The 114,586-nt window shown below is 69.6% G+C and carries 101 protein-coding genes, 4 tRNA genes, 1 other RNA gene, 1 pseudogene and 2 riboswitches (1 of these 109 running past the window's edge); of the genes and pseudogenes, 54 read left to right on the top strand and 53 right to left on the bottom strand.

Annotated features, from left to right (window positions below; genetic code table 11):
* A protein-coding gene (locus tag FJV46_RS09830) for an FAD/NAD(P)-binding protein (RefSeq protein WP_087027904.1) crosses the window boundary here: on the bottom strand, positions 1-731 show its start. It extends 1,237 nt beyond the left edge of the window; the window shows 731 of its 1,968 coding nt (coding positions 1-731); its start codon is at positions 729-731; the stop codon falls past the left edge of the window.
* A 129-nt stretch (positions 732-860) separates the two neighbouring features.
* On the opposite strand from FJV46_RS09830, the gene FJV46_RS09825 reads away from it, so the two are divergent.
* Both FJV46_RS09825 and FJV46_RS09820 read left to right on the top strand, forming a co-directional pair.
* A complete protein-coding gene (locus tag FJV46_RS09825; RefSeq protein ID WP_087027902.1) occupies positions 861-2,945 on the top strand; it encodes a prolyl oligopeptidase family serine peptidase in 2,085 nt (694 codons plus the stop codon).
* Between the two features lie 118 nt (positions 2,946-3,063).
* Positions 3,064-3,151, top strand: a tRNA-Ser gene (locus FJV46_RS09820).
* Positions 3,152-3,248: 97 nt separating this feature from the next.
* Here FJV46_RS09820 and FJV46_RS09815 read toward each other — a convergent pair.
* A complete protein-coding gene (locus tag FJV46_RS09815; RefSeq protein WP_087027900.1) occupies positions 3,249-5,363 on the bottom strand; it encodes a RecQ family ATP-dependent DNA helicase in 2,115 nt (704 codons plus the stop codon).
* A 93-nt stretch (positions 5,364-5,456) separates the two neighbouring features.
* Here FJV46_RS09815 and FJV46_RS09810 point away from each other — a divergent pair, with 93 nt between their 5' ends.
* Positions 5,457-6,863, top strand: coding sequence for a phosphomannomutase/phosphoglucomutase (locus FJV46_RS09810; RefSeq protein WP_087027898.1), 1,407 nt, complete (start codon positions 5,457-5,459; stop codon positions 6,861-6,863).
* A gap of 63 nt (positions 6,864-6,926) precedes the next feature.
* Here FJV46_RS09810 and FJV46_RS09805 read toward each other — a convergent pair whose 3' ends face one another.
* Positions 6,927-8,774 (bottom strand): phosphoenolpyruvate carboxykinase (GTP), encoded by a 1,848-nt coding sequence (locus FJV46_RS09805; RefSeq protein WP_087027896.1) that lies wholly within the window; start codon positions 8,772-8,774, stop codon positions 6,927-6,929.
* 292 nt (positions 8,775-9,066) lie between these two features.
* Here FJV46_RS09805 and FJV46_RS09800 point away from each other — a divergent pair.
* Both FJV46_RS09800 and FJV46_RS09795 read left to right on the top strand, forming a co-directional pair.
* A tRNA-Arg gene (locus tag FJV46_RS09800) sits at positions 9,067-9,139 on the top strand.
* 96 nt (positions 9,140-9,235) lie between these two features.
* The gene (locus tag FJV46_RS09795; RefSeq protein ID WP_087027894.1) at positions 9,236-10,654 is read left to right on the top strand and encodes a dihydrolipoyl dehydrogenase family protein; all 1,419 of its coding nucleotides are present in this window, start codon (positions 9,236-9,238) and stop codon (positions 10,652-10,654) included.
* 10 nt (positions 10,655-10,664) lie between these two features.
* Here the strand turns inward: FJV46_RS09795 and FJV46_RS09790 are convergent, their stop codons facing one another.
* The 3 genes from FJV46_RS09790 to upp form a co-directional block, all read right to left on the bottom strand.
* A complete protein-coding gene (locus FJV46_RS09790) occupies positions 10,665-11,201 on the bottom strand; it encodes a SixA phosphatase family protein (RefSeq protein ID WP_087027892.1) in 537 nt (178 codons plus the stop codon).
* 37 nt (positions 11,202-11,238) lie between these two features.
* The gene (locus FJV46_RS09785) at positions 11,239-12,045 is read right to left on the bottom strand and encodes a winged helix-turn-helix domain-containing protein (protein ID WP_087027890.1); all 807 of its coding nucleotides are present in this window, start codon (positions 12,043-12,045) and stop codon (positions 11,239-11,241) included.
* 443 nt (positions 12,046-12,488) lie between these two features.
* Complete coding sequence (gene upp, locus FJV46_RS09780) at positions 12,489-13,124, bottom strand: uracil phosphoribosyltransferase (protein WP_087027888.1); 636 nt, start codon at positions 13,122-13,124, stop codon at positions 12,489-12,491.
* A gap of 23 nt (positions 13,125-13,147) precedes the next feature.
* On the opposite strand from upp, the gene tadA reads away from it, so the two are divergent.
* The 3 genes from tadA to FJV46_RS09765 all read left to right on the top strand — a co-directional run bounded on the left by tadA (position 13,148) and on the right by FJV46_RS09765 (position 14,331).
* Complete coding sequence (gene tadA, locus FJV46_RS09775; protein ID WP_232008568.1) at positions 13,148-13,654, top strand: tRNA adenosine(34) deaminase TadA; 507 nt, start codon at positions 13,148-13,150, stop codon at positions 13,652-13,654.
* 39 nt (positions 13,655-13,693) lie between these two features.
* Positions 13,694-14,182: a pyridoxamine 5'-phosphate oxidase family protein gene (locus FJV46_RS09770; protein ID WP_087027884.1), complete on the top strand. Its 489-nt coding sequence runs from the start codon at positions 13,694-13,696 to the stop codon at positions 14,180-14,182.
* Between the two features lie 59 nt (positions 14,183-14,241).
* A tRNA-Ser gene (locus FJV46_RS09765) sits at positions 14,242-14,331 on the top strand.
* Positions 14,332-14,416: 85 nt separating this feature from the next.
* Here FJV46_RS09765 and FJV46_RS09760 read toward each other — a convergent pair.
* The 3 genes from FJV46_RS09760 to FJV46_RS09750 all read right to left on the bottom strand — a co-directional run bounded on the left by FJV46_RS09760 (position 14,417) and on the right by FJV46_RS09750 (position 16,994).
* Entirely contained in the window at positions 14,417-14,992 is a 576-nt protein-coding gene (locus tag FJV46_RS09760; RefSeq protein ID WP_087027882.1) for a dihydrofolate reductase family protein, read from the bottom strand.
* A gap of 273 nt (positions 14,993-15,265) precedes the next feature.
* Positions 15,266-16,117 carry a class I SAM-dependent methyltransferase gene (locus FJV46_RS09755; protein WP_087027880.1) on the bottom strand — a complete coding sequence of 284 codons (852 nt, stop codon included), beginning with the start codon at positions 16,115-16,117 and terminating at the stop codon, positions 15,266-15,268.
* Between the two features lie 109 nt (positions 16,118-16,226).
* Positions 16,227-16,994, bottom strand: a complete 768-nt coding sequence (locus tag FJV46_RS09750; RefSeq protein WP_087027878.1) for a type 1 glutamine amidotransferase domain-containing protein — start codon at positions 16,992-16,994, stop codon at positions 16,227-16,229.
* 146 nt (positions 16,995-17,140) lie between these two features.
* On the opposite strand from FJV46_RS09750, the gene FJV46_RS09745 reads away from it, so the two are divergent.
* Both FJV46_RS09745 and FJV46_RS15705 read left to right on the top strand, forming a co-directional pair.
* Positions 17,141-17,596 carry a 23S rRNA (pseudouridine(1915)-N(3))-methyltransferase RlmH gene (locus FJV46_RS09745; protein WP_179195204.1) on the top strand — a complete coding sequence of 152 codons (456 nt, stop codon included), beginning with the start codon at positions 17,141-17,143 and terminating at the stop codon, positions 17,594-17,596.
* A 76-nt stretch (positions 17,597-17,672) separates the two neighbouring features.
* Positions 17,673-18,422: a DUF4232 domain-containing protein gene (locus FJV46_RS15705; protein WP_087027875.1), complete on the top strand. Its 750-nt coding sequence runs from the start codon at positions 17,673-17,675 to the stop codon at positions 18,420-18,422.
* Here FJV46_RS15705 and FJV46_RS09735 read toward each other — a convergent pair.
* On the bottom strand, positions 18,419-18,967 hold the full coding sequence (locus FJV46_RS09735; protein WP_170212731.1) for a hypothetical protein: 549 nt from the start codon (positions 18,965-18,967) through the stop codon (positions 18,419-18,421). The two genes, FJV46_RS15705 and FJV46_RS09735, sit on opposite strands and share 4 nt — an antisense overlap.
* Before the next feature lie 153 nt (positions 18,968-19,120).
* Between FJV46_RS09735 and FJV46_RS09730 the strand changes: the two genes are divergently transcribed.
* Genes FJV46_RS09730 through FJV46_RS09710 form a run of 5 tightly spaced genes read left to right on the top strand, consistent with a single transcriptional unit; the run spans position 19,121 to position 27,806 of the window.
* Positions 19,121-24,067 (top strand): Lhr family helicase, encoded by a 4,947-nt coding sequence (locus FJV46_RS09730; protein WP_170212730.1) that lies wholly within the window; start codon positions 19,121-19,123, stop codon positions 24,065-24,067.
* Entirely contained in the window at positions 24,060-24,878 is an 819-nt protein-coding gene (locus FJV46_RS09725; RefSeq protein ID WP_087027870.1) for an Fpg/Nei family DNA glycosylase, read from the top strand. Before FJV46_RS09730 ends, FJV46_RS09725 begins: the two co-directional genes overlap by 8 nt.
* A 39-nt stretch (positions 24,879-24,917) precedes the next feature.
* Complete coding sequence (locus FJV46_RS09720) at positions 24,918-25,826, top strand: RluA family pseudouridine synthase (protein ID WP_087028066.1); 909 nt, start codon at positions 24,918-24,920, stop codon at positions 25,824-25,826.
* A 59-nt stretch (positions 25,827-25,885) separates the two neighbouring features.
* Positions 25,886-26,521: a DedA family protein gene (locus tag FJV46_RS09715; RefSeq protein WP_232008567.1), complete on the top strand. Its 636-nt coding sequence runs from the start codon at positions 25,886-25,888 to the stop codon at positions 26,519-26,521.
* A complete protein-coding gene (locus FJV46_RS09710; protein ID WP_087027868.1) occupies positions 26,484-27,806 on the top strand; it encodes a TspO/MBR family protein in 1,323 nt (440 codons plus the stop codon). The genes FJV46_RS09715 and FJV46_RS09710 overlap by 38 nt, the downstream gene beginning before the upstream one ends.
* Before the next feature lie 59 nt (positions 27,807-27,865).
* Here FJV46_RS09710 and FJV46_RS09705 read toward each other — a convergent pair whose 3' ends face one another.
* The 6 genes from FJV46_RS09705 to FJV46_RS09680 all read right to left on the bottom strand — a co-directional run bounded on the left by FJV46_RS09705 (position 27,866) and on the right by FJV46_RS09680 (position 34,693).
* Entirely contained in the window at positions 27,866-28,798 is a 933-nt protein-coding gene (locus FJV46_RS09705) for an NADP-dependent oxidoreductase (protein ID WP_087027866.1), read from the bottom strand.
* A gap of 89 nt (positions 28,799-28,887) precedes the next feature.
* Positions 28,888-31,713 (bottom strand): phosphoenolpyruvate carboxylase, encoded by a 2,826-nt coding sequence (gene ppc / locus FJV46_RS09700; RefSeq protein ID WP_087027864.1) that lies wholly within the window; start codon positions 31,711-31,713, stop codon positions 28,888-28,890.
* Between the two features lie 152 nt (positions 31,714-31,865).
* Entirely contained in the window at positions 31,866-32,231 is a 366-nt protein-coding gene (locus FJV46_RS09695; protein ID WP_232008566.1) for a DUF202 domain-containing protein, read from the bottom strand.
* A 23-nt stretch (positions 32,232-32,254) separates the two neighbouring features.
* Positions 32,255-32,695, bottom strand: a complete 441-nt coding sequence (locus FJV46_RS09690; RefSeq protein WP_087027862.1) for a YidH family protein — start codon at positions 32,693-32,695, stop codon at positions 32,255-32,257.
* A 1-nt stretch (position 32,696) separates the two neighbouring features.
* Positions 32,697-33,860, bottom strand: coding sequence for an acyl-CoA dehydrogenase family protein (locus FJV46_RS09685; protein WP_087027860.1), 1,164 nt, complete (start codon positions 33,858-33,860; stop codon positions 32,697-32,699).
* Positions 33,861-33,907: 47 nt separating this feature from the next.
* Positions 33,908-34,693 (bottom strand): 3-hydroxyacyl-CoA dehydrogenase, encoded by a 786-nt coding sequence (locus FJV46_RS09680; protein ID WP_087027858.1) that lies wholly within the window; start codon positions 34,691-34,693, stop codon positions 33,908-33,910.
* 144 nt (positions 34,694-34,837) lie between these two features.
* Between FJV46_RS09680 and FJV46_RS09675 the strand changes: the two genes are divergently transcribed.
* Positions 34,838-35,842 carry a glycoside hydrolase family 76 protein gene (locus tag FJV46_RS09675; RefSeq protein WP_087027857.1) on the top strand — a complete coding sequence of 335 codons (1,005 nt, stop codon included), beginning with the start codon at positions 34,838-34,840 and terminating at the stop codon, positions 35,840-35,842.
* Between the two features lie 64 nt (positions 35,843-35,906).
* On the top strand, positions 35,907-37,139 hold the full coding sequence (locus tag FJV46_RS09670; RefSeq protein WP_087027855.1) for a saccharopine dehydrogenase family protein: 1,233 nt from the start codon (positions 35,907-35,909) through the stop codon (positions 37,137-37,139).
* A gap of 95 nt (positions 37,140-37,234) precedes the next feature.
* On the opposite strand, the gene FJV46_RS09665 is transcribed toward FJV46_RS09670, so the two are convergent.
* On the bottom strand, positions 37,235-37,834 hold the full coding sequence (locus FJV46_RS09665) for a YdeI/OmpD-associated family protein (protein WP_087027853.1): 600 nt from the start codon (positions 37,832-37,834) through the stop codon (positions 37,235-37,237).
* A 119-nt stretch (positions 37,835-37,953) separates the two neighbouring features.
* Here FJV46_RS09665 and FJV46_RS09660 point away from each other — a divergent pair, with 119 nt between their 5' ends.
* From FJV46_RS09660 to FJV46_RS09615, 10 genes are all read left to right on the top strand, one after another.
* The gene (locus FJV46_RS09660; RefSeq protein ID WP_087027851.1) at positions 37,954-38,664 is read left to right on the top strand and encodes a VOC family protein; all 711 of its coding nucleotides are present in this window, start codon (positions 37,954-37,956) and stop codon (positions 38,662-38,664) included.
* Between the two features lie 109 nt (positions 38,665-38,773).
* Positions 38,774-39,313 carry an NUDIX hydrolase family protein gene (locus FJV46_RS09655; protein WP_087027849.1) on the top strand — a complete coding sequence of 180 codons (540 nt, stop codon included), beginning with the start codon at positions 38,774-38,776 and terminating at the stop codon, positions 39,311-39,313.
* 121 nt (positions 39,314-39,434) lie between these two features.
* Positions 39,435-40,286, top strand: a complete 852-nt coding sequence (locus FJV46_RS09650; RefSeq protein ID WP_232008564.1) for a DUF6707 family protein — start codon at positions 39,435-39,437, stop codon at positions 40,284-40,286.
* A 47-nt stretch (positions 40,287-40,333) separates the two neighbouring features.
* On the top strand, positions 40,334-41,617 hold the full coding sequence (tgt, locus tag FJV46_RS09645) for a tRNA guanosine(34) transglycosylase Tgt (RefSeq protein WP_087027845.1): 1,284 nt from the start codon (positions 40,334-40,336) through the stop codon (positions 41,615-41,617).
* Positions 41,618-41,784: 167 nt separating this feature from the next.
* Positions 41,785-42,729, top strand: a complete 945-nt coding sequence (locus tag FJV46_RS09640; protein ID WP_087027843.1) for a hypothetical protein — start codon at positions 41,785-41,787, stop codon at positions 42,727-42,729.
* Between the two features lie 290 nt (positions 42,730-43,019).
* The gene (locus tag FJV46_RS09635) at positions 43,020-43,685 is read left to right on the top strand and encodes a TetR/AcrR family transcriptional regulator (protein WP_087027841.1); all 666 of its coding nucleotides are present in this window, start codon (positions 43,020-43,022) and stop codon (positions 43,683-43,685) included.
* A gap of 110 nt (positions 43,686-43,795) precedes the next feature.
* Positions 43,796-44,167: a hypothetical protein gene (locus FJV46_RS09630; RefSeq protein WP_126130549.1), complete on the top strand. Its 372-nt coding sequence runs from the start codon at positions 43,796-43,798 to the stop codon at positions 44,165-44,167.
* Positions 44,164-45,114 carry a TIGR01777 family oxidoreductase gene (locus FJV46_RS09625; RefSeq protein WP_087027837.1) on the top strand — a complete coding sequence of 317 codons (951 nt, stop codon included), beginning with the start codon at positions 44,164-44,166 and terminating at the stop codon, positions 45,112-45,114. Before FJV46_RS09630 ends, FJV46_RS09625 begins: the two co-directional genes overlap by 4 nt.
* 4 nt (positions 45,115-45,118) lie before the next feature.
* Entirely contained in the window at positions 45,119-45,940 is an 822-nt protein-coding gene (thiD, locus tag FJV46_RS09620; protein ID WP_087027835.1) for a bifunctional hydroxymethylpyrimidine kinase/phosphomethylpyrimidine kinase, read from the top strand.
* A gap of 31 nt (positions 45,941-45,971) precedes the next feature.
* A complete protein-coding gene (locus FJV46_RS09615; protein ID WP_087027833.1) occupies positions 45,972-46,463 on the top strand; it encodes a DUF6328 family protein in 492 nt (163 codons plus the stop codon).
* A gap of 4 nt (positions 46,464-46,467) precedes the next feature.
* Here the strand turns inward: FJV46_RS09615 and FJV46_RS09610 are convergent, their stop codons facing one another.
* Complete coding sequence (locus FJV46_RS09610; RefSeq protein WP_087027831.1) at positions 46,468-47,949, bottom strand: helix-turn-helix domain-containing protein; 1,482 nt, start codon at positions 47,947-47,949, stop codon at positions 46,468-46,470.
* A 123-nt stretch (positions 47,950-48,072) separates the two neighbouring features.
* Between FJV46_RS09610 and aceA the strand changes: the two genes are divergently transcribed.
* Positions 48,073-49,410, top strand: a complete 1,338-nt coding sequence (aceA, locus tag FJV46_RS09605; RefSeq protein WP_087027829.1) for an isocitrate lyase — start codon at positions 48,073-48,075, stop codon at positions 49,408-49,410.
* Between the two features lie 94 nt (positions 49,411-49,504).
* On the top strand, positions 49,505-51,133 hold the full coding sequence (aceB, locus tag FJV46_RS09600; RefSeq protein ID WP_087027827.1) for a malate synthase A: 1,629 nt from the start codon (positions 49,505-49,507) through the stop codon (positions 51,131-51,133).
* A gap of 202 nt (positions 51,134-51,335) precedes the next feature.
* On the opposite strand, the gene FJV46_RS09595 is transcribed toward aceB, so the two are convergent.
* From FJV46_RS09595 to FJV46_RS09585, 3 genes are all read right to left on the bottom strand, one after another.
* Positions 51,336-52,040 (bottom strand): LytR C-terminal domain-containing protein, encoded by a 705-nt coding sequence (locus tag FJV46_RS09595; protein WP_087027825.1) that lies wholly within the window; start codon positions 52,038-52,040, stop codon positions 51,336-51,338.
* A complete protein-coding gene (locus FJV46_RS09590; protein ID WP_087027823.1) occupies positions 52,033-52,332 on the bottom strand; it encodes a type II toxin-antitoxin system VapB family antitoxin in 300 nt (99 codons plus the stop codon). Before FJV46_RS09590 ends, FJV46_RS09595 begins: the two co-directional genes overlap by 8 nt.
* A 151-nt stretch (positions 52,333-52,483) precedes the next feature.
* Positions 52,484-53,440 (bottom strand): ribokinase, encoded by a 957-nt coding sequence (locus FJV46_RS09585; protein ID WP_087027819.1) that lies wholly within the window; start codon positions 53,438-53,440, stop codon positions 52,484-52,486.
* A gap of 97 nt (positions 53,441-53,537) precedes the next feature.
* On the opposite strand from FJV46_RS09585, the gene FJV46_RS09580 reads away from it, so the two are divergent.
* Entirely contained in the window at positions 53,538-54,458 is a 921-nt protein-coding gene (locus FJV46_RS09580; protein WP_232008562.1) for a Cof-type HAD-IIB family hydrolase, read from the top strand.
* An 8-nt stretch (positions 54,459-54,466) separates the two neighbouring features.
* On the opposite strand, the gene FJV46_RS09575 is transcribed toward FJV46_RS09580, so the two are convergent.
* Entirely contained in the window at positions 54,467-54,967 is a 501-nt protein-coding gene (locus FJV46_RS09575) for a glutathione peroxidase (protein WP_087027817.1), read from the bottom strand.
* Positions 54,968-55,117: 150 nt separating this feature from the next.
* On the opposite strand from FJV46_RS09575, the gene FJV46_RS09570 reads away from it, so the two are divergent.
* Entirely contained in the window at positions 55,118-56,026 is a 909-nt protein-coding gene (locus tag FJV46_RS09570) for an oxygenase MpaB family protein (protein ID WP_087027815.1), read from the top strand.
* An 89-nt stretch (positions 56,027-56,115) separates the two neighbouring features.
* On the opposite strand, the gene FJV46_RS09565 is transcribed toward FJV46_RS09570, so the two are convergent.
* Positions 56,116-56,200 (bottom strand) — tRNA-Ser (locus FJV46_RS09565).
* A gap of 111 nt (positions 56,201-56,311) precedes the next feature.
* On the opposite strand from FJV46_RS09565, the gene ffs reads away from it, so the two are divergent.
* From ffs to recR, 4 genes are all read left to right on the top strand, one after another.
* An RNA gene (ffs, locus tag FJV46_RS09560) (signal recognition particle sRNA small type) lies at positions 56,312-56,407 on the top strand.
* Between the two features lie 30 nt (positions 56,408-56,437).
* Positions 56,438-57,391 carry a tRNA glutamyl-Q(34) synthetase GluQRS gene (gluQRS, locus tag FJV46_RS09555; protein WP_087027812.1) on the top strand — a complete coding sequence of 318 codons (954 nt, stop codon included), beginning with the start codon at positions 56,438-56,440 and terminating at the stop codon, positions 57,389-57,391.
* A complete protein-coding gene (locus tag FJV46_RS09550) occupies positions 57,388-60,969 on the top strand; it encodes a DNA polymerase III subunit gamma and tau (RefSeq protein ID WP_087027810.1) in 3,582 nt (1,193 codons plus the stop codon). The genes gluQRS and FJV46_RS09550 overlap by 4 nt, the downstream gene beginning before the upstream one ends.
* Positions 60,970-61,193: 224 nt before the next feature.
* A complete protein-coding gene (gene recR / locus FJV46_RS09545) occupies positions 61,194-61,790 on the top strand; it encodes a recombination mediator RecR (RefSeq protein ID WP_087027808.1) in 597 nt (198 codons plus the stop codon).
* 26 nt (positions 61,791-61,816) lie between these two features.
* Here the strand turns inward: recR and FJV46_RS09540 are convergent, their stop codons facing one another.
* Complete coding sequence (locus FJV46_RS09540; protein WP_087027807.1) at positions 61,817-62,953, bottom strand: ABC transporter permease; 1,137 nt, start codon at positions 62,951-62,953, stop codon at positions 61,817-61,819.
* Positions 62,950-63,882 (bottom strand): ABC transporter ATP-binding protein, encoded by a 933-nt coding sequence (locus FJV46_RS09535; protein WP_087027805.1) that lies wholly within the window; start codon positions 63,880-63,882, stop codon positions 62,950-62,952. Before FJV46_RS09535 ends, FJV46_RS09540 begins: the two co-directional genes overlap by 4 nt.
* A 221-nt stretch (positions 63,883-64,103) precedes the next feature.
* Here FJV46_RS09535 and FJV46_RS09530 point away from each other — a divergent pair, with 221 nt between their 5' ends.
* Positions 64,104-65,393, top strand: coding sequence for an aspartate kinase (locus FJV46_RS09530; RefSeq protein ID WP_087027803.1), 1,290 nt, complete (start codon positions 64,104-64,106; stop codon positions 65,391-65,393).
* Between the two features lie 178 nt (positions 65,394-65,571).
* Here the strand turns inward: FJV46_RS09530 and FJV46_RS09525 are convergent, their stop codons facing one another.
* A complete protein-coding gene (locus FJV46_RS09525; RefSeq protein WP_087027802.1) occupies positions 65,572-68,745 on the bottom strand; it encodes a S8 family peptidase in 3,174 nt (1,057 codons plus the stop codon).
* A gap of 220 nt (positions 68,746-68,965) precedes the next feature.
* Here FJV46_RS09525 and FJV46_RS09520 point away from each other — a divergent pair, with 220 nt between their 5' ends.
* The 5 genes from FJV46_RS09520 to purL all read left to right on the top strand — a co-directional run bounded on the left by FJV46_RS09520 (position 68,966) and on the right by purL (position 74,222).
* Positions 68,966-69,847 carry a 3-methyladenine DNA glycosylase gene (locus FJV46_RS09520; protein WP_087027800.1) on the top strand — a complete coding sequence of 294 codons (882 nt, stop codon included), beginning with the start codon at positions 68,966-68,968 and terminating at the stop codon, positions 69,845-69,847.
* A 106-nt stretch (positions 69,848-69,953) separates the two neighbouring features.
* Positions 69,954-70,604 carry an SSI family serine proteinase inhibitor gene (locus FJV46_RS09515; RefSeq protein WP_087027798.1) on the top strand — a complete coding sequence of 217 codons (651 nt, stop codon included), beginning with the start codon at positions 69,954-69,956 and terminating at the stop codon, positions 70,602-70,604.
* Between the two features lie 274 nt (positions 70,605-70,878).
* Positions 70,879-71,139: a phosphoribosylformylglycinamidine synthase subunit PurS gene (gene purS / locus FJV46_RS09510; RefSeq protein WP_087027796.1), complete on the top strand. Its 261-nt coding sequence runs from the start codon at positions 70,879-70,881 to the stop codon at positions 71,137-71,139.
* Between the two features lie 26 nt (positions 71,140-71,165).
* Positions 71,166-71,933, top strand: coding sequence for a phosphoribosylformylglycinamidine synthase subunit PurQ (gene purQ, locus FJV46_RS09505; protein ID WP_087028060.1), 768 nt, complete (start codon positions 71,166-71,168; stop codon positions 71,931-71,933).
* Positions 71,934-74,222 carry a phosphoribosylformylglycinamidine synthase subunit PurL gene (gene purL / locus FJV46_RS09500; protein ID WP_087027794.1) on the top strand — a complete coding sequence of 763 codons (2,289 nt, stop codon included), beginning with the start codon at positions 71,934-71,936 and terminating at the stop codon, positions 74,220-74,222.
* 197 nt (positions 74,223-74,419) lie between these two features.
* Here purL and FJV46_RS09495 read toward each other — a convergent pair whose 3' ends face one another.
* The 5 genes from FJV46_RS09495 to FJV46_RS09475 form a co-directional block, all read right to left on the bottom strand.
* A complete protein-coding gene (locus FJV46_RS09495) occupies positions 74,420-75,136 on the bottom strand; it encodes a class F sortase (RefSeq protein ID WP_232008561.1) in 717 nt (238 codons plus the stop codon).
* Between the two features lie 98 nt (positions 75,137-75,234).
* A complete protein-coding gene (locus FJV46_RS09490) occupies positions 75,235-76,149 on the bottom strand; it encodes a hypothetical protein (protein ID WP_126130548.1) in 915 nt (304 codons plus the stop codon).
* 326 nt (positions 76,150-76,475) lie between these two features.
* Complete coding sequence (locus tag FJV46_RS09485) at positions 76,476-77,054, bottom strand: DUF1990 domain-containing protein (RefSeq protein ID WP_158250120.1); 579 nt, start codon at positions 77,052-77,054, stop codon at positions 76,476-76,478.
* A 111-nt stretch (positions 77,055-77,165) separates the two neighbouring features.
* Positions 77,166-77,537, bottom strand: coding sequence for an ArsR/SmtB family transcription factor (locus FJV46_RS09480; RefSeq protein ID WP_232008560.1), 372 nt, complete (start codon positions 77,535-77,537; stop codon positions 77,166-77,168).
* Between the two features lie 151 nt (positions 77,538-77,688).
* Positions 77,689-78,930: an MFS transporter gene (locus FJV46_RS09475; protein ID WP_087028059.1), complete on the bottom strand. Its 1,242-nt coding sequence runs from the start codon at positions 78,928-78,930 to the stop codon at positions 77,689-77,691.
* A gap of 251 nt (positions 78,931-79,181) precedes the next feature.
* Here FJV46_RS09475 and FJV46_RS09470 point away from each other — a divergent pair, with 251 nt between their 5' ends.
* A complete protein-coding gene (locus tag FJV46_RS09470) occupies positions 79,182-80,000 on the top strand; it encodes a DUF1206 domain-containing protein (RefSeq protein WP_232008559.1) in 819 nt (272 codons plus the stop codon).
* Positions 80,001-80,007: 7 nt separating this feature from the next.
* Here the strand turns inward: FJV46_RS09470 and FJV46_RS09465 are convergent, their stop codons facing one another.
* On the bottom strand, positions 80,008-80,424 hold the full coding sequence (locus tag FJV46_RS09465; RefSeq protein ID WP_087027779.1) for a CoA-binding protein: 417 nt from the start codon (positions 80,422-80,424) through the stop codon (positions 80,008-80,010).
* Between the two features lie 268 nt (positions 80,425-80,692).
* On the opposite strand from FJV46_RS09465, the gene FJV46_RS09460 reads away from it, so the two are divergent.
* From FJV46_RS09460 to acs, 4 genes are all read left to right on the top strand, one after another.
* Positions 80,693-81,505 (top strand): ABC transporter ATP-binding protein, encoded by an 813-nt coding sequence (locus tag FJV46_RS09460; protein ID WP_087027777.1) that lies wholly within the window; start codon positions 80,693-80,695, stop codon positions 81,503-81,505.
* 143 nt (positions 81,506-81,648) lie between these two features.
* Entirely contained in the window at positions 81,649-82,689 is a 1,041-nt protein-coding gene (locus FJV46_RS09455; RefSeq protein ID WP_087027775.1) for an aliphatic sulfonate ABC transporter substrate-binding protein, read from the top strand.
* Positions 82,686-83,579, top strand: a complete 894-nt coding sequence (locus FJV46_RS09450; protein ID WP_232008558.1) for an ABC transporter permease — start codon at positions 82,686-82,688, stop codon at positions 83,577-83,579. Before FJV46_RS09455 ends, FJV46_RS09450 begins: the two co-directional genes overlap by 4 nt.
* Positions 83,570-85,519, top strand: coding sequence for an acetate--CoA ligase (gene acs / locus FJV46_RS09445; RefSeq protein ID WP_087028055.1), 1,950 nt, complete (start codon positions 83,570-83,572; stop codon positions 85,517-85,519). Before FJV46_RS09450 ends, acs begins: the two co-directional genes overlap by 10 nt.
* A gap of 81 nt (positions 85,520-85,600) precedes the next feature.
* On the opposite strand, the gene FJV46_RS09440 is transcribed toward acs, so the two are convergent.
* The gene (locus FJV46_RS09440; protein WP_087027773.1) at positions 85,601-86,515 is read right to left on the bottom strand and encodes a LysM peptidoglycan-binding domain-containing protein; all 915 of its coding nucleotides are present in this window, start codon (positions 86,513-86,515) and stop codon (positions 85,601-85,603) included.
* Between the two features lie 5 nt (positions 86,516-86,520).
* A riboswitch (cyclic di-AMP (ydaO/yuaA leader) is annotated at positions 86,521-86,703 on the bottom strand.
* Positions 86,704-86,946: 243 nt separating this feature from the next.
* Positions 86,947-87,050: riboswitch (SAM riboswitch) on the top strand.
* Between FJV46_RS09440 and sfnG the strand changes: the two genes are divergently transcribed.
* From sfnG to FJV46_RS09425, 3 genes are all read left to right on the top strand, one after another.
* Positions 87,044-88,222 carry a dimethylsulfone monooxygenase SfnG gene (gene sfnG / locus FJV46_RS09435; RefSeq protein WP_087027771.1) on the top strand — a complete coding sequence of 393 codons (1,179 nt, stop codon included), beginning with the start codon at positions 87,044-87,046 and terminating at the stop codon, positions 88,220-88,222. It overlaps the preceding riboswitch by 7 nt.
* Positions 88,222-89,601, top strand: coding sequence for an O-acetylhomoserine aminocarboxypropyltransferase/cysteine synthase family protein (locus FJV46_RS09430; RefSeq protein WP_087027769.1), 1,380 nt, complete (start codon positions 88,222-88,224; stop codon positions 89,599-89,601). The genes sfnG and FJV46_RS09430 overlap by 1 nt, the downstream gene beginning before the upstream one ends.
* Entirely contained in the window at positions 89,598-90,101 is a 504-nt protein-coding gene (locus FJV46_RS09425; protein ID WP_087027768.1) for a CoA-binding protein, read from the top strand. Before FJV46_RS09430 ends, FJV46_RS09425 begins: the two co-directional genes overlap by 4 nt.
* An 18-nt stretch (positions 90,102-90,119) precedes the next feature.
* Here FJV46_RS09425 and FJV46_RS09420 read toward each other — a convergent pair whose 3' ends face one another.
* From FJV46_RS09420 to FJV46_RS09375, 10 genes and pseudogenes are all read right to left on the bottom strand, one after another.
* The gene (locus FJV46_RS09420) at positions 90,120-91,580 is read right to left on the bottom strand and encodes a hypothetical protein (protein WP_087027766.1); all 1,461 of its coding nucleotides are present in this window, start codon (positions 91,578-91,580) and stop codon (positions 90,120-90,122) included.
* Entirely contained in the window at positions 91,577-92,131 is a 555-nt protein-coding gene (locus FJV46_RS09415; RefSeq protein ID WP_087028053.1) for an RNA polymerase sigma factor, read from the bottom strand. Before FJV46_RS09415 ends, FJV46_RS09420 begins: the two co-directional genes overlap by 4 nt.
* Positions 92,132-92,355: 224 nt before the next feature.
* Positions 92,356-93,558 (bottom strand): multiple monosaccharide ABC transporter permease, encoded by a 1,203-nt coding sequence (gene mmsB, locus FJV46_RS09410; RefSeq protein WP_197715719.1) that lies wholly within the window; start codon positions 93,556-93,558, stop codon positions 92,356-92,358.
* Between the two features lie 37 nt (positions 93,559-93,595).
* Positions 93,596-95,125, bottom strand: a complete 1,530-nt coding sequence (gene mmsA, locus FJV46_RS09405) for a multiple monosaccharide ABC transporter ATP-binding protein (RefSeq protein ID WP_087027763.1) — start codon at positions 95,123-95,125, stop codon at positions 93,596-93,598.
* A 117-nt stretch (positions 95,126-95,242) separates the two neighbouring features.
* Positions 95,243-96,361, bottom strand: a complete 1,119-nt coding sequence (gene chvE / locus FJV46_RS09400; RefSeq protein ID WP_087027761.1) for a multiple monosaccharide ABC transporter substrate-binding protein — start codon at positions 96,359-96,361, stop codon at positions 95,243-95,245.
* 58 nt (positions 96,362-96,419) lie between these two features.
* Positions 96,420-97,934: pseudogene (araA, locus tag FJV46_RS09395) on the bottom strand (L-arabinose isomerase).
* Entirely contained in the window at positions 97,931-98,659 is a 729-nt protein-coding gene (locus FJV46_RS09390) for an L-ribulose-5-phosphate 4-epimerase (protein ID WP_087027760.1), read from the bottom strand. The pseudogene araA and the gene FJV46_RS09390 overlap by 4 nt, the downstream one beginning before the upstream one ends.
* Positions 98,656-100,383 (bottom strand): ribulokinase, encoded by a 1,728-nt coding sequence (gene araB, locus FJV46_RS09385; RefSeq protein WP_087027758.1) that lies wholly within the window; start codon positions 100,381-100,383, stop codon positions 98,656-98,658. The genes FJV46_RS09390 and araB overlap by 4 nt, the downstream gene beginning before the upstream one ends.
* Positions 100,384-100,578: 195 nt before the next feature.
* Positions 100,579-101,694 carry a LacI family DNA-binding transcriptional regulator gene (locus tag FJV46_RS09380; RefSeq protein WP_232008557.1) on the bottom strand — a complete coding sequence of 372 codons (1,116 nt, stop codon included), beginning with the start codon at positions 101,692-101,694 and terminating at the stop codon, positions 100,579-100,581.
* A 148-nt stretch (positions 101,695-101,842) separates the two neighbouring features.
* The gene (locus FJV46_RS09375; RefSeq protein WP_087027756.1) at positions 101,843-102,649 is read right to left on the bottom strand and encodes a carbon-nitrogen hydrolase family protein; all 807 of its coding nucleotides are present in this window, start codon (positions 102,647-102,649) and stop codon (positions 101,843-101,845) included.
* A gap of 78 nt (positions 102,650-102,727) precedes the next feature.
* On the opposite strand from FJV46_RS09375, the gene FJV46_RS09370 reads away from it, so the two are divergent.
* Together FJV46_RS09370 and FJV46_RS09365 are read left to right on the top strand one after the other, a co-directional pair.
* Positions 102,728-103,231, top strand: a complete 504-nt coding sequence (locus FJV46_RS09370) for a DUF427 domain-containing protein (RefSeq protein ID WP_087027754.1) — start codon at positions 102,728-102,730, stop codon at positions 103,229-103,231.
* Between the two features lie 96 nt (positions 103,232-103,327).
* Positions 103,328-104,110, top strand: coding sequence for a SurA N-terminal domain-containing protein (locus FJV46_RS09365; protein WP_087027752.1), 783 nt, complete (start codon positions 103,328-103,330; stop codon positions 104,108-104,110).
* Positions 104,111-104,205: 95 nt separating this feature from the next.
* Here the strand turns inward: FJV46_RS09365 and FJV46_RS09360 are convergent, their stop codons facing one another.
* Positions 104,206-105,495, bottom strand: a complete 1,290-nt coding sequence (locus FJV46_RS09360; RefSeq protein WP_087028049.1) for an adenylosuccinate synthase — start codon at positions 105,493-105,495, stop codon at positions 104,206-104,208.
* A 245-nt stretch (positions 105,496-105,740) separates the two neighbouring features.
* Here FJV46_RS09360 and FJV46_RS09355 point away from each other — a divergent pair, with 245 nt between their 5' ends.
* Positions 105,741-106,343: a hypothetical protein gene (locus tag FJV46_RS09355; RefSeq protein ID WP_087027750.1), complete on the top strand. Its 603-nt coding sequence runs from the start codon at positions 105,741-105,743 to the stop codon at positions 106,341-106,343.
* 28 nt (positions 106,344-106,371) lie between these two features.
* Here FJV46_RS09355 and FJV46_RS09350 read toward each other — a convergent pair whose 3' ends face one another.
* From FJV46_RS09350 to FJV46_RS09320, 7 genes are all read right to left on the bottom strand, one after another.
* Entirely contained in the window at positions 106,372-107,235 is an 864-nt protein-coding gene (locus tag FJV46_RS09350; protein WP_158250121.1) for an oxygenase MpaB family protein, read from the bottom strand.
* Positions 107,232-107,546, bottom strand: coding sequence for a helix-turn-helix domain-containing protein (locus FJV46_RS09345; RefSeq protein WP_197715706.1), 315 nt, complete (start codon positions 107,544-107,546; stop codon positions 107,232-107,234). Before FJV46_RS09345 ends, FJV46_RS09350 begins: the two co-directional genes overlap by 4 nt.
* Entirely contained in the window at positions 107,546-108,040 is a 495-nt protein-coding gene (locus FJV46_RS09340) for a DUF2975 domain-containing protein (protein ID WP_087027746.1), read from the bottom strand. The genes FJV46_RS09345 and FJV46_RS09340 overlap by 1 nt, the downstream gene beginning before the upstream one ends.
* A 111-nt stretch (positions 108,041-108,151) precedes the next feature.
* Positions 108,152-108,355, bottom strand: a complete 204-nt coding sequence (locus tag FJV46_RS09335) for a helix-turn-helix domain-containing protein (protein WP_087028047.1) — start codon at positions 108,353-108,355, stop codon at positions 108,152-108,154.
* A 214-nt stretch (positions 108,356-108,569) separates the two neighbouring features.
* Positions 108,570-108,989 carry a DUF3151 domain-containing protein gene (locus FJV46_RS09330; RefSeq protein WP_087027744.1) on the bottom strand — a complete coding sequence of 140 codons (420 nt, stop codon included), beginning with the start codon at positions 108,987-108,989 and terminating at the stop codon, positions 108,570-108,572.
* Positions 108,990-108,992: 3 nt separating this feature from the next.
* A complete protein-coding gene (gene fbaA, locus FJV46_RS09325; RefSeq protein ID WP_087027741.1) occupies positions 108,993-110,012 on the bottom strand; it encodes a class II fructose-bisphosphate aldolase in 1,020 nt (339 codons plus the stop codon).
* A 99-nt stretch (positions 110,013-110,111) separates the two neighbouring features.
* Positions 110,112-110,792, bottom strand: a complete 681-nt coding sequence (locus FJV46_RS09320) for a TrmH family RNA methyltransferase (protein ID WP_087028045.1) — start codon at positions 110,790-110,792, stop codon at positions 110,112-110,114.
* A gap of 87 nt (positions 110,793-110,879) precedes the next feature.
* On the opposite strand from FJV46_RS09320, the gene FJV46_RS09315 reads away from it, so the two are divergent.
* The gene (locus FJV46_RS09315; RefSeq protein WP_087027739.1) at positions 110,880-111,659 is read left to right on the top strand and encodes an HAD-IIA family hydrolase; all 780 of its coding nucleotides are present in this window, start codon (positions 110,880-110,882) and stop codon (positions 111,657-111,659) included.
* Between the two features lie 10 nt (positions 111,660-111,669).
* On the opposite strand, the gene FJV46_RS09310 is transcribed toward FJV46_RS09315, so the two are convergent.
* The gene (locus tag FJV46_RS09310) at positions 111,670-112,671 is read right to left on the bottom strand and encodes a thioesterase domain-containing protein (protein WP_087027737.1); all 1,002 of its coding nucleotides are present in this window, start codon (positions 112,669-112,671) and stop codon (positions 111,670-111,672) included.
* A 38-nt stretch (positions 112,672-112,709) separates the two neighbouring features.
* The gene (gene pyrE, locus FJV46_RS09305) at positions 112,710-113,285 is read right to left on the bottom strand and encodes an orotate phosphoribosyltransferase (protein ID WP_087027735.1); all 576 of its coding nucleotides are present in this window, start codon (positions 113,283-113,285) and stop codon (positions 112,710-112,712) included.
* Positions 113,286-113,541: 256 nt separating this feature from the next.
* Here pyrE and FJV46_RS09300 point away from each other — a divergent pair, with 256 nt between their 5' ends.
* A complete protein-coding gene (locus FJV46_RS09300; protein ID WP_126130546.1) occupies positions 113,542-114,456 on the top strand; it encodes a DUF559 domain-containing protein in 915 nt (304 codons plus the stop codon).
* Positions 114,457-114,586 lie beyond the last annotated feature (130 nt).

Below are 114,586 nucleotides of genomic sequence, written 5' to 3'. Positions count from 1 at the left end.
TCGAAGAAGTTGAGGCCCAGTCCCCGGACGAGGACGGCCTTGCCGGCAGGCAACCGATGCCAGGCGACGTCCACGGGCACGGCGGGTGGCCAGTACTGCAGGCCGTGCCGGGCAGCCGCATCCTGCAGTTTCTCCTGCTCCGGGGTCAGGGTCGCCGCCAGGTGTCCCAGCGCGAGGACCACGTCGTCGGCGTCGAACCGCGAGCCGTCATCGAGAACGACCCCCCACCGTCGACGGCCGCCACTCTCCAGCGACACCGCCTCCCTCCGGTGGTGGAGCACCGATGTGCCGCTCGGCGCACGCCGGACCACCGCCGCGAACATCCAGGCGAGATACCGCCCGTACAGTGCCCTGCTGGGGAAGTCGCGGGACGTGAGTCCCTTGATCTCCGCCAGGTCCTCGGGGCTCATCCCGGGGATCGCTCCGTCGCCCGCCTGCCGCCGCCAGTCGTCGAAGGACAGCGCCACAGGGGCCTCCGCGACACCTTCCCGGTCGGAGTGGACCGGGACCACGGTCGGGTAGAGGCTCGGAGTGTTCATGAGGAACAGGCGGGACTGGTCGGTCCGCCAGATGTGGCCGGGCCCGGGCTCGAAGGGTTCCACGACGTGGATGACGAGGTCCACCGCTGCGCTTCCTGCAGCCAGTTGTCCGGCGACCAGCCGTTCCACCACGGAGGTCCCCCGGGGCCCGCCGCCGATGACGGCCACGTGCCGTGCCTGACTGTTCTCCACCCCTCCAGAGTAGCCAACGCGGGAACCGTGGCCGCCGGGCCGGGACCGGCTGCAGTGTGGGGACCCGCCCTCGCACGGACCGGGGCGCCAGGCTCTGCTCCCGCCCCATGCCCTGCATAGGATGGGCGCATGCACCCTACGGACACTTCCTCCACGACGGACGACCCCTTCCTCTGGCTGGAGGACATCTACGGTGAACGGCAACTCGACTGGGTGCGGGCCGAGAACGCCCTCACGGAGGAAGCCCTCGTCACGCCGTCCTTCGAGGACCAGGAACGCGGCATCCTCGAGGTGCTCGACTCGACGGACCGCATCCCGATGGCGGGCAAGCACGGCGACTTCTACTACAACTTCTGGCGCGACGCCGGACACCGGCAGGGCATCTGGCGCCGCACCAGCTGGGAGAGTTATGCCTCCACGGAGCCGGACTGGGAGATCCTCCTCGACATCGACGCGCTCAGCGCGGCGGATGGCACCGACTGGGTGTGGGCAGGAGCGATGTTCCTCCGGCCCGCCGACGGCCTGCCGTACACGCGCGCCCTCGTGGCCCTCTCGCCGGACGGCGGCGACGCCACGCGGTACCGGGAGTTCGATCTGCAACGGCTCGACTTCGTGGAGGGCGGCTTCGACGTCCCCACGGCGAAGAGCCGGATCAGCTGGGCGGGTCCGGACACCCTCTATGTCGGTTCCGACTTCGGTCCGGGGTCGCTGACCACGAGTTCCTACCCGAGGACGGTCCGCGTGCTGCCGCGCGGCGGGAGCCTCGATGCCGCCGAGGAGTACTTCGCCGTCGACGAGGACCACATGATGGCCCTCGTCATCCACGACTCCACACCGGGCTTCGAGCGTGACATCGCCGTGGACACGATCGACTTCTACACGCGTCGCACGTACCTGCGCGAGGCCGGGGCCTGGCGGCCGATCGAGGTGCCGGAGGATGCGAGCATCTCGCTGCACCGCGAATGGCTCATCGTCCGGCCGCGCACAGATTGGGCGACGGCCGGCCGGGTCTTCGCCTCCGGGTCACTGCTCGTGATCGGGCTGGAGTCCTTCCTCACCGGCGACCGCGCGTTCGCCGAGGTCTTCGTCCCCGACGCCGCAACGTCCCTGCAGTCATGGAGCTGGACGAGGGATTTCCTCCTGCTCAATCTGCTGCAGGATGTCTCCTCCGAGATCCGCATCCTCGATCCGGCCCAGGGATGGAGGTCCCGTCTGCTCGACGCGTGCCCGCCGCTGCACTCCGTCGACGCCTACGCGGTCGACGACGAGGATGACCGGGCCGGGAACGACTACTGGCTCATCGCCACGGGATTCCTGACGCCGTCCACCCTCTACCGCGGCACCATCGGTGGCGAGCACACAAGCATCAAGTCATCCCCCTCGTACTTCGACGAGGGCAGGTTCGACGTGGAGCAGCACTTCGCCGTCTCGGCGGACGGGACGCGGATCCCCTACTTCCAGATCGCGGCGAAGAGCCTCGAGCTCGACGGCGGGAATCCGGCTCTGCTCTCGGGCTACGGCGGCTTCGAGCACTCCATGACGCCCGCGTACAGCGGCGTGATCGGACGAGGGTGGCTCGAACGGACGACAGCCGACGGCCGTGCAGGGGTGTACGTCCTCGCCAACATCCGCGGCGGTGGGGAGTACGGGCCTCAGTGGCACCATGCGGCCCTGCACGCCAACCGGCATTGCGCGTACGAGGACTTCGCGGCGATCGCCGAGGACCTCGTGGCGCGCCGGGTCACGTCCCCCGAACTCCTCGGGTGCACGGGCCGGAGCAATGGGGGTCTGCTGGTCGGCAACATGCTGACGACGTACCCCCACCTGTTCGGTGCCATCTCCTGCGGTGTCCCGCTGCTGGACATGCGCCGGTACACCAAGCTGTCGGCTGGCTACTCGTGGATCGCGGAGTACGGCGACCCCGACAAACCCGAGGAGTGGGAGTACGTGCGGACCTTCTCGCCGTACCACCTCCTGCGCGAGGACGTCGCGTACCCGAAGACGCTGATCTGGACGGCGACGAGCGACGACAGGGTGGGGCCCGTGCAGGCCCGCAAGATGGCCGCCCGCATGAAGGAGATGGGAGTCCGGGACGTGTGGTTCCACGAGGCGCTCGAGGGCGGACACGCGGGCGCGGCCGACAACCGGCAGGCTGCCAGAATGCACGCGATGAGCTTCGAGTTCCTCTGGCGGGCTTTGACCGGGTCCCTGTGAGCCGGGTTCCCGTGCGCGGCGTCCGGTCGTGCCCTGCGGGCGCTACCGCGCCGGGCCGGGTCGGTTTTGCTCTTGCCCGCCCCTTCTGGGTAACCTTGGCAGGCTAGAGATAGCCGATGGAGACGTGCCAGAGCGGCCGAATGGGCTTCACTGCTAATGAAGTGTGGGCCTAAAGCCTACCGGGGGTTCAAATCCCCCCGTCTCCGCTGAAAAGCCCCCGTGCGAACGGGGGCTTTTTCGTTGCGCGGCGAGTGCCTGCCGGCGGTCAGACCAGCGGGTGCCGGCCGACGGTCAGGCCGGCGGTCAGGCCTTCAAAGCGAGCGCGAAGGGCAGCACGCCCGAGGCACCGGCAGCACGCAGGGCGCGCCCTGCCTCGGTGATCGTCCACCGACTGTCGGCGAAGTCGTCCACCAGCAGCACCGGCCCGGGATTCGCGGCGAACCAGGCGGACCCCGCGTCCGGGACCGTGAAGTGGTCCCAGACCTGCGCGAGGCGGAAGGCGCTGTTGCCTCCGGGTTGCCCCTGAGGGAATCCGTGCGGCGTCTCGAGCTGTCCGAGGTACGGGATGCGACCCACCTCCGCGAGCGCAGTCGCCAGGGAGCCGATGAGCTGGGGGCGACGCCGGGACGGGACGCTCACCACGGCTACCGGCCGCTCGTCCCAGCCCCACTGCGCCAGCACCCGGACCACGGCGTCGACGACTGCGGGGTCGAGCGGCGCATCCGGTGTCGCGTCCGCCGTGAGTTCACGCAGCCTGTTGCCCCAGCCGAGATCGGTCAGGCGGGCGAGCGCCCGCCCGGGCAGGCTCACTTCGCCCGGCTTCAGCTTCCCCTTCAGAGGTACACCGAGCTTGTCCATGCCGCTCGGCCACTGACCCCGGGGCTCCAGCTCCACTCCTACCCGGCTGAGGGCCTGGTTCGCGGAATCGGAGGCCTCGTGCGCCACGTCGTCCGAGTACCAGGGCCCGGCACAGTTGTCGCATCGACCACACGGGGTCGCTGCGGGGTCGTCGAGCGAGGTCGACAGGAATTCCATGCGGCACCCGGCTGTGTTCTCGTAGTCGAGCATCGCGCGCTGTTCGACGATGCGCGCCTCGCTGATGCGCCGGTACCGGTCGGCGTCATAGCTCCACGGGGTCCCGGTGCTCTCCCACCCGCCCGTGACCTTCCGGACCGCGCCGTCGACGTCGAGCACCTTGAGGAGGAGTTCGAGGGGCGAACGTTTGAGGTTGACGCGGGTCTCGAGGGCGGGTGTCGAGAGGACCGTGCCCGGAGACAGGGCGTCCAGGACCCTGACCGCGGCGTCCTCGGACGGCATGGACGCCGTGGCGAAGTACTCCCAGATGTCACGGTCCTCCGCCCCCGGCAGCAGCAGGACGTCGGCGTTCGGGGTCCCGCGGCCGGCGCGGCCGACCTGCTGGTAGTAGGCGACAGGCGACGACGGCGCCCCGAGGTGCACCACGAAACCGAGATCGGGCTTGTCGAAGCCCATGCCGAGTGCGCTCGTGGCGACGAGCGCCTTCACCTCGTTGTTCTTCAGGGCCGCCTCCGCCACCTCGCGATCGGCGGGGTCGGTCCGGCCCGTGTAGGCGCGGACCGCATGGCCATTCTCGCGCAGGAGCCGTGCCGTGTCCTCCGCCGCGGACACGGTGAGCGCATAGATGATGCCGCTGCCGGGCAGGTCCGCCAGATGTGTCAGGAGCCAGGCCAGGCGTGCACGGGGGCTCGGCAGCCTGAGCACGCCGAGGCGCAGGGATTTGCGGGCGAGTTCACCGCGGAGGGTGAAGACATCGGTACCGCCCGCGCCGAGCTGCTCCTCGACGTCCTCCACGACGCGGGAGTTGGCCGTGGCCGTGGTGGCGAGGACCGGCACGCCCTGCGGCAGCCCCATGATCAGGTCGCGGAGCCTGCGGTAGTCCGGCCGGAAGTCGTGCCCCCAGTCGGAGATGCAATGTGCCTCGTCGATCACCAGCAGACCGGTGCGCCGCATCAGTTCCGGAAGATACAGCTCACGGAAGGACGGGTTGTTGAGACGTTCGGGCGAGACGAGGAGCACATCCACCTCGTCCGCCTGGAGCTTCGCCGTGATGTCCTGCCATTCGGTCTGATTCGCGGAGTTGATGGCCACGGCACGCACCCCGGCCCGGGCCGCGGCGGCCACCTGGTCCCGCATGAGGGCCAGCAGCGGCGACACGATCAGCGTGGGCCCGGCGCCCCGGGCACGCAGGAGGAGACTTGCCACGAAGTACACGGCCGACTTGCCCCACCCCGTCCGCTGCACGACGAGCGCCCGGCGGCCGTCTTCGACGAGTGCCTCGATGGCCTCGAACTGACCGTCATGGAACCGGGCCTCGGGTGACCCGACGAGGGTATGGAGGATCGTGGTGGCTTGCTCGTTCAGGGTGGTGGTGGGCGACATGCTTCCCAGTATCCCAGCCGCCTCCCCCACTCATCCCGCCGTCCGTCCGCTATGTGGGCAACCTGCGGACACCGCCACCGCTAGACTCCAAGCGTGACTACACTCCTCGATCTTTCTGCTTCCTTCAAGGCCTACGACGTGCGCGGTATCGTCGGCGAGACCATCACCGTGGACTCGGTCCGGGCCGTCGGGGCAGCCTTCGTGGACTCGCTGGACCTCGCGGGCGAGACCATCCTGGTGGGCGGCGACATGCGTCCGTCGTCGCCCGAGTTCTCGACGGCCTTCGCGGAGGGTGCGACCCGCCGCGGCGCGGATGTCCTGCTGCTCGGCCTCATCTCGACGGACGAGCTGTACTACGCGAGCGGCACGCTGGACGCGGCCGGCGTCACCTTCACCGCCAGCCACAACCCGGCCGAGTACAACGGCATGAAGATGACGCGCCCCGGTGCTGTTCCGGTCTCCTCCGAGACCGGCCTCGCCGACGTGCAGGAACGCGCGGAGCGCTACCTCGCCGACGGTGTGATCCCGGCGGTCGACGCGCAGGGGCGGACGAGCTCGCGGGACATCCTCGAGGAGTACTCACGCTTCCTCCGCGCGCAGGTGGACCTCTCGTCGTCGCGCGCGCTGAAGATCGTGGTCGACGCCGGCAACGGCATGGCGGGTCTCACGACCCCTGCCGTCCTCGGCGATCACCTCCTGCCGGCGCTCCCGTTCGACATCGTGCCCCTCTACTTCGAGCTGGACGGTTCCTTCCCGAACCACCCTGCCAACCCGCTCGAGCCGGAGAACCTGCGGGACCTGCAGGCAGCCGTCGTCGAGCACGGCGCCGACATCGGCATCGCCTTCGACGGAGATGCCGATCGCTGCTTCATCATCGACGAGCAGGGCCAGGCCGTCTCACCGAGCGCCATCACCGCGATGGTCGCCCGCCGCGAGATCGCGCGCGCCCAGGCCGCCGGCGAGGCCGAACCGGTCATCATCCACAACCTCATCACCTCGCGCGCGGTCCCCGAACTGATCAGGAACGACGGCGGCCGCCCGGTCCGCACACGGGTGGGCCACTCCTTCATCAAGGCGGTCATGGCGAAGGAAGGGGCGGTGTTCGGCGGCGAGCACTCCGCGCACTACTACTTCCGTGACTTCTGGAACGCCGACACCGGCATGCTGGCGGCGATGCACGTCCTGGCGGCCCTCGGTGAGCAGGACGGCCCGTTGTCGGACCTCGGCCGCGAGTACGAACCCTACGTCTCCTCGGGGGAGGTCAACTCGAAGGTCGAGGACCTGCAGGCGTCCATGGCGCGCGCCCGCTCGGAGTTCGAGCAGGACGGGGTGGTGGTGGACGATCTCGACGGCCTCACCTTCACGCCCGGCCACGGCTCCTGGTGGTTCAATCTCCGCCCGTCGAACACGGAACCGTACCTCCGCCTCAACGCCGAGGCCGTGGACCGGGAGACGCTCGAGGATCTCGTGCAGCGCGTTCTCGCAGTCATCCGCGACTGACCGCATCTCGGCGTCAGCAGGACATTTGGACGGCCGTAGGCCACCCGGACGACGGCGGAGCCGTCAGGCGTTGCTGAAGCGAGCCTTCAGGTCGTGGAGTTGCCCCTTGAGTTCTTCGGGCAGGGAGTCCCCGAACCGGGCGTACCACTGCTCGATGCCCTCGAGCTCCTCGGCCCATTCGACGGCGTCGACGTGCACGGCCGCCTCGACCTCGGCGGGCGTCATGTCCAGGCCGGTCAGATCCAGGGCATCCCCGGTGGGCACGTGGCCGATGGGGGTCTCGACGGCGTCCGCGGTGCCCTCGAGCCGCTCGATGACCCATTTCAGGACGCGCGAGTTGTCCCCGAACCCGGGCCAGGCGAACCCGCCCTCCGCAGTACGGCGGAACCAGTTCACGAGGAAGATCTTCGGGAGCCGTTCCTGGTCCGCGCCCGCGCTGAGGGTGAGCCAGTGCCGGAGGTAGTCCCCGGCGTCGTAGCCGATGAAGGGCAGCATGGCCATCGGATCGCGGCGGACGCGCCCCACCTCGCCGGCGGCGGCGGCCGTCGTCTCCGAGGACAGGGTGGAACCCATGAAGATGCCGTTGGCCCAGTCGCGGGACTGCGTGACCAGCGGGACAGTCGTCTTGCGGCGCCCGCCGAAGAGGATCGCGGAGAGCTCGACGCCGTCGGGCCGGTTGAACTCCTCGGCCAGCATGTCGATCTGATCGATCGGGGTGCAGAACCGTGCGTTGGGGTGCGCGGCCGGGTGATCCATGTCCGGCGTCCAGTCCCGGCCCTGCCAGTCGGTCAGGTGCGCGGGCACCTCCTCGGTCATCCCCTCCCACCACACGCCGCCGTCGTCGGTGAGTGCGACGTTCGTGAACACCGAGTTGCCCTTGGCGATGGCGCGCATGGCGTTCGGGTTGGTGTGCCAGCCCGTCCCGGGGGCGACACCGAAGAGGCCGGCCTCGGGATTGACCGCGCGCAGCTCGCCTTCCTTGCCGAAGCGCATCCAGGTGATGTCGTCGCCCAGGGTCTCGACTTTCCAGCCGTCGATCGTGGGATCGAGCAGCGCCAGGTTCGTCTTGCCGCAGGCGGAGGGGAAGGCCGCGGAGAGGTAGTAGGTCTTGTCCTGCGGTGAGGTGAGCTTGAGGATCAGCATGTGCTCGGCGAGCCAGCCCTCGTCGCGGGCCATCACGGATGCGATCCGCAGCGCGTAGCACTTCTTGCCGAGCAGGGCGTTGCCGCCGTAGCCCGAGCCGTAGGACCAGATGGAGCGCTCCTCCGGGAAGTGCACGATCCACTTCTCCTCGTTGCACGGCCAGGGGACATCCGCCTCACCGTCGGCCAGGGGCGCACCGAGGGAATGCAGCGCGGGGACGAACGGCGCGTCCAGCTCGGTCATGCGCGTGAGGACGGTGGTTCCGATGGTCGCCATGATGCGCATGGACGTCACCACGTAGGCGCTGTCGGTGATCTCGACACCGAACTTGGGCTCCTCGGCGTCGAGGTGGCCCATGACGAAGGGAATGACGTACATGGTGCGCCCGCGCATCGCACCGGAGAACAGACCCGTGAGCTTCGCCTTCATCTCCGCCGGGTCCATCCAGTTGTTCGTGAAGCCGGCCTCGCGCTCGTCCCGCGAGCAGATGTATGTCTGCTCCTCGACCCGGGCTACGTCCAACGGATCCGAGAAGGCTGCGAAGGAGTTCGGGAACGTCTCCGGATTCAGGCGGACGAACGTCCCGGCGTCCACGAGCGCATCGGTCAGGCGGGTGTTCTCCGCCTCCGAACCGTCGACCCACACCACGGTGTCCGGCTGCGTCAGCTCCTGGATCTCCCGCACCCAGGCGAGCAGGGGCCCATGCGTGGTGGGAGCGGACTCGGAGGTCGTGGTGCCAGCCGTAGACTGCCGTACGGGATCGCCCATGGATCTTCCCTTCGTTGGGTGGTCAATGTGTACCGATGCTAGGGGCGGCGTGTTCAGGGAGTCGGCTGCTCCTGGGCCACCGGGCCACGTACCCCTCGATGAACCGCGGATTCGCGGCGATGTCCTGCGCTTACACCCACGGCTCCTGTGACGAAGGTCACCTAGACCGGTCTATACAGTTCGACCTCCGGCCACTGATTAGGCGTCGCGATGGATTCGCGCTAATGTTGTCTACGGCCAAACGGCCAGCTTGTAGGAACGGATTCGCACTGCGAATCGGAAGCCTACGGATGCGTGCGTAGCTCAACGGATAGAGCATCTGACTACGGATCAGAAGGTTGGGGGTTCGAATCCCTTCGCGCGCACATCGGTTCTCCTGAACTCATGCAAAAGGCCTCGACTACGGTCGGGGCCTTTTGCGTGAGGTTGCCCACCCGGCTGCACGGTGGAAGGCTCTGCCTATGAGCGAAACACAGACTACGGACGTCATTGTCATCGGGGCCGGCGCCGTCGGCGAGAACGTCGCCGGGCGCGTCGTGCAGAAGGGACTCTCCGCGGTCCTGGTGGAGTCCGATCTGGTGGGCGGCGAGTGTTCCTACTGGGCGTGCATGCCGTCGAAGGCGCTCCTCCGGCCCGGCACCGTCCTGAATGCCGCCCGTGCCGTCGCGGGCGCCCGCGAAGCCGTCACCGGTGCCATCGATCCGCAACAGGTCCTGGCCCGCCGGACGTCGTTCACCTCGAACTGGGACGATTCGTCGCAGGAGGAATGGGTCGAGTCGGCAGGCATCAGGCTCGAACGCGGCTGGGCCGTTGTCTCCGGAGAACGCGAGGTGACCGTCGACCGCAAGGACGGATCGAAGATCACCTACCGGGCCAACCAGGCCGTGGTCCTCGCAACCGGTTCGACGCCGACCATCCCACCCATCGACGGCCTCGCCGATCTCGATTACTGGACCACGCGCGACGCGACGTCTTCCACCGACGTGCCGGCAAGCCTGGCGGTGCTCGGCGGCGGTGTGGCCGGCGTCGAACTCGCCCAGGCCTACGCGCGCCTCGGCGCCGAGGTCACCGTGATCGCGCGCAGCGGGATCCTCGGGAATTACCCCCGGGAAGCCACCGACCTTGTGCTCGCAGCCCTCCGTGACGAAGGCATCACCGTCCTCACCGACACGGCGACGAACGCGGTGCGGAAGGAGGGCGGCGCGTTCGTGCTCGACGTCGGCGACGCCGCGACCGTGACGGCCGAGCGCCTCCTCGTCTCCACCGGCCGCCACCCCCACACCACCGGTCTCGGCCTCGAGGAGCTCGGGATCGACGCGAAGAAGATCCGCAGTGACGCCACGGGCCTCGTGCCCGACGCCGGGGGCTGGCTCTACGCCGTCGGCGACGCGGGGGGCAGGGTGCAGCTCACGCACCAGGGGAAGTACGAGGCACGCATGACCGCGGACGCCATCGGCGCCCGCGCGAACGGCACCCTTGGTGACACCGCCGAGGACTGGAGCCCCTACACCGCGACGGCGGACGAGGTCGCCGTTCCGCAGGTGGTCTTCACCGACCCGGAGATCGCGATGGTCGGCCGCACGCTGGAGCAGGCCCGCAAGGACGGCGTCAATGTCTCGGAGACCTCCTTGCCGATCGCCGTCGCCGGATCCTCGCTGCACGGCGACGACTACACGGGCTGGGCGCAGATCGTGGTGGACGAGGACCGCAAGGTCCTGGTCGGCGTCACCTTCGCCGGCCCGGAGGTCTCGGAGATGCTGCACTCGGCGACGATCGCCATCGTGGGTGAGGTGCCGCTGGACCGCCTGTGGCACGCCGTCCCCGCCTACCCGACCGTGAGCGAGGTGTGGCTCCGGCTGCTCGAGAAGTACGGGATGTAGCGGCCGGCCGCTAGCGCAGGCTGGAGGCGCGCCGCACGACGAAGTCCGTGACCTCGGCATCGCGCCCGTCCAGCTCGGCCCACTCGCCGTCGAACGTCATGACGGTGAGGCCCGCGGACGGGTAGTCGGTGGCGAGGTCCATCACAGCGCGTTCGTCGGACCGCACGGAGGCCAGGCGCATGGCCAGCTCCTGGACGCCCGGGTTGTGGGCGATCACGAGGAGGCTGGTGACGGTCGGTGACACGTGGTTGATGAGCGCGAGCATCTCGGACGGGCGGGCCGCGTACAGCTCGTCCTCGAGCTTGGGTGTGGGCGCCTTGTCCCCGAGCTCCTTGCACACCCAGGTGCAGGTCTGGCGCGTGCGGAGGGCGGACGAGACGAGGATCGAGTCCGGGACGGAGTCGTGCTCGACCATCCACCGCCCGATCAACGGGGCATCGGCGTGGCCGCGAGAGCTCAGGGATCGCTCGTGGTCCGGCACGCCCTCCTGGAACTCGGCCTTCGCATGGCGCAGGAGCATGAGCTTCTTCTGGTGGTGGGAGGCCATTGACGCAGTCTATGGCCTCCCGGAAAGCGGCGGTGGGCTAGATCGAGTACTCCGGCGCCGCCCACACGACGACCTCGGGGTGGTCGTAGAAACGGTAGCCCTGACCCCGGACCGTGCGGACCGTATTGGCCAGTCGCCCGAGCTTGGAGCGCAGACGCCGGATGTGCACGTCGATGGTCCGCTCGTTGGGCACCTCGTCGGCATTGCGCCACAAACCGCTGAGAAGTTCCTCGCGACCCACCGTGCGCGTGGCGTTCTCCACGAGGTAGTTGAGGAGCTCGAACTCCTTGAACGTCAGATTCAGTGTCTCGCCGTCGAGGTGGACCTCGCGGCGTGATAGATCGATCAGCACGCCGGTGGGACGTGCGGGCTGGGCCTGCGCTGCGGCAGGGACCGCCTCGGGGCGCGGACGGCGGGCGACCGTCGGGTCACCGAGTGCTGCACGCACCACGTCGATGTCCGATCCCGGGGCGTCGGCCGGTGCCAGCGCCACGGCCGCATGGCTCTCGGCCGTCGGCACGAGGGTGCGCACGTAGGCGCGGACATCCTGGGCGAGCTTCGAGAACGTGGTGCCGGCCTCTGCTGCCGTGGCCTCGTCGAGCGCCACGTAGAGCACGAAGCCGCGTGCCGTCGTGTCACCCGTCACGGCCTGCGGGCCCGGGACGCCGTTCGGCGTGACGACCGGAAGAGGTGCGCTCATCGGGTGTGCATCGCTGCCGGGCACCGCCTGCAGCCGGTGCGCGCCGGGCGCCTGGCCGGTGAAGGACGGCGCGAACTGCTGCCGCGCCTGACGACCCTGCGGGGAGCGGAGGGAGATGTGGACATAGCCTGGATTCACTGACATGGAAGCAACCTCGTGAAGTGTGCCGTCATCGCGGCTCGAATGCGGGATGTGCCCGGTCGGGATGAAGAGTGATGCCCGCCGTTGGGCTTGAAGTGCGTGAGAGAGGTCTGGGTCTGACCGTTACGCGTGCATTCGATAACAGCGGAGGTCCGTCCGGGACATGGAGTCCGGGAAGGGAACTGCGGCTGCAGATGCGAGTGAGTGGGTGTTCACGTGACGAATTATTGCATGTAACAATCGCCTACGCGCAAGTAACAATGGGCTGATGTCCAGCATGTGGGCAGCGGTCCTGCCGGGCCGGGTGCCCATAACAGCGCCCCCGGGGCCGCAGATCATGCGGCTGCAGGCGACGCAAGCCGTGAACGCCCACACTTCGGCGGCACGACGTCGGCGGGGCGCCGGTCGGGCCCGACCGCGGCACCGTCCGGCAGCGGAGCCTGCAGCTAGCCGACCACTCCGTACAGGCGGTCTCCGGCATCGCCCAGTCCCGGGACGATGTAGGACTTCTCGTTGAGCTTCTCGTCGATCGACGCGAGGACGATCGTGACGTTCCGGCCATCCAGTTCCTCCTGCAGGGTCGCGAGGCCCTCGGGGGCAGCGAGCAGGCAGATGCAGGTGATGTCCGCGGCGCCGCGGGCGAAGAGGAACTTGATGGCTTCCCGGAGGGTGCCGCCGGTGGCCAGCATCGGATCGAGCACGAAAACCTGGCGGCCCGTGAGGTCGTCCGGCAGCCGCTCCGCATAGGTGATGGCCTCGAGGGTCTCCTCGTTCCGGGCCATGCCTAGGAAACCGACCTCGGCGGTCGGGACGAGGCGCGTCATGCCCTCGAGCATGCCGAGGCCTGCGCGGAGGATAGGGACCACGAGCGGTGTGGGCTTGACGAGGCCGGTCCCCTCCGTCTTCGTGACGGGGGTCTCGATGGAGACCGTCTCGACGCGCACGTCGCGCGTCGCCTCGTAGGCGAGGAGGGTGACGAGCTCCTCGGTGAGGAGGCGGAACACCGGCGACGACGTCTCCTTGTCCCGGAGAACCGTGAGTTTGTGGGCTACCAGGGGGTGGTCGACTACCAGTACGCGCATGGGTCAAAAGTACCATTGGACGCATGCCCTCCTCCCCTCCGCCCGAGCCCGCCGGACCTGCCGAGCATCGGGCCTGGATGGGGCTGGCGCTCGAGGCGGCCCGGCGGGCACAGGCCGCCGCGGACGTGCCGATCGGTGCCGTCGTCGTCGGCCCGGATGGCACCGTACTCGGTGTCGGCTGGAACCAGCGCGAGGAGCTCGGGGACCCGACGGCGCACGCCGAGGTGCAGGCGATCCGCGCCGCCGCCGCGACCACCGGTGCGTGGCGCCTCGAGGGGTGCACGCTCGTGGTCACGCTCGAGCCGTGCGCCATGTGCGCCGGCGCGTCCGTCCTCGCGCGCATCCCCCGCGTGGTGTTCGGCGCGTGGGACGAGAAGGCGGGCGCGTCGGGCTCAGTGTTCGACGTCCTGCGGGAACGGCGACTGAACCACTGGACCGAGGTGTTCTCCGGAGTACGCGAGGAGGACTGCGCGCGGCTACTGAAGGAGTTCTTCGTCACGCAGCGGACCCGGGAGGCGAATACTGCGTAGGCTGATGAAATCCGGAGTAACCCTCTCGAAGGAGTAGACGTGGCAGACCAGCAGGACGGTTTAAAGGAAGTACAGGACATTCTCGGCAAGGCCGATATCGCGATCCTCACCACGGTGAGCCTCGACGGTCAGCTCGTGAGCAGGCCGCTCGCACTGCAGGCGAAGGACTTCGACGGCGATCTCTGGTTCTTCACGGAGGACCCCTCTCCCAAGGCCGACGAGATCCGCGCGAACCCGCAGGTGAACGTCTCGGCGAGCACCGGCAAGGGGTACGTCTCGGTGGCCGGCACGGCGACGCTGACCAAGGACCAGGCGAAGATCGACGAGCTGTGGGGCCCCTCGGTCTCCGCATGGTTCGAGAACGGCCGGGAAGACCCCGCCGTCGCCCTCATCCACGTGGATGCGGACACGGCCGAGTACTGGTCCATGGACGCCCCGCGCGTCGTCTCGGCCGTGAAGATGGTGAAGGGCCTCGTGACCGGCACCAAGCCGAGCTCGGGCAAGAACGACGTCGTCGAGCTGCCATAGCCTTCCCCTGGCCTCCCGTTTTGGGACTCGGGCGCTGCACCCGGTAAAGTAGCGGCGTTGGTGACGTGTCCGAGCGGCCGAAGGTGCAACACTCGAAATGTTGTTTGGTGTAAAAGCCAACGTGGGTTCAAATCCCACCGTCACCGCCAAATGAAAGGCCCCGTCTCCCCTGACAGCAGAGGGAGCCGGGGTCTTTCGTGTCGCCTGCCGCTCAGCAGCGCTCCTGCGCCCACATCATCGGATCACCTCGTAGACGGCCTTCACGACGCCATTCGGATAGGTCTCGGACTCGCGCAGGCGCAGCTGCTGCCGGCTCCTGTCCTCAGTGCTGAAGAGTCGTTTACCGGCGCCCAGCAGGACGGGAAACACGAGGAGGTTGTACCGGTCGATGAGACCGGCGTCGGCGAGAGCCCGCGCGAGCCCGGCACTTCCATGGACGAATATTGCGCCGCCCTCGCCCTGCTTGAGTGCGGCCACCTCGTCGAGGGATCGCAGCACTTCCGTCGGGCCCCACCCGTCGACGAGCGCGTGCTCGTCGAGGCTGGTGGAAACCACGTACTTGGGCAGGTCCTTGTAGGCCGCATGGTCTTCGGAGCCGACCCAGATCGGGGCAAAGGCCTCGTAGCTGCGGCGCCCGAACATGAGCGCTGTGGTCTCCTCCAACTCCTCACCCTTGAGGGCGAAGGCCTCGGGCAGGAACTCGGTGCTGAGGACCCATCCGCCCCCACGGTGCCCCTCTTCCACACCGCCCGGGGAATCGACCACACCATCCAGCGACATGAATCCCGTCCACACCAATTCCCGTGACATCAGGTTCCTCCATTGCTCCGGCCAATTGCCTATACGTACACGGTAGACGTGGCACGCACCAGGAACTCATCGGCCGGCCGGGTGGGTGCACCCACCGGATGATGATCGGCCGAGGCGCGACGCTCCTGCCGGAGTAACTGGAACGTGGTGTTCGCGATGGGGCACTACGTGCCCGCTGCCCTCCTCCGGTACGGCCGGACCGGCACCCCCTCGTCGGGGGTCCGCGGAGCGGACGCCGCGGACCCCCCGACGAGTCCCTCCAGGCTTCGGGACCTACGGCGCGGTATCCCCGGTCCCCTTCGACAGGGTGAAGATCCCGTAGCGCATGGCCCCGGTGCGGTAGGCCAGGATCAGGCGCGGCAGGCTCAGCATGAAGATGCGATCGCGTCCGCGGACGGCGAGGCGGCGGGTCCCGCGGTCGACGAGCAGGACCTTCAGGAACCGACGGAGGCAGATCGTCCAGGTGCGCGCGACGTCGCGGCTGACGTCCTCGTAGCCGACCACCGTGAAACCGGCGGCCACGGCCATCGCCTCGTACTCCTCGCGCGTGCCCATCGAGGGCAGGCGGCCCTCCCTGCAGATCGGCTCGAGCAGATGGCGGACCTTCCACCCGGTGGCGCCGGTCTCGGCGAGCCATGCACAGATGACGAAGCGGCCACCGGGTGTCAGCACGCGATGGGCCTCCTCGAAGAACCCGGGTTTATCCGCCATGTGCTCGCTCGACTCGATGGCCCAGGCGGCATCGGCAGAGGCATCGGTGAGCCCGTTGGCGAGCCAGTCCCCCAGGCGTATGTCGACGCCGTCGACGGGACGGGACGCCGCATACCCGGCCTGTTCGGCCGAGAGAGTGAACCCGGTGACCCGGACACCACGTGATGCCGCCAGCTGCCGGGCGGTGGAGCCATAGCCGCAGCCGATGTCGACGCACACCTCATCGGGCGCGAGCCGCAACCGGTCCGCGACAGTGTCGCTGAGTGCTTCCACGGCCTGCGCGGGCGTTTCGCGCCCCGTGACCCAGAATCCGTGGTGCACGTGCTCACCCCACACCCGGCGGTAGATCGGATCGAGCTCGTCGTAGTGATCCGCGACGGCCGCGGCGGTCTGGGACGTGTCGGGGACTATCACGCCGTCACGCTACAGCCCGGATCCACGCCACCGGAAGAGGCACGTCCGACGGCGCTCGCCGCGCCGCCCGCGGACGCCCGCTGGCACACCCGGGGAGGAGGCGCCGATGTCAGTCCTCGTCGCCCACCGCGGCAGCCTTGACGGCGTCCTTCTCGGCGCGCAGGGCCTCCGTCTCGTGCTGCTCCTCGGCCTTCTCCTGCTGGATGACCACCGCGAACAGCTTCTCCATCTCCTTGGCCACGCCCGCTGCCGACGCCGGGTTCTGACCCGTCACGAGCCGGTCGTCGACCACGACCTTCTCCTCGAAGACGTCCGCGAAGACGTGCGTCGCGCCCTGCTCCCGGAGCCGGTCCGCCAGGAAGAAGGGGATGACCTCGTCCTTTCCGGCCGCGACCTCCTCGTCATTGGTGAATGCGGCCACCGTGCGGCCCTCGACCAGCCTGAACCCGTTGCCCAGTTCCACGTTCACCAGCCCGGCGGGCCCGTGGCAGACGGCGCCGACCAGTCCGCCCGCGTCGTAGACCCCCGCCACGAGCTTCTGCAGGCCCTCGCTGTCCGGGAAGTCCCACATGGTGCCGTGCCCGCCCACGAGGTAGACGGCGTCGTACTGGGCGGGATCGACGACGTCGACGCGGGCCGTGTTGTAGAGCCCGGCGCGCGTGGTCTCGCCCTCCGTGAAGGCGACCTGCACGGGATCCGCGGTGTCCACCTCGTCGCGCGGCGGCTGCCCGCCCTGGATCGACGCGAAGTCGACGAAGTGTCCGGAATCCTTGAAGACCTTCCAGGGGTGGGCGGCCTCGGCCACGTTGTAGCCGGTCTTCTCCCCCGTGTCGCCGATCTCGGAAACGCTGGTCAGAACCATGAGGATCTTCTTCATGGGGTGCTCCTTTCATCGGCTCCCCACCCTACGCCCGGCCCCGGGCGCCGCCGTCCGGTGCGGCCGGGCGCGCTCGGCTCAGCGGCCAGCGTTCACCGCTCGTTCAGATCCCGGAGGTCCGCGGCGGCCCGCGATAGCCTGAGCTCATGGCAATACGGGTGCTCGCAGTGGGCCGCAAGCACGAGAGCTGGGTGTCCGAGGGCATCGACCGGTACGCGAAGCGGCTGAAGAAGCCCTTCGACCTCTCCTGGCAGCTGATCGCCCATTCGGCGCGGGAGAACGACGCCGCCCGCAAGGAGGAGTCCGAGCGGCTGCTCGGCAGGCTGGGCACCGATTTCGTGATCCTGCTCGACGAGCGCGGCAAGGCCATCGATTCCCCCACGGTGTCCCGCACGCTGCTTACCCCGCTGGAATCCTCGCGAGGGGTCACCGTCATCATCGGCGGCGCCTACGGCGTCGACCGGCCGGTGCACCAGCGGGCCGACTTCATCTGGTCGCTGTCCCCGCTCGTCTTCCCGCACCAGCTGGTCCGGCTCATCCTCGCGGAGCAGGTCTACCGGGCACAGGAGATCGCGGGCGGGCGCTCGTACCATCACGAGTGACCCGGCGCCGGTAACAATCGCACCACGCTCCGCCCGCGTGGCTGGACACCGTCCGCGCCGGACGTAAGGTGTGGAAATGACTAGTCTGCTGGGGAGCAAGCGTTGGATCGCGGCCGTCATGGCCGCCGGAACACTGGTCGCGGTGAGCGGCTGCACCACGTCGGGGTCCGAGGACGCCGGAACCGTCTCGCCGTCCACCGGGAGCGCGTCGGCCGTTGCACCGTCCTCCGCTGCGAGCGCGGTCCCGGGCGGGGGCCCCTCGGCATTCCCGAGCGCGGAGCCCACGGCGGGTCCGACGGCGGCCGACACCCCTGAACCTTCTGAATCCGCCGAACCCGCTGAGCCGGTGGCGCCGTCGGGCGAGCCCTCGCCGGCGCCGGCCGTTACCGTCCCCGCCGCCGGTGGGGGCATCTGTACCGCGGCAGAGCTGACCGGTTCCATCGAGGACCAGCTGGGCGGGGGCGCTGCCGGCAGTGTGTACCGGACGCTCGTCCTGACGAACGCCTCCAGCCAGGCGTGCACCATGGCGGGTTACCCCGGGGTGTCCTTCGTCGATGCGGCCGGCAACCAGCTCGGCGCTCCGGCGGACCGGGCGGAGGCCACGGCGGGCAGCGTGACCCTCGCACCGGGTGCCTCGGCGACCACGACCCTGCGTCAGACCAACGCCCAGAACTACGGGGCCGAGTGCGGTCTGACCCCTGCCGCAGGATTGCGCGTCTACCCGCCCGGTGCGACCGATTCGCTGATCCTGCCACAGGACATCCCCGCGTGTTCGGCGGCCTCGATCGTCCTCATGTCCGTCGGGACGCTGCAGCCGGCTTCCTAGGGAGCAGCCTGCTCTGCGCCGTCCCGTCGGTCGGCGAGTCTCTTGAGCCGCCGGGCGGCGAGCAGGATCATCGCGGCGGTGGCCGACGCGAGGAACAGCGTGAGCCAGGGACGGTCCGCGGCGATGGCGGCGATACCCAGGAGGACCGCGACCACGCCGGCCGTCACCACGACGCGTGCGCGTTCGAGGTATCCGTAGACCGCGAGTCCCAGTCCCAGCACGGCCCACGCGCCGAGCCCGCGGAAGGCCTCGACGGCGCCACCGAGCAGGGCCCCCAGTTCGACGGCGACGGCGAGCACCAGATAGGTGCCCGTGGAGGCGTGGAGGGCCGGCGGATGCCGGAGGAGCCACGGGACCGTCACGAGAACGAGGGCGAGCGTGCCCACCACGACGTAGGCAGCAAGGCGGCCCGTGTCGTCGCCGGTGGCTACCGCGGCGACGGCGCCGCCCAGGAGCAGCACTCCGAGGGCCGCGATCGGCAGCCAGTTGTTCGAGGCGTACCCTGCGCGTCCCGGCCGCCGCCCAGTCCCGGTTCCGGCCGTCATGCGTCGCTCCTCGCCGGCCACACGGTGCGGCCCTTCCCGCAACCTACGTCGCGCCGCCCCCGTTCCGCGGCAGGCCGCCGGTGCGGCGGAGCACCCATCCGGTCGCGGTCCGCGACGGAGCCGAGTGTCGGTGCCCTGGGGCATGATGAGACGGTGACGACGCCGGTGCTGACGAGGTTCACCCCCGCGACCCATGAGTGGTTCGCAGGGGCCTTCTCCGAGCCCACTCCTGCACAGGAAGGCGCCTGGTCGGCCATCTCCGCCGGGTCGAACGCGCTGGTCGTCGCACCCACCGGCTCCGGCAAGACCCTCGCCGCGTTCCTCTGGGCCCTGGACCGCCTCATCGCCTCCGGCGAGGGCAGCGGGGACGACGACGCCCCACCACCAGGGGTACCCGAGAAGGGCCGCAAGGCACCGAGGAAGCCGAAGCGCAGCACCCGCGTCCTCTACATCTCGCCGCTGAAGGCCCTCGGCGTCGACGTCGAGCGGAACCTCCGTGCACCGCTGATCGGGATCACGCAGACCGCGAAACGGCTGGGTCTGCCGGCGCCGAGCATCACGGTGGGCGTGCGGTCCGGGGACACCCCGCAGGCAGAGCGGCGCGCCATGCTCACACGCCCGCCGGACATCCTCATCACCACCCCCGAGTCACTGTTCCTGATGCTCACCTCCAAGGCCAGGGAGACGCTCCTGGAGGTGGACACCGTCATCATCGACGAGGTGCACGCCGTCGCCGGGACCAAGCGCGGCGCCCACCTCGCGGTCTCCCTCGCCCGGCTGGACGCCCTGCTCGACTCCCCGGTGCAGCGCATCGGCCTGTCCGCCACGGTGGAGCCGAAGGAGACGGTGGCCCGTTTCCTCTCCGGCAACGCACCCGTCGAGATCGTCGCCCCTCCCTCGAAGAAGCAGTGGGATCTCACCGTCACCGTGCCCGTGGAGGACATGACGGAGCTCGGCGGAGCCGCAGCCAACGCGGACGACGACGGCGACGCCGTCCCGCAGGCGAGTATCTGGCCGCATGTCGAGGAGAAGATCGTCGACCTCATCGGCCAGAACCGGTCGACGATCGTGTTCGCCAATTCCCGGCGGCTCGCCGAACGACTGACCGCGCGCCTCAACGAGATCCACGCCGAACGCCGCGAGCGGGATGCGGTGTGGGCCGCGGGCGGTGACCCGGGCGCCCTGGAACCGACGGCGGCCTCTTCCTCGTCGCAGCCCTACGCCCACACCACCGCGACGCCCGCACAGATGATGGCGCAGGCCGGCCAGAGTACCGGCGCCGAACCCCTGCTGGCCCGCGCCCACCACGGATCGGTGTCCAAGGACCAGCGCGCGCTCATCGAGGACGACCTCAAGTCCGGCCGGTTGCGCTGCGTGGTCGCCACGAGCTCGCTCGAGCTCGGGATCGACATGGGCGCCGTGGACCTCGTGGTGCAGGTCGAGTCGCCCCATTCGGTGGCAAGCGGACTGCAGCGGGTGGGCCGCGCGGGGCACCAGGTGGGCGAGGTCTCGCAGGGCGTCCTGTTCCCCAAGCACCGCGGGGACCTCGTCAACACCACCGTCACGGTGGAGCGGATGCTCGCCGGGCAGATCGAGCCCCTCTACATCCCCACGAACCCGCTCGACATCCTGGCCCAGCAGACCGTCGCGGCAGCGGCGCTCGGCACCATCGACGTCGAGGAGTGGTTCGACGTGGTCCGCACGTCGGCCCCCTTCGCGACCCTGCCGCGTTCGGCCTTCGATGCGACGCTCGACCTCCTGGCCGGCCGGTATCCCTCCGACGAATTCGCCGAGCTCCGGCCGCGCATCATCTGGGACCGCGTCGAGGGCACCATCACCGGCAAGCCCGGAGCACAGCGCCTCGCCGTCACCTCCGGCGGCACCATCCCCGATCGCGGCCTGTTCGGCGTCTTCCTCGTCGGGTCCGAGGGCGAGGGCCCGCGGGCGGGTGGACGCCGCGTCGGGGAACTGGACGAGGAGATGGTCTACGAATCGCGCGTGGGCGATGTCTTCGCGCTCGGCGCCACGAGCTGGCGCATCGAGGAGATCACCCACGACCGCGTACTGGTCTCCCCGGCATTCGGCCAGCCGGGGAAGCTTCCGTTCTGGAAGGGCGATTCCCTCGGCAGACCCGTGGAACTCGGACGCGCGCTGGGTGCCTTCCACCGTGAGATGTCGGGCGCCACGCCGGAGAAGGCCCAGGAGCGGTGCGAGAGGATCGGGCTCGACGCCTGGGCCGCGGGGAACCTCATCACGTATCTGACGGAGCAGCGCGAGGCCACCGAGGTGGTCCCGAACGACCGCACGCTCGTCGTCGAACGCTTCCACGACGAACTCGGCGACTGGCGCGTGGTGCTCCACAGCCCCTTCGGCATGCCGGTCCACGCACCGTGGGCGCTCGCGGTCGGCGCGCGGCTCGAGCAGCGCTACGGCATGGACGGCTCGGCGATGGCGTCCGACGACGGGATCGTGCTGCGGGTGCCGCTCATGGACGACGAACCCCCCGGCGCGGACCTGTTCCTCTTCGACGCCGAGGAGCTCGACGCGATCGTCACGGCGGAGGTGGGCGGTTCGGCGCTCTTCGCCTCGCGCTTCCGCGAGTGTGCGGCGCGTGCCCTGCTGCTGCCGCGACAGAACCCGAGCAAGCGCACGCCGCTGTGGCAGCAGCGTCAGCGCTCCGCCCAACTGCTCGACGTCGCGAAGAAGTACCCGACGTTCCCGATCGTGCTCGAGACGGTGCGCGAGTGCCTCCAGGACGTCTACGACCTCCCGGCGCTGAAGGATCTTGCCGCGTCACTGGAGCGGCGCGAACTGCGGATCGTCGAGGTCACCACGCAGCAGCCCTCGCCGTTCGCGCGATCCATGCTGTTCGGCTACGTGGCCTCCTTCCTCTACGAGGGAGATTCGCCGCTGGCCGAGCGACGAGCCGCAGCGCTCTCACTGGACCCGACGCTGCTCAACGAGCTGCTGGGCCGGGCCGAACTGCGCGAGCTGCTGGACGCGCGGGTCATCGCCGAGACGGAACTGGAACTGCAGCGGCTCAAGGCGGACCGGCGCGCCCGCGGACTCGAGGGCGTGGCGGATCTCCTGCGCATCCTCGGGCCCCTCACGATCGGCGAGATCGCGGAACGGCTCGACGCGCCCTCAGATGTCGCGGACACCGCCGCCGGCTCCGACACCCGCCCCGACACCGGCACCGGCTCCGGCTCGGAGACCACCGAGGAACGCCCGAGCCCGGGGGTCGCCTCGGCGGACCTGGTCCGGCAGCACGTCGCCGTCCTGGTGAAGGCGAACCGGGCTCTCACGGTGAACATCGCCGGCATCGAGCGGATCTCCGCCGTCGAGGACGCCGCCAGACTCCGTGATGCCATCGGTGTCCCCCTTCCGATGGGCATCCCGCTCGCGTTCATCGAGCCGGTCGCCGATCCGCTCGGCGACCTCGTGGGCCGCTACGCCCGCACCCATGGCCCCTTCACCGCAGCCGAGGCGGCGTCCCACCTCGGCCTCGGCGTCGCCGTCGTCACCGGTTCGCTGCAGCGGCTGGCCGGAGCCGGGCGCGTGGTCGAGGGCGAGTTCCGCCCCGCGGAATCCGTGCCCGTCCTCGACATCTCCGCGGACTCCGGAGCCGCCCCCGGGACCATCACCCTCCACGCACCCGCCTCGAGCGAATGGTGCGACGTGGAGGTGCTGCGGCGCCTCCGGCGGCGGTCCCTCGCTGCCCTCCGGCAGGAGGTCGAGCCCGTCGACCCGACAGCCTACGGGCGTTTCCTCCCGGTGTGGCAGCACATCGGGTCCGGGCTGCGCGGGCTCGACGGCGTGGTCACGGTGATCGACCAGCTGTCCGGGGTCCCGATCCCCGCCTCGGCCTGGGAACCCCTGATCCTCTCGCAGCGCGTGGCGAACTACACGCCGGCCATGCTCGACGAACTCACCGCGACCGGCGAGGTGCTGTGGTCGGGAGCCGGGTCACTCGCCGGGAACGACGGCTGGATCGCCCTCCACCTCGCCGAGAACGCGCCCCTCACCCTGCGGCCCGACCCGGCGTTCGAACCGACCACGCTCCACACCGCACTCCTGGACCTGCTCGCCGGGGGTGGCGGTTTCTTCCTCCGCCAACTGACGAACCTGCTCGACGTGCAGGAGGCCACCACGGACACCGCCGTCGTCACCGCGCTCTGGGATCTCGTCTGGGCGGGCCGGATCAGCAACGACACCTTCACCCCCGTCCGCTCGCTGCTGGCCAACGGCAAGACCGCCCACAAGCAGCGCCCCGTGCCCGCCCGGGCACGCACCTCCCGGGCGGGCCGGCTCGGCCGCGCGCCCGGTAAGTCCCTGACCGGGGCATCGATGCGCCTCAGCGCGACGTCCGACGACGGCGGGGCGGGCGGCTACCAGCGGCCCACGCCTCCCCTGGCCGCAGGACGCTGGAACATGCTGCCCGCCGTCGAGGCCGAGACCACGCTCCACGCGCACGCCACCGCCGAGCTCCTGCTGGACCGCTACGGCGTGGTCACGCGCGGCGCCGTCGGCAACGAGGGCATTCCGGGCGGCTTCGGCCTCATGTACAAGGTGCTGGCACGGCTCGAGGAGATGGGCCGGTGCAGGCGCGGCTACTTCATCGAGCACCTCGGGGCCGCCCAGTTCGCCGTGCCCGCGACGGTGGACCGGTTGCGGTCCTTCAGCGCGGACAACCAGCTGCCCACGGCACAGGACGTCCTCGGCGGCGAGGCTGCTCCCCTCAACGCCGTCGCCCTCGCCGCCACGGACCCCGCCAACCCGTACGGCGCGGCCCTCAGCTGGCCCCAGGCCGACGGCGGGCACCGCGCCGGACGGAAGGCGGGAGCGCTCGTCGTGCTCGTGGACGGCGCCCTGGCCCTCTACGTGGAGCGGGGCGGCAAGACTCTCCTGACATTCACCGAGGACTCCGGGATCCTCCGGGCCGCTGCGCTGGCGCTCGTGCTGATCATCCGTCGCGGCGCCGCGGACAAGATGGCGCTCGAAAAGGTGAACGGCGGCGAGATTCTCGACACGGACATCGGCCGCGCCCTCGCCGACGCCGGCTTTTACACGACGCCGAAGGGTTTGAGGATCCGTGCCTGAGGGCGACACCGTCTGGCGTGCCGCCCGCGAACTGCACCGCGCCCTCGCGGGGAAGGTGCTGACGCGCTGCGACATCCGGGTTCCGCGCTTCGCGACCGTCGACTTCACCGGCGACACCGTGCAGGAGGCCGTGGCCCGTGGGAAGCACCTCCTCATCCGGGGTGGAGGCGAGGACGGGTGGGACATCCACTCCCACCTCAAGATGGAAGGCCTCTGGCACGTGTACGCGCCGGGCGAGAAGTGGCGGCGTCCCGCGTTCAAGGCGCGGTGCATCCTCGAGACGGCCGACGCCGTCGTCGTCGGGTTCGAACTCGGGTTCCTGCGGGTCATCGCACGCGCCGAGGAGGACGAGGCGGTCGGCTACCTCGGACCGGATCTCCTCGGTCCCGGGTGGGACCCCGACGAGGCGTTGCGCCGGCTGCGCGAGCAACCGGACCGCCCGATCGGCCTCGCCCTGCTCGACCAGCGGAACCTCGCCGGGATCGGTAACGTCTACCGGTGCGAGCTGTGCTTCCTCGCCGGGGTGCACCCCCTCACGCCCGTGGGCCAGGTACCCGACCTCCCCCGGATGATCGAACTGTCGAAGAAGCTCCTCGAAGCCAACAAGACCCGCACCACCCGGGCCACCACCGGCCAACTGCGCGGCAACACGCTTTGGGTCTACGGGCGGTCGCGGCGGGGCTGCCTGCGCTGCGGCACGCCGGTCGCCCTCGAACAACTCGGCGACCGGGAGACCGAACTCCGGGAGCTGTACTACTGCCCGCACTGCCAGCCCCGGGTGGAAGCGCCCGCCGGAGCGGCACTACCCTGACGGGATGGACGATGACGGGCGGATGACGGACTAATGGCGATGAGATCCCCCCTCCCGGTGCGCAACGGCGTCAATGCGACGCGCCTGCGGCTACCCGAGGACGGACCCTGGGACACCGCCCTCGACTACATCCTGGACCGGTTCGACCACGTGAATCCGGACGGTATCGGCGAGCGCTTCGACCGCGGCGAAGTGGTGGCACTCGGCGGGGAGGTGCTGACGCGGGACACCCCACTCGGTGAGCACACGTTCGTCTGGTACTACCGTGAGCTGCCCGTCGAGGAGCGGCTCCCTGTCGAACTGTCGATCCTGCACCAGGACGAGCGCCTGCTCGTCGTCGACAAGCCGCACTTCCTGCCGACCACGCCGGGCGGCATGTACGTGGCGGAATCGGCGCTCGTCCGGCTGCGGGTGGACCTCGACCTGCCGGACCTCATCCCCATGCACCGCCTCGACAGGATGACCGCAGGCATCCTGATGTTCGCCGTCGACCCCGGGACACGGGGCGCCTACCAGCTGCTGTTCGAGAACCGGCGCATCAGCAAGGAGTACCGGGCCGTGGCGCCCGTGCGCCCGGAGCTCGGCCTTGACAGTGCGCCGATGGACGTCCGCAGCCGGATCGTGAAGTCCCGTACCTATCTCCTCGCGCAGGAGGTGGAGGGACCCGACAACACGCACACCACCGTCAGCCTCCTGGACCAGCGCGACGACCGCGGGCTGTACCGGTTGCAGCCGCACACCGGCAAGACCCATCAGCTCCGCCTGCACATGGCATCCCTCGGTCTCGGGATCCTCAACGATCCCTTCTACCCCGTCCTGCATCCTCAGGCACCGGACGACTACACACGTCCCCTCCAGCTGCTGGCCCACAGCATCGGTTTCACCGACCCGGTGGACGGCACGGAGCGGCGCTACGAATCGGCCCTCACACTCGCCGCATTCGCCTGAGCCTGCGCTGCGAGCGCACTCCACGTCACCGAGCGCGGCACGGGCGGTAGATTTGCAGGGTGGACCTGCCCGGTACGGACATCCCAGCACCGCTCTACCTCCTCGTCATGTTCGCCGTGATCGTCGTCGACGTGGCGATCCCCCTCGTGCCCTCGGAACTGCTGGTCATCGGTTCGGGAACCATGTCCTCGGACGATCCCCTCCTGCTCCCCTTCGCGGTCCTCACCGCACTCGCGGGCAGCTGGGTGGGCGACGTCGCCCTGTTCCTGCTGTTCCGCCGCAAACTGACGCACTTCCTCGACCGCTTCCGGTGGGGGCGGTCGATCCACCGCGGGCTGCGCAGCGCCATCGACAAAGCCGGCAGCTCTCCCACCTATGCCGCAGTGGTGGCCGTCCGATTCCTTCCCGGGGGACGCACGGCCAGTGTCGCGGTCGCCGGGATCGCGGAGTTGCCGCTGCGCCCGTTCATGCTCGCTGCAGCCGGCGGCGGCGCGCTCTGGACGGCCTGGCTCGTGGGACTCGGTTACGTGGCCGGGGCCTCGACCGGCCTGCCCGCAGGGGTCAGCGCCCTCCTCGGAATGGCGGTCGGTACGCTGGTGGGAGCCATCACGGCGGCAATCCTCGCCCTGAAGAAACACCGGAAGGCCAGACATCCGCATGAGCACCCCGAAGAACCCGGGACCCCGGCTCCCTGACCGACCGGTCAGGGAGCCGTCGATCGCACAGGAGAAGGCCCCGGCGGAGCCGCCCTCCGACACCTCAAGCGTCCTCGAACGGCTGAAGGCCGCGCAGCCACGCAGCGTGGTCCGCGCGGACGAGGAATCGCGGGGTCCGGGTGCGGAACGCACCGGAGGAGCCGGGAACCCTTCGAAGCCGGCGGCTCGATCCTCGGACGCACCTGGTGCGGGCACCTTTATCGGGCGCCCGTCCCTCGGGCGGGCCTCCAGCGAGCGCCCTTCCACCGGCGATACCAGAACCACCGCGACCGACGTCGGGACGGCACCGCGCCGGCGCGCCGCCGCGGAGAGGGCCACGCTGGCCGCGGAGAAGGCACGAACGGCCGCAGGCGTCGCCGGACGGGCCGTCGGCAGGGGCAGCAGCGCCACCCTCAGCCACGTCAGGTCGTGGAACCCCGACATCGTGCGCCAGAGCGTCGTCACCGTCTGTGCCATCGCGTGCATCCTCGGCTCCGCAGCGGGTGTCGGGGCGTTCGGCGGTCCCTCGATCCGCGACGCCGCGGGTGGGCTCTTCGCCCCGGACGCGACCCTCCTGGCGCCGTCCTCCTCCGCGTTCTCGATCTGGAGCGTGATCTACGCGGGTCTCGTGGCCTACACGGCGTTCCAGTGGCTGCCGTCGCAGCGACGCACTCCGAGGCAACGGCGCCTCGGCTGGACGGTGGCGGCGTCGATGCTCCTGAACCTCGCCTGGATTCTCAGTGCCCAGGCAGGCGGGCTCACTCTCAGTCTCGTGGTCATCATGCTGCTGTTCTTCGCGCTGCTCTCCGCCGTGCGGACCCTGAACCTCCACCCGAACGAGACCCGGCTGGAGGGCGCCCTCGTCGACACCCCGATCGGGTTATATTTCGGCTGGGTGCTGCTGGCTGCGGGAGCGAATGCCGCGGCCTTCTTCACCGCCACCGGTGCGGACCTCTTCGGCTGGGAGGGCACCACCTGGGCGATGCTCGGCATCATCGCCATCCTGATCACGGCCGCCGTCGTCTGTTCCACTGATCGCGGACGCCTGTCCGTGGCCGTGGCCACCTCGTGGGGATTCCTGTGGATCGCCGTCGAGCGCTCCATCGGCCGGCCCGCCGCACTGAGCGTCGCCTTCGTCGCGGCCCTCGCCGTCTTCCTGCTGCTCATCACCGCAGGGTCACGGCGGCACCGGGTGGACCACGCGTACCGCCGGTGGCTCCGCGCGCAGGAGGACGCACAGCGCGAACCGATCGACCTGCTCGGCGACGAGGAGGCCCGCTCCTAGGGCCTCACCCGACACCGGCGGGGCACCGCGCGTGGAGACACGGCGCCCCGGCCGTCCTCCTACCGCTGATCACCCACGGTCACGGCGATCTTCCCGCGGATGTGCCCTTCCATGCTGGCGCGGAAGGCGTCCGCTGCGCGGTCGAGCGGGATGCTCTCGGCGAGGACCGGCGTGACGCTGCCGGCTTCGACCAGCTCGGTGAGGGCGAGGAGATCGGCGGAATCGGGCCTGACGAAGATGTAGCGTCCGCCCCTGTCCTTCACCTCGGCGTCGGCCACGGACGCGACGCGCTCCGGGGACTTCAGGTGCTCGAGGGATGCCACCCAGTCCTCTCCACCCACGAAGTCGACGACGGCGTCCAGCCCGTCGGGTGCGAGCCCGGCGATGCGGTCGGCGATGCCCTCGCCGTAGGTCAGTGGCTCGGCGCCGAGCGACCGCAGGAACTCGTGGTTCTTCTCCGATGCCGTGGCCAGCACCCTCGCACCCCAGGCCTTCGCGATCTGGATGGCGTAGGTCCCCACCCCGCCGGCACCGTTGTGCACGAGGACGGTCTCGCCCTCGCCCGCACCGACGGCCCGCAGCGCCTGGAATGCGGTGAGGCCTGCGAGCGGCATCGTCGCGGCCGCGGCCCAGGACACGTTCTTCGGCTTGCGCGCGAGCGTCCGCACGGGTGCGGCGACCTGCTCGGCGAAGGTACCGAAAGCCACGGTGTCCGTCCGGACGTAGCCGATCACCTCGTCACCGGCTTCGAACTCGGTCACGGACGGGCCGGGCTGGGTGACGACGCCGGCCACGTCCCACCCCGGGATCACGGGGAAGAAGGCGGGCAGCGCGGCGTCCAGGTAGCCGGCCGTGATCTTCCAGTCCACCGGATTCACCGAGGAGGCCCGGACGTCGACGAGCACCGCGTCCGGGCCGACCTTCGGGTCCGGCTGCTCTCCGTACTGCAGGACGTCGGGATCGCCGTACTTCTCGTAAAAGACTGCCTTCATGGTGCTCCTCCTGGTCATCCGGCCGGAGCCGGGGGTCGGTGTCCACTGGCGGCAACCGACTCCCCGGGGCACCTATTCCGGGCCCGGGATCAGCCGGTGTTGCGCATCCCTGCGGCCACACCGTTGATGGTGATGAGCATGGCTCGCTGGAGTTGCCCGTCGGGCCGGCCGCCGTCGGCCTCGGCCCGCACGCGGCGCAGGAGCTCCACCTGCAGATAGGAGATCGGGTCGAGGTACTGGTCGCGGACGGCGAGCGACCGCTTGAGGACGGGCTGGTTGTCGAGCAGCTCCGTCTCGCCCGTGAGGTGACGGATCTCGGCCAGGGTGAGCTCGTACTCCTCGCGGATCACGCCGAAGAGGTGCTGCAGATCCTCGGGGACCAGCGCCTCCACGTAGTGCGCGGCGATCTCGAGGTCGGTCTTCGCGAGCGTCATCTCGACGTTCGAGACGACGGTGCGGAAGAAGTGCCAGCGCTCCAGCATCTCGGACAGCAGGTCCTCGTGGCCCGCCTCACGTGCTGCGCGCAAGCCGGAGCCCACACCGAACCAGCCAGGAACGATCTGCCGTGACTGGGTCCAGCCGAAGACCCAGGGAATCGCCCGGAGGCCGCCCAGGCCGCTCCCGGAATCTGGTCGCTTCGAGGGACGCGAGCCGATGTTGAGCGACCCCAGCTGCTCGACAGGCGTCGAGGCGAGGAAGTACGCGGGCAGGTCCTCGTGGTCGATCAGCGAGCGGTACTGCGCGAACGCGGCGTCGGACACCGTCTCCATGACCTCCGCCCAGCGGCCGCGCTCGTCCTCCGAGGTCCGGGGTGTGCGGTGCAGCGCCGAGCCCTGCATCACGGCGGCGAGGGAGAGCTCGAGGTTCTCGCGGGCCAGGGCCGGCAGCGAGTACTTGTCGCTGATGACCTCGCCCTGCTCGGTGAACTTGATCTCGCCCTCGAGGACGCCGTTGGGCTGCGCGAGGATGGCGTCGTAGGTCGGCCCGCCGCCTCGGCCCACCGAGCCACCGCGTCCGTGGAAGAGGCGCAGCCGGACGCCGTGCTTCGCAGCGACATCGCGCAGGCGACGCTGGGTCTTGTGGATCTCCCAGAGGCTCGTCAGCACGCCGGACTCCTTGTTGGAATCGGAGTACCCCAGCATGACCTCCTGCAGGTCGCCGCGCAGGCGCACCACCTCCCGGTAGGTCGGGTCGGAGAGCAGGGTGTCCACGATCTCGGCGGAGACGCGGAGCTCGTCCACGGTCTCCAGGAGCGGCGCGAACCCGATCTTCGCGAACGCCCCGGACTCGGGGCCGCCGGACCCGTCACCGACGACGTCGACCAGTCCGGCCTCGCGTGCGAGCACGACGGGCGCGAGGACGTCGTCCGCTCCGCGCGTCATGGAGACGATGTAGGTCTCGACGACGTCGGGACCGTAGGTACGGAGGGCGGCGGCAATCTCGCGGAAGACGTCGAAGGTGCGGCGGGCGCCGTCGTCGAGGGGTGGGTTACCGGCCGCGAGCGGCCGGCGCGAGGCGAGTTCGCGGGCCAGCGTCCGGAGACGGCCCTCGCGGTCCAGCTCGAGGTAGGGCACGTCCAGCTCGCCGAGGCGGTCGGTCAGCTGCGCGACCACGTCGTGGTGCATGTCGGCGTGCTCGCGGATGTCCAGGGTGGCGAGGTGCAGGCCGAAGGAGGAGATGACGCGTGACGCCGTCGCGAGCGCGCCGTCGGCGGCGAGGCTCGCCGAGTGCTGCCGCAGCGATTCGCCGAGAAGCTCCAGGTCGGCGAGCACCTGCGCGGTGTCGTTGTAGTCCCGGCCCGGCTCGTGCGCCGTCTGCTGCTGCACCCGTGCCGCGGTGTTGAGCAGCTTCGCCTTCACGCACGTCAGTTTCAGCCGGTAGGGCTCCTGCGCGTTGAGTTCGAGCACGCGCTTGTCGAGCCGTGGCAGGTTCGCGAGGTCACGCTCGATGGAGGCCGTCAGTTCCTCGGACGCTCCGACGATCGCGGTCGACGAGGACAGCGACGAGATGAGCCGGTCGATGAAATGGATCGCGATCCGGACGGCCTGCTGGTTCTGGATCTGGAGGATCTCGCGGGTCACCGCGGCCGTGACGTTCGGGTTGCCGTCGCGGTCCCCGCCGATCCACGAACCGAATTTCAGCGGCGCCCCGGCGGCCGGCAGCGTGACGCCGTGCTGCGCCAGGAGGTCGGAGAGGTCCTCGAGCAGTTCCGGCATCGAGGTCGTGAGGATGTCCCCGAGGTAGTACATGGCGTTGCGCGCCTCGTCGATGGGCGTGGGCCGCACCTGCCGCAGCTCGTCGGTCTGCCAGATCAGGTCGATCACCTCGGCCAGCCGGCGGTCCTGCCGCCGGCGCTGCTGCGAGCCCTCCGCCGTCGTCTCCGCGAGGACGTCGGACAGGCGCCGCAGCTTGTCCAGCACCGAGCGGCGGGATGCCTCGGTGGGGTGCGCCGTGAACACGGGCCGTACGTCCAGTTCCCGGACCACTGCGGCGAGCGCCTCGGGGCCGGCGTCGGACGCGATGCGGGAGACCGTCTGTGCGAGCCAGCCGTCGTCCTCCGAGCGCGTGCGGAGCCCCCGCACGCGGTGGACCTGCTCGGCGGCGTTGGCGAGGTGGAAGTAGGCCGCGAAAGCGCGCACCAGCTCCGTGGCCTGGTCGATGGGCAGTGCCGCGAGGAGTTCGCGGACCTGCCCCGCGAGCTCCGCCCGCTCGCCGGCGTCGTCGACTGTGCCCGACTCCTTGGACTGCTTGGTGAGCAGGCGGACCCGCTCCACGAGGTCGAGCAGCTCCTGGCCGTGCTGTCGCACCAGCGATTCGCCGAGGAGCGTGCTGACACGGCGCACGTCGGCGCGGAGGTCGGAACTGATGTCGCCGGCGGTCTCGCTGAACGAATCAGCGGCACGCGCGGGGGACACTTCGGGGGACACTGTCACGACAGCCTGCTTTCAGGTCACGGAAAACGAGGCGTATGCGGCACTGGATACGACGGATTGCTGTTGGGATACTACCGAGTAATGTGGCGCGCGACTCACTGCGTCCGCCATGTGAACCCGTCGGGCAGGGCTGATCAGCGCACCGGGAGGGCGACGACGACGAGCAGCGCGGCCGCCGCTGTCAGGACGACGGCGGCGCTCGTCCCGGCGACCGCCGCCACATCCGCACTGGTCCGCCCGCTGCTGATTCCGCGGGCACTGCGGCGGTACCGGCGCGCCTGGCCCGCCACGATCACGAGGGCGAGGATCGCGGTCAGGGCCGAGAGGATCAGGGGGAAGGCGCCGTGCCGCGGCACCCATCGGAGGAAGAGCGCCCCGCAGACCACCAGCGCGAGCAGGGTGCGGTTCCAGGCGAGGGTCGTCCGCTCCGGCTGCAGCCCCGGGTCGGCGTGCAGGCCGGGCGCCGTGCACCGACCTGGCGTCGCGGGCGGGCCGGCCACTGACGCTGCCCGCCTCGTCGCTCTCACCCGCCGCCCTGCGGAGCGACGAGGACGACGACGAGCACCGCGCCCGCGATGAGAGCCCCACCGGCGGCCAGCACCGGGACCAGGAGGGGCAGGGGCAGGGGCGCGCGACGGCGCATGGCCCGTTCCACCCGGAGCCAGCGGAGACCGGCGGCGAGCGCCATGATCATGGCCAGTACCAGCAGGGTGACGGCGAGGAAGGTCCGCAGGGCCGGATCGAAGGCGGCCGGGGTGAAGGCCTCGACGGCGATCCCGCCGGCGAGCAGTGCCAGCGCCGTCCGGATCCAGGCGAGGAACGTCCGCTCGTTGGCGAGGGTGAAGCGCGGATCGGGCTCGACTCCGCCGCCGAGCAGCCGCGCTGCCCACGCGCCGCGGCCTTCGGGCCGGTGCTCGCTGGAGGACGTCACCGGCCCATCGTAGGCGCTGCTGCTCCCACCCATCTCAGGCGAAGGCCGAGATACCCGTCAGCGCCCTGCCCACGATGAGGCTGTTGATCTCGTAGGAGCCCTCGTAGGTGTACACGGCCTCGGCATCGGCGAAGATCTTCGCCATGCCGTAGTCCGTGACGATCCCGTTTCCGCCGAGGATCCCGCGCCCGAGTGCCACCGTCTCGCGCATGCGGGCCGTGGTGAAGGACTTGGCGAACGCGGCCTGCGGCATGTCGGACTCGCCCTGCTCCTGCAACGCGGCGATGCGCGCCATGACGCCGAGGCTCGCCGTCGTATTGCCCATCATCGTGACAAGCTGATCCTGCACGAGCTGGAAACCGGCGATCGGCCGTCCGAACTGGTGCCGCTCGACGGCGTACTGACGGGCGACGTCGAACGCCGTTAGCTGTTGCCCCACGGCCTGCCATCCGACGAGGATGCGGGAACCGAGCAGGAGCTGGCGGGTGTCGTTGAACGTCTTGATGCCGGCGAAGCGGTCGGCCTCGGGGACGCGGACGTCCGTCAGCGTGATGTCCGCGTTCTGGACGGTGCGCAGGGCGGTCTTGTTGGCGATGGCCGTGCGGGTGACGCCGGGCAGCGTGGCGTCGAGGATGAAGCCCCGCACGCCCCCGGTCTCCGTGTCCCGCGCCCAGAGGAGCATGTAGTCGCAGAACGTCCCGTTGCCGATCCACCGCTTCGCACCGTTGATGATCCAGGTGTCGCCGTCGCGCGTGGCCGTGGTCGCCATGCCGCCGGCGACGTCGGACCCGTGCAGGGGCTCGGTCAGGGCGAAGGCCCCCGTGATCTTCAGGTCCATGGCGTCCTGCAGCAGCCGGTTCTTCTGGTCCGGGCTGCCGAAGGTGTGCAGCGCTTCGACGAAGAGGTCGTGGTGGACCATGAAGAACGTGGCGATCGAGGTGTCCGCACGGGTGAGCTCGGCGATCACCAGTCCGCTGAACAGATGGCTGTAGCCCTGCTGCACGGGGGTGCTGAGGCCGAGACCGGCGAGCTTCGGCAGGATCTCGTGCGGAAACTCGGCGCGGTTCCACCACTCGACGGCGCGCGGTGAGACCTCCTTGGCGAGGAAGTCCCGGACGTCCTGGAGCTTCTCGCGCTCGTGGTCCGCGAGGAGGGATTCGAAGCCGAGGAAGTCGGCGGTGGGCAGTTGGCTCTCCATCGAGCCGTCCTTTCGATCGAGCTGAGACCTGAGTGGATCGGAGGCGCTTATCTCGGTGCCATGCGGATGGCGCCGTCGAGGCGGATCGTCTCGCCGTTGAGCATCTGGTTCTCGACGATGTGCGCGGCGAGCGCCGCGTACTCGACGGGCTTCCCGAGCCGGGACGGATGCGGCACCTGGGCGCCCAGGGAATCCTGGGCCTCCTGCGGCAGGCCCGCCATCATCGGCGTCTCGAAGATGCCGGGCGCGATGGTGACCACGCGGATGAGGGACCGCGCGAGTTCGCGCGCGATGGGGAGTGTCATGGCCGCGACTCCGCTCTTCGACGCGGCGTACGCGGGCTGGCCGATCTGCCCGTCGAACGCCGCCACGGATGCCGTGTTGATGATGACGCCGCGTTCGTCCGAGCCGCCGACGCCGGTGACCGGCGACGTGCGTGCCATGGCCTCCGCCGCGAGGCGGATGACGTTGAAGGTGCCCACGAGGTTGACGGTGATCACGCGCGTGAACTGCTCGAGCGGGAGGACGCCGTCGCGCCCCAGGACCTTGCCCGGCGTCGCGATCCCGGCGCAGTTCACCACGATCCGCAGCGGGCCGAGGGACGCCGCTTCCTCGACGGCGGCCTGGACCTGGGCGGGCTCGGCGACGTCCGCGGCAACGAACCGTGCACGCTCACCCGAGGGATCGAGCCCGACGGCAGCCTCCTGGCCCGCGGACTGCGGGAGGTCGACGAGCACGACGGACGCGCCGTCGTCGAACAGCCTGCGGGCGGTAGCGAGCCCGAGCCCGGACGCGCCACCGGTGACGAGGGCCACCGCTCCCCTGATGTCCATGCCAACCCTTTCGCCGCCCGGGACCGCCGTTGGCCCCGTGTGCGGCCCAGCGTACTGTGACGTGGCCCACTGCGCACCCGGCGGGGGTTCCACTGCGCATCCTGCACGGTCCCGCGGTGCGGCTGCGTGGCTAGGGTGGTCCATATGCCCATCCCCCATGCCGCCGCTCCCACGGCCGCTGCGACCGTGCGCCGCCTCTACGCGCGCCGCAGCCTCCACGTGCCGGGAACCCGGCTCGGGGCCATCGCCTTCCCGCCGCCGACCAGCGCCCACAGCCACTGGCACTACTGGTGGCAGGCGCATTTCCTGGACTGCCTGCTGGACGAGCACCGGCGCGCGCCGACCGGCGATGCGCTGGCCGAGGCCCGCAGACTGGCCCGCGGCATCTGGCTGCGCAACGGCGCCCGGTGGCGGAACGCCTACTACGACGACATGGCCTGGCTGGTCCTCGCCCTGCAGCGCCTCGATGCGGTGAACGGACGACGCCGGCCCCGCCGTCGCGTCCGGGTTCTCGGCGACGCACTGCGGTCGGCGCACACACCTGACCTCGGCGGCGGGGTCTACTGGAACACCGCCCGCGACTTCAAGAACACCCCGAGCACGGCACCTGCGGCGCTGTTCTTCGCGCGCGCCGGGGACACGCCGCGGGCGCAGGAGCTGCTCGACTGGCTGAGGGGCCGGCTCTTCGACACGGAGCGTGGGCTCTACCTCGACGGGGTGAAGGCCGACGGCCGCGTGCAACGCGCCGTGTACACCTACAACCAGGGCACGGTGCTGGGTGCGCTGGTCGCCGTCGGCGGGACACGCAACCTCGCGCACGCGGCCGCCCTCGTCGAGGCGATCGCCCGGGAGGTCGCGGGAGACGACGGCGTGCTGCCGCTGGCGGCCGACGGCGACGGCGGTCTCTTCACCGGGATCCTCGCCCGCTATCTTGCGGAGGCCGCCGTTGCCGACGTGGGGCACACCGCCGCGACGGCGGCCCGGCGCATGCTCGACGCGACGGCCGACCACGTGTGGGACGGCCGCCGCAGCACCGGCGGAGAGCTCGCGTTCCCGCCTCCGCAGGACGGGCCCGTCAGCCTGTCCTCGCAGCTGCAGGCCTGGATGGTCCTGGAGGCGCACGCCGCCGTCCACGGGCCGGCCACCTGAACCGTCGGGCCAAGGCCGCCCCACCGCACCTGCGGGCGGGCCGTCGCAGTGGAAGACTGCTGGCATGGAGACTCCAGCGCGCGACCACGACCTCGTCCTCTACGGTGCCACCGGCTTCGTCGGTGAGCTGATCGCCGGCCACCTCGCGGACCATGCTCCGGCGGATCTGCGCGTGGGCCTCGCGGGCCGATCGAGAGAGAAGCTCGAGGCGGTGCGGTCCAGGCTGCCGGCCGGCGCGCGGGGCTGGACGCTGATCGAGGCCGATTCGTCGGACCCGGACTCGCTCGCCTCCCTGGCCGCGTCCACGCGCGTGCTGTTCACCACCGTGGGTCCCTACGTGAAGCACGGGCTGCCCGTCGTCGAGGCCTGCGCACGGGCCGGCACCCACTACGGCGATCTGACCGGCGAGGTGTCCTTCGTCCGCGACGCCATCGATCGCTTCGATGCCCTGGCACGAAGCAGCGGTGCCCGGATCGTGCACGCGTGCGGCTACGACTCCATCCCCTCCGACCTCGCCGTGCTCCTGCTCCACCAGGCAGCGGAGGCCGACGGCGCCGGCGGCCTGACCGACGTCCGGCTCGTCGCGACGGCCAGGGGCGGCATCAGCGGAGGCACGATCGATTCGATGCGCGGGCAGCTCGACGGCATGCGGTCGGACGACACCCTGCGGGCGCTCGCCAGGGATCCCTACTCCCTCAGCCCGGACCACACGCGCGAACCGTCCACGCGCCAGCCGTCCGACGTCGCGCGGGTCCGCCGCTCCGAGGACGGCCACTGGACCGGCCCCTTCATCATGGCCTCCGCGAACACGCGGATCGTCCGCCGCAGCAACGCCCTGCAGAACTGGGCCTACGGGCGGTCGTTCCGCTACGGTGAGGCGATGGGCGCGGCCCGCGGACCCAAGGGCGCCGTCATCGCCGGAGCGACGGCTCTCGGCCTGGGCGCCTTCATGGGTGCGATGGCGCTCCCTCCGCTGCGACGCGTGCTCGACCGGGCCCTTCCTGCTCCCGGCTCGGGCCCGAGCGAGAAGACCCGACGCACAGGCTGGTTCCGCTCCGAGGTGACCGCCTCCACGGAGGGCGGCCGGCGCTACCGCTCCGTGGCCGCGGGCCCCGGGGATCCGGGCTACGCCGCCACAGCCGTGATGGCGGGCGAGACGGCACTGGCCCTGGCACTCGACGGCGATCGGCTGCCGCCCCGGAGCGGATCCCTCACGCCGGCCACGGCGCTCGGCGACGTACTCGTGGAGCGCCTCCGCGCGGCCGGTCACACCTACGAGGTGTCGAGGCTGGACTGACCTCCGGCGGGCCGGGGTAGGCGCCTCGTCCCCGGCTCGGTTCCCGGCCGGCTCCGTGGACGGGTTCCCGGCCGGTACGCGTGCGCACCCGGCCCCTAGCGTCCACCCGCCTTCGGACCCTGGGGATAGAACGTCTCGCCCCGCGCGAGCATCGCGACGAACTTCGCGATGTTCCGCTCCTTCGCCACGTCCGTCTTCAGCTGTGAGAGCCGGAAGATCATGGCGTAGCGGTTCTGCGAGGACAGGGTGCCGAACATGGCCAGCGCGGCGTCGTCGGTCTCGATCGCCGCCATGAGCTCGACCGGCACCGTCGCGTCGGCCGGACCGGCGTAGGCCCGCTCCCACCGTCCGTCGGCCTGCGCCGCCGCGACAGCCCGCTCCCCGGCGTCGCGCATCCGGCCCTCGCTGCGCAGTCGGTCGACGTAGGTCCGGTTGCGGATGGACCAGATGCTCCGGGGCCCACGGGGCGTGAAGCGCTGGAAGTAGCTGCCGTCATCGCGCGAGCGCGCCTGACCGTCGATCCAGCCCACGCACAGCGCCTCGTCCAGCGCCTGCGCGTAGGTGAGGAGGGTCGTCGATCCGCCCTTCTTGTGCTGGATGAGCCAGACACCGGGCGACTCGTCGTGGTGCTCCTCGAGCCACAGGCGCCATGCCTGCGCGTCCGGCAGGAGGAGTTCGGGCAGTTCGGCCTTCATGCGCTCACTGTAGGCCCGCGCCTGCTCTTCCGGAACAGGTCATGGGTCAGGATGGGGAGTCAGGCCTTCCGCGGCTCCGCCGTCGCGGAGCAGGCACTCCCACCGACCCGAGGAAACCCATGCTCCGCGTCCGACCGCTCGTGTACCCGTCCGACCTCGCGGCGTCCGCTCGCTTCCTGACGGCGCTCGGGCTCCGCCCCGCCGCCGAGCCGGAGCGCGACTCCTCGTTCGCCGTGTTCGACGCCGGCAACGGCAGGGTGGCGCTGCAGGCCGGCGTTCCCGGCAGCACCGGGAAAGGCGTCTCGACCCTCGCGTTCGAGGTCGCCGACGTGCCGGAGTTCGCCCGCCGCACACGTGAGGCGGGAACGGGCGTCGAGCTCTCCGGCGACGCGCAGCACCGTTCCGCACTCATCAGCGCTCCCGATGGCACCACCTTCTCCGCCGCCGCCGGTCCCCGGGACACCGGCGTCCCGCCGTCGCCCCTGTCCGTCCTGGTGCTCTGGCGCACCCCCGACGTCGCAGCCGCCGCGAAGATCCTCGAGGACATCGGAGCACAGCCACGGCTCAGCGCTGCCGACGCATCCCGGCACGACTTCCGGGCGAAGAACGGCGGCCTCGTCGTCGTCCGCCCCGGAGGGCAGGCCACCGTCGAGCTCGCGTTCGAGTACGGCAGCGATGTCCGGGACCTGGTCCCCGCACTCGCGGACGGCGGATTCGGGCCCGCGGTGGTCGACACGGGCGACGGGTGGTCCCTGCGTGTGGCGTCGCCCTGGGGCACGGAGGTGGAGATCGCTGAGCGGCGGGGCGACGTCGACGGCGCCGGGCACTGAGCATCCCCTCGCAGGCCCGGACCACCAGCCCCCGCGGCGGATTCAGCCACGGGCCGAAGAACCGCGCGCCGTTCCGACCGGGGCGCGGGTCTGCTATAGAACTGGGGGTATGAACGTTCGCACCCCTGACCCCAACCCGGGCTGGCTCTCCGAAGATGACCTGTACGAGGCCCGCCGCCGCCTGCCGATGGTCTACGTGGAGGCGATCCCCGTGCGCTGCGACACCCTCGGGTACGTCAGCGAGGTGGGATTGCTGCTCCAGGCCAACGAGCAGGGCGAGATGGTGCGGACGTTCGTCTCCGGCCGCGTGATGTACCGCGAGACCATCCGCGCCGCACTGCTGCGCCACCTCGAGAAGGATCTGGGACCCATGGCGTTGCCCCAGCTCTCGCCGTCGCCCCTGCCCTTCACGATCGCCGAGTACTTCCCGTCCCCCTCCGAGACCGGACTGACCGATGATCGCCAGCACGCCGTCGCCCTGGCGTACCTGATCCCCGTGACGGGCGAATGCAATCCCCGCCAGGACGCACTGGAGCTCTCCTGGCTGACGCCCGCCGAGGCGCTCAGCCCGTCCATCCAGGCGGAGTTCTCGGGTGGCCGTGGCGATCTGCTGCGGCAGGCGCTCGCCCACGCGGGCTGGGGTCGCTGAGCAGGAGCGGGCACCTCGGGGCGCGTGCTTCCCGTATCGTGAGACGCGCGTGCTGGGGAGCGGGCGAGTGTTCCGGGGCTAGTGGCAGAGGTTGGCACGACTGACGATGATGGTGAACAGGATGGACCGGACAGGGCTCCGGGCAGTACCCGCCGAGGTACTGGCGGCCGGGGACCTGCTGGCGGTGCCCGACGGCGGTGAGCCCGCCGAGGTAGCGGCGGTCGCGGTGGAGGACGATGACTTCGGAGTACCCGCCCTCGTGGTCGCCACGCTCGCGAACGGACGGCGCCTGAGACTCGCCACCGGGTCCATGGCCTACCTCGAACCCGCCGGGAGTGATCTCGGGGGCTCCGCCGTCGCCGCGGACCACGGGTCCGCCGAGGAACTCGTGGCCCAGACAGCGCAGGCACACCCGGACAATCCGGCCCTGCAGGAGCTCGCGGGGCGGCTCGCACGCGGCATCAACCTCAAGTCCGGGAGCAACCTCCAGGACCTGCACCAGTTCGCCCTGACCCTCCTCGTCGACGAGGGCGATACCGCGGCCTCCCTGACGATCGCCGACCTCCTCGCGGACCTGCCCTTCGACGGGAACTTCGGGCGCTGGAAGTGGATCGAGGGCGGACTCGCCATCGCCGCCTACCTGACGCGGCACGACGACGTCCGGTCCGCCCGCTACTCCACCGCGATCCGGGCTGCGGACGATGCCGAGGCCGATCCGCTCCGCGCCAAGACCGCCGCCATGTACCGGCAGCGGCAACTGAACGAGCCGAACGTCTACGATCCCGAGATCCTCCGGGCCTCGGGCGCCGGCCGCTCCGAGGTCGAGCGGGACTGGCGCGTCCTGCGCATCGGCGTGCTCCTGTACCTTCGGGCGCACGGCGGGTCGGAGACGTTGAGCCGCGACATCCTGGAGCGCCGCATCGCCGCTGAGCTCGCCGCCGTCGCCGCCCTGAACGCGCAGCTGGGCGAGTAGGCAGCGCGCCGGCTGTTCCCCACAGGCCGCCGTCGGGCCGCAGGCCGATGGGCTGGCAAAATGGTGGAGTGCATCCACAGTCCCAGCAGTCCGCGTTCTCCTTCGCCGTCCACCACCGGATCGAGGACACGACGCCGGGAGCGGACGGGCCCGGGCCGCGGCACGGACGTACCGGCACCATCACCACCCCGCACGGCGACATCCGGACACCCGCCTTCATCCCCGTGGGCACCAAGGCTTCGGTGAAAGCGGTCCTGCCCGAAGCCATGAAGGAGCTCGGCGGGCAGGCGCTCCTGGCCAACGCCTATCACCTGTACCTGCAGCCGGGTGCGGACGTGCTCGACGAGGCGGGCGGGCTCGGGGCCTTCATGAACTGGCCCGGCCCCACGTTCACCGATTCCGGCGGCTTCCAGGTCATGAGCCTCGGCTCGGGCTTCAAGAAGGTCATCACCATGGACGTGCCGGTGGATGCCGAAGCGGCGGGCGCGGACGACCGCGTGGCGACCGGCAAGGAACGCCTCGCGCACATCGACGACGACGGCGTCTGGTTCAAATCCCACCTCAACGGGGACCGGCACCGGTTCAGCCCCGAGATCTCCATGCAGGTGCAGCACCAGCTCGGCGCGGACATCATGTTCGCCTTCGACGAGCTGACCACGCTCATGAACTCGCGCGGCTACCAGGAGGAATCCCTCGAACGCACGCGCCTGTGGGCCCTGCGCTGCATCGCCGAGCATCAGCGCCTCACCGCGGAACGCAGCCACCGCCCCTACCAGGCGCTGTTCGGCGTCATCCAGGGCGCGCAGTACGAGGATCTCCGCCGGAAGGCGTCGGCCGATCTCGGAGCGATGGACTTCGACGGGTTCGGTATCGGCGGTGCGCTGGAGAAGGAGAACCTCGGGACGATCCTCGGCTGGTGCAGCGACGAACTGCCGGAGGACAAGCCGCGGCACCTGCTCGGGATCTCCGAGCCGGACGACCTGTTCACCGGGATCGAGAACGGGGCCGACACCTTCGACTGCGTCTCCCCGACGCGGGTAGCCCGCAACTCCGCGTTCTACACGCCGGACGGCCGCTGGAACCTCTCGAACGCGCGCTTCAAGCGGGACTTCACGCCGCTCGTCGACGGCTGCGACTGCTACACCTGCACCCACTACACCCGCGCCTACATCCACCACCTGTTCAAGGCCAAGGAGATGGTCTCGGCCACCCTGATCTCCATCCACAACGAGCGCTTCGTGGTGCGCATGGTCGACGACGCCCGCGCAGCGCTGGAGGACGGGAGCTTCTACGACCTCAAGGCCGAGGTCCTGGGGCGCTACTACGCCTGACGGCTGCTCCCCCTCCTCGGGGGGCGCGCCGAGCCGGGCTGCCAGACCCGCGGGGGCGTCACACCGGCTCTGACACTCGGCCACGGGTTTGTCCGTGTGCACGCCGCATTGTCCACATTACGCCTCTCGAACGCGCCCGTCGGGGCCGCCGCTGCGATCCTCGTGGCATGACGGATCACCAGGACGCGCTGGGCACCAAGACGCTTTGGCGTTACCGCGAACTCTTCGACGAGGGCCTGACCCGCCGCGACGTCCAACACTTCCTGGCCGACGGCGACCTCCGGCGCCTGCGGAAGAACTGCTACGTCACCGAAGCGCACTGGGCATCGTTGACCGCGGTGGAACGGCTCGCGCTCCGCGCCGAGGCTCATCATCACAGCCTCGTCGGCAGGCCGACCACGCAGCACGTCTACAGTCATGAGACCGCGGCAGTCCTGCACGGCCTCGAGCTGTGGCGGCCCGGAGCCGACGTCCATGTCACCCAGCCCACCCGCACCTCCAATTCCAGTCACGGTCCGGACGTCCGGAACCACAGCGCCGAGCTGACCGACGACGACGTCGTCCTTCTCCGCGGGTTACCGACGACGTCGCTCCAGCGGACCGCGGTGGACTGTGCCCGCTCGCTGTCCTTCGACCAGGCCCTGATCGTCGTCGACCAGTGCCGTGCGCGCGGCGTCGACCGCGCGGGGGCACTCACCGCGCTCGACCTTCTGGGCCCTGTGACGGGAGCGGCCCGCGCCCGGGACGTGATCGTCGCGTCGGACCCGTCGTCGGAGTCGCCGGGCGAGTCCCTGGCCCGCATCCGGCTGCGCCGCCTCGGTCTGCCGGCGGCGCAGTGCCAGGTCGAGGTACTTACACGTCTGGGGTTGTATCGGCTGGACTTCGCGTGGCCGGATCTGCGTGTCGGCCTGGAGTTCGACGGACGGATCAAGTACTTCGGTGCGATCCCGACGGACGAGGTCCTGTACCAGGAGCGACGCCGGGAGCGGGCGCTGGTCGAAGCCGGCTGGAGGATCATCCGCATCGAGTGGGACGACCTCTTCAGGGAAGCGCAACTCGAGGCGCGGCTTCGTGGGGCGCTCGACGGGGCTGCTCGACGCACGGTCGCCTGACCGTCGTCCGGTTGCAGCCGGCCCAGCGCCGCCCGTGCGGCTGATCGTCCTTCGACAGCGGCGACGTCGCCCGATCCCGACAGGACGTCGATAGCTTCAACACCGCGATCCCCATGCGCCGCCGGCACCCGGCGGCGACGTCGTGCCCGCCTCCGGGAGCAAACCCGCGGCAGCGTGTCAGACCCGGCGTGACGCCCCCGCGGCTCTGGCAGCCCGGCTCGGCGCGCACGGGATTGAACGCGTTCAAAAACGGCGTACACTCCAAATTGAACGTGTTCGAAAGGAGCGTCATGCCGTTGACCACCGCCAAGAGCGAAGCCACGCGCGAGCTGCTGGTCTCGACCGCCCTGCGGCTGTTCCGGGACGTCGGCTACGAGAAGACGACCATGCGCGCCATCGCCGCGGAAGCGAATGTCTCGACCGGTAGCGCGTACTACTACTTCGCGTCGAAGGACGACCTCGTCCACGAGCTCTACCGGACGCTCCAGGAGGAGCACCGGGCGCTCGCCCTGCCACTCCTGCGCGAGGGCCGGAATCTCGGTGAGCTGCTCAAGGTGGTGCTCAACACGGGGATCGACGTGATGGGACCCTACCACGACTTCGGGTCGAGCTTCATCAGCATCGCCATCAAGCCCTCGGCGACCACGAGCCCCTTCGGCAGCGAGTCCGCCGTGGCCCGCGCCCGCGCCATCTCCCTGTTCCGCCACGCCGTCGCGATGTCGAGGCCGCAGCCTCCGCTCGCGATCCGGAACGACCTCCCTGAACTCCTCTGGTACACATACATGGCCGTCACCCTTTTCTGGGTGTACGACTCCTCCCCCGGGCAGACGCGCACCCGCCGCCTGATCGACCAGGCCGCGCCGCTCATCTCGAAGCTCGTGATCCTCTCGCGGCTGCCGGTGGTCCGGAAGATCGTCGAGGACGTCGTCCAGCTCATCCACGGGACCCGGCGATGAACCCCGACGGTACACGGCCGGAGGACGACCCGGCTGTCCGACCGGACGATGGCACGACGCCGGACGGCGACACCCCACTGGACGCGGTCCCTTCAGAGGCACCCGGGCGGGTGACTTTCGGTATCGGCGCCGTAGCCGTCGGCTTCCTCGTCGGTGTGGGAGTCCTGGCCGTCGCGTTCGCCTCGACGTGGGGCGCGGACGCTCCGGGCGTCTTCCTGCTGGCGCTCTGGTACGGATTCGGCATCGGCCTCGTCACGGGATTGCCGCTCGGCATCGTCATCGGTCTCCTCCTGCGGCCGGTGCGGAACCAGTGGGTCCACGTCGGCGTCTTCTTCGCGGTCTTCATGGTCGCGGCCCTGGTGGTCGCAGCCCTGCTGTCGCCCTCCACGACCTTCGGGGACGGACTGCCGACGGCCTTCATCATCGGCGGTGCGGCCGCCCTTGCCCGGGTCAGCGTCTGGAAGCTGGTCCGGGTGCAATGAGCGTCCTGGCGAGCAGTCCGAGAGCGGTCGTGATCGCCGGCGCATCCGGCTTCATCGGCTCCCACCTGATCCGGCGCTTCGCCGACGACGGCACGGACGTGCGGACGATCGGCCGGAGCGGACCGGCCGTCTGGGGAGACACCGGCGCCCTCGCCCGAACGCTCGACGGCGCGGACGCCCTGATCAACCTCGCCGGCCGAAGCGTGAACTGCCGCTACACCCGGCGCACCGCGGATGCAATCTTCTCCTCGCGCGTCGACACCACCGAGGAACTCGGCCGCGCCCTCGCCCTGTGCAGGGCGAGGGGCGGCACGCCGCCGCCGGTCTGGCTGAACTCCAGCACGGGCACCATCTACCGGCACGCCGAGGATCGGCCGCAGGCGGAGGACGACGGCGACCTCGGCACAGGCTTCTCGGTCTCGGTTGCGAGGGCGTGGGAGCAGGCCCTCGCCGACGCCCCCACCCCGGGCGTGCGGAAGGTGGCGCTGCGCATCGCGATCGTCCTCGGCGCCGGAAGCGTGATGACTCCGCTGAGCACGCTGGCCCGGGCTGGTCTGGGAGGTCGCATGGGCCCGGGCACGCAGAAGTTCAGCTGGATCCACCTCGACGACCTGTACCGTGCCGTCGTCCTCATCGCCGCGACGCCGTCCCTCGAAGGGCCGGTGAATCTTGCCGCACCCGGCGTGGTGACCAACGCCGAGCTGATGGCGGCCGTCCGTGCGCAGCTCGGCATACCCGCCGGTCTTCCGACACCGGCCTGGCTCCTCGACCTCGGCGGCATGATCATCCGTACCGAGGCGGAGCTGGTGCTCAAGAGCCGGTGGGCCTTCCCGCGGAAACTCCTCGACGCAGGCTTCGCCTTCGACTACCCCACCCTGGGTTCGGCGCTCCACCAGATCCTCCCGCCGAACCGAGTGGAAGCCCCGAAGCCGGTTCGTGCACACTAGGAGCATGTCCGATACCCAGACGCTCCCTGCTCCTGCCATCACCCTGACGATCGCCGGCTCCGAGGCGACGGGCGGCGCCGGTGCGCAGGCCGATCTCAAGACCTTCCAGGAACTCGGCGTCTACGGCATCGTGGCGCTGACCTGCATCGTCTCCTTCGATCCGAAGAAGGACTGGCAGCACCGGTTCGTCCCCGTGGACCAGCAGGTCATCGCGGACCAGCTCGAGGCCATCCAGTCCTGCTACCCGCTCGACACCGTCAAGCTCGGCATGCTCGGGACGCCTGCCACCATCGACACCGTCGCCGCCGCACTCAAGCGCCAGGAGTGGGACAACGTGGTCCTCGACCCGGTGCTGATCTGCAAGGGCCAGGAGCCGGGTGCCGCCCTCGACACCGACCAGGCGCTCAAGGCGAACATCCTTCCCCTGGCCACGTTCGTCACCCCGAACCACTTCGAGGCCGAGTCCCTCTCCGGGACGACCATCGGAGACCTCGAGGACCTGAAGGAAGCCGCTCGAATCATCCACCGGCAGAGCGGCGCCGTCGTCCTCGCCAAGGGCGGGGTGCGCATCGAGGGGCCGGATGCCGTCGACGTCTACTTCGACGGCGAGACCCTCGAAGTGCTGTCCGCTCCCAAGGTGGGCGACGTCGCGGTCAGCGGCGCGGGCTGCACGCTGGCTGCTGCCATCGCCGCCGAGCTCGCGAAAGGCGCGTCTCCGCTCGAGGCCGCACGCACGGCCAAGGCGTTCGTCACCGAGGGCATCCGCAATCGGGTGGCGTCCAATGCACCGTTCGACGCCGTCTGGCAGGGCGGTGCGCGGGCCTGACGGACCCGCCTCCGGGAGAGGACCGGTCCTCATGAGCAGCCCATCGGACGACGACGGCCGGGGCGAGAGCAGCAACCAGCGCCTCGACCGCAACTGGCAGGACATGCTCCAGGAGCTGCGGGTCATGCAGACGGGCATCCAGATCCTGACGGGTTTCCTGCTGACGCTGCCCTTCCAGAGCCGGTTCGCCGAGCTCGACCGCGTCCAGGTGATCGTCTACCTCTGTCTCGTCTGCCTGTCCGCGCTGATCACCGCCCTGGTGCTCGCGTCCGTGAACCTGCACCGCGTGCTGTTCGGGCTCAAGGTCAAGGCCACCCTGGTCGGTCACACCGCCGCGCTCATCCGCACGACGATCGCCCTCGTCGGCCTGGTGCTCGCGGGCACGGCCTGGCTGGTCTTCGACCTCGTCGTGAGCCGTACGGCAGGGCTGATCGTCCTCGGGTCCGTGCTCGTCGTCGTCGTGCTCCTCTGGGTCGTGTACCCGCTGGCCGTGCGGCGGCGCGCGCTGCGCCACGGCAGCTGACGGTTCAGCCCGAGTGCGCCGCCAAAAAGGCGTACACCTCCGTCTCGTCGACACCGGGGAAGGCTCCCGGCGGCATCGCAGCGAGCAGGTGCGAATGCGCCCGTGCACTCGGCCAGGCCTGCCCCGACCACTCCCGCGCGAGGTCCGCGGGTGGACGCCGGCAGCAGGACTCGTCCGGGCAGAAGGACGTCTCGCGGATGTCGGTATCGCGCCCACGGAACCACTTCACCTGCGCATAGGGCACGCCGATGCTGAGGGAGAACTCCCCGCTCGCGGCCCGTTCGGTGCGCGCCGTGCACCAGTACGTGCCGCTCGGGGTGTCGGTGTACTGGTTGTACGCCCGGAACTTGTCCTGCACGTCGAACACCACGCGTGAGGTCCACCGTCGGCAGGACGGTTGGCCCTCGATGGCCCCGGTGTGGTCCTGCGGGAACGTCACGCCGTCGTTCTCGTAGGCCTTGTAGATGATGCCGCTCTTGTGGGTCTTCTGGAAGTGGGTGCGGATGTCGAGGTGCTCGGTTGCCAGGTTCGTGAACCGGTGGGCGGCCGTCTCGTAGGAGACCGCGAAGGTGTCGCGGATGTCCTCGACCGCGATCTCCTTGGCCGCCTTGGCTCGCTTCAGGTACTCCACCGTGGGTTTCTCGGGGAGCAGGAGCGCCGCCGCGAAGTAGTTCGTCGCAACCCGCTGGCGGAGGAACTCGCCGTAGTTCTCGGGCGTGCGGTGCTCCAGGACGTAGTGCCCGAGGGCCTGGAGCAGCACCGACCGCGGATCGTGGTCGGTGCGCTGGGACTGCGTGAGGTAGATCCGCCGGTTCTTGAGATCGGTGACGGACCGTGTGGAGTGCGGCAGGTCGCCGACGTGGTGCAGTGAGAAGCCGAGGTGCGCGGCGATGTCGGCGATCAGGTGCTGGGACACCGGTCCGCCCGCGTATCCGACGGCGTCGAGCACGGCGTGGGCCTGTGTCTCGATCTCGGGGAAGTAGTTGTTGCGCTCGCGCATGACGGCTCGGAGTTCAACATTCGCGCGCCGGGCTTCCTCCGGCGTCGCCACCTGCTCGTCCATGCGTCGCTCGAGTTCGCCCTGCAGGCCCACGAGCGCTTCGAGTACCTCCAGCGGCAGACGCGACGAGATACGCACTGTCGGCAGCCCGAGTGATGCGTACAGCGGTCCGCGCTGGGCCCGTTCCAGTTCGATCTCCAGGGCGGCACGGCGCGACGGCGGCGCGGACCCGAGGAGGTCGTCGATCGTCACGTCGAGCGCCACCGCGAGGCTCTTCAAAAGGCTCAGCTTCGGCTCCCGCTTGCCGTTCTCGATGAGCGAGAGCTGCGACGCCACGGTGCCGACGGCCTCTCCGAGCCGGTCCAGCGTCAGGCCCTTCCCCTTCCGCAGGTGCCGGACGCGACGCCCGAGGCTGATCAGGTCCAGCGGAGCGGCCTGTCTGCTCGGCGCGGCGGAAGCGGTCCGGGACCAGGCGGGAGTCGTCATTTCTTGACGATAAGCGAAGAACGGCCGATTTTTCCATGGTCTGAGGCTAGGAAGCCCGACAGAAGTGGCGAATCGTTGACTTCACCACCCCGGGAAGCCCGATGGACGACCAAGGAGACAGCAATGACGCAGGACCCATCCACCTCGAACCCCTCCGACCGCGGACCGCAGGGCGCGGCAGCGGGCGCCACCGATGCCCTCACCCTCGAGTGGGCCGCCGATCCGCGTTGGAGCGGTGTCCGGCGCGACTACTCCGCGGACGACGTCGTCCGCCTGCGCGGCAGCGTCCAGGAGGAGCACACGCTCGCACGCCGCGGGGCCGAGAAGCTGTGGCACCAGCTCACCACCGAGGCCGATGCCGGCGGCTACACGAACGCGCTCGGCGCGCTGACCGGCAACCAGGCCGTGCAGCAGGTCAAGGCAGGCCTGCGCGCCATCTACCTCTCCGGCTGGCAGGTGGCGGCCGACGCGAACAACTCCGGCCACACCTACCCCGACCAGTCGCTGTACCCCGCGAACTCGGTCCCGACGGTGGTGCGCCGCATCAACAACGCGCTCCTGCGCGCCGACCAGATCGAGTGGGCCGAGGGCGCCTCCACGGTGGAGGACTGGCTGGTGCCGATCGTTGCCGATGCCGAAGCGGGCTTCGGCGGCCCCCTCAACGCCTACGAACTCATGAAGTCGATGATCCAGGCCGGAGCCGCCGGTATCCACTGGGAGGACCAGCTCGCCTCGGAGAAGAAGTGCGGCCACCTCGGCGGGAAGGTGCTCATCCCCACGCAGCAGCACATCCGTACCCTCAACGCGGCACGGCTCGCGGCCGACGTCGCCGGGACGCCGTCCGTCATCGTGGCCCGCACGGACGCCGAGGCGGCCACGCTCATCACGTCCGACGTCGACGAACGGGACCAACCGTTCGTCACCGGCGAGCGCACGCCGGAGGGTTTCTATCACGTGCGAAACGGCCTCGAGGCGTGCATCGCCCGTGGGCGTGCCTACGCACCGTACGCGGACCTCCTCTGGATGGAGACGGGCACGCCGGACCTGGAACTCGCCCGACGCTTCGCCGAGGGGATCCGGTCCGAGTTCCCCGACCAGATGCTCGCCTACAACTGCTCGCCGTCGTTCAACTGGCGCAAGCATCTCGACGACGCGACGATCGCGCGCTTCCAGCGCGAACTCGGTGCCATGGGATTCACCTTCCAGTTCATCACCCTCGCGGGCTTCCACGCGCTCAACTACTCGATGTTCGATCTCGCCCACGGCTACGCCCGGAATGGCATGAGTGCGTACGTCGATCTGCAGGATCGGGAGTTCGACGCCGAAGCCCGCGGCTACACCGCCACGCGCCACCAGCGCGAGGTCGGGACCGGCTACTTCGACCAGATCGCCACGGCGCTGAACCCCACGGGCAGCACCCTCGCCCTCGCAGGGTCCACGGAGGCCCAGCAATTCCACTGACCCTCCCGCCGAGAGGACAGAAATGACCACGGAACCCGCCCCGGGGCCGTCTTTTCTGTCCTCTCGGCGCCCCGACACCCACCAGGAGCACCCCATGAACCACCACTACACCCTGAACGGCATCACCCTCACGGCCCCACCCGTGCAGCGGCAGGACGAGATCCTCACGCGGGAGGCACTCGAGTTCGTCAAGGCACTGCACCTCGCCACGCACAAGCGCCGCGAGGAACTCCTCGACCACCGGTGCCGTCAGCGGAAGGCCGTCGCCGCCGGAGCGGACCCCCACTTCCTGCCGGAGACCCGGCACATCCGCGACGACGCCTCCTGGCGGGTGGCCCCGCCCGCACCCGGCCTCGAGGACCGCCGTGTGGAGATCACCGGGCCCGTGGACCGCAAGATGACCATCAACGCGCTGAACTCCGGGGCAAAGGTCTGGCTCGCGGACATGGAGGATTCCTCCACGCCGTCATGGTCCAACGTGATCGGCGGGCAGCTGAACCTGAAGGACGCCCTCGCGGGCCGCATCGACTTCACGTCGCCGGAGGGGAAGGACTACCGGGTGAGGGGCCCTCGGGAGAACCTGCCGACCGTCGTCGTGCGCCCCCGCGGGTGGCACCTGCCGGAGAAGCACGTCCTCATCCAGGACATCGCCGTCGCGGGCGGCCTGTTCGACTTCGCCCTCTACTTCTTCCACAATGCGCGCACGTTGATCGAGCAGGGCCGCGGCCCCTACTTCTACCTGCCGAAGCTCGAGAACCACCTCGAGGCACGGCTGTGGAATGACATCTTCGTCCAGGCGCAGCATCTGCTCGGCATCCCGCAGGGGACCATCCGCGCCACCGTCCTGATCGAGACCATCACGGCCGCCTTCGAAATGGAGGAGATCCTGTACGAGTTGCGCGACCATGCGGCCGGGCTCAACGCCGGTCGCTGGGACTACATCTTCTCGGTCATCAAGAACTTCAGGACGCGGGGGCCCCGCTTCGTCCTGCCGGATCGCAACACGGTGACCATGACCGCCCCCTTCATGCGGAGCTACACCGAGCAGCTGGTCCGCACATGTCACCGCCGCGGCGCCCACGCGATCGGTGGCATGGCAGCCTTCATCCCGAACCGGCGGGACGAGGAAGCGAACGCGTCGGCCCTCGCCAAGGTGCGGGCCGACAAGTCCCGCGAGGCCGACGACGGCTTCGACGGCTCGTGGGTGGCGCACCCGGACCTCGTGCCGGTCGCGCTGGAGGTCTTCGACGCGACGCTCGGCGAGCGCCCAAACCAGATCGATCGCCTGCGCGACGACGTCGTCCCCGATGACCGCTCCCTGCTGGACATCGCAGCCACGCCCGGCAGCATCACCGAGCGCGGCATCCGCGAGAACCTCGAGATCGGCGTCCGCTACATCGAATCGTGGCTGCGGGGCAACGGCGCGGCGGCCATCAACAACCTCATGGAGGACGCGGCCACGGCCGAGATCTCCCGATCCCAGATCTGGCAGTGGATCTTCACGAGTGCCATCACGGACGACGGCGAGATCGTCACGCGCGAGTGGGTGACGGACCTGCTCGACGAGGAGTTCGCCGCGCTCGCGAGATTCGACGGCGACCGCTTCGACGAAGCTCGCGAGGTGTTCGAGGAGGTGGCCCTCGGCGAGAAGTTCCCCGCCTTCCTGACGGTCACGGCCTACTCGAAGTACCTCCGCGACGGCCGGGCACTCGCGGCGGCCTGACCCGCTCCGTCGTCGAGCGGGACGGCACCCACGCGGTGCCGTCCCTTCCCGCCGGCCGACCGAACGACCCGGCCACCGTCCGGTGGCGAACCCACCGGTCCGGGGCCGCGGGAACGTGGTCCGGTTCGGGGCTGCGGGAACGTGATCCGCTGGCGAACCCACCGGTCCGGGGCCGCGGGAACGTGGTCCGGTTCGGGCCGTACTAGGGAGCCGTCGGAGTGGGTGCCGGGGCCGACGGGGTCGGTCCGGGCGTCGCCGCCTCTTCCTCGGGGGCGCAGGTCAGGGCGATCGGCGTGATGTCCACGGCTTCGGGCGGGACGATCCCGCTGTACTGCGAGCCGAGGATCACGTCGACCGAGCGGTCCTCGCGTTCGTCCTCGACGAAGATGGACTCCGGGAGGGTCCGCTGGAGGGTGGCGGCGTTGGCGTGTCCCCCCTCGCCCGAGACGATGATCGCCGTCATGCCGGAGGAATCGACCTGCCGGTTCCCGATCTCACGCACCGCGAAGGCGCGGCCGCGGAGCTGGTCGGCTGCCGTGGAGGCGAGCCCGTCGATGGTGGTGCTGTTGTAGACGTTGACGGTGATGGCGCTCGGGTCCTGGTAGTCGAACGGACCTACCGGGCAGGAGGACGTGGGCTCGGGGGCCGGCGCGGCTTCTCCGACGGTGATGTCACCGCGGGCTATGCCGAGCGCCACGTAGACGGCGGCGGCGAGCAGCGCCACGAGCAGCACGAGGACGATCCCGTGACGGACGCGGCGCCGTACCGTGCGTCGATGCCGCACCGCATCGTCCTCGACGAACACGGCACCGAGGTCCGTCTCGGTGACGATGCGCTGGCCGTGCCACTCGGTGGGGTCGCGCTTCGCCTGCGCGCGCTGCTGGCGCGGCGAATCGTGCTCACTCATCGAGCACGAGGACTCTCGCGTGCAGGATGGTCCGCTGGTGCAGCGCGGTCCGGACGGCACGGTGCAGGCCGTCCTCGAGGTACATGGTCTCGTTCCACTGCACCACGTGGGGGAAGAGGTCTCCGAAGAATGTCGAGTCCTCGGCGAGGAGCGCTTCGAGGTCCAGCGTCGTCTTGGTGGTCACGAGCTCGTCGAGCCGCACCTGCCGTGGAGGCACTTCCGCCCAGTCCTTCGGCGTCACGTGTCCATGGTCCGGATACGGCCGGCCGTCACTCACTGCTTTGAAGATCACTGCTACAGCCTAGGTAATTGCACGGGGCAATGGAACGTGGCCGCCCCCTCGCGGCCATCTCGTGGCCCAAAGGTTACGCCGCGGGCCGCTGCAGGCCGTGCTGCAGCATCAGCGGGCGTCGAGAGGGCGCCGTCAGAAGTCGACGCCGCATTCAATCGGTCCGCCCGTCCTGCTGGGGCGCCGCGCTGGACGGGTCCGGTGATTCCGGCAGCTCGTCGTCGAGCGTGGGGTAGGAGGGTTGGGCTCCCGGGTGCTGCACGGCGTAGGAGCCCACGCGTACCGCGAAGCGGACGGCGTCGTCGAGCTGGCCCCCCGCGGCGAGCCGGGCCGCGAGTGCACCGACGAAGGCGTCACCCGCACCCGTGGTGTCGACGGCGGAGACACGGGGGGCCGGGACGGAACGCGCGGTGCCGCCGTCGGACACCAGCGCCCCCGCGCCGCCGAGCGTCATCACCACGGAGGCGAAGCCGCACGTGAGGAGCGCCTCGACCACGGCGTGGTGGTTGGCCGCAGCGGCTCCGCCCAGCTGCTCGAGGACCAGGGCTCCCTCGTGCTCGTTGACGACGAGCGGATCCGCCCGGAGCAGGACGTCACGCTCGACCTCGATGACCGGCGCGAGGTTGACGATGACGCGTCCGGCCGCGGCCCGAATCGCTGTCTCGGTCGACGCGGCCGGCAGTTCACCCTGCACGACGACGACGGCGGCGTCACTGATCACGTCCGCGGACACCGACACGCGATCGGGTGTGACCTGCGCGTTGGCGCCGGGTAGCACCACGATGGTGTTCTCGCCGCCGTCGGCCACTTCCACGAGCGCGACGCCAGTGCCGCCGTCGAGCCTGGCCACGGCGTGCAGGTCCACGCCGGCGGCCGACAGGGCCGACAGGGCCGTGTCGGCGTAGGCATCTGCCCCCACGGCGCCGATCATCGCGACGTCGGCGCCCAGCAGTGCAGCCGCCACGGCCTGGTTGGCCCCCTTGCCGCCGGGCAGCACCGTCATCGACCGTCCGAAGACGGTCTCACCCGGGTGCGGGTGCCGCGTGAGGGCGACCACGAGATCCGCGTTGATGGACCCGACGACGACGATGCCCCGCGACGAACTCTTCATGCATCGAAGTTTCCCACGCAGCCATGACACGCCCCCGATGACGCTCGAGCGCGGCCTCGAATGGAAGGCGTGCGCCGGCTCGGAACATAATGGGGACATGCCTACGGATTCTCCGCTCGACCTCCTGCCCGACGCCCCGGCCCTGCCCGCAGCCACCGCGGGGAAGACCGCTCAGGGACTCCTGCTGGACGTCGACGGTCCCATCGCCAGCCCCGTGAGCCGCACCGTACCGGCAGGGATCATCAGCGATCTACTCACGCTCGCGGCTGCGGGGTGGCCGGTCGTCTTCAACACGGGGCGCTCGGACGCCTTCATCCGGGAGCAGGTCATGGCACCGATGATCGCCAGCGGGATCCCGGCCGGCGTCACCTTCCACGCCGTCTGCGAGAAGGGCGCCACGTGGTTCTCGTTCACGGCCGACGGCGCCGGCGAGGTCTTCGTGGACCGCGGCCTGGCCCTACCGGTCAGCTTCGCCGACGACGTCCGTGACCTCGTGGAGGAGAAGTACGCCGACCTCATGTTCTTCGACGAGACGAAGCTCGCCATGGTCTCGGTGGAGCAGACGCTGACGGCGACGAACGCCGACTATCTCGTGGGCCAGCGGGCCTTCGACGACGACGCCCTCGAGATCATGCACAGCCACGACATGGGGGCGTGCCGACTCGACCGTGAGGAACCGGACAGCAACGGCGACATCGAATACCGCGTGGACCCGACCATCATCTCCACGGACATCGAGTCGGTGCGGGTCGGCAAGGACGTCGGCGCCGAGCGGGCACTCACGCTCGTGGCTCCGTTCATGGACATCCCGCGGACCTGGCGGACGGTGGGCGATTCCCGGACCGACTACGCGATGGCCGACTACCTGCACGAGCAGGGCTTCGACGTCGCGCACGTGGACGTCCGGCCGGCGGACGGCGTCCCGGCGAAACCCTACGACGTCATGACCGAGGGCGAACTGATCCACGAGGAGGCCGGCGCGGCCTTCCTCGCCCGGTGCGTGGCCTCGCTCAGCTAGGTGTACTGCTAAGCGGACTGCGCGAGGACGGCCTCGATGGCGGCGATGACCTCGGGCGCATCGGGCTCGACGGTCGGCGCGAAGCGCGCCACGATCTCGCCGTCGCGATTGACCAGGAACTTCTCGAAGTTCCACTTCACGAGACCCGGCAGCACGCCGTTCCTGTACTTGGTCAGCTGCCGGTAGAGCGGGTGCTGGTCCTTCCCGCGGACATCCCCCTTGGCCATCAGCGGGAACGTGACGCCGAAGGTGGTGGAACAGAACTCGGCGATCTCGCCGTCGTTCAGGGGTTCCTGCCCCATGAACTGGTTGCTCGGCATGCCGAGGACCACCAGGCCCCGCTCTGCGTACGTGCTGTAGAGCTCCTCGAGGCCCGCGTACTGCGGGGTGAAGCCGCACTTGGACGCCACGTTGACCACGAGGACCGGCCGTCCGCGGAAGTCGCCGAAGGACTTCGGGGTGCCGTCGTTCATGGTGAGGTCTATCTCGTACAGGCTGGACGAGGACATGGCTGCTCCCTGGTTGGTGGTGGTCTCCTGCTTCGTCCCACAGTGCCATGCGGATGGGAGTCCACGACGCCGGGAGCAAACCGCGGTGTGAGTACGTTGGACGGACGACGGCCCCGAGGCCTCTGAAGCAGCGACAGGATGGATCACCGCATGGGAATCATCGCCACGTGGAAGACGCAGCTCCGCACCACCTTCACCGACGGCGACCCGACCATTCCGCAGTGGCAGTTCGAGTTCGAGAAGGGGGACGATCTCGGGTACTTCCCGGTCGGCTCCGCCGTCTGGACCGTACACAGCTCCATGACCCCCACGGTGGCGGGCATCCGCGCGCTCCTCCTGCAGACGCTGCACCCCGGGGCCATGGCCGGCGTCCATGCGCACTCGAGCTTCCGCGAGGAGCCCCTCGGGCGGCTCGCCAATACGATCCGCTGGATCTTCACCGTCACCTACGGTTCGAAGGTCGCCGCGCAGGAGGGCTCTGCCTTCGTCCAGCGCCTCCACACGAGGGTCAACGGCACCTATGTCGACAGCCGCGGAACCGAGCGGCCCTACTCCGCTGCTGATCCGGATCTCATCCGGTGGGTGCATCTGGCCTTCACCGACGCCTTCGTGGCTGCCCATGCGGCCTACGGGGGATCCATCCCGGGAGGCGTGGACGAGTACGTCTCCGAGTGGGCCGCTGCCGGTGAGCTGATGGGCCTCGAAAACCCGCCGCGGTCCGAGGCGGAACTCCAGGCCCAGCTGGCAGCGTTCGACGCCGACCTGGGCACCAGCGCCCAGGTGCAGGAGGCGATCACGTACATTCGGCGCCCGCCGCTTCCCCGGTCCCAGCGCATCGGCTACCAGATCCTCTTCGCGGGAGCCGTCGCGACGCTCGAACCCCGACACCGCGAGTTGCTCGGCCTCCGCGTGCCGTCCCTGGGGCCCATCCCCCTGCCCATCCGGACGGCGGTCCGGCTCGTGCTCGGCATGATCCGCCTGGGCCTCGGCGCCGAGGGTCCCGCCGAGACGGCCGCGAAGATCCGCATCCGCCGCCTGGGCGGGACACCGCCTGCCTGACTCGGGCTGCATCACCCGCTCTAACGGCAGTACCCGCTTAAACAGCAGGACCCCGGTTCGTGAACCGGGGTCCTGCTGTCTGCTGCGAGCGGAGGATGGGGGATTTGAACCCCCGAGGGCGTGAACCCAACACGCGTTCCAGGCGTGCGCCATAGGCCGCTAGGCGAATCCTCCTGATTTGGAGCAGATACCAGAATACCCATACATGCGGATCCTGCCGAATCGTGCCCGTTCGGAGCGGCGGCCACCGGTTCGAGGGCGCGCACGCACCTGTGTAGACTATTTCCCGGCCCCTCATGTGGTGTCATCCTGTGAACTCCCCCAGGACCGGAAGGTAGCAAGGGTAAGCGGGCTCTGGCAGGTGCATGGGGGGTCTTCACTTTTAAGCGAGCACAGCAGGGAGGGTCCACGGTGGCAGACACCGGCGCCGGCCGTTTCGCACCCAGCCCCTCCGGCCGGTTGCACGTCGGCAACCTCCGCACCGCCGTCGTCGCCTGGTTGTTCGCCCGGTCCACGGGCCGCCGCTTCCTCATCCGCATCGAGGATCTCGACCGCGTGCGCGCGGGCGCCGAGGCCGAGCAACTGGCGGAACTCGTTGCCCTCGGCATCACCTCCGACTCCCCGGTCGTGCGGCAGAGCGAACGCACCGGGCAGTACGCAGCTGCGCTGGACCGGCTCATGGCGCAGGACCTGGTCTACGAGTGCTTCTGCACGCGCCGGGACGTGGCCGAAGCCGCCAGCGCACCGCATGCCCGTCCCGGCTTCTACCCCGGCACGTGCCGGGATCTCACCGACGAGGAACGGGGAGAACGGCGCGGCGGGCGTCCCCCTGCCCTGCGGCTGAGATCCGGTGTCGAGACCTGGGAAGTCGACGATCTGCTTGCCGGCTGGGTCTCCGCACCGGTCGACGACGTCGTCCTCCGCCGGAACGACGGCGTCATCGCCTACAACCTCGCGGTCGTCGTCGACGATGCGGCGCAGGGTGTCGACCAGGTGGTGCGCGGCGATGATCTCCTCGAATCCGCACCCCGGCAGGCCTACCTCGCGTCCCTGCTCGGCCTGCCCACGCCCGTCTATGCGCACGTACCCCTGGCCGTCACCCTGGAGGGGCGCCGCTTGGCAAAGCGGGACGGCGCTGTGACACTGGAGGACCTCGCGGCCGAGGGGTGCCTGCCACCCGCAGTCCTCGGGATCCTCCTCGATTCGCTCGGTCTCCCGACGACATCGTTGGCGGCGGCCCTTGACGCTTTCGACCCCGGTCGGCTGCCGCAGCAGCCGTGGGTCGTCGTCCCGCCGGACCTGCCCTCCACCGCCGTCGGGCCCGCATGCAAACCGTCAGCTCCAACCGATAAGGTTCATCCGTGAGTACAGCCCTCTACCGCCGCTACCGCCCGGAGACCTTCGCGGACGTCATCGGCCAGGAGCATGTCACCGCGCCCCTCATGGCGGCCATCGACAAGGACCGCATCAACCACGCCTACCTGTTCTCCGGACCGCGTGGCTGCGGCAAGACCACCTCGGCGCGCATCCTCGCCCGCTGCCTGAACTGCGCGCAGGGTCCCACGTCCACGCCCTGCGGCGTGTGTGACAGTTGCGTGGGCCTCGCCCGGAACGGCTCGGGCAGCCTGGACGTCATCGAGATCGACGCCGCGAGCCACGGCGGCGTCGACGACGCCCGCGACCTCCGGGAGCGTGCCACCTTCGCGCCCGTCCGGGACCGCTTCAAGATCTTCATCATCGACGAGGCCCACATGGTCACGTCCGCCGGCTTCAACGCCCTGCTGAAGATCGTCGAGGAACCGCCGGAGCACATCCTCTTCATCTTTGCGACCACCGAGCCGGACAAAGTGATCGGCACCATCCGCTCGAGGACACACCACTACCCCTTCCGGCTGGTTCCGCCGGAACCCCTCATGGGCTACCTCGAGCTGTTGTGCCGGCAGGAGAACGTGCCCGTGGCGCCCGGCGTGCTGTCTCTGGTCATCCGGGCCGGTGGCGGTTCGGTCCGGGACTCGCTCTCCGTCCTCGACCAGCTCATGGCAGGCGCAGGCGACGCAGGGCTGGACTACGAGCTCGCGGTCTCCCTGCTCGGCTACACGCACGCAACCCTGCTCGACGACGTCGTCGAGTCGATCGCCGCGGACGACGCCGGGACGGTCTTCGACGCCGTGGACCGCGTCATCCAGACGGGGCATGATCCCCGGCGCTTCGTCGAGGACCTGCTCGAGCGGTTCCGCGACCTGATCGTCATCAACGCCGTGCCCGAGGGCGCGGCCTCCATCCTTCGCGGCGTCCCGGACGACCAGCTGAACCGCATGCGTACACAGGCCACGCAACTCGGAGCGGGTGAGCTCTCGCGCGCGGCAGACGTGACCAACACGGCACTGACCGAGATGACCGGTGCCACGTCACCGCGCCTGCACCTCGAGCTTCTGTGCGCCCGGCTGCTGCTTCCCGCGGCCGACGCCTCGGAGCGCGGAACCCTTGCACGGGTGGACCGCATCGAGCGCCGGCTCGAGTACGCTGGGGGCGCTCCGACGTCTCCGGACGCGCCTGATGCCGAGCCGGACGCCGCGCCGGCCCGGCCTGCCCGTCCCCGCCTCGACGTGCCCCGGAACGCGGAGGAAGCTGCCGCTCGGTGGTCGCTCCCCACGGCAGATCCCGCGGCGCCGGCCATCCCCGCCGCCGTGCCTGGTGCACACTCCCCCGCAATTCCGGCTGCGGTCCGGAGTGACCGCCCGGCCCAGGGCGCTGCCGGCGCCGATTCCTCACCCGACTGGGGAGGGGTGTGGGGCGTATCCACAGATTCGACCGTCGGAGGACCAGGGGCGACCGGAGCGCAGCCGCCTGCCGCAGCGCAGCAGGGCGACGCCGAGCGGCGGATGCCCGGCGGGCCGTCCGCCGCCGCCGACAGGACAGCTCCGGCGCAGGCGGAAGGAGCAGCCGGACCCACGGGACCGGGGGCACCCGACTCGATTGCTCCAGCGCAGGCTGACTCCGGACAGGTGCTTCCCGCCGGCCGCTCGGGCCAGCATCCTCCCGCCGCTGCGCGGTCGAACAGCACCGAACCCACCACTGCCGCGCCGTGGGGTGACGGCGATGGGTCTGCACCCCGCCAGCAAGCCCACGCTCCGGGTGCGCAGGGTGAGCAATCATCAGCCCCGGCACCGCAGCGACACGAGACCGATCCACGCGAGCAGCCCTCCGACGCCCGGGGTCAGCGGCCCGCCGACACCCAGGGTCACCAGCCCTCCGACGCCCGGGATCAGCGGCCCGCGCCGGTGCAGACAGACCGTTCCCCGGAAGCGCCGCGGCCGGACGCGCGCCGCGACGGGCCGCCGCAGGCGGGCGGCGGGAACGTCGAGATGGTCAGGCGTGCCTGGCCGGAAATCATGGACGAGGTCGCGAAGATCAAACGCGCCACCTGGCTCATCGTCAACGTGTCGGCGAAGCCGCGCTCGTTCGAGGGCAATCAGCTGGTGCTGGCATTCACGAACCAGGGCACGGCCATCGGATTCCAGCGTGGTCCGCACATGGACAACGTCAAGCAGGCCATCCATACGGTCCTCGGGCTCTCGTGTTCCATCGAGGCGGTCCACGACGCCGGCGGGTCGGGTGAGTCGGGCCCAAAAGTACCGGCTAGCCAGACCGGCCCGGGCAGCACCCCGGGCCCCGGTTCCGCCGCGCCCCCCGCCGCATCCGCGGACGTCCCGGCACCTGCGGCGGCTGCCGGTGCGGCTGCAGGTAGTACGCAACGTCCGGACTCCACCGCACCTGCACCTGCATCGGACTCCCAGGCCAGCCCGGCGGCGGCCGGGAGCACGCAACGCCCGGACTCCACCGCACCTGCACCCGCACCTGCGACGGACCCCCAGGTGAAGCCTGCGGCTGCCAACGAGAGCCCTGCCCCGCCTGCAGCGGAGAATGCCGGCGGCGTATGGAGCGATCAGCACACCACCAGCTCGCCAACGGCCACTGGCCCTGGAGCACCCGTGCAAGACCCCCCGACCGGTGGGCCCCGATCTTCTGACTCCGACACCGGAGCGGTCGCGGGTCGCGGGTCGCGCGGCCCGAGCACGTCGAGCGGTGCCCCTGCGACACGTATCACCGACGCGCCGTCGGTATCGTCGACCTCCCCATCGACTCCCGGCACCGCCCGGGACCCTCGGTCCTCTTCGACGGGACGCCCCACGGGTTCCGCGCGATCGGCCGAGGCCTCACCCGAGTCGGTCAGCGCCTGGGACCCGTCGATGGCGGACGACTCCTGGGCCCTCGTCGAACCTCCCGAGGAGGCATTCGACCCGGGCCCGGGGTGGAACGCCGTTCCCGAGGACCCGTTCGCCCGGCCGGCGCCCCGCGACCCTCAGGCGCCGGCCCGCGGACAGGCACCCGGCCCTGCCCAGGTAAGTCCCCGCCCGGCCCAAGGCACACCCGGCCCTGCAAGCGCTCCCGAGACGTCCACCCAGCGAAGCACTCCTGCCGCCCCTGCGCGCGGTCCCGCACGGACCCCGCCCGCGCAAGGCGCGACCGGCCCTGCTCCCGGCCCGTCATCGGCAGGGGCAGGGGCGGGGGCAGAAACGGCCGAGTCCACGCCGGACACCGCGCCACCGGCCACGGCGTCACGCAGTGTTGTCTGGAGCCCCCCTCCTGTGACGCCCTCCCCTTCCGTAGCAACTCCGGCCGGCACCCCGGATGCCTCCGCTCCGGCGGGTGACGTCCGGCAGAAGCCGGTCAGCCGCTACCAGAAGCTGCTCGACGAAGCGGAGCGGAAGCGCGCTGAAGAAGCCGCAGCGGCCCGTGGCGCCGTCGACCTCCGCTTCGTAGAAGACGAGCCGAGCGCCGATGACGAGACCATCGAGGAGTCCGGCCTCGTCGGGCGTACCGCGATCGAGCGGATCCTCAACGGGCGGCTCGTCGAGGAACGATCCGTCGGCGGGACCTGAGCCGGCGCCGCACCGGGGCGCCGGGAACGGCGTCGGACCGTACGCCCGGAACGGCATGGCCCCCGTCGCTCGGCACGGTCGGGCACTCGGGCCAGCCCGGCACTCAAGCCGGCCCAAAAGGGCAGACAATGGAAGAGCGTGATCCCCGTCGGAGGACCACGGACGCGCACCCCCGACGGCAGTAGCCCGAGGATGCGTCATGACGTTGCAGGAGAGGGAACACGGTGTACGAAGGCGCAGTGCAGGAGCTGATCGATGAGCTCGGTCGTCTCCCCGGTGTAGGGCCCAAGTCGGCCCAGCGTCTCGCGTTCCACATCCTGGAGGCGGACAGCGATGACATGAAGCGGCTGGTCACGGCCATCACCACGGTGAAGGAGCGTGTGAAGTTCTGCACCGTCTGCGGCAATGTCGCGGAGCAGGACAAGTGCGCCATCTGCCGCGACCCACGCCGCGACCCGACCATGATCTGTGTCGTCGAGGAATCGAAGGATGTGATCGCCGTCGAACGGACGCGGTCCTTCCGCGGCCGGTACCACGTGCTCGGCGGGGCCATCAACCCCATCGCCGGAGTGGGGCCGGACCAGTTGCGGATCCGCGAGCTGCTTGCGCGGCTCTCCGACGAGCAGGTCCAGGAGATCATCATCGCCACGGATCCGAACCTCGAGGGCGAAGCCACCGCCACCTACCTGGTGCGCATGCTGAAGACCATCGGTATCCCGGTGACCCGGCTCGCCTCCGGCCTGCCGGTCGGCGGCGACCTCGAGTACGCGGATGAGGTCACCCTCGGCCGCGCCTTCGAGGGTCGCCGCGTCATGTCCTGAGACCTGCCCCGACCGACGGACCGGCGTCAGGCGATGCGCGTCCCCTGCGCCAGCCGTTTCGCGGGCATCGTCAGTTTCCGCCGGCCGATCAGCAGGAGCGCACCGGCCAGCAAAAGTTGAATCCCCAACCCGAGAGGCCAGATCGGCACCCCCTGCGGGAGGGGCTGCCTGCCACCCATCGACTCCTCGCACGTCATCTCGAGGTCCGGCCCGGCCTGGGCCGACCGCACGCCCTGGCTGATCGTCTCCATGACGCCGGGCGAGTAGTACGGGCCCTCGACGTAGCCCATCGCCGCGCCGTTGCCACGCGGCACGTCGGGCAGGCTGTACGGCACGGCATCGGCGACCACCACGAAGGGGTTCGCCGCGAGGATCCAGGTGATGTACTGCGTGTTCGGGACCTCGTAGATGTTGGTCTGGCTCACGCATTCCATCTCGGCGTCAGGAGCGGGTGCTCCGGAGCTGTCGAAGCTGCCCTCCGGGTAGGTGTAGTAGGAGGACCGGACCGTCTGCTCCTCCATCACCAGCAGGGTGCTCAGCCCGAAGACGATCACCGTTCCCACGGCGAGCAGGGCCACCAGCATGTAGGTGCTGACGATCGAGAACAACGGACGGGTGGCGAGTGAGGACACGCCCACACCGATGGCGCAGGCCACCCCGAGTTCGACGGCGAGCATCAGGAGGGAGACCAGTGCCTCCTGTACGTTGACGCCCCCGAGCGCCAGCGCCCAGAAGATGAAGGGGCAACTGAGGATGAGGAAGGCGAGGGACCCGACCCAGGAGGCGAGCCACTTGCCCGCGAGAAGCTGCCCCGGCGTGATGAGCGTGACCTGCAGGATCGCGAGCGTACCGCCCGCGCGGTCCCCGTTGATGGCGTTCGCGGACAGACCCGGGGCGACGAGCAGACCGAACAGCAGCACGAAGCCGACGATGAGGTCGAAGAGGATGCCGCCCTGGTTCTCCATCGTGCCGATCACCCCCGTGCCCAGGACGAAGATGAAGCCGATCACCACGAACCAGATGCCGAGCATCCAGTACCAGCCCTTGCCCCGGAGCCGTTGCTTCATCTCGAGCACGAAGATGGTGCGGACGGCGCTCCAGAACGGAAGGACTGTCGACGAGCGGACGGGCTGCGGGGTCGATGGTTCGGTCACGGTGCTCATCGACGATCGGTATCCAGGCTCATGTAGGTCTCCTCGAGCGCGCCTCCGGCGGGCGCGAAAGCGGTGACGACGACGTCGCCCATCACCAGGGTGCGCAGCAGCCAGGAGGCTTCAGCGGTACTGCCGAGCTGCACGAGGAACTCCTCGCGGCGGGAATCACCCCGTACCTCGAAGCGCACGCCGTAACTCTGCAGGGCTTCCGCCAGCGCGGACATCGGCTCCGCCTGCAGGTAGTACCGGCGCATCTGGCTGCCGGCCTCGTCGAGGGTCTGGCTCTTCACGGACTGGCCGCGGCTGACGAAGACGGCACGGTCCGCGATCTCGTCGAGTTCGGAGAGGACGTGGCTGGAGACGACGACGGTCTTGCCCTCGGCGGCCAGCGAGCGGAGGAGCGAGCGCAGTTCCACGCGGGAGCCGGGGTCGAGACCCGATGCCGGCTCGTCGAGCAGGAGCACCTCCGGGTCGTGGATCAGGGCTCGGGCGAGGCTGAGCCGCTGCTGCTGTCCACGGGACAGCACGCGGGCGGGCTGGCGTCCGAACTCGGTGAGGCTGACGGCCTCGAGCACGTCGTCGGCACGCCGCGCACAGGCCGCCGGCTCCATGCCGTACAGGGCGCCGAGGGTCTTCAGGACTTCGAGGGCGGTCAGTGAGTCCCAGACCCCGAGGGTGTCCGGCATCCACCCGACCCGTCTGCGTACCTCGGCGGCCTGCGTGACCGGATCGAAGCCCGCCACACGTACCGTCCCGAGGTCGGGCGCCAGGAGGCTCGCAAGCATCAGCATCAGTGTGGTCTTGCCGGAGCCGTTCGGACCGATCAGAGCGGTCACTTCTCCGGGCGGAGCCTCGAAATCGATGTCGCGGACCGCCTGGACGGAACCGAAGCTCCTGGCAACCCCCTCGACAACGATTCCCCCAAATTCGTTGGTCATGATAAGAGGGTATGCCACGTATGCCCGCCGGTAGCGCAAAGCCGGTGAGGAATCGGTGTTCTTAATGCGACCCGAACTTTGGGCCCGTATTTGCCCCGCCGCTACACTTGCACGGGCGCCGGTTCCCGGCCCCGTTCCGCCGAGGCGCCGGTGCTGCCGTCCGGAGGAACAGTCAGCCCGGCAGGTACCACCGCCGTCCTCCTTCACGAGTGAGCGAGTGCATGAGCCTCATAGTCCAGAAGTTCGGCGGGTCCTCGGTGGCCGACGCCGATGGCATCAAGCGCGTGGCCCAGCGCGTGGTCGACACCCAGTCCGCGGGGCACCAGGTGGTGGTCGTCGTCTCGGCGATGGGCGACAGCACCGACGAACTGCTGGATCTCGCTGCGCAGGTGAGCCCGGCGGCGTCGGACGCCCGCGAGATGGACATGCTCCTCAGTGCGGGTGAGCGGATCTCGATGGCCCTGCTCGCCATGGCCATCCACGGCATCGGCGCATCCGCGCAGTCCTTCACGGGCAGCCAGGCCGGCATGATCACCGATGCCATCCACGGCAAGGCCCGCATCATCGATGTCTCCCCGCACCGCATCCGGACGGCCATCGAGAAGGGCGACGTCGCGATCGTGGCCGGCTTCCAGGGCATGAGCCGTGACAGCAACGACATCACGACCCTGGGCCGCGGCGGGTCGGACACCACCGCCGTCGCCCTCGCGGCCGCGCTCGACGCCGATGTCTGCGAGATCTACACGGACGTCGACGGCGTGTACACGGCGGATCCGCGGGTGGTCGCCTCAGCCCAGAAGATCGACACCATCTCCAGCGAGGAGATGCTCGAGATGGCGGCCTCCGGCGCGAAGATCCTGCATCTGCGCTGCGTCGAGTACGCGCGCCGATTCGGGGTTCCCCTGCACGTCCGCTCCTCCTTCAGTCACAACGAAGGCACCTGGGTGCTGCCCAGCCCCGACGACCAGATCAAGATTCAAGAGGGAGAACCCTTGGAACAGCCCATCATCTCCGGCGTTGCGCACGACCGCTCCGAAGCGAAGGTCACGGTGGTCGGGGTCCCCGACATCCCGGGCAAGGCAGCGGAGATCTTCGGGATCGTCGCCGGAGCCAACACCAATATCGACATGATCGTCCAGAACGTCTCGACGCACGGCTCGGCGAGCACGGACATCTCCTTCACTCTCCCGATCGTCGACCTCCCCGACGCCCTCGCAGCGCTCGGCGAGGCCCAGGAGCGCGTGGGCTACGAGTCCGTGGAATACAACGAGAAGATCGGCAAACTCTCCCTCATCGGCGCGGGTATGCGGTCCAACCCCGGGGTCTCGTACCGCTTCTTCCGGGCGCTGTCCGACGCCGGCGTGAACATCGACATGATCTCCACCTCGGAGATCCGCATCTCGGTGGTCACCGGCGCCGAACTGCTCGACACCGCGGTCCGCGCCGTGCACGCCGCCTTCGAGCTCGACGGCGAGACCACGGCCACCGTCTACGCCGGAACGGGTCGCTAGCCCCCCTTCGACGTCGCCCATCCACCGGTCGGTACGGACCGGGGTAGCAACGCCCTGAACATCGGGCGAACCCGGCCGGCGGACCGAACGTCGTGGCCGATGTCACGACCGCACGAAGAAGGCCGGTGGATCACGGATCCACCGGCCTTCTCAGGTTCTGCTGTCAGCTCGCTCCGGCCTACTTGTTGCCGGTCGGCGTGATGGCCTCACGGGGGCCCGTGAGGAGCTTGTCGGCAGGGCTGACCGTGGGGAGCTCCGCCGACGGCTGAGCCTCCGCACTGCCCTCTCCGTCGACGACGACGTTCACGTACGTGAACGCCGAGGAACCGGCGTAGGACACGCGTCCGACGTAGGAGCCGGGGGTCAGGCCGGTCCAGTTCAGCGTCACCGCGCCGGTGCTGCCGTTCGCCAGGACGAGAGGGTTCGGGGTGACGGTCGCGTTGTTCTCATCGGCGCCCAGGATCGTCGCATCGATCTCGCCCGCGGTGGGCCCGTTGTCAGGGCTCGCGTACAGGTTCGCGATGATGCGGTAGGTGCCCGGAGCCGGGTCCTCGATCGTGATCGACTCGCTGGCATCGGCCGTGGCCACCTGGGTGACGGCCCCTGCCGGCGTGATGAGGAACATGTCGAAGTCAGCGGTGGGGTCCTTCGAGAGGACCGAGAACTTGGCCGCCGGCGTGCCCTCGGGAACGGTGACGTCCTTGACGGCGTTCGAGGCGTTGTTCCCGTTGGCAAGACCACCGGGGACGAGCTCGATCGCTGAGGAGTCAGCCTTCGAGAGGCCCAGGAGCGTCATCTCGATCGGGGTGTTGGTTCCCGAGGTGACGTCGAAGGTACCGCTGCCGTCGGGGCCGGCAGACGTGAAGGCAGCCTCGGAAGGCGCATTGACGGCCTGGGGGCGGACGGCCACCGGTGAGGTGACCTTCTTGCCCTGACCGGCCCACGTGATCGAGCCGGCGGCGAATTCGCCACTCGTCGCGCTCTGGTTCTCGAAGGAGACCTTGAACGTCCGCTTCTCGCCGGCCGCGCTGAAGTTGAGGATCGACGGCGTGACCGTGACCTTGACTCCCGGCACGTTCGCGGTGGCACGGTAGATGCCGGGGGTGATCGCGGTGACCGTACGGGTCACTTCGATGCGACCGGTCAGGTTACCGAGGGCGAACGACGGCACGTTGGTGTTACGGGCAGCGACGGCCTCGATGTCGGGGATGCCGAGATCCACGCCCGTGCCCTGGATGAAGCGCAGGTAGTCGTCGGCGCTCTGGTCGTACACGAGCCCCGGGCTGAGGACGGTTGCAGGGTTGATGTGTCCCGCGCCCACGGCGAGGACGTCGGTCTCGACGTCGCCGGTGGCGGTCTTCAGCGGGTAGGCGGTGGTCATCATGGCGGACTTCACCGCAGCAGGCGACCACTTAGGGTTCTGCGCCAGCACGAGCGCTCCGAACCCGGCGATGTGGGGCGATGCCATGGAGGTTCCCGAGAGGAAGCCGAACTGTGCGCCGGCGGACCCGACGGTGGAGACGCCCGCGAGGACGGCGACACCGGGAGCCGTGATGTCCGGCTTCAGGAGATCCGAATCCGTGGCGAGCAGCGGGCCGCGGGAGGAGAAGCCGGCGATCTGCGGAGTCGGCGGAAGGGGCTTGCCCGTGGTGTCCTCGGGGTTGAGGGCGACGGTGATCGACGGATTCGCGGCGACCTTCGCCTTGAGCTCGAGCGCCTCGGGTGCGTTGACGTGCACGGTCGGCACAGCGTGCTGGTCGGTGTCCGTGGAGGAATCGACGAGGTTCACGAGGATCATGCCGACACCGCCGCCGCGCGCGACCTCGGCGCTCTTGGCGACGCGGTCGACGACGCCGCGGTCGCACACGACGATCTTGCCCGCGACCTTGGCGGGATCGAGTGTGTTGGGGCCACACAGCGCCGGCGAAGCGGCTCCCGCTGCTGCGGCATCAGCAGCGAGCACGACGGGGCTGGCCGGCACGCCGTTCCGCATGATGGACGCGCCACGGAACTTGGAACCGTCGGAGAACTCGGCGGTGCCCTGGAGCTCGTAGCTGAAGGTGCTCGCGGCGACCGTGGTCAGCCAGGGTGCGCCGTGGTTCACCGTACTGGCGGTGGGGCCGGAGTTGCCTGCCGACACTGCGACGAAGACACCGGCCGAGGTCGCCGAGAGGAAGGCGAGCGACACGGGGTCGGTCGTCGTCGTCGTGCTGCCGGAGATCGAGTAGTTGAGGACGTCGACGCCGTCGAGGATGGCCTGGTTGATGGCCGCCACGGCTGCCGAGGAGTAGCAGCCGCCCGTATCGGGATCGGTGTCCTCCCAGCAGACCTTGTAGACGGAGATCTTGGCCTCGGGCGCGACGCCCGAGGAGACACCGAAGTCCCGGCCGTCGACCGTCTGCGTGACGCCCGAGTTACCGGCCGCGGTGCTCGCGGTGTGCGTGCCGTGGTTGTCGATGTCGACCGGGGAGATGACTTCCTCGGGGGCCCGGTCCTCCGCCGGGACGTTCTCGAGGTAGGTGTCGGCGAAGTAGCGCGCCGAGAGAACCTTGGAGTTGCAGAGGCTGCCGTCGAAGTCCTCGCCGACCTGGCATTCGCCGAGGAAGGTGGAACCGTCCGCCTTGAGCATGGCGATCTGGCCGCTCGGATCGAGGTAGGGCTCGCCGACCTTGGGCTGCTGGTTACCCTTGAGCGGCTTCACCTTCTTCCCCGCGAAGAAGGGGTTGTCCGGGGCGTACCCGGTGTCGATGACGCCGACGACGGTCCCCTTGCCCGCGTTCTTCTTGCCGCCGAACTGGGTCTTCCACGCACCCTTGCCACCGTCGAGGCCGAGGAAGTCGATGCTGGAGTAGTCCGGCGCGTTCTCGACGTCGGGTGCGACGAGGAGCACCTTGTCGCTCTTGGCCAGCTCGACCGCCTGGTCGGCGCTGAGGTCCGCGGCGAAGCCGTTGATCGCGGCCGTGTAGGTCCGCGTGATCTCGACGTTCTCCTCCTCTGCCACTTCCTGCTGCTTGGTCTCGAGGAACTCCGAGTACTGCTGGACGTTCTCGGCCTCGGCGTCGAGCTTGGCGCCCTTCTTCGGCTTGGTGGGGGCGATGCCTTCGACGCCGCCGTCATAGGTTGCTATCGGCTTGTCGGCGAGCACCACGATGTACTTGCCGTCCGGGTACAGCGCCGGGTCCACCTGCTTGGCCGGCGCCTTCACGGGCGTGACCGAGGTGGCCGGCAGGGGCGCTGCGAATGCAGCAGGCGCCACGGCCGTCGATGTCACCAGCAGCGGCAGACCCAGAACGATCGCCGTGGCAGCGCGCAGGGTGCTGCGAGCCTGTCCGGCTTTTCTCCGTTGTGTCATAGGAAGGTTGTGCCTCTCGTAAAAAGTGCGGGCCGGCCAAGGCCGTTCCCCCGATGCCGCGGTCTCCTGGATAGGACCCCCGACCTGTGATTACCCTCACAGACGCCACGGCGAGCACAAACTTACCCGAGGCAACACTCATCGACCAGACAGCCTCGCCCTGCTTCCACAGAAATCGCACAGGGTATTTACCGATGCAGGTCGGGGTGATAATGGGACAATGCCCGCCCAGCTCTTGACCCGCCTCCCTGAAGCGGAGTGGCAGGCACGGGAGCGGTTGCACCAGGAGCGCGTGGCCGTCTTTGCGGATCCCTACCTCGAACGGCGATCGCGGGGCGCCAAGCACCCCGTGGAGGATTTCCTCTTCACGTACTACACCCAGAAGCCGGGCCAGCTGCTCCGCTGGCACCCGGGCGCGGGCGTCCTCCTGCAGGGCGCGGCCCAACACCGCGCCGGCTGGAAGTACTACACAGAGGACGACGGCGACGCGCGCGTCGATCCCCTGCGCTTCCTCACCGAACGCCGCGACGCTGTCGACTTCGCACGCCTGATCCTCGCCCGGACCGCGGCGCGCCCGGCGCAGTTCGGGTGCTTCGGGCTCCACGAATGGGCCATGACGTACAGGTCCGCCGTCAACGGCGTCCGCCACGAGTACCTCGACCTGCGCCTCGGGGCCGCGGGGACCGACGACGTCGTCGAATCGGCCCGCATCCGCTGCACCCACTTCGACGCCTTCCGCTTCTACACGCCGCAGGCCGTCCCGCTCAACGAGCTCACTCCCACACGGGAGTCGCAGCGCGACCTGGAGCAGCCAGGGTGCCTGCACGCCAACATGGACCTCTACAAATGGGCGTACAAGCTGACACCCCTGCTGCCGAGCGAGATCGTCATGGATTGCTTCGAGCTGTCCTGGCGGATCCGCAGCATGGACATGAGGGCTTCCCCCTACGACCTCGCTCCCTGGGACTACGCCCCCATCCGGATCGAGACCACCGAGGGCAAGGCGGAGTACGTCCGCCTGCAGCGCGGCTTCGCCGAGGAGTCGCAGGTGCTCCGGGGGCGGCTCCTCGACGCCCTCGATCACGCTCTCGAGAACGTCTGACACCGCTGCGGTCGCCGGGCGGAAACGACGTCGGGACGCACCGGCGTCGTCCTTCGTTGTGATTCCACCAGCCGCTACGCTGGTAAGCCAGCCGAGGGGGAACCGCATGAGCAGCACCGATCCGGGCACGATGTGTCCGCCGAGCACAGTCCCGATTACAGTCCCGACCGCCGCCGCGGACGCCCTGACCCGCCGCCGCAGGAGCGGCTTCGCGGCCCTCGTACTCCCCCTCGCCGCCCTGTCCCTCACTCTCTCGGCCTGCGCGTCGGGGGACCCCGCGGCGGAACCCACCGACCAGGAGACCACCGTGCAGTCAGCCACACCCCAGCCCTCACCGTCGTCCGCTCCAGCGAGCCCGACGACGCCGCCGGCTCCGGATTCGGCTCCGGCTCCGGCTTCGGATTCGGCGTCGGCGTCGGCTTCCAACGCCCTGCTGACCATCTCCATCAAGCAGGATGCTGCCGCGGAGCCCGCGCAGTACGTGCTCGAGTGCATCGACGGGGCCCCCGGACCTGCGACCACCCTGCCCGGTGCGGACGCGGCGTGTGCCCGCCTGTCCGAACTCGGAGCGCAGTTCTTCACCGCCCGGCCGAACAAGGACGTCATCTGCACGCAGCAGTACGGCGGTCCGCAGACCGCAAGCATCACCGGCGAGATCGACGGCACCTCCGTCCTCGCGGCCTTCGCCCTCACGGACGGTTGCGAGATCTCGCGCTGGAACAGCGTGCGGGACATCCTCGGGGCTCCCGGCACCTGACCGGCGTCCTGCGCCGTCGCTCCCGAAGCCTGACGAAGCGTCACGGAGCGCCATCAAGCCCCATGAAGCGTCACGGAGCCCGGGGACTCACGCGGCGGCCTCGGGGACCCACCGATTCCCGGTAGACTTGCGGGGCAAGCTCGCGGAGCGCCGGTGTCATTCCCGACAGTCCTTCGGACAGTCCCTTCGGACACGGCGTGAGACGGCACTTCCGGGCTCCTGCATTTAAGGCTGGAACCCCCAGCACTTGCCGCTCACGCACAGGAGTTGCCGGATGCCCCGGATCGTTGTCGACGTCATGCCCAAGCCCGAGATCCTCGACCCTCAGGGTAAGGCGATCGCCGGAGCCCTCCCCCGGATCGGCCTCACCGGATTCGCCGGGGTCCGCCAGGGCAAGCGCTTCGAACTGACCGTCGACGGTGAGGTCACCGCCGAGGTCCTCGAGCAGGCGCGCCACGCGGCCACCACGCTGCTGTCGAACCCCGTCATCGAGGACGTCACGCGCGTGGAGGTCATCGAGGAGGACGGCCAGTGAGCGCCGCAGATATCGAGACGCCACTCATCGGCGGGCCGCAGCCCGTCGCTTCGAACAACGACGACAGCCCGTTGAACGGCGTGACGGTCGGCGTCGTCACGTTCCCGGGCTCACTCGACGACCGCGACGCCGTCCGCGCCGTCCGCCTCGCCGGTGGCAGCGCCGTCCAGCTCTGGCACGGTGACCACGACCTCCACGAGGTCGACGCCGTGATCATCCCCGGCGGATTCTCCTACGGCGACTACCTCCGCGCCGGCGCGATCTCCCGCTTCGCCCCCCTGATGGAGCAGATAGCCCGCGCGGCGTCGGGCGGGCCCGATGCCCTGCCGGTCCTCGGCATCTGCAACGGCTTCCAGGTCCTCACCGAGGCACACCTGCTGCCGGGGTCGATGATCAAGAACAACCATCTGCACTTCATCTGCCGTGACCAGCGTCTGCGCGTCGAGAACGCCGAGACGTCCTGGACCTCCGCGTACGCGCGGGATGAGGAGATCGTCATCCCCCTGAAGAACCAGGACGGGCAGTTCGTCGCCGACAACCGCACGCTCGACGAGCTCGAGGGCGAGGGCCGCGTGGTCTTCCGCTACGTCGACGGCAACCCGAACGGCTCCCGGCGCGACATCGCCGGCATCTCGAACATCGCGGGCAACGTCGTGGGGCTCATGCCGCACCCCGAGCACGCCGTCGAGGCGGGCTTCGGTCCCGATTCCTCCGCGCGCGGCGAGGTCGGCGTGCGCGGCGGCACCGACGGGCTCGGCATCTTCACCTCGGTACTCAAGAAACTGGTGGGCTAAGTGACTGCAGAGACGACGTCCAGGAAGTTCAACATCGACACCGTCGCGAACGCGGAGGCCACGCCCGGCCAGGCGCTCCCGTGGGCGGAGCTCGGCCTCAAGGAGAACGAGTACCAACGCGTCGAGGAGATCCTCGGGCGGCGCCCGACCGGCGCGGAGCTCGCCATGTACTCGGTGATGTGGAGCGAGCACTGCTCCTACAAGTCCTCGAAGGTGCACCTGCGCCAGTTCGGCGACAAGGTCACCGACGCCATGAAGGAGCACCTGCTCGTGGGCATCGGCGAGAACGCCGGTGTCGTCGACATCGGTGACGGCTGGGCCGTGACCTTCAAGGTGGAGAGCCACAACCATCCGTCCTTCGTGGAGCCCTACCAGGGCGCTGCCACCGGCGTCGGCGGCATCGTCCGCGACATCATCTCCATGGGCGCCCGTCCCGTTGCCGTCATGGACCCGCTGCGCTTCGGCGCGATCGACCACCCGGACACCGCCCGCCTCGTGCACGGGATCGTCGCGGGCATCGGTGGCTACGGTAACTCCCTCGGCCTGCCGAACATCGGCGGCGAGGTGGTCTTCGACTCCGTGTACCAGGGCAATCCGCTGGTGAACGCCCTCGCGGTGGGCGTGCTGCGCCACGAGGACATCCGCCTCGCCAACGCCTCCGGCGCCGGCAACAGGGTGGTCCTGTTCGGCGCCCGGACCGGCGGCGACGGCATCGGCGGCGCGTCCGTCCTCGCCTCGGAGTCCTTCGATTCCTCGAAGCCGTCAAAGCGCCCCGCCGTGCAGGTCGGCGATCCGTTCGCCGAGAAGGTGCTCATCGAGTGCTGCCTCGAACTGTTCAAGGCCTCCGTGGTGGAGGGCATCCAGGACCTCGGCGCCGCAGGCATCTCCTGCGCGACGTCGGAGCTCGCCTCCAACGGCGACGGCGGCATGCACGTGGAACTCACGAACGTGCTGCTGCGGGATCCGTCGCTGACCCCCGGTGAGATCCTCATGTCGGAGTCGCAGGAGCGCATGATGGCGGTCGTCACGCCCGAGAACGTCGGCGCGTTCGAGGCCATCATGGACCGGTGGGCCGTGGAGTACTCCTGGCTCGGCGAGGTCACCGGCACCGGCCGACTCATCATCGAGTGGGACGGCGAGAAGATCGTCGACGTCGATCCCCGCACGGTCGCGCACGAGGGACCCGTCTACGAGCGCCCGTACTCCCGTCCCGCGTGGCTCGACGGGGTCCAGGCGGATGCATTCGCCGGCGGGCAGCCGACCGACCTGCGCGAGGCCGTCCTCGAGCTCATGGCGTCGCCGAACATGTGCTCGAAGGACTGGGTGACCGACCAGTACGACCGCTACGTCCAGGGCAATACAGCCCTGGCCATGCCCGACGACGCGGGCGTGGTCCGCGTCGACGAGGAGACCGGTCTCGGCGTCGCAATCTCTACCGACGCGAACGGCCGCTACTCCTACCTGAATCCCTACGAGGGTGCGCGCCTGGCCCTCGCCGAAGCGTACCGGAACGTCGCGACGTCGGGCGCCGAGCCGCTCGCCGTCACCGACTGCCTGAACTTCGGCTCCCCCGAGGATCCCGAGGTCATGTGGCAGTTCGCCGAGACGGTCCGCGGCCTCGCCGACGCCTGCCAGGAGCTGGGTGTCCCCGTGACCGGCGGCAACGTCTCGCTGTACAACCAGACCGGCGGCGTGGCCATCCATCCCACCCCGGTGGTCGGCGTGCTCGGTGTGTTCGACGACGTCGCGCGCCGCACGCCCTCGGGCTGGCGCGAGGACGGCCAGGCCATCTACCTGCTGGGCACCACGGCGGCCGAGCTGGACGGGTCCGAGTGGGCGAACCTGCGCGGGCACCTCGGCGGGCAGCCTCCCGCGCTGGATCTCGCCGCCGAGAAGACGCTCGCTGCGATCCTCGTCAACTGCTCGCGTGACGGCATGATCGACGGCGCCCACGACCTCTCCGAGGGCGGCCTCGCGGCGGGCCTCAGCGAGATGGCACTGCGTTTCGGTGTCGGCGCGCGCATCGGCCTCGACGAACTGTGCGAGCGCGACGGCATCGACGCGTTCACGGCACTGTTCAGCGAGAGCCAGGCGCGCGCGGTCGTCGCTGTCCCCCGCTCGGAGGAGGTCCGCTTCAACGACATGTGCACGGCGCGGAACTTCCCGACCATCCGCATCGGCGTGGTGGACACGGAGAACCAGGCGCTCGATGTGCAGGGGTACTTCAACCTGCCGATCGCGCAGCTCCGCGAAGCACACGAGGGAACGCTGCCGAAGCACTTCGGCTAGGACGCAGGCCGGCGGGGCAACGCCCCCGTCGGCCGCTCCGGGGGTGGCACGCCGAGCCGGGCCGCCAGACCCGCGGGGGCGTCACGCCGCACCTGACACGCCGCCGCGGGTTTGCGACCGTCGGTCGAGGACGTCTCGCTGCACAAAAAGAGGCCCGCATCACCTGGCACGAGCCTCCGGTACGAGGACGGCAGCTGTCAGGCGGTCTTCGGCATGGCCGTGAGAACCACGTTCTTCCCCCAGGGGTCCTCGGTGTAGCAACTGATGAGGACCACGCGATTGGGCACGATGTTCCAGATATCGCTGTCCTTCAGGGTGTCCTTGTCATGCGTGATCACGGAATCGACCACATACGTCATGCTGCCCGTCCCGGTGTCCAGGGTGAACTCGTCGCCCACGAGGGTCTCGTCGCTCAGCCTGTTGAACGGTGCGTCCTTCCCGTCCCAACTGTGGCCCGCGATGTACGTGGTGTTGACCGACCCTGCTCCGGGAACGCCGTAGGACGTGAGCCAGTAGGCATCGGTCGTGAGCGGCGGCACGAGGGTCTGCGCTGCGAGGTCGGCGTCGCTCGGAGTCAGTGGCAGGACCGCCATGTCGATGCCCGCGGCCGGGAACACGAGCCCGGTGGGCTGCGACGCTGCCGGACCGGCCGGCGGAGTCGGCTCGGGGGTCGGGGCGGCGGCCGACGGCGACGGGGCGGGTGCGGTCGTCGCGACCGCGGACAGGGACGACGAGGGTGACGGAGGTGCGTCCGCCGACTCGGGCGGCAGGACGGAGCAGGCGACCAGGAGTCCGGCGACGGCGGCGAGCGGCAACGCCAGTCGGCGCTTCCCGGCTGTCCTGCGGCGAGGCCGGACGACAGGTCCGAGAGGCTCCTGGTCGAGGGTCTCGTCCGCGCTCCGGTGCTGGTGCATCTGCTGGTGTGTCCTGAGGTAGGAGGAGAGTGCTGCGTTGTCCCGGCGCGGTCCAACGGCCGCATGGACTGTCGAACCGCGCCGGGACGGCCAGTGTACTAGCGCTGTGCGCGCTCCAGGCGGCGCATCCGGGCCGCGGTGGCTACCGGCACAGCGACACCGACGGCCAGCAACGCTGCGAGTAGGGCGACAGCCGGGCTGTTGTCCTCGCTCACGACAGCGGTCTGGACGTTCAGGCCCTTGTTGGTGCCGGTCGGTGCGACGACGCCGTTGCCTGTTCCGGCCCCGGGAGTCACAGGCGCAACGGGAGCCGCGGGGGCAGGAGCGACAGGCACGACGACGACGGGCGTCACGGGATCCACACCGATAGCACTGGCATCACACGCCGCGAGGAACGCCTTGAACAGCCCGAGGAGCTCGGCCGCCAGGGCCTCGTTCCCGCTGAGCTGCGCGAGGAGAGCGTCCGCGTTGGCGCCGGCCGTCTCGAGGGCCGCCTCAGCCTCCATCACGGCGGGGGTGTTCAGTGCGGCCTCGAGCGCGGCGGTGGCCGCGAGACCGATGTTCGAGGCGGTGGCCTGTGCCGCGAGGGCAAGCGTCAGGTCATTCTGGGCAGCGACGACTCCGGGATCGATGGAGGGGTCGGCTGACGCCTCGAAGACGGCGTCGTAGTTCGCTTGTGCCGTCGCGACGAGCGCGGTAGCGGCCTCGTAGTCAGCCTCGGCCTTCACGACAGCAGCCTGCGCCGTGACGGCTGCATCCGATGATTCAGCTGCCGCGACCGCGGCAGCGTAGGTCTCTGCTGCCGTGACGACGGCTGCCGTAGCGGCCTCGAAGTTGTTCACGAAGGCGACGTCGACGCCCGCCGCGCCGAGCGCGGCGTTGAACTGGGTCGATGCCTGCAGGCAGGCTGCGTCGCCGGGTGCGGCTGAGGCCATCGGAGCGCCGAGGAACAACCCGCCGGCGAGGAGGGTGGCTGTCGATCCGGCAGCAACCCATTTTCTTGCAACAATCATGATCTGCTTCTCCTGAAACACGTAGTATCCCCCGGGCGACCCCCGACGGCCCCAGCTTGCGGCCCCACACGCAAGCGGCGGCCTCCGGGAGGCCGCCGCGAACAGAACATCATGATCCGCCGATCGTAAGAACCAGGCGAACCTCCTAAGCAACTGGACGTACCCTGAACGATCACTGTTACCTCAACCTAAGCGCCAGCGCTCGGGACGACAACGGGCCCGAGGAGGAAACAGGTATAACGATTCAGCATCGGTGAGGCCTCGGCGCGCGGATGTCCTCGACATGGCGACCTTTTCCAGCAGGTCGGCCGAGCGAGTGCGCACTGTCAGCGAGGGCCGGGGCCGGCCGCGGCCAGAGCGCGCGCCGAGAGGACATAGCGGGACAGCACGTACCGCTGCGTCAGGCGCGTGACCGGCGAGGCCAGCCGATACAGCAGGCTCGCCGGCATGCTGTATGCGGTGCAGATGAACACCACGCGATTGTCGGCCGTCAGTTCGGCGTAGAAGCCCTCTTCCCCCCGAACGGGGTGTCCTGGGAGCGTCCCGTACCCGAACCCGGCCCGCTGGCCCGGCTCGGCCCTTCCCGCGCCGTCGAGCTGGGGGGACCGCGACCAGAGGACGCGGCACGGCGCCTTGATGCGCACCCGACCCAGCCCGAAGCCTGAGACGACGCGGACGCCCGGCTCTGCCCGTCCGGCATCCGACTCCATGGTGAGCCCGGCCCCGCGGTGCAGGTTCCAGGCCAGGATTCCCTCCGTGAGCGCGATGAAGGCCGCGGAGGGGTCGGCTGCCTCGATGGCGTGGGTCTCGACCATGACGGTGTATCCGTTCGGCCAGCCGCCGTCGAGCGATTCAGGGAACGGCCGGTCGGTTGCACCGCGTTCGTCGTAGGTGAACCGATCCATGGCTTCCATCCCGTCGAGAGGGCGCGCCGGAGGGCGGCACGCTGCATCTCAACCTAGCGGACCGGACACGGCCCCGAGCCGTGGAGAGCTCCGCACAGGAGCCCGTCGACGTTACTCGTGGACAGGCTCCCCGGTGACGCGATGGTCTGCGTGGTTCATACCCTCGAGGATCAGCCGGGCCAGGTGCCCGTCGATGATGCGATAGATCACCTTGCGGGCGTCCTTGCGCGTCGCGACGAGGCCGGAGAGCCGGAGTTTGGCCAGGTGCTGACTGACGGCCGTGCGGTTCGCGCCCGTCGCTGCGACCAGTGTGCCGACGTCGGCGGGGCCCTGGGTGAGGAGCCAGAGGATGTGGAGGCGCGTGGGATCCGCGAGCATCCGAAAGGTCGCTGCTCCTGCGTCGAGGCGTCGCGCATCCGGCTCGACCCGGTGCACGAGACTCGGAGCGCTGCCCACAGGGGTCGCCGGATCGCTCTCGGACACGCTGTCCCTTCCGGTTCTGTCGTTCTGCCGTTCTGCCGCTGGCCCTACGCTACCGCCTGCTCCCGTCCCCCGCCCGCCCGGTGCAGGGCGCCCGCGTTGTGCGCCCGCTGCAGCGCGCCCGGTGCAGCGCGCCCGCGCTGAGCATCCCGCCTCAGGTCCTGGCCCCCACCTCCTGGCGCACGGGCGGCCACACGAGGAGAGCCGTGATCGTGCCGAGGAGGGCCAGGGCTCCGAGGACGAGTGCTGCTGCGCTCTGGCCCACCCCGGCGCCGACCCAGCCGGCAATCGGGTAGGCGATGAGGAAGCAGGCGTGCGAGAGGGAGAACTGGGCCGTGAAGAGGTAGCTGCGGGTGTCATCGGTGGCGATGCGCCGGAGCAGGCGTGCGGACGGGGTGCTGATCATCGAGGTCCCCACCCCGAGGACGACCCACAGGCCGAGGAACATGGCCCAGGAGGTGGTGGAGGAACCGGCAGCACCGTGGTCACCCGCGGCGAGGAGGGCGGCGGCGAGCAGGCCGACGGAGAGGACCGCCCCGCCGAGGAGCATGAAGAGCCGGTCCGTTGCTCGCTCCAGTGCCCGCGGTGCAAGGAGCGCGACGAGCATGGAACCCGCTCCGTAAAAGGCCAGTGCGATCGCGACATCGGTGTTCGACCTGCCGAACAGGTCGCGTGCGTAGACGACGGTATTCACCAGGACGAGCGCGGTCGCGGTCGCCACCACCAGATTCAGTGCCATGAGCCCGCGCAGCGTCGGTTCACGCAGGAAGATCCGGGTCCCGAGAGTTGTCCGGTGGAGGAGCGACCCCTGCTGCTGGGCGGGCGGAATGCTCGGGAGCCTGGTCGACAGCACCATCGCCGCGGAGACGAGGAACCCGATCATGGTGCCGACGAAGAGGGTGTGGAAGCTCATGACGAGCAGGAGCGCGGCGGCCAGCAGCGGGCTCACGAGCGACTCGAGGTCGTAGGCGAGCCGGGAGAGCGAGAGCGCCCTGGTGTAGTCCTTCTCCTCCGGGAGCACGACGGGGATCAGGGCCTGGAAGGCGGGGGTGAAGGTCGCGGACGCCGACTGCAGGATGAAGACGAGAACGTAGATCTGCCATACCTGATCGATGAACGGCAGGCTCAGCGCGATGGCCGCGCGTACCAGATCCGCACCGACGAGGACGCCCCTGCGTGGCAGCCGTTCGACCAGTGCCGCCATCACGGGAGCCACGAAGACATAGGCGACCATCTTGATGGTCAACGCCGTGCCGAGGACGGCGCCGGCCTGCCCTCCGGCGAGATCGAACGCCAGCAGGCCCAACGCGACGGTCAGCAGGCCCGTTCCGAGGAGGGCGACGACCTGCGCCGTGAAGAGATGGCGGTACGCCGGGCGGCAAAGAACGGAAAGCATCATGGCCCTCTCGGACGGAAAGTGGATCACCAGCCTAAGTGCATGATTACGCACATGTGAACCTAATGGATGTCCGAGTGCCAGAGGGATCCGGACCCCCGCTCTCCGGGTGGGTGTCCGCGGGACGCGCAGTGGCAGGATAGGGATCCGGACCGGCCCGGGCGCACCGCTGATGCCCCTTCCCGCCGCTCCACCAGCGAAGTGGGAGCATCATGAAACCGAACCCGTCAACCAGCAAAGGCAGCAACGGGGTGGACGACGCAACTGACAGGGCGTCCGACGCCGCGGAGGAGGCCGCCAACTCGAAGGGATTCGAGCTCGCGGCCCGCGCGGGCTACATCGCCGCCGGCATTCTGCATCTCCTGATCGGGTTCATCGCACTCGGTCTCGCGCGGGGTGGCTCCGGCAGCGCCGATCAGAGCGGCGCCATCGGTCAGCTCGCCGGCAGTCCCGGGGGTGCGGTCCTCCTCTGGTTCTGCTTCATCGGCTGCCTCGCCCTCGCGCTGTTCCAGGTCAGTGAGATCTTCTTCGGCGTCAGGGCCCTGAGCGGGAAGGAGAAACTGACGTCGCGGCTCAAGAGCGGCGGGCAGGCAGCGGTCTACGCCACCATCGGCACCACATTCGGGCGGTACGCGCTCGGCGGCTCGAGCGACAGCAGCAGCGAGACGAGCTCTGCCAGCGCCTCCCTCATGTCCAACCCGGCGGGCTCGGCACTGCTGATCGCGGTCGGCGTGGGCATCCTCGCGGTCGGCGGCTACTTCATCTACCGGGGCGCCTCGCGGTCCTTCACGAAAAAGCTCTCCGCCATTCCGCCCGCCGGTCTCGGCACCGCCGTCGTGGCCCTCGGCACCGTGGGCTACATCGCCAAGGGCTTTGCACTCGGGGTCCTCGGGGTCCTGCTCGTCGTCGCGACCGTGACCAACAACCCGGAGGAGTCCACCGGGCTCGACGGCGCACTGAAGACCCTCCGCGAGCAGCCCTTCGGCGCGTGGCTGCTCGGCGCGGTGGCCATCGGCCTGATGGCCTATGGCCTGTTCATGGTGGTGCGTTCGAAGTACCAGCGCATGTGAGGCTCCGCTAGAGCCCGAGGGCCGGCGCCTCCATGACGGGACAGGTGTCCATGACGACGTCGAGCCCTGCCTCCGCGGCCCGCCGGGCTGCATCCTCGTCGATGACGCCGAGCTGCAGCCATACCGCGCGGGCCCCCACGGCGATCGCCTGGTCCACCACGGCACCTACGCGCGAGGAGTTCACGAAACAGTCGACGACGTCGATCGCGCCCGGCACGTCCGCAAGGCGCGTGTAACCCTTCTGCCCATGGACGTCGTCGCCCTTCAGGCTCACCGGGACCACCTCCATGCCCAGGGTGTCCATGAGGAACCGGGACACGCCGACGGCCGCGCGACGCGGATTGTTCGACAGCCCGACGACGGCCCACCGCCCGTGATCGGTGAGGAGCCTCCTGATCACCTGCGGGTCGTTCCGGTGCGCCATGGTGCCTCCCGAGATCTCGTGCCTGTCCGGCGATTGTTACAGCCTTTGTTACATGGACCATTTTGCTCCAGCAACGCTCCGGGCGTTTCATGGGAGTGACCATCCCGAGCGGCCGAGAGACCTGGATCGATGAAGCCGCAGCAACCCTGGTCGCCGCGCGTTCCCCGCAACGCACGGCGATAACGAGGTCCGAGCCCTGGGAACCGCCCGCACGCGGCGGCGAAGGCTCGGTCCGTAGGGTGCTACCGCCAGGACCGATGGAGACACCATGACCACAGTTCTGGCACCCGGCAGCACCCGCCCCTCCTCCAAGCAGGCCCTCGGCGTGCGCTTCGCCGGGCTCGGCCGCGGCTTCGGACCCGCCCAGGAGCGCCGCACCGTCCTCAGGGACGTCTCCCTCGAGGTGCAGCCGGGCGAGATCCTTGCGATCCTCGGCACCAGCGGCTGCGGGAAGTCGACCCTCCTGCGCGCAGCAGCGGGTCTCGACGTCCCCGATACCGGCGAGGTCCTCATCGATGGCACCCCGGTGTCCGGGATCGACGAGCGCTGCGCGGTCGCCTTCCAGGAACCACGCCTCCTGCCGTGGCACACGCTTCAGGCCAACGTGGCCATCGGGTTGCCCAAGTCCTCCAGCGCGAGCGCCGGCAAGGCCAAGGTCCTCGAACTGCTGACCCTCGTGGGGCTCGACGGCTTCGCGAAGCACCGGCCGCGGGAGGTGTCCGGCGGCATGGCGCAGCGCACCTCGCTGGCCCGTGCCCTTGCCCGCAATCCCGGGGTCCTACTTCTGGACGAACCGTTCGGCGCACTGGACGCCCTGACGCGCATCCGCATGCAGGACCTCCTCCTGGACGTCCACCGCGCCCAGCCGACCACCGTCCTGCTCGTCACGCACGACGTCGACGAGGCGCTCCAGCTCGCCGACCGCATCCTGGTCCTCGGCCGGAACGACGACGGGCGCGAGGGGTCGACCGTGGCGGAGCTGGTGACCGTGCCCGGCGAACGGCCGCGCCGGCGCAACGCCGACGGTCTCGGCGCCCTCCGCAGCTCGCTGCTCTCCATGCTCGGCGTCACGGGGCACTAGCTTCGGCTGTCCGCGGACGCGGAACCACCGCCGTCGTGCAGCGGCGCCGGCCCTCCCACGCCCGCGCGTCCACCATCCCGCATCCCATGCTCCTGTCTCCATCTCCTGACTTGCCCATCCGCAGACCCGACCGAAGGACCCCCATGAACCGCCGTGCCCTCCTGCCGACCCTCGCCCTCGCCTCCGCCCTCTCACTCAGCCTGAGCGGCTGCCTCGCGGGCGAGAACGCCTCCGATACCGGGCCTGCCTCGGCGGACGGCTCCACCCAGGGCGGAACCCTGAACATCGACTTCGCCACGTACAACCCGCTCAGCCTGATCGTGAAGGAGCAGGGCTGGCTCGAGGAGGAGCTCGCCGAACAGGACATGACGGTGAACTGGGTGCAGTCCGCAGGGTCCAACAAGGCCAATGAGGCGTTGCGCGCCGGCGCGATCGACGTCGGGTCCACGGCAGGTTCCGCCGCACTGCTCGCGCGCTCGAACGGCTCCCCCATCAAGACCATCGACATCTATTCACAGCCCGAATGGTCCGCTTTGGTGACGCTTCCCGACTCCGGCATCACCAGCGTCGAGGACCTGCGCGGGAAGTCCGTCGCAGCGACGCGCGGCACGGACCCATACTTCTTCCTCCTCCAGGCCCTCGAGTCGGCCGGTGTGGAGCAGTCCGAGGTCACGATCGAGAACCTCCAGCACGCCGACGGGCGCTCGGCCCTGGCGAGCGGCGCCGTCGACGCGTGGGCCGGCCTCGACCCGATCATGGCCGCCGCGGAACAGGACGGCGCGCAGCTCTTCTTCCGCGACATCGACTTCAACAGCTACGGGTTCCTCAACGCCACGGAGGACTTCCTCACGGAGCAGCCCGACGTCGCCCAGACCGTGGTGAACGCCTACGAGAAGGCGCGCCAGTGGGCGAAGGAGAACCCCGAGGAAACCGCCGCCATCCTCGCCGACGTGGCCGGCATTGACCCCTCGGTGGCGAGCTCCGTGATCATCGACCGGACCAATCTGGTCGTGGACCCGGCACCGGGCGACGCCCAGCGCAGCGTGCTCGAGAAGATCGGGCCCGTGTTCGTCGAGACCGGTGACGTCCAGTCGCAGGAACAGATCGACGAGGCCCTCGAATCGCTCTTCGACGCCTCCCTCGTCGAGAAGGCCGATCCTGACGCCATCGGCTCCGACTCGTGAGCTCCGAGGTGGGCCAGCGGGCCATCCCCGTCAGCCGGGCCGGGCTGGCGGCCGTCGGTTCTCCCGTGACCGCCGAGGACGCCGTCGGGCAGGGCGGTTCACCTGCGGGCGCCGACAGGAGCACCCGCCGCGCCACCGGACGGCGCATCGGGATCATCCTCCTCGGGTTGCTCGTCCCCGCACTGCTGCTGCTCGGCTGGCACCTGAGCACGGCGTCGGGCTTCTTCAGGCCGTCGCAACTGCCCTCCCCCACCTCGGTCCTGGCGGCCGCCGTCGACCTCGTCGAGCGCGGCCAGCTCGCCACGCACATCCTCATCTCCACCCAGCGCGTGGTCCTCGGCTTCCTGATGGGCTCCGTGCTCGGCGTGGTGGCGGGCGCAGTCCTCGGCCTCTCCCGCGTCGCCGACGTCCTGCTCACCCCGACAATCGGCGCCCTGCGCGCCGTCCCGTCGCTGGCGTGGGTGCCGCTCCTGGTCCTGTGGATCGGCATCAACGAGGACTCGAAGGTCACCCTGATCACCATCGGCGCCTTCTTCCCCGTCTTCACGACGCTCTACCTCGGACTGCGGCACGTGGACCGGAACCTCGTCGAGGCCGCGCGCGCCTTCGGGGTGAACGGCCTGCGCCTGCTGACCACGGTGCAGCTTCCCGCCGTCGTGCCCGCGCTGTTCTCCGGCCTGCGGCTGGCGCTCGCCCAGTCGTGGCTGTTCCTCGTCGCGGCGGAGCTCATCGCCTCGTCGATGGGGCTCGGGTTCCTGCTCGTCGACTCGCAGCAGAACGGGCGCGTGGACCGCATCCTGCTCGCCATCATCCTGCTGGCGGTCATCGGCAAGGCCACGGACGCCCTGCTCGGGGTCGCGGAACGGTGGGCGGTGCGCCGATGGGCCTAGGAACGACGCCGGTCCCGGCACCGCCGGCACAGAGCGAGGCCGAGCGGCTCGCGTTCTGGGCGGAGCAGGCCGAGCGGCTCGACTGGGAGAAGCCCTGGCACACCCTCCACACGTTCGAGAAGGCGGAACTGCAGGAGGACGGGACGCTCAGCGTGCCCGCGATCGAGTGGTTCGCCGGGGGAACCCTCAATATCGCCGCCAATTGCGTGGACCGGCATGTGCGGGCCGGGCGCGGTGACCGCGTGGCCCTGCACTTCGAGGGTGAGCCGGGCGATCGCCGCACCGTGACGTACGCGGATCTGCACGACCAGGTGTGCCGCGCCGCCAATGCGCTGATCGCCCTCGGGATCGGGAAGGGCGACCGCGTGGTCGTCTACCTTCCCGTCCTCGTGGAGACGGTCGTCATCACGCTCGCGTGTGCGCGCATCGGCGCCGTGCACTCGCTGGTGTTCGGCGGGTTCTCCGCCGAAGCGCTGCGCTTCCGCGTGGAGGACACCAACGCCAAGCTGCTGGTCACCACGGACGGGCAGTACCGCCGGGGCAGGGCCGTCCCTGTGAAGGAGAACGCCGACGCCGCCGTCGGGGGTGCCACCAGCATCGAACACGTCCTCGTGGTGCGCCGCACCGGCTCCGACATCGCATGGACCGAGGGCCGCGACGTCTGGTGGCACGACGTCGTCGACACCGCCTCGGCGCTCCACGACCCCGAGGCGTTCGACGCCGAGACGCCGCTGTTCATCATGTACACCTCCGGCACCACCGGGAAGCCCAAGGGTCTGGTCCACACCTCCGGCGGCTACCTGACGCAGGCGTCCTGGAGCTTCGAGCACCTCTTCAGCCATCCCGACGCCGCGAGGCGCGAGACCGACGTCCACTGGTGCACCGCGGACCTCGCCTGGGTCACCGCCCATACGTACGAGCTCTACGGGCCCCTCTCCACTGGTGCCACGCAGGTCATCTTCGAGGGCACACCGAACACGCCGCATGCGGCCCGCCACTTCGAGATCATCGAACGCTACGGGGTCACGAGCTACTACACCGCCCCCACCCTGGTGCGCTCGCTCATGGGCTGGTTCCCCGACGGCGTTCCCGCCGGCTACGACCTCTCCAGCATCCGCGTCCTCGGGACGGTGGGCGAAGCCGTCAACCCCGAAGCCTGGCGGTGGTTCCGCCGGAACCTGGGGCGCAACGAGGTGCCCGTCGTCGACACCTGGTGGCAGTCGGAGACCGGCGCCACCGTCCTCTCCCCCAGCCCTGCGGACGCGGACTTCAAACCGGGCTGCGCGGCGAGGGCCCTACCCGGTGTCAGCACCCGCATCGTGGACGAGGACGGGCGGCCGGTGGGTCCGGGTGAGCAGGGTCTGATCGTCGTCGACCGGCACGGCCCCGCCATGGCGCGCACCGTCTGGGGCGATCCGCAGCGCTACCTGGACTCCTACTGGCGGAAGTTCGCTGCAGAGGGCTGGTTCCTCGCCGGCGACGGCGCCCGGTACGACGACGACGGCGACACGTGGATCCTCGGGCGCGTGGACGACGTCATCAACGTCTCCGGGCACCGGTTGTCCACGATCGAGATCGAATCGGCGCTCGTCGCCCATCCGCTTGTCACGGAGGCGGGAGCCTGCCCCATCGCCGACCCGCTGACCGGGCATGCCATCGCGGCCTTCGTGGTGCTCGCCGCCGGGGCCGGCACCGAGGCCGATATCGGCCCGGTCCTGCGCGCTCATGTCGCACGGGCGATCGGGCCCATCGCCCGGCCCTCCGCCGTCGTCGTGGTCGAGGACGTTCCGAAGACGCGCTCGGGCAAGATCATGCGGCGCCTGCTGACCCAGCTCTACGAGGGTACGGCGCTCGGCGACACGACCTCCCTGCAGAACGAGGACTGCATCGCGGGCATCCAGGCGGTCCTGCGGAACCGCGCTGGGGCTTTCCCGGCATGACAGGTCACGGGACACATTAAAAGGAAACGGCAGGCGCCCCGTCCAAGCGCCTGCCGTTTCCCGTGTGTGGTCCGTCCGGTGTTAGCCCACGCGAACGAAGGATGCTCCCGGAAGGTCCGAGAGAGGGTGCTGCATGGTGAGGTTGGCGCCGTTCATGCCACTGCTGATGACCTGGCCACCGCCGGCGTAGATGGCCACGTGGCCACCGGTGATGACGATGTCGCCGGGTGCGGGGGTGGCAACCGTGGTGCCGAACTGGAAGAACTGCGAGGGGCCGAGGTCCCCGACGGAGAAGCCTGCTGCGCGCAGGGCCTTCTCGACGAGAACCGTGCAGTCCTGCACGGCGCCGGCTGCGAGCTGGGCCTGGGCGGAACCGAGGAGGATCGCGGCGGCGTTGCCCGAGGGAGCAGGCGTCTCGGCGACGGGGGTGATGGTTGCCGAGGCGAGGTAGATGCCCGAGGTGGGAGCTGCCGAGACGGCGGGAGCCGGGGCGATCGCCGCTGCCTGCTCGAAGGCGGGAGCCTGCTCGTAGACGGGAGCCGCGGCGACTGCAGGAGCCACGGGGGCTACGGCGACCGGCACGGAGACCGTCTGGACGGGAGCCGCGACAGCAGCACCGGCGGCCGGGATGACGATGGTGTCGCCGGGGAAGATGACCGACGCGAGCGTGAGCCCGTTGGCAGCCAGGACGGCCGTCAGGTCCGCACCGTAGGAGGCGGAGATGGCGCCGAGGGTGTCGCCGGCGACGACGGTGTGAGCGGCACCGGAAGCGGCTGCGGGTGCAACTGCGGCGGGCGCGGCGGTGCCCTCAGCGGTGTAGGTGCCGGCGTGGGCGGTTCCGACGGCGCTGAGCGCGAGACCGGAGGTGACGGCGGCGATGGCGACCGGGCGGCCCACGGACGTGGCTCCGCTCTTCGCGGCACGGGACAGGCCCTGCAGCGCGAGGTTTCCGTCGACGTCGGCGCGGTGACGGGCCGTTGAGATGTTTCGTGACATGGTTCTGTACCTCTCCCATGCCTGCGGGGTGAGCTGTCGGGTTCGGATGGGAGTCACCCGGCCGCGGGCAGCGCCGGTGGGCGATGCGGTGCGACTTAACCCCGAGGACGCGTGCAGGTGATCCTGCGCGCCCGGTGGAACTGATGGTTCCCCCGTCCCTGCCTTCGAAGGTGCGGACGTATCCCGGCCGGCGGCAGGGCTCGGCAATCCGTCGGGAGCGCCCCACATGGACGGGAGCACGCAATGACGATACCCAGCACTCCTCCGGTTTGTCACATTTGTGTAACGCGTCGTACCCTGCCCCGGCGCCTCCCGAGCGAAGCGTGCCGCACCGGTCGCCCATAGGCTGCTCGTAGGCCGCACGCGCAGCCCGCGCGCCTCAGGACGACACATTGTTTGGCTACCGGCCATGCCGGTGTCACACTCATGCTTGACCATCCCGAGCGGCTGAGAGATCTGGCTCACTGACGCCGCAGCAACCCTGGCCACCGCCTCCCGCGGTGACAGTAGGGTGCTACTGCCAGAACGATGGAGGACACGATGAGCGTTGCCGACCTTTCCACTCCCCTGAAGTTCGCCTACTGGGTACCCAACGTGAGCGGCGGGCTGGTGGTCTCGACCATCGAGCAGCGCACCAGCTGGGACTTCGACTACAACCGGAAGCTGGCCCGCATCGCGGAGGACGCCGGCTTCGAGTACGCACTGTCCCAGACCCGGTATGCCGCGTCCTACGGCGCCGACAAGCAACACGAGGCGACGTCGTTCTCCCTGGCACTCCTGGCCGCGACCGAGAAGCTCAAGGTGATCGCCGCGGTCCATCCCGGCATGTGGCACCCCGGGGTCCTCGCAAAATTCATCATCACCGCCGATCACATCTCCAACGGCCGGGCCGCCGTGAACGTCGTCTCCGGCTGGCTCAAGGACGAGTTCGTGAACTTCGGCCTCGACTGGCTGGAGCACGACGAGCGGTACGTCCGCACGGAGGAGTTCATCCGCGTGCTGCGCGGGCTGTGGACCGAGCAGGGCTACAGCCAGTCGGGGAAGTACTACGACATCAACAACTTCACCCTGAGCCCTGCCCCGGTCGACGTACCCGGCCGCCCCCACCCGGAGGTCTTCTTCGGCGGCAACTCGACGGCCGCGCAGGCGACGGCGGGCCGCGTGGCCGACTGGTACTTCTCCAACGGCAAGGACCTCGAGGGCTTCAAGGAGAACATCGCCGGCGTGCAGGCCTCGGCCGCCGTGGCCGGCCGCCGGCCTCGCTACGGGCTCAACGGGTTCGTGATCGCGCGTGACTCGGAGAAGGAAGCGCGCGACACCCTCCGGGAGATCGTCGAGAAAGCGCACCGCCCCGCCGTCGAGGGCTTCCGTGACGCCGTGCAGGAGGCCGGGGCGTCGACGAAGGACGGCAAGGGCATGTGGGCTGACTCCTCGTTCGAGGACCTGGTGCAGTACAACGACGGCTTCAGGACGCAGCTCATCGGCACGCCGGAGCAGATCGCCGAGCGCATCGTCGAGTACAAGAAGATCGGCGTGAATCTCTTCCTCACGTGCTACCTGCACTTCCAGGAGGAGGTCGCCGCCTTCGGCGCGGACGTGCTGCCGATCGTCCGCGAACTCGAGGCGGACGCGGCACGCAGGGCAGACGTCGACTTCGATCCGGACGAGACCCTCGCCGGAACACTCCCGAGCAAGGCAGGTGTCTGATGGCAGAACGTTCCTTCGGTTTCCGTACGCGCGCACTCCACGCCGGCGGCACCCCCGACGCCACCCACGGGGCACGTGCCGTGCCGATCTATCAGACGACGTCGTTCGTGTTCAAGGACACCAATGACGCCGCCAACCTCTTCGCCCTGCAGAAGTACGGCAACATCTACTCGCGCATCGGCAATCCCACCGTGGCGGCGTTCGAGGAGCGCATCGCCTCCCTCGAAGGGGGCATCAGGGCGGTGGCGACGGCGTCGGGCATGAGCGCCGAATTCATCACCTTCGCGGCGCTCTGCCAGGCGGGCGACCACATCGTCGCCGCGTCGCAGCTCTACGGCGGGACCGTCACGCAGCTCGACGTCACGCTGCGGCGCTTCGGCATCGAGACGACCTTCGTTCCCGGAACCGATCCTGCCGATTACGCGGCCGCCATCCGGGAGAACACGAAAGCCGTCTATGCGGAGGTGATCGCGAACCCGTCCGGCGAGATCTCGGACCTCGCCGGCCTGGCGGAAGTCGCGCACGACGCCGGCATCCCCTTCATCGTCGACTCCACGCTCAGCACGCCGTATCTGGTGCGGCCCATCGAACACGGCGCGGACATCGTGATCCACTCGGCCACCAAATTCATCGGTGGGCACGGCACCACACTCGGCGGCGTGATCGTGGAGAGCGGCCGGTTCGACTGGGGCAACGGCAAATTCCCCATGATGACCGAGCCCGTGCCCTCCTACGGCAACATCCAGTGGTGGGCGAACTTCGGCGAGTACGGTTTCCTCACCAAGCTCCGCACCGAGCAGCTGCGTGATATCGGCCCGTCCCTCTCGCCGTCGTCGGCCTTCCAGCTCCTGCAGGGCGTCGAGACCCTCGCGCAGCGCCTCGACGAACACCTCGAGAACGCGCTGGCCGTGGCACAGTGGCTGCAGGCCGATCCTCGCGTGGAATACGTCAACTACGCCGGGCTGCCCACGCATCCGCATCACGCGCGGGCGCAGACCTACCTGCCGCAGGGGCCGGGCTCGGTGTTCAGCTTCGGCGTCAGGGGCGGCCGCAAGGCGGGACAGAAGTTCATCGAGTCCCTGCAGCTGGCATCACACCTCGCGAACGTCGGCGACTCCCGCACCCTCGTGATCCACCCGGGTTCGACGACGCACCAGCAGCTCTCCACGGAGCAGCTGGCGGCCGCCGGCGTGCCCGAGGACCTCGTCCGCATCTCGGTGGGCCTCGAGGACCTCGACGACATCCTGTGGGACCTCGACCAGGCGCTCACCCTCGCCACCGACGCCGCGGACGAGGCCTTCGACGATCTCCCGCAGGAGGCCGCCGGAGGGAAGGACGACGACGCGTCGGCTACGCGCGCAGTAGGAGTGGGAGCATGAGCGGATCGGAAGCACCGACGCGGACCTGGGAGGGACCGTCTGCCCCGGAGCGACTGGCTCTCCTCCGGAACGCACGGTCCGTGGCGATCGTCGGGGCGTCCGACAAGCCGTCCCGGGCCTCCTACTTCGTGGCGACCTACCTGCAGTCGTCCTCGCCCTACCGCCTGTACTTCGTCAATCCGGTGGCGAAAGAGATCCTCGGGCAGCCGGCCTACGCGTCGCTGAAGGACCTCCCGGAGGTGCCCGACGTCGTCGACGTGTTCCGGAAGCACGACGACCTGCCGTCCGTGCTGGAGGAGACGCTCGAGGTCGGGGCGAAGGCGCTGTGGCTGCAGCTCGGCTCCTGGCACGAGGACGTGGCACGCTCGGCGGAGGCCGCGGGCCTCGATGTGGTGATGGACCGCTGCCTCAAGATCGAGCATGCACGCTTCCACGGCGGGCTCAACCTGGCGGGGTTCAACACGGGGGTCATCTCCTCGAAGCGGCAGATCACCTCCTAGGCGGGACCGGCCGCGTCGTCAGCCGTCCGAAGGGCTGGGCCCGCCCTGCAGCGTCTTCGGAGCCTCGTCCGGGATCTCCTGGAGAGTCTCCTCGGGGGGAGTGGCACCGGTTCCTCCATCGCCACCGACCGTCACGTCCGCGACCGCTTCCGCGTCCGCAGCGACCTCCGCACCCGTTCCCGCGCCGGCAGCGGCGACCTGCTCGGGCGGAGCGCCCTGATCGACCTCCGGAACCGCCGACGGGCCGACCCCGGGTGCCGGGTCGCCGCCGGTGGGCACCGGGCTGGGAGCGGGTTTCGCGTCCTGTGGGTCGGCCGGCTCGATGGAGCCCCCGGGGACGTCAGCCGGGTCAGGACCGTACACCCCCGCTTCCACAGGGAACAGGCCCCCGAGGTCGGAATCCGTCAGGACCGGGTAGGAGAGGGTCGAGGTGTCCTCCGGCTGCGGCGCCGCTGCACGGAGCCACAGGGTCGACATCACGGGGCTCCCACCTGTCGTCGGGGATGTCGCGCTGAAGCGGTCGCGGAGCAGGGCACCGTCCACCCGGGCGTCCCCGGACGGAGCAACCGGCCGCGCGTCCCCGGTCTCCCTCCGCTGACCGGGGACGGGAGAGCTCGCCAGCCGCGTGGTCGTTGTCGGGCCCTCCGCCGGGCCGCTCACAGCCGGAACGGTCACCGAGCGGTGTGCTGCGGTCTCGGCCGCTGCAGCCACATCGGAGGCAGCGTCCTCGCCTGCCCGCGTCGGAGCCACGGATGATACGCCCGAACGGGCATCGGCGGGACCGGGCGCCGATGATCGCGCCGGGCTGCCGACCTCGCCGGTCGTGGGCGGGAGCGGCACGGCAGGCAGCGACCCGGCGTCGGGCGCAGTCCGGGCCTCGCCGGTTCCCTGCGGGAGCGGCGCGGCGGGCACGGACCCGGCGTCGGACGCCGTCCGGGCCTGGCCGGGTCCCTGTGGGAGCGGCGGGAGCGGCGCGACAGGCACGGCATGCACGGCAGTCGTCGATGACCCGCCGGAATCACCGGGGACGGGGCTGCCCGCGCCGGACGGCCGCTCAGCTGTCGGTACCGGCGTCGTTCCGGCGTCGGTCAGGGGATCTGGCCCGGTCCGGACGTGCCCCCCGGCCTCGAGACGATCCGCACTGTCACGGACGCTGAAGCGCGCCGTGGCATCGAACGATTCCCCGGTATGCCCCGGAAGATGCAGGGTTCCCGCCGCGACCCCGGACATCCCGACGCCCATGGAGACGGCGAGCGCGCCTCCGATGAACGTGATCCGCCGCTTGTGCCGGCGGCTCTGGCCGGGCCGGCCGCCGTCGGACATCAGCTGGGCGAGCTCCGCGGAGCACTCAGGTTCGGGTCCTGTGCCGAGGTCCCGGATGCTCTGCAGCACGTCGTCGAGCCGTTGGTCGTGGGAAAGGCCCGCCTCGTCCAGGAGACTCTGCACGGGCTCCGGCGCCGGGGTGTCACGTGCAGTCATAGCGCTTCCGATTCGTTGGGTTGTACGAGTTCCTTCAACTTGAGCAGTCCCCGCCGCTGCAACTGCTTGACGGATCCTGCCGACCGTCCGAGGATCTCGGCGACCTGGTCGATCGGCAGTTCCGCGACGATGCGCAGCAGGAGGACCTCGCGCTGGTCGGCATTCACCTGGGCCAGCAGCCCACCCGCTAGGCCGGCGTCCAGCCTGTCGAGCACCACGGCTTCCGCCGACTCGGTGGAGCGGGTGTCGCCGTCGGCCTCGTAGCCTACGAGGACGGGTGTGCGGGTCCTTCTCCGCACCTCGTCGACGTGCCGCGCGTGCGCCACGGAGAATGTGAAGGTGCGCAGACCCGGGAGCCCTCCGGTGACCGCCTCGAGCTTCGAGAAGACGGTCAGGAACACATCCTGCGTCAGCGCCTCGGGATCCTCCGACCCGCGACCCGCGAAGTACCCCAGCACCGCCGGGCCGAGGGCCTGATAGAGGAGGGAGAAGGCCGCGGGTTCGCCTGCTTGAGCGCGGGTGAGCGCATCGTCAGGCAGGGCTGTGGCCACGGTCGGTTCCTTGTTCGGGCGGGACGGCGACACCATCGTAACCGGTGCTTCCCGCCCCGGGGCGTCGGCCCCGGAAGGCCTCGACAATGACAAGGGACATGACAAGGGAAATGAAAAGGCCGCACCGAGGCCCGTTGGGGGATAAGCCTCGGTGCGGCACTTACATACAGGTAATCGCAGGGCCGGACGGAGAAGTTACGCCCGTCCGGCTTTTTCTTTTTTCTCTACTTCAGCGCGCTGGAGGCACGGCGCTTGTTGAAGACGTCGAAGCCGACAGCCAGCAGGAGCACCATGCCCTTGATGAACTGCTGGTAGTCGATACCGACGCCGAGCAGGGACATGCCGTTGTTGAGCACGCCCATGATGAGCCCGCCCGTGATGGCCCCGATCACCGTTCCGACGCCGCCCGTGACGGCGGCCCCACCGATGAATGCTGCGGCGATGGCGTCGAGCTCGAAGAGGTTGCCCGCACCCGGCCCGGCGGAGTTGAGCCGGCCGGTGAAGATGAGGCCGGCGAGCGCTGCGAGCACACCCATGTTGACGAAGAGCATGAAGTCGATGCGCTTCGTGTTGACCCCCGACAGCTGGGCTGCCTGCAGGTTGCCACCGCGTGCGTAGATGTGCCGGCCGAAGACGCTGTTGCTCATGACGAGGCTGTAGGCGACGATCAGGACCCCGAGCACCACCAGCACGATCGGCGTCCCGCTGCGGGAACCGGCCAGCAGATAGGTGAGGCCCAGGATGATGACGGCGATGAAAGCCAGCTTGGTGAAGAACCAGGCTGCCGGCTCGTCCTCCAGGTTGAGGCGGGCACGCGTGGCGCGGCCGCGCAGCTGGGACACGACGAGCAGGACGACGGCGATGACGCCGAGGCCCACGGTGGTCCAGTCGAGGATGTTCGTCTCGGCGGGAAAGAGACCCGGGAACAGGAACCCTCCGCCGAGCTGGCGGTACTCCTCGGGGAACCCGGTGATGCGCTGGTTCTCGAGGACGATCTGGGTGAGCCCGCGGAAGACGAGCATGCCCGCGAGGGTCACGATGAACGCCGGGATGCCCACATAGGCTACCCAAAATCCCTGCCAGGCCCCCACGAGGCCGCCGATGACGAGGGACACGATGAAGGCCAGCCACCAGGGGAAGGACCAGTCCTGCACCATGATGCCGGACATGGCGCCGACGAAGGCCGCCACCGATCCGACGGACAGGTCGATGTGTCCGGCGACGATGATCATGACCATGCCGATCGCCAGGAGCAGGATGTAGCTGTTCTGCACGATGATGTTCGAGACGTTGTCCGGCTGCAGCAGCGCGCCGCCGGTCAACACCTGGAACAGCGTGACGATCACGAGGAGCGCGACGAAGATACCGATCTGCCGCAGCCTGCTCGTCAGGAAGGAGATCCCGTGCTTCACGGGAGGTTGCGGCATCGCAACGGCGGGGTCCTTGACGGTGGTAGCCATGGAGTCAGTCCTTTTCCTTGGTCATGAATTGCATGAGGAGTTCCGGGGTGGCCTGTGCGATGGGCACCTCCGCGGTGATGCGGCCCTCGGCCAGGGTGTAGATGCGGTCGCAGATGCCGAGGAGCTCGGGGAGCTCGGAGGAGATGACGATGACTGCCTTCCCCTCGGCTGCAAGCCGGTTGATGATCGTGTAGATCTCGTACTTCGCTCCGACGTCGATCCCGCGGGTGGGCTCATCGAGGATCAGGACGTCGGGGTCCGAGAACATCCACTTCGAGAGCACCACCTTCTGCTGGTTGCCGCCGGAGAGTTTCCCGGTGACGGCGGTGACGGACGGTGCCTTGATGTTCATGGAGGTCCGGTAGTCGCCGGCGACGACGGCTTCCCGGCCGCTGTCCACCCAGCCGCGTTTCGCGAGCTTGCCGAGAGCGGCGCCCGAGATGTTGCGCTTGATGTCGTCGATCAGGTTGAGGCCGTAGCGCTTGCGGTCCTCCGTGGCGTAGGCGATCCCGTGGCGGATCGCCTCACCGACCGTCCGCGCCGTGATGGGCGTCCCGTTCTTGTACAGCGTGCCGGTGATGTTGGAGCCGTAGCTCCGGCCGAAGATGCTCATGGCCAGTTCGGTGCGGCCGGCGCCCATGAGACCGGCGATGCCCACCACCTCCCCTGCGCGGACGGAGAGATTCGCCTTGTCGACGATCACGCGGGAACTCTCCTGCGGGTGGTGCACGGTCCAGTCCTCGACGCGGAGGACTTCCTCCCTGATCACCGGCGTGCGGTCGGGGTAGCGGCTCTCCATGTCGCGCCCCACCATGCCCTTGATGATGCGTTCCTCGGTGACCGAGCCGTCGTGCAGGCTCAGGGTCTCGATGGTGCGGCCGTCGCGGAGGATGGTGACCGAGTCGGCGATCTCGCGGATCTCGTTGAGTTTGTGGCTGATGATGATGCTGGTGATGCCTTCGGAGCGGAGGCCCTTGACGAGCCCGAGGAGGTGCGCGGAGTCCTCGTCGTTCAGGGCGGCCGTGGGTTCGTCGAGGATCAGCAGCTTCACGTTCTTCGAGAGCGCCTTCGCGATCTCGACGAGCTGCTGCTTGCCCACGCCGATGTCGCCGGCACGCACCGTGGGACTGAGGTCCAGTCCGACGCGGCGGAGCAGTTTGGCCGCCTCCAGGTTGGTCTCGTTCCAGTTCACGAAACCGCGCTTCTCGCGCTCGTTGCCGAGGAAGATGTTCTCGGCGACGGAGAGGAAGGGAGACAGCGCCAGCTCCTGGTGGATGATGACCACCCCGTCGCGTTCGCTGTCGCGGATGTCCTTGAACTCTACGACGCGACCCTCGAACTCGATGTCGCCGTCGTACGTGCCGTGCGGGTAGACACCCGACAGCACTTTCATGAGGGTCGATTTACCGGCCCCGTTCTCCCCGCAGATCGCGTGGACCTCGCCGCGCGCGACGTCGAGGTTGACGTCCTGCAGTGCCTTCACGCCAGGGAAGGTCTTGGTGATGCGGTGCATCCTGAGGATGTTTTCCGCCATGGTCGAGCCTCGCTTACTTGAGTGGAAGTCCCGGGCGATGCCGGGCGAGGTACAGCGCCTGTGGCTCCGGACCAGGGAAGGTCCGGAGCCACAGGCATCAGAGGTGGTGCTGGACGGTTACTTGAGCTCGTCCTCGGTGTAGTAACCGGTCTCGACGAGGGCTTCCTCGTAGTTGTCGACCGTGACGATCTGCGACTCGAGCAGGTACGCGGGAACGATCTTCTCGCCGTTGTCGTAGGTCTCGGTGTCGTTGACCTCGGGCTCTTCGCCCGTCATGAGGGCATCCACCATGGTGACGGCCTGCTTGCCGAGTTCGCGGACGTCCTTGAAGATCGTCGAGTACTGCTCACCGGCGATGATCGACTTCACGGAGCCGACCTCTGCGTCCTGACCGGTGACGACCGGGAGGTCGCTCGCGGAGTAGCCACCGGAGGTGAGGGCCGAGATGATGCCGATCGAGAGACCGTCATAGGGCGAGAGCACGCCTTCGAGCTGCTCCCCGCCGCCGACGGTCAGGAGGTCCTCCATGCGGTCCTGTGCGGTGTCGGGCAGCCAGCGGAGGATCGCGGCCTGCTCGAATTCGGTCTGGCCGCTCGGCACGCGGAGCACGCCGCTGTCGAGGTACGGCTGGAGGGTCTTCATCGCGCCGTCCCAGAAGAACTTCGCGTTGTTGTCATCCGGGCTGCCGGCGAAGAGTTCCACGTCGAACGGCCCTTCCTCGCCTGTCTCGGCGCCCTCGGCGTCGAGGACGCCGAGGCCCGTCAGGAGCGACGTGGCCTGCTGGACGCCGACCTCCTCGTTGTCGAAGGTGGTGTAGTAGTCAACGGTGTCGGAGCCGTTGATCAGCCGGTCGTAGGCGATGACCGGGATGTCCTGCGACTCGGCCTGGTCCAGGACGCTCGTCAGGGTGGTGCCGTCGATGGAGGCGACGACGAGGGCCTTCACGCCGCCGTTGATCATGTTCTCGATCTGGCTGACCTGGGTGGGGATGTCGTCGTTGGCGAACTGCAGGTCCACCTCGTAGCCGAGGTCCTCGAGCTGGCTCTTGACGTTCTCGCCGTCGGCGATCCAGCGCTCGGACTGCTGCGTGGGCATGGCCACACCGATCTTGGCGCCCTCGTTGGAGCCACCCTCCGCAGCGGCGTCGCCGCCGCCGCGGCTGCTACCGCCACAGGCGGAGAGGCTGAGGGTCAGGATGCTGGCGGCCGCGATGCCGGCCAGGTATTTCCGATTCATGGTGGAACTTTCTTGTGAGTGGTTTCCGGCAGCGTTGCCGGCTTTCGGGGAGTGGCTCTTACAGTTTCTGCGCCAGGCGATAGTAGGCCGCGTTCCAGCGCAGTTCACGCTGGAAGTCACGGAGCTTCGTGTCGGCGTCGATCCGCAGCAGTTCGACCTCGGCGATGTCCGCGAAGTCCTCGAAGACCTCGAGGCCCACGGCGGTGGTGAGGACGGTGTGGTGCGCGGCGCCGGCGCTCAGCCAGGCCGCTGCCGACGTCTCGAGGCTCGGCTCCGGCTTCCACACTGCGCGCGCGACCGGCAGGTTGGGGAGCGGCGCGTCCGGCGGGACGATCTCGACGGCGTTGGCCGTGAGGCGGAAGCGGTCCCGCATGTCGGACATCGCGACGACGACGCCGGCTCCGGCGTCCGTGTCGAACACGAGCCTCACGGGATCTTCCTTGCCGCCGATGCCGAGCGGATGCACCTCGAGGGTGGGCTTCGACGTGGTCAGGGTGGGGCAGATCTCGAGCATGTGCGCCCCGAGGATCTTCTCCTCCCCCGGCACCAGGTGGTAGGTGTAGTCCTCCATGAGCGAGGCACCGCCGGGCAGCCCGGCGCCCATCACCTTCGCGGCACGGACCAGCACGGCGGTCTTCCAGTCGCCCTCGGCGCCGAAGCCGTAGCCGCGGGCCATGAGCCGCTGGACGGCGAGGCCGGGCAGTTGCCGCAGCGCGCCGAGGTCCTCGAAGTTCGTGGTGAAGGCACCGAACCCGCCTTCCTCGAGGAAGGACAGGAGTCCCAGTTCCTGGCGGGCCCCGTAGCGCAGCGACTCGTGGCGGTCGCCACCGCGGCGGAGCTCGGGGACGACGTCGTACGTCTACTCGTACTCGGCCACGAGGGCGTCGACGGCGTCCTCCGACTGGGCCTCGACGGCCGCGACGAGGTCGTTGACGCCCCACGTGTTGATGGAGACGCCGAAGCGGAGCTCGGCCTCGGTCTTGTCGCCCTCGGTGACGGCGACGTTGCGCATGTTGTCGCCGAAGCGGGCGACCTTCAGCTCGTGCACGGCGGCCCAACCGGCGGCGGCACGCTGCCAGGTGGCCACCTTCGCGCAGACGTCCGGGTTGGAGACGTGGCCGACGACGGTCTTCCGCGGCACGCCGAGTCGCGACTGGATGTACCCGAACTCCCGGTCGCCGTGGGCGGCCTGGTTGAGGTTCATGAAGTCGAAGTCGATCTCGGCCCACGGCAGCGCGACGTTGATCTGGGTGTGCAGGTGCAGCAGGGGCTTGCGGAGCGCGTCGAGCCCCGCGATCCACATCTTGGCGGGGCTGAAGGTGTGCATCCAGGCGATGACGCCGATCGCGTGGTCGGCCGCGTTGACCTCGAGCGCCATGCGGCGGATCGAGGCGGAGTCCTTCAGGGTGGGCTTCCAGACGATCTTCACGGGCAGTCCCGAGTCCTCGAGCATCCGGACGATCTCCTGGGACTGCTCTGCGACCTGCTGCAGCGTCTCCTCGCCGTAGAGGTCCTGGCTCCCGGTCAGGAACCAGACTTCGTAGGTGTCGAGGGTGGTGCTGAGGGGGCTCATGCCGGTGCTCCTGGTGTAGATGGCTGACCGTACACGTTCTGGTAGCGGTCGAAGAGTGAGTCGATGTGCTCGGCCTGGATGCCTGCGGGTGCGCCGAGCTGGCGTGAGATGTGGACGGTGCGTGCGACGTCCTCGAGCATGACGGCCGCCTTGACGGCGTCCTTCGCGTCCTTGCCGATGGTGAAGGGGCCGTGGCTCTTCATGAGCACGCCGCGTGAGCGGTGCCCGGTCAGGGTGTCCACGATGCCGCGGCCGATCGAATCGTCCCCGATGATCGCGAAGGGGCCCACGGGGATCTCCCCGCCGAACTCGTCGGCCATGGCCGTGATGACGCAGGGGATCGCCTCGCCGCGGGCTGCCCAGGCGACGGCGTAGGTGGAGTGCGTGTGGACCACGCCGCCGACGTCGGGCATGTGCCGGTAGACGTAGGCGTGGGCGGCGGTGTCGCTCGAGGGCGAGCGCTCGGACCCGGGTGTGCCCTCGATGACGTTGCCGTCGAGGTCGCAGAGGATCTGGTTCTCCGGCGTCAGCTCGTCGTAACTGACGCCGGAGGGCTTGATGACGAACAGGTCGGCGCCCGGAACGCGGCCGGACACGTTGCCGCCCGTCCAGACGACGAGTCCGTAGCGCACGAGTTCGGCGTGGAGGGCCGCGACGTCCTGCCGCACGGCCTGGATCGCGGCCTCCACCTCGGGGCTGAAGGTCGTGGGGGTTGCGGCGCTCATGCCGACACCTCCTGCGCTGTGGAAGCCGTGCGGGCGGAGCGGCGCAGCGCCTTGAGCCGGTGCATGACGTCGTTGGCTCCTCGTCCGAAGTAGTCGTGCAGTTCGGTGTACTCGCGGTAGAGGGCGTCGTACGCCTCGGCCCGCTCCGCGTCCGGCGTGTAGGCGGCGCGGTTCAGGTGTCCCATGGCGGCGGCTGCCGCGTGGATGTCCGCGTAGGCACCGGCAGCGACGGCGGCGTGGATGGCGGAGCCGAGCGCGGGGCCCTGGGCACTGCCGATCACGGAGATGGGCATGTTCAGCACGTCCGCGTAGACCTGCATGAGGAAAGGGTTCCGGATGAGGCCGCCGGCGGCGACGAACTCCGTCACCGGGACACCGGACGCGTTGAAGGTCTCGACGATCTTCCGGGTGCCGAACGCCGTCGATTCCAGCAGCGCACGGTAGACCTCGTGCGGCTTCGTGGCGAGCGTCAGGCCCACGATGGTGCCGGACAGCTCGTGGTCCACCAGGACGGAACGGTTGCCGGAGTGCCAGTCGAGCGCCACCAGCCCGTGGGCACCGACGGGCTCGGTCTGCGCCTGCTCGGTGAGGTACTCGTGCACGCTGAGTCCCTGGGCCGTGGCCGCGTCCCGAATCTCGCCCGGCACCTGGTTCGCGACGAACCAGGCGAAGATGTCGCCCACACCGGACTGGCCGGCCTCATAGCCGTAGAATCCTTCGACGATCCCGCCGTCGACGACACCGCACATGCCCGGCACCTCGCTCAGGCGGTCGGAGTTCATGACGTGGCAGGTGGACGTTCCCATGATGGCCACCATCTGGCCGGGATCGGTGGCCTGTGCCGCAGGGGCGGTGACGTGGGCGTCCACGTTCCCGACGGCGACGGCGATCCCCGCGGGCAGGCCGGTCCAGCCGGCGGCCGCCTCGGACAGGGTGCCCGCCTTCGAGGCGAGCGCGCCGATGGTGTGCTCCACCTTCTCGCGGGCGAACCCGGCGAAGTCGGGATTGAGCGCGGCGAGGAACTCGTCCGACGGGTAGGCGCCGTCCTGGTAGATGCCCTTGTATCCCGCGGTGCACGCGTTGCGCACGTACTCCCCCGTGAGCTGCCAGACGATCCAGTCGGCGGCCTCGACCCAGTGCTCCATGAGGTCGTACAGCTCGCGGTCCTCCTCGAGCAGCTGGAGGCCCTTGGCGAACTCCCACTCGCTCGAGATCAGTCCGCCGTAGCGCGGCAGCCACGCCTCGCCGCGCTCGGCGGCGAGCTCGTTGATGCGGTTGGCCTGCCCCTGGGCGGCGTGATGCTTCCACAGCTTCACGTACGCATGGGGGCGGCCTTCGTAGCCAGCCACCTCGTTGAGCGGCGTCCCGTCGGCGAGCGTGGGGACCATGGTGCAGGCGGTGAAGTCGGTCGCGATGCCGATGACGTCCTGCGGGTCGATGCCCGCCTCCCTGACGGCTGCGGGGACGGCTGTGCGGAGGACGTCGACGTAGTCGGAGGGCACCTGCAGGGCCCATTCGGGCGGCAGCTGCTCGCCGGTGGCAGCGAGGGTGGTGTCCATGACGGCATGGGGGTATTCGAGCGTCGCGGCGCCGAGTTCGGCGCCGTCGGAGACGCGGACGACGACGGCGCGGCCGGACAGGGTGCCGTAGTCGACACCGATGACGTAGGTGGATCCGCTGCCGGCCGCCCCGGTCGTGGTTACGCCCGTGATGGAGTCACTCAAGGGAAGGACCTCTTCGTTCTTCTCGAGGCCGCTGAGCAGCCCTCTGGTGGATCAGATGTTCGGATGTGCGGCGGATGTGACCGTTCACATCCGCGGTCCCCAGTGTAGGTGTGCGGCCGTGGTGCGTGTCAAGGGCTCTCCCGAAGCCGCCCGCCCGCCCTCCACCCCGGCAAGGCGCTCGGGACGGACGGGGCGTCAGCGGAGCGGGGGCGTTTCCGCCGGCGCGGCGCCGGATGCTGCGTCGGGCCGGCTGTGCACCCGCCGCGGCGGCGCGGTGGATTCCCGTGGAACCAGCTCCGGAGCGACGTCGGCTGCCGGGCCCGCTGCATCCGCCACGCCTGCAGTTCCTGATCCCGGGATGCGAGCGGCTCCGGCGGCTTCCCCGGCGTCCCGGTCAACGGCGGGGCCGGATTCCCCGATCAGCGCGAGCAGCCGGGCCACACACCGGCGGCCGAGTTCGGGGAAGTTCTGCCGCACCGTCGTCAGCGGTGGCCAGTAGTGGGGGGACTCGGGGACGTCGTCGAACCCGACGACGCTCAGGTCCTCGGGCACCCGGAGCCCCTGCTCGCGGAACGCGTGCAGCAGACCCAGCGCCATCTGGTCATTGGAGGAGAAGACGGCGGTGATGCCCGGATCGCGGAGGATCAGGTGCCCGGCCTCGTAGCCGGAGGCCGCGGTCCAGTTGCCCGAGAGCAGCGGCTCGGGCTCGAGGCCCCAGGACTCCATCTCCCCGCGGTACCCGCGGATACGCGCAGCCGTCTCGAACCACCCGTCCGGCCCCGCGACATGCACGATCCTCCGATGCCCGAGGCGCAAGAGATGCCGGGTGGCGAGCGCCGCGCCTCCCGACTGGTCCACCGACAGCCGGTGGTCGTCGTCGGCCCTCGCGGAATGCACCGTCACGAACGGGAGGGTGATGGACAGGTGCTCGATCTCCCCGAGCGTCCGCGTCTGGGGCGCGAGGATGATGATCCCGTCCACGCCGTGGGCCAGCAGGCGGTCGAGCGCCGAGCGGATGGAGGAGGTGTCGACGTCGTCGAGGTGGGCGACGTCCACGCCGTACCCGGCCTCGCGGGCGGCGCTGTCGATGGCTTGCAGGCTCGCCGCCGGGCCGTACTCGAAACCCTTGCTGACGAGGACGCCGATGGTCGTCGACCGGCTCGTGACAAGGGCGCGGGCGGCCCGGTTGGGGCGGAAGCTGAGCTCGTCCATCGCGGCGAGCACGCGGTCCCGTGTCGCGGCACGGAGGCTCGGGGGGCCGTTGATGACACGGGACACCGTCTGGTGGGACACGCCGGCGCGGCGTGCCACGTCCCGGATGTTCGCCGCGCGTGCGGTCTCAGCGGGACGCCGGGCACTTGAGCGTACGCGCCCCCCGGAGACGCCACCCACAGGTGCGCCTGCCGGAGCGCCTGCCGGCGCGCCGCCTACAGGCACTGTCCCCGAGAGGCCCTCCGCGTCAGTGGGAGTCGACAATGGAGTCGTTCCGGGCGAACCGTCGGTTCCTCAGCACCGGAAGGAACTCGCGGACGTCCTCCACCCTGCGGCGCGTCACCTCGGTGGTGACGACGCCGCGCTCCTCCTCCTCGAGGTGCGCCTGCGGGATGCCCATCGGGTCGATGATGGCGGAGTGGCCGATGGTGTGTGCGCTGGACGTGCCGGCCGCGGCGACCCAGAGCGTGTTCTCGATGGCGCGTGCCCGCAGCAGCGTCTCCCAGTGGTCGATCTTGTGGTCACCCTTGAACCAGGCGGCCGGGACGCAGATGAGATCGGCACCGGCATCGGCGAGCGCGCGTGCCTGCTCGGGGAACCGGATGTCGTAGCACGTCATGAGGCCCACGCGGATACCGCCGAGATCGGCGATCTTGATCCCGCCGTCGCCCGGCTTGATGCGGGTGGATTCCTGGTAGCTGAAGGCGTCGTACAGGTGCAGTTTCCGGTAGGTGTCCACGATCCGCCCGGTCGCGTCGATGAGCACGAGCGTGTTGAAGGGCCGTTCCTCACCGCTGGACTCGTACCCGCCGGCGACGACGGCGATCGAGTGTTCGGCCGCCATGAAGGACACCTGCTGGACGAAGGAGGTCCAGTTCTCCTCCACTGCCCGCTGCAGCGGGCCCTCGACCTTGCCGATCGAGAACATCGATTCCTCGGGGAAGACGATCAGCTCCGAGCCTCCGGCCGCAGCCTCGGCCACGAGCTCCCGCATGACCGCGAGATTCGCCGGGGCGTCCCCGCCCGGCCTGAACTGTCCAACGCTGACCAGCATGTTTCAACCTCACGTGTGGGCGGTACCGTCCATCCAGCGTACAGACTCCGGTGCAGCCTCCCGGGGTAGCCTCGTCCCATGAGGCCCACCAGGAACAAGCGCGTAGCACCCGGCCCCGGCCAGGAATCGGTCTGGGACTATCCGCGGCCTCCGAGGGTCGAGCCGGCGCGGAGCACCATCGAGGTGCGCTTCGGTGGCGAACTGATCGTGCGGACCACCCGGGCTGTGCGGGTGCTCGAGACGAGCCACCCGCCCGTGTACTACCTGCCGCTCGAGGACTTCGCGCCCGGCGTCCTCGTTCCGGTCGAGGGCACGACGCACTGCGAGTTCAAGGGCGCCGCCTCCTATTTCGACGTCGTCGCCGGCGGCGCCCGGGACCTCCGCGGAGCCTGGACCTACCCCACACCCGTACGCGGTTACGAGGAGCTCAGCACCCGCGCGGCGATCTACCCGTCCCGGATGGATTCCTGCACGGTCGACGGCGAGACGGTGCAGGCGCAGGAGGGCGACTTCTACGGCGGCTGGATCACGACCGCCATCGTCGGACCGTTCAAGGGCGGCACCGGCACCTGGGGCTGGTGAGCCGTCCAGCGCGCATTCAGCCCCCTCCCGGCGGGCTGTCGGCCGGGATTGCTACAGTGAACCGCTGATCATGCCCGCAACGTGAGGACAGCACACATGGCAACCGCCACAGCACGGAAGAGGCGGCTCCTTGCCGCCGCGTTCATCGGGACAGCCGCCGTCCTCAGCGCCTGCAGCGGAAACGGCGAGTCGACCGACAGCGCCTCGGAGACCACCGCGTCGAGCGCACCCGCCGAGGGCTCCCAGGAATCGGCTGCAGCCCTGCCCGAGCCCGACCTGGCAGATCTTCCCGAGGTCGTCGCCGTGGTCAACGGGACGGAGATCGGGCGCGAGCTCTTCACCACCACGTACGAGAGCCAGTTCAAGCAGGCGGCGGCCTCGGCACAGGCCAGTGGACAGGAGCTCGACCAGGATCTGCTGAAGACCTCCGTCGCCGACAACCTGGTCAGCGCCGAACTGCTGCGGCAGGAAGCGGACAGCAGGGGCATCGAGGCCACCGACGAGGCCCGTGCGGCCGCCATCGCGGACCTCCTCGAAACCAGCCAGCTGGAGTCCGAGGAGGCCCTGCGGGCAGCCTTCGAGGAGCAGGGGCTCGACGACGCCGAATTCGACCAGCAGCTCTCCGATCAGGTGAAGCTGGACGCGCTGCTCGCCGACGAGGCCGGGGACACCACTCCCACCGACGAGGAGATCCAGGACACCTACGACGCCGCCGTGGCCGAGCAGGAAGCCAGCGGCGAGACGAGCACGCCCATTCCTCCGCTGGAGGACGTGCGGGCCCAGATCGTGGAGCAGCTCTCCGGGGACAAGCTGTCCGCCGCGACGCAGGCACTGATCGCGCAGCTGCGCGAGGACGCGGACATCACCGTGAACCTCTGACCCGACCGGTTCGACACGAACGGCACCCCGCCTGGCGGGGTGCCGTTCGTGTCTGCGGAGTCCCTGGACTCCGGGTGCCTGTGCGGACCGGGGACTCAGCCGCCGATCAGGTCGTTGACCACGATGGTCTGATCGCGGTCGGGGCCGACACCGATCGCGGAGAACCGGGTGCCGGAGAGCTTCTCGAGGGCCCGGACGTAGGTCTGGGCGTTGTCCGGCAGATCCTCGATGGTGCGGGCGCCCGTGATGTCCTCGGTCCACCCGTCGAAGTACTCGAAGATCGGCTTCGCGTGGTGGAAGTCGGTCTGCGTCATCGGCATCTCGTCATGACGGACACCGTCGACGTCGTAGGCCACGCAGACCGGGATGGTCTCGATGCCCGTGAGGACGTCGAGCTTCGTCACGAAGTAGTCGGTGAAGCCGTTGACCCGTGAGGCATGGCGAGCCAGCACGGCGTCGTACCAGCCGCAACGGCGGGGCCGCCCGGTGTTGACGCCGAACTCACCACCCTTGGTCTGCAGGTACATGCCCATGTCGTCGAACAGCTCGGTGGGGAAGGGACCCGCCCCCACGCGCGTGGTGTAGGCCTTGATGATGCCCACGGCGCGGCTGATGCGGGTGGGGCCGATGCCCGACCCGACGGACGCGCCGCCCGCCGTGGGGTTCGACGACGTCACGAACGGGTAGGTGCCGTGATCCACGTCGAGGAACGTGGCCTGACCGCCCTCCATCAGGACCACCTTGCCGGCGTCGAGCGCCTCGTTGAGCACGAAGGTGGAGTCGATCACGAGCGGCTTGAGTCGCTCGGCGAAGGAGAGGAAATACTCCACGACCTCCTCGACCTCGACGTCGCGCCTGTTGTAGACCTTCACCAGCAGTTCGTTCTTCTGCTTGAGCGAGCCCTCGACCTTCTGGCGGAGGATCGACTCGTCGAAGACGTCCTGCACGCGCACCCCGAGGCGGGCCACCTTGTCCATGTAGGCAGGGCCGATGCCGCGTCCGGTGGTGCCGATGGCGCGCTTGCCGAGGAACCGCTCCGTGACCTTGTCCAGCACCTGGTGGTAGGGGGCCACGAGGTGCGCGTTCGCGGAGATGCGCAACTTCGAGGTGTCGGCGCCGCGCGCCTCGAGGCCGTCGATCTCCTGGAACAGGGCCTCGAGATTGATGACGCAGCCGTTGCCGATGATCGGGATCGCATTGGGGCTGAGGATGCCTGCGGGGAGGAGCTTCAGCTCGTACTTCTCGCCGTTGACCACCACGGTGTGCCCGGCGTTGTTGCCGCCGTTCGGCTTGACGACGTAGTCCACGCGACCGCCCAGCAGATCGGTGGCCTTGCCCTTACCCTCGTCGCCCCACTGGGCGCCGACGATGACGATTGCTGGCATGGGATCCTCCCCCATTCGGTACGGGTCCTCCCCGCGCGACCGCGGAAAGTTCGCCGTGCATCAGAATGCCCCAACCGGTCGCGCGGAGTGCGCGGCCACTGGGGCTCTTACCGTCCGAGTTTAGCCGAGGCCGTCAGGAGCCGTCGAAAAAGGCCGGGCATGACGGTTGCGGTTCCGTTGCGATCCGCGTCGGCTGCCCGGCTTTCTGCCACGCCGGCCGCCGAGCGCACGTGCACAATGGGGGCATGGACGTCTTCGAAGGTCACATCGCCGGCATCGGTACCGCCTCGGGCACGCGACTGGTGATCGGCCGCTGGGACACATCGCCCTTCGGGTCCTTCACGGACGTCATGATGGAGGACGCCGCCGGCATCCGCACCCTGCTCGCGCCCACCCGGGAGATCGCCGACTACGTCGGAGCCACCTACGCGTTCGACGACGTCGTGCTCCAGGACGTCTCCTCGACGCTGACGCCCGAACGGTTCATCGTCGACGCGGGCGACCTGCAGGTCTTCGCGGAGATCGGGCAGGTCACGCTCCTCGGACGCCTGCTCGGCCTCGTGCCCGCCCGCATCGCCGCGCACCCGCGCTGGCTCGCACTCATCAACCCCGTCGCGTCGCTGCTGGTGAAGGGCGTCGCGACGGCGGGCTCTGCGGGGCAGGGGCGCACCGAGTACTACGGGGTGACCTCGGCCCGGGCCATCACGGGCGCCACGGCGACCTGGGGCGGCTCCGACCTCGGCACGCTGGCACCCCTCACTCCTCCCGTCCGGTTCGGGTTCAGCTCGGCGCCGCCACGGCCGCAGCTCGTCACCGTCACGACGACGATCCGGCGACCCGAGGCCTGACCCGGCCGCTCCAGCCGCCTCCAACCTTCTAGAGACCCAGCCGGCTCCGCGCCACCCGATAGTGCGGCCAGAACCGCACCCGGGCGGGCAGGATCGGCACGACGACGCGCGCGGTCCGGCGGGCGACCGCGAACACCACACGCTCCCGACGCCGCCAGGGCAGTCCGTAGGCCTGCCGGAGAGCGACCGGGAGAACGCCCGCGGCCAGCACGGACGGGACGGGACGGAGCGGCCACGGGACGATGGGTGGTGCGGGCGCGAGGATCTGTCGCGCGATCAGCCGGGCGGTCGGTCCGACGTCGAGCACGGCTCGCACCTGCCCCTCGACGTAGCGCGCAAGCCCGTCGTAGTCGTCGGGAAGCAGGGCATCGGGCACCCCGAAGACGTTCCCCAACCGGCGCATGTCCCGGTAGTACGCCGTCCGCTCCTCGGGCCCGACCGGTCGGAGGAAGGAGTCCGTGACCTCGATCGCCGTCCACACGAGCGTCGAGAACACCCACAGGGCCAGCTCCGGATCGAAGGCGCTGTAGCTGGTCCCGGCAGCCATGGAGGCGGCGTCGTGGGGCAGGACTCCCCGGACCGGCCGGTGCTTGCCCGCCACGTGCCCGGCTGCCGCCTGGACCTGGGCGTGATCGCCGAACGTGACCCTGAGGACGGCGTCGAGCGTGCCGCGCAGCCGCTGAAGCGGATCCGAGGTGAAGTCGCTGTGGGCGCGGACGCCCTCACCCACGAGGGGGTGGGCCACCTGCAGCAGCAGCGCAGCAGGGCCGCCGGCGACGATCGAACGTTCCCGGGCCAGCCGCCAGGCCACCGTGTGCGGACCGAAGAGCCCGGGATCGCCCGGCCGTCCCGGCTCCGGCGCCGGCGGGAAGAATCGCGCCAGGATGCTCACGCACCCCCGTCGATCTGGGCGGCCCGTTCGCCCCGAGGCGAGTCGGCGCCCGCCGCCGGCGCCCGCTCCTCGGGAACGAGGCCCGGTCGGTCCCGGTCCGCGGGGTCGTCGTCCACCCACTCCAGCAGGTCACCCGGCTGGCAGTCCAGCACCCTGCACATCGCTTCGAGGGTGCTGAACCGCACCGCCTTCGCGCGCCCGTTCTTGAGAACGGCGACGTTCGCCGGGGTCAGGCCCACCCGCTCCGCGAAATCCCCCACGCTCATCTTCCTGCGCGCGAGTTCGACGTCGATCCGTACGATGATCGGCATCAGATGACCTCGTCGAGTTCGGTACGCATCTGTCGGGCGGCCGCGTCCGTCTGCACGGCCTGGGCCAGCAGCGCGCGGAGCACCAGGACGATCAGCGCGACGGCGGCGATCATCATGGCCACCCCGCCGATGAGCAGGACGACGCCGGGCGGCACGGCCTCCCCGGGAGCCAGCGCCACGCCGAGGCCGAAGGTGAGCAGGCTCGCGGCGGCGAAGGCCCCGGTGACGATGTTCACGAGGCCGAAGGCGTCGGTCGAGAAGACGGTACCCCTGCGCACCATGGTCAGGAGCCCCCAGACGCAGACCACCGCGACCTGGAGCGCGAAGATGCCCAGCACCGTCAACACCACGAGGGGCGTCCTGATGAGGGCCACATCCGGCTCCGCCGTGACGTCGAGGGTCATCAGCGAGAGCATCACCACCTGGATGAAGACCGAGCCGGCGAAGATCAGACAGATCACGGCGCGCAGCGCAAGGACGGTGAGTTTTCTCATGACAACTCCTTCGTACTGATTGTCAGCACGAAGATATCGTTATTCGATATATTGAGCAAGCTTACCGATAGTCGAGAGCCCAGGGACGGACCGGATCTGGTCGACGTCGGATCAGATCGAGTAGTCGGCCCCCTTGTTCGCCGAGTCGAGATAATCGCGTACCGCGCTCTGCGGAACCCGATAGGACCTTCCGAACCTGATGCTCTGGATGGTCCCCGACTGCACCAGCCGGTAGACCGTCATCTTCGAGACCCGCATCATCGCCGCCACCTCGGCAACCGTGTACAGCTGACCTGTACTCAGACTTGTGGACATATCCAGCACCGCTCCCATATCGCCTCACCACGCTCTGTGGAACTTTCAACTCTGGTCGCGCTGGTCGCAGCTGCACAAGCAATTCGACTACTCGTTTATCGTTACCGGCGTCACAGTCCGGCTTGTGTTATCACCCGCACGCGAACGAGACCCGGCCGGACACGCCGGAAGGGCGGGGCGCCGTCGCGGCCCCGCCCTTCCCGTGCACCCGGAATCAGGTCGCGAGCTGAGCGCTCGCCTCCGGATCCGATTCCTTGAGGAACACCGCGATCCGCTCGGCTTCCTCGATCTCGCCGATGGATGCCGCAGCGCGTCCGAGCGCATACAGCGCGCGGAGGAAACCGCGGTTCGGCTCATGTGAGTACGGGACGGGCCCGGCTCCGCGCCAGCCGCTGCGCCGCAGCGCATCCAGGCCGCGGTGGTAGCCGGTGCGGGCATAGGCGTAGGACTCGATCGTCCGGCCCTCCGCATACGCCTCATCCGCGAGGATCGCCCAGACCAGCGACGACGTCGGATGCTTGGCCGCCAGGTCCACGGCCTCGTCACCCGCCGCGAGTCGCTCGACGACGTCACCCTCCTCCGGCAGGAGTGTGGGCTCGGGCCCCATCAGGTTTCTGCGGAACTCGTCGGACATCGGCTAGAGCTTCTTTCCGGCTGAACCGAGGGAGGTGGCGGCTGCGACCACGCGGGCAGCGAGGCCGGCCTCTGCCGAGGCGCCCCACACGCGGGGGTCGTAGGTCTTCTTGTTGCCGACCTCGCCGTCGACCTTCAGGACGCCGTCGTAGTTGCGCAGCATGTGGTCCGCGACGGGTCGGGTGAACGCGTACTGCGTGTCCGTGTCGATGTTCATCTTGATGACGCCGTAGGACACGGCATCTGCGATCTCCTGGTCCGAGGAGCCGGAGCCGCCGTGGAACACGAGGTCGAAGGGCTTGTCCTTGCCGATCTTCTGGCCCACCTTCTCCTGGATCTCCTTGAGGATCTCCGGGCGCAGCTTCACGCCGCCGGGCTTGTACACGCCATGCACGTTGCCGAACGTGAGAGCGGTGATGTAGCGGCCGTGCTCACCGGCGCCGAGCGCATCGATGGTCGCGAGGGCATCGTCCACCGTGGTGTAGAGCTTGTCGTTGATGGCGTTCTCGACGCCGTCCTCCTCGCCGCCCACGGTGCCGATCTCGACCTCGAGGATGATCTTCGCGGCGGCCGCGCGGGGCAGGATCTCGCGGGCGATCCGCAGGTTCTCCTCGAGGGTCTCAGCCGAGCCGTCCCACATGTGCGAGTTGAAGATGGGGTCGTAGCCGTTCTTCACGGCCTCCTCCGACGCGGCGAGCAGCGGCAGCACGAAGTCGTCCAGCTTGTCCTTGGGGCAGTGGTCCGTGTGCAGGGCGATGTTGACGTCGTACTTCTTGGCCACCTCCTTGGCGAACGCGGCGAAGCCCAGCGAACCGGCCACCATGTCCTTGACGCTGGCCCCGGACCAGTAGGCGGCGCCGCCCGTGGACACCTGGACGATGCCGTCGGAGCCGGCCTCGGCGAACCCGCGCATCGCCGCGTTCAGGGTCTGCGAGGAGGTCACGTTCACTGCCGGGAATGCGAATCCGCCCGCCTTCGCGCGGTCGATCATCTCGGCGTAAACATCAGGGGTTGCAATAGGCATGCTGAGGACTCCTTCGTGGTGGTGAGTGCTTTTCCTCATCCTAGCGAGCGGTCCTGCCCGCCGCAGGAGAAGTCGGCGGCTCCGCCTGCCGCGTGACCGTCAGACGCGCTGGCCGAAGACGTGCCGCCGTACCCAGCCGTGCATGGCGATCGCCGCCGCGGCCGAGGCGTTGATGGACCGGGTGGAGCCGAACTGGGCGATCGAGAGCGTCGCCTCGGCGGCCTCGTGCACCTCGGCTGTAAGGCCCGGGCCCTCCTGCCCGAAGACGAGGACACACTTCTCGGGCAGGTCATAGGTCTCGAGCGGCACCGAGTCGGGGAAGTTGTCGATCCCGATGACGGCGAGGCCCTCGCTCGCGGCCCAGGCGGTGAAGTCCTCGACCGTCGGGTGGTGCCGGACGTGCTGGTAGCGGTCGGTGACCATGGCTCCGCGCCGGTTCCACCGACGTCGCCCGATGATGTGCACCTCCTGCGCGAGGAAGGCGTTGGCCGTCCGCACCACGGAGCCGATGTTGAGGTCGTGCTGCCAGTTCTCGATGGCTACGTGGAAGCCGTGGCGCCGCTCGTCGAGGTCCGCCACGATCGCTTCGTGCGTCCAGTACCGGTACCCGTCGACGACGTTGCGGGTGTCACCGGCCGCGAGGAGGTCACGGTCCCAGTGGTCGCCGTCGGGCCACGCGCCGTCCCACGGTCCGACACCGACGGCGGGGTGGGCGGGCGCGCCGGGTGCACCGTTCGGATCCGCCGGGGCGTCGTCGTCGGGGCGTACGGGGTCCGGCAGTGTTTCTTCCACCGTCCCAGCGTAGACGGCGCCAAAGGTGGAAGACTGGCACGGTCACGTCAGGTGCACCCTCCCGAAAGGACTCCCATGCGCGAGAACGAACACATCGAGTGCTGGCTCACCGACATGGACGGCGTGCTGGTGCACGAGAACCAGGCCATCCCCGGCGCCGCCGAACTGATCGAGCGGTGGGTGGCGACGTCGAGGCGCTTCCTCGTCCTCACGAACAACTCCATCTACACCCCGCGGGACCTCGCCGCGCGCTTGAAGGCTTCGGGTCTCGAGATCCCCGAGGAGAACCTGTGGACGTCGGCGCTCGCCACGGCGCAGTTCCTGCAGGACCAACTGCCGGGCGGACGAGCCTACGTGATCGGTGAGGCCGGGCTCACCACGGCGTTGCACAACGCCGGCTTCGTGCTCACCGACACCAACCCGGACTACGTGGTGCTCGGCGAGACCCGCACGTACTCGTTCGAGGCGATCACCAAGGCCGTGCGCCTGATCCTCGACGGCGCGCGCTTCATCGCGACCAATCCGGACGTCACCGGTCCGTCCAAGGAGGGCCCGCTGCCCGCCACCGGCGCGATCGCCGCGATGATCACGGCGGCAACGAGCCGCGACCCCTACATCGTGGGCAAGCCGAACCCCATGATGTTCCGCTCGGCGATGAACCAGATCGACGCGCACTCGGAGACGACGGCCATGATCGGCGACCGCATGGACACCGACATCATCGCGGGCATGGAGGCCGGCCTTCACACCGTCCTCGTCCTCAGCGGGATCACGCAGCCGGCGGACATCGACGCCTACCCTTTCAGGCCCGCGCAGATCTGCGACTCCGTGGCGGACCTGATCGACCAGGTCTGACGGTAGGGCGCTAGAAGTAGCTCCGCCTGCCTCCGCCGCCCGGCAGGGGTACGTACTCCTGCTGGACCGCGCGCACGACGTTTTGGTAGATCCCCGCGTTCCACTGCGGGCTAGCGTGGGCGGGCAGGGCGCCGGACGTCACGAAGTCCGTCGCCACGACGTTGTCGGGCAACCCCCTCGCCCACCCGACCGGTGCCGTCGTGTAGTTGACGACGCCGTCGTTCGGGTTGCCGGCGAAGACCACCTTCGTGTCTCCCAGGGAGAGGCGGAACCGGCTGACGTCGAAGTGGTAGATGTACGAGGACTCCGACTGGATGAGCTCGCTGCTCGGGGCGAGCGGTGAGAGCTGCTGGAGGGTCTGGTCGACGATTTGGCTCCAGGTGCGCTCGTTCTTGTGGACGATCCGCTCACCGAGTTCGTACGTGCCGCGCAGGCTGATCGGCACCCGCACGCCGGCCTCGTAGAGCAGGACGACGCCGTCGAACATCCGCTGGTCCCGCACGTCGAACCGGCTGGACGGCGAGGAGTCGAGGAAGACGAGCTCCACGGGAATGCCGCGGTCCTGCAGGCGGGCGGCCACCTCGACCGCGACCATCCCCCCGAAACTGTGACCGTAGAAATACAGCTTCTCGAGGCGGAAGTTGTCCACGTAGCGGTTCATCGTGGCCACCACGTTGTTGATGTCCAGACCCGTGTTCGAGTACCCCATCACGGCCATCTGCCCCCGCTGGGACAGGACAGGCCGCAGCGAGTTGAGGATCCAGAGGCCCTCTTCCCAACTGGTTTTGTAGCCGGGGAACAGCACCCAGCGGTCGTTGGGGAACCGAGCCCGGGCGTCCTCGTCGTCGAGCGGCAGGATCCGGGTCTGGTCCCGCTGTGACTGGATGTAGCGGGTGAACGCGAGGTCGGCTGTGACGATCGCCGCCGCCCCCGACCCGATCAGGAAGGAGCGGCGGGAGGAACGGCGGAAGTCGCGTGCCCGCTGCAGGGCCGAGGCGTCGTCGTTCTCCATGCGCTGTCCGGTCCCCGATCCTCCGTCAGGAAGATCCGTCAGGCGAGGCCCAGCTCGTCCTTGCCGAAGGCGAAGAGATACGGCACCCCCGCCTCGGACTCGATGCGCTCCTTGGAGCCGGTGCTGCGGTCCACGATCACGGCGACCGCACGAACGTCGCCGCCGGCGCGGCGGACACCCTCCACAGCCGTCAGGGCGGAACCGCCCGTGGTCGAGGTGTCCTCGAGCACGACGACTCCGCGGCCGGCGACGTCAGGCCCCTCGACCTGGCGGCCCATCCCGTGCGTCTTCTGCGTCTTCCGCACCACGAAGGCATCGATCGGCCGGCCCGCCTGCGCCGCGGCATACATGACGGCGGTCCCGACGGGGTCGGCTCCCATGGTCAGGCCGCCGGCGGCCTCGAAGGCGATGCCGGCGTCGTCGAGCATCTGCAGCATCACGCGTCCCACGAGCACGGACGCCTCATGATGCAGCGTGATCCGGCGGAGGTCGATGTAGTAGTCGGCTTCCACACCGCTGGAGAGCGTCACGCGCTCATGGACCACGGCGAGCTCCTTGATGAGCTCCAGGAGCCGGGAGCGGTCGGTGGTCTGCACGGGAGTCTCGGCGGTCATGCGCCCAGTCTATCGAGGGGCGGGGAGGCTCCGATGCCGACCGCCGCGCCCGTCGTCGTCGTACCCTGCCTCCGTCTCGGCCGTGAGTGCGCCTCCTCAGGGCCACCAGGACCTCTCAGCCCGCCGGCCCTGCACCGATCCCGGGGCCTTTGCGGCCGGGCAGCGCCATCCGACGGCGTGTCACGGGAGGACACGCAGGCAGGACGGCAGAGTCCCCCGGACCGGCACCAGATCCCGGCTCGTGGACGCTCGGCCCATGCAGCACCGAGACGGCCGCTCCTCGCCCATCCACATAGCTCCGCCTGCCCGCGCATCGAACGGCGCGGTCCTGTTGGGTCGTGCCATGGACGCTGTCACCACCCTCCGGCGCGCCGGCTCCGTAGCGAGGACCGGGAGGCTCATCGAACGCGGCGTTCCACGTCGCGAGATAGCCGCCGCACTCCGATCGGGCGCCATCATCCGGTTGCGGGTGGGCGTGCTTGCGCTGCCGGAAGCACCGCAGGACCTCGTCGTCGCGACCATGGAGAACGCGCGCCTGACCTGCGCCTCAGCGGCCCGGCACTACGACTTCTGGCTCCTGCACCCGCCGACGTCCCAGCACCTGGCGTCCCACGCTCGCGCCGCGGACCATCGAATCGGACACCACCGGCCGCTCTCGGTCGCCGTCCATCCCTCGCTGCCGTTGGTCGGCCTGGTCGACGCGCTCATCCACGCGCTGCACTGTCTGCCGGCGGTCGACGCGGCCGTCATGGTCGAGAGTTCGTTGCGACGCGGCGACACGATCAGGCCGTTCCTGCTGGAACGCCTGCAGGGCAACCGCAACGGGCGGGCTCGCGCGGTCCTGGACCTCGTCACCTGCACAGCAGATTCCGCCCTCGAGGTCGTCGCGCGCATCCTGTTCCTGCAGGCCGGGCTCCACGTGGAGGCACAGGTGCAGCTCGACGGCGTGGGCCGGGTCGATTTCCTGCTGGAGGGCTTCCTCGTGGTGGAGGTCGATGGCGATGCGTTCCACTCCGATCGGGCAACGCGCCGGAAGGACCGTCGGCGCAACAACGTGACGATCACCAGTGGTTACCTCGTCCTCAGGTACGGCTACGAGGACATCATGTTCCACCGCGAGGACGTCCTGGCCCAGGTTCTGGCCGTCCTGTCGGGCCGCGCCGTCCGCTGACCAGCGGAATCACAGGCCGCCCTGCAGTTCGTCCGAGCCCGCCCCACCCCCGGCCGGACCTCTCGCAGCACCGACCCTGTATCGATTCCCGGCCGGACCTCTCGGGGCACCGACCCTGTACCGATTCCAG

The organism is Arthrobacter agilis (genome assembly GCF_006494655.1).
Taxonomy (GTDB): Bacteria; Actinomycetota; Actinomycetes; order Actinomycetales; family Micrococcaceae; genus Arthrobacter_D; species Arthrobacter_D agilis.
This window is presented reverse-complemented; position numbering and strand designations above follow the sequence as displayed.

Bases quoted from the DNA above. Each gene is read 5' to 3' on its own strand.
- FJV46_RS09825 (WP_087027902.1), top strand. From the start codon at position 861: ATGCACCCTACGGACACTTCCTCCACGACGGACGACCCCTTCCTCTGG.
- FJV46_RS09815 (WP_087027900.1), bottom strand. From the start codon at position 5,363: ATGTCGCCCACCACCACCCTGAACGAGCAAGCCACCACGATCCTCCAT.
- FJV46_RS09805 (WP_087027896.1), bottom strand. From the start codon at position 8,774: ATGGGCGATCCCGTACGGCAGTCTACGGCTGGCACCACGACCTCCGAG.
- FJV46_RS09795 (WP_087027894.1), top strand. From the start codon at position 9,236: ATGAGCGAAACACAGACTACGGACGTCATTGTCATCGGGGCCGGCGCC.
- FJV46_RS09790 (WP_087027892.1), bottom strand. From the start codon at position 11,201: ATGGCCTCCCACCACCAGAAGAAGCTCATGCTCCTGCGCCATGCGAAG.
- FJV46_RS09785 (WP_087027890.1), bottom strand. From the start codon at position 12,045: ATGTCAGTGAATCCAGGCTATGTCCACATCTCCCTCCGCTCCCCGCAG.
- upp (WP_087027888.1), bottom strand. From the start codon at position 13,124: ATGCGCGTACTGGTAGTCGACCACCCCCTGGTAGCCCACAAACTCACG.
- tadA (WP_232008568.1), top strand. From the start codon at position 13,148: ATGCCCTCCTCCCCTCCGCCCGAGCCCGCCGGACCTGCCGAGCATCGG.
- FJV46_RS09760 (WP_087027882.1), bottom strand. From the start codon at position 14,992: ATGTCACGGGAATTGGTGTGGACGGGATTCATGTCGCTGGATGGTGTG.
- FJV46_RS09750 (WP_087027878.1), bottom strand. From the start codon at position 16,994: ATGAAGAAGATCCTCATGGTTCTGACCAGCGTTTCCGAGATCGGCGAC.
- FJV46_RS09745 (WP_179195204.1), top strand. From the start codon at position 17,141: ATGGCAATACGGGTGCTCGCAGTGGGCCGCAAGCACGAGAGCTGGGTG.
- FJV46_RS15705 (WP_087027875.1), top strand. From the start codon at position 17,673: ATGACTAGTCTGCTGGGGAGCAAGCGTTGGATCGCGGCCGTCATGGCC.
- FJV46_RS09735 (WP_170212731.1), bottom strand. From the start codon at position 18,967: ATGACGGCCGGAACCGGGACTGGGCGGCGGCCGGGACGCGCAGGGTAC.
- FJV46_RS09720 (WP_087028066.1), top strand. From the start codon at position 24,918: ATGAGATCCCCCCTCCCGGTGCGCAACGGCGTCAATGCGACGCGCCTG.
- FJV46_RS09710 (WP_087027868.1), top strand. From the start codon at position 26,484: ATGAGCACCCCGAAGAACCCGGGACCCCGGCTCCCTGACCGACCGGTC.
- FJV46_RS09705 (WP_087027866.1), bottom strand. From the start codon at position 28,798: ATGAAGGCAGTCTTTTACGAGAAGTACGGCGATCCCGACGTCCTGCAG.
- FJV46_RS09690 (WP_087027862.1), bottom strand. From the start codon at position 32,695: ATGGGTGGGAGCAGCAGCGCCTACGATGGGCCGGTGACGTCCTCCAGC.
- FJV46_RS09685 (WP_087027860.1), bottom strand. From the start codon at position 33,860: ATGGAGAGCCAACTGCCCACCGCCGACTTCCTCGGCTTCGAATCCCTC.
- FJV46_RS09680 (WP_087027858.1), bottom strand. From the start codon at position 34,693: ATGGACATCAGGGGAGCGGTGGCCCTCGTCACCGGTGGCGCGTCCGGG.
- FJV46_RS09675 (WP_087027857.1), top strand. From the start codon at position 34,838: ATGCCCATCCCCCATGCCGCCGCTCCCACGGCCGCTGCGACCGTGCGC.
- FJV46_RS09670 (WP_087027855.1), top strand. From the start codon at position 35,907: ATGGAGACTCCAGCGCGCGACCACGACCTCGTCCTCTACGGTGCCACC.
- FJV46_RS09665 (WP_087027853.1), bottom strand. From the start codon at position 37,834: ATGAAGGCCGAACTGCCCGAACTCCTCCTGCCGGACGCGCAGGCATGG.
- FJV46_RS09660 (WP_087027851.1), top strand. From the start codon at position 37,954: ATGCTCCGCGTCCGACCGCTCGTGTACCCGTCCGACCTCGCGGCGTCC.
- FJV46_RS09655 (WP_087027849.1), top strand. From the start codon at position 38,774: ATGAACGTTCGCACCCCTGACCCCAACCCGGGCTGGCTCTCCGAAGAT.
- FJV46_RS09650 (WP_232008564.1), top strand. From the start codon at position 39,435: ATGGACCGGACAGGGCTCCGGGCAGTACCCGCCGAGGTACTGGCGGCC.
- tgt (WP_087027845.1), top strand. From the start codon at position 40,334: ATGGGCTGGCAAAATGGTGGAGTGCATCCACAGTCCCAGCAGTCCGCG.
- FJV46_RS09640 (WP_087027843.1), top strand. From the start codon at position 41,785: ATGACGGATCACCAGGACGCGCTGGGCACCAAGACGCTTTGGCGTTAC.
- FJV46_RS09635 (WP_087027841.1), top strand. From the start codon at position 43,020: ATGCCGTTGACCACCGCCAAGAGCGAAGCCACGCGCGAGCTGCTGGTC.
- FJV46_RS09625 (WP_087027837.1), top strand. From the start codon at position 44,164: ATGAGCGTCCTGGCGAGCAGTCCGAGAGCGGTCGTGATCGCCGGCGCA.
- thiD (WP_087027835.1), top strand. From the start codon at position 45,119: ATGTCCGATACCCAGACGCTCCCTGCTCCTGCCATCACCCTGACGATC.
- FJV46_RS09615 (WP_087027833.1), top strand. From the start codon at position 45,972: ATGAGCAGCCCATCGGACGACGACGGCCGGGGCGAGAGCAGCAACCAG.
- FJV46_RS09610 (WP_087027831.1), bottom strand. From the start codon at position 47,949: ATGACGACTCCCGCCTGGTCCCGGACCGCTTCCGCCGCGCCGAGCAGA.
- aceA (WP_087027829.1), top strand. From the start codon at position 48,073: ATGACGCAGGACCCATCCACCTCGAACCCCTCCGACCGCGGACCGCAG.
- aceB (WP_087027827.1), top strand. From the start codon at position 49,505: ATGAACCACCACTACACCCTGAACGGCATCACCCTCACGGCCCCACCC.
- FJV46_RS09595 (WP_087027825.1), bottom strand. From the start codon at position 52,040: ATGAGTGAGCACGATTCGCCGCGCCAGCAGCGCGCGCAGGCGAAGCGC.
- FJV46_RS09585 (WP_087027819.1), bottom strand. From the start codon at position 53,440: ATGAAGAGTTCGTCGCGGGGCATCGTCGTCGTCGGGTCCATCAACGCG.
- FJV46_RS09580 (WP_232008562.1), top strand. From the start codon at position 53,538: ATGCCTACGGATTCTCCGCTCGACCTCCTGCCCGACGCCCCGGCCCTG.
- FJV46_RS09575 (WP_087027817.1), bottom strand. From the start codon at position 54,967: ATGTCCTCGTCCAGCCTGTACGAGATAGACCTCACCATGAACGACGGC.
- FJV46_RS09570 (WP_087027815.1), top strand. From the start codon at position 55,118: ATGGGAATCATCGCCACGTGGAAGACGCAGCTCCGCACCACCTTCACC.
- FJV46_RS09540 (WP_087027807.1), bottom strand. From the start codon at position 62,953: ATGAGCACCGTGACCGAACCATCGACCCCGCAGCCCGTCCGCTCGTCG.
- FJV46_RS09535 (WP_087027805.1), bottom strand. From the start codon at position 63,882: ATGACCAACGAATTTGGGGGAATCGTTGTCGAGGGGGTTGCCAGGAGC.
- FJV46_RS09530 (WP_087027803.1), top strand. From the start codon at position 64,104: ATGAGCCTCATAGTCCAGAAGTTCGGCGGGTCCTCGGTGGCCGACGCC.
- FJV46_RS09525 (WP_087027802.1), bottom strand. From the start codon at position 68,745: ATGACACAACGGAGAAAAGCCGGACAGGCTCGCAGCACCCTGCGCGCT.
- FJV46_RS09520 (WP_087027800.1), top strand. From the start codon at position 68,966: ATGCCCGCCCAGCTCTTGACCCGCCTCCCTGAAGCGGAGTGGCAGGCA.
- FJV46_RS09515 (WP_087027798.1), top strand. From the start codon at position 69,954: ATGAGCAGCACCGATCCGGGCACGATGTGTCCGCCGAGCACAGTCCCG.
- purS (WP_087027796.1), top strand. From the start codon at position 70,879: ATGCCCCGGATCGTTGTCGACGTCATGCCCAAGCCCGAGATCCTCGAC.
- FJV46_RS09495 (WP_232008561.1), bottom strand. From the start codon at position 75,136: ATGCACCAGCACCGGAGCGCGGACGAGACCCTCGACCAGGAGCCTCTC.
- FJV46_RS09490 (WP_126130548.1), bottom strand. From the start codon at position 76,149: ATGATTGTTGCAAGAAAATGGGTTGCTGCCGGATCGACAGCCACCCTC.
- FJV46_RS09485 (WP_158250120.1), bottom strand. From the start codon at position 77,054: ATGGATCGGTTCACCTACGACGAACGCGGTGCAACCGACCGGCCGTTC.
- FJV46_RS09475 (WP_087028059.1), bottom strand. From the start codon at position 78,930: ATGCTTTCCGTTCTTTGCCGCCCGGCGTACCGCCATCTCTTCACGGCG.
- FJV46_RS09465 (WP_087027779.1), bottom strand. From the start codon at position 80,424: ATGGCGCACCGGAACGACCCGCAGGTGATCAGGAGGCTCCTCACCGAT.
- FJV46_RS09460 (WP_087027777.1), top strand. From the start codon at position 80,693: ATGACCACAGTTCTGGCACCCGGCAGCACCCGCCCCTCCTCCAAGCAG.
- FJV46_RS09455 (WP_087027775.1), top strand. From the start codon at position 81,649: ATGAACCGCCGTGCCCTCCTGCCGACCCTCGCCCTCGCCTCCGCCCTC.
- acs (WP_087028055.1), top strand. From the start codon at position 83,570: ATGGGCCTAGGAACGACGCCGGTCCCGGCACCGCCGGCACAGAGCGAG.
- FJV46_RS09440 (WP_087027773.1), bottom strand. From the start codon at position 86,515: ATGTCACGAAACATCTCAACGGCCCGTCACCGCGCCGACGTCGACGGA.
- sfnG (WP_087027771.1), top strand. From the start codon at position 87,044: ATGGAGGACACGATGAGCGTTGCCGACCTTTCCACTCCCCTGAAGTTC.
- FJV46_RS09430 (WP_087027769.1), top strand. From the start codon at position 88,222: ATGGCAGAACGTTCCTTCGGTTTCCGTACGCGCGCACTCCACGCCGGC.
- FJV46_RS09425 (WP_087027768.1), top strand. From the start codon at position 89,598: ATGAGCGGATCGGAAGCACCGACGCGGACCTGGGAGGGACCGTCTGCC.
- FJV46_RS09420 (WP_087027766.1), bottom strand. From the start codon at position 91,580: ATGACTGCACGTGACACCCCGGCGCCGGAGCCCGTGCAGAGTCTCCTG.
- mmsB (WP_197715719.1), bottom strand. From the start codon at position 93,558: ATGCCGCAACCTCCCGTGAAGCACGGGATCTCCTTCCTGACGAGCAGG.
- mmsA (WP_087027763.1), bottom strand. From the start codon at position 95,125: ATGGCGGAAAACATCCTCAGGATGCACCGCATCACCAAGACCTTCCCT.
- chvE (WP_087027761.1), bottom strand. From the start codon at position 96,361: ATGAATCGGAAATACCTGGCCGGCATCGCGGCCGCCAGCATCCTGACC.
- FJV46_RS09390 (WP_087027760.1), bottom strand. From the start codon at position 98,659: ATGAGCGCCGCAACCCCCACGACCTTCAGCCCCGAGGTGGAGGCCGCG.
- FJV46_RS09375 (WP_087027756.1), bottom strand. From the start codon at position 102,649: ATGCTGGTCAGCGTTGGACAGTTCAGGCCGGGCGGGGACGCCCCGGCG.
- FJV46_RS09370 (WP_087027754.1), top strand. From the start codon at position 102,728: ATGAGGCCCACCAGGAACAAGCGCGTAGCACCCGGCCCCGGCCAGGAA.
- FJV46_RS09365 (WP_087027752.1), top strand. From the start codon at position 103,328: ATGGCAACCGCCACAGCACGGAAGAGGCGGCTCCTTGCCGCCGCGTTC.
- FJV46_RS09360 (WP_087028049.1), bottom strand. From the start codon at position 105,495: ATGCCAGCAATCGTCATCGTCGGCGCCCAGTGGGGCGACGAGGGTAAG.
- FJV46_RS09355 (WP_087027750.1), top strand. From the start codon at position 105,741: ATGGACGTCTTCGAAGGTCACATCGCCGGCATCGGTACCGCCTCGGGC.
- FJV46_RS09345 (WP_197715706.1), bottom strand. From the start codon at position 107,546: ATGCCGATCATCGTACGGATCGACGTCGAACTCGCGCGCAGGAAGATG.
- FJV46_RS09340 (WP_087027746.1), bottom strand. From the start codon at position 108,040: ATGAGAAAACTCACCGTCCTTGCGCTGCGCGCCGTGATCTGTCTGATC.
- FJV46_RS09335 (WP_087028047.1), bottom strand. From the start codon at position 108,355: ATGTCCACAAGTCTGAGTACAGGTCAGCTGTACACGGTTGCCGAGGTG.
- FJV46_RS09330 (WP_087027744.1), bottom strand. From the start codon at position 108,989: ATGTCCGACGAGTTCCGCAGAAACCTGATGGGGCCCGAGCCCACACTC.
- fbaA (WP_087027741.1), bottom strand. From the start codon at position 110,012: ATGCCTATTGCAACCCCTGATGTTTACGCCGAGATGATCGACCGCGCG.
- FJV46_RS09315 (WP_087027739.1), top strand. From the start codon at position 110,880: ATGCGCGAGAACGAACACATCGAGTGCTGGCTCACCGACATGGACGGC.
- FJV46_RS09310 (WP_087027737.1), bottom strand. From the start codon at position 112,671: ATGGAGAACGACGACGCCTCGGCCCTGCAGCGGGCACGCGACTTCCGC.
- pyrE (WP_087027735.1), bottom strand. From the start codon at position 113,285: ATGACCGCCGAGACTCCCGTGCAGACCACCGACCGCTCCCGGCTCCTG.
- FJV46_RS09300 (WP_126130546.1), top strand. From the start codon at position 113,542: ATGCAGCACCGAGACGGCCGCTCCTCGCCCATCCACATAGCTCCGCCT.